General features: G+C 65.0%; 112 protein-coding genes, 2 tRNA genes, 1 pseudogene and 1 riboswitch (2 of these 116 running past the window's edge). Of the genes and pseudogenes, 61 read left to right on the forward strand and 54 right to left on the reverse strand.

All coding sequences use genetic code 11. From position 1 onward, the window contains the following. From ACQR50_RS16690 to ACQR50_RS16710, 5 genes are all read left to right on the forward strand, one after another. A protein-coding gene (locus ACQR50_RS16690) for a YncE family protein (RefSeq protein ID WP_428969166.1) crosses the window boundary here: on the forward strand, positions 1–412 show its end. 614 nt of this gene lie to the left of the window's left edge; only the last 412 of its 1,026 coding nucleotides appear in the window; its start codon lies off the left edge, out of view; its stop codon occupies positions 410–412. 48 nt (positions 413–460) lie between these two features. After that, a complete protein-coding gene (crtY, locus tag ACQR50_RS16695; protein ID WP_428969167.1) occupies positions 461–1,633 on the forward strand; it encodes a lycopene beta-cyclase CrtY in 1,173 nt (390 codons plus the stop codon). Continuing rightward, a complete protein-coding gene (locus ACQR50_RS16700; RefSeq protein ID WP_184105614.1) occupies positions 1,630–3,105 on the forward strand; it encodes a phytoene desaturase in 1,476 nt (491 codons plus the stop codon). Before crtY ends, ACQR50_RS16700 begins: the two co-directional genes overlap by 4 nt. Positions 3,106–3,186: 81 nt before the next feature. Continuing rightward, positions 3,187–4,140, forward strand: a complete 954-nt coding sequence (locus tag ACQR50_RS16705) for an alpha/beta hydrolase (RefSeq protein ID WP_428969168.1) — start codon at positions 3,187–3,189, stop codon at positions 4,138–4,140. Positions 4,141–4,213: 73 nt separating this feature from the next. Next, positions 4,214–5,116, forward strand: a complete 903-nt coding sequence (locus ACQR50_RS16710; protein WP_428969169.1) for a hypothetical protein — start codon at positions 4,214–4,216, stop codon at positions 5,114–5,116. A 149-nt stretch (positions 5,117–5,265) separates the two neighbouring features. Here ACQR50_RS16710 and ACQR50_RS16715 read toward each other — a convergent pair whose 3' ends face one another. Further along, a complete protein-coding gene (locus tag ACQR50_RS16715) occupies positions 5,266–7,092 on the reverse strand; it encodes an ABCB family ABC transporter ATP-binding protein/permease (protein WP_428969170.1) in 1,827 nt (608 codons plus the stop codon). A 47-nt stretch (positions 7,093–7,139) separates the two neighbouring features. On the opposite strand from ACQR50_RS16715, the gene ACQR50_RS16720 reads away from it, so the two are divergent. Beyond that, the gene (locus tag ACQR50_RS16720) at positions 7,140–7,484 is read left to right on the forward strand and encodes a hypothetical protein (protein ID WP_428969171.1); all 345 of its coding nucleotides are present in this window, start codon (positions 7,140–7,142) and stop codon (positions 7,482–7,484) included. Between the two features lie 43 nt (positions 7,485–7,527). On the opposite strand, the gene ACQR50_RS16725 is transcribed toward ACQR50_RS16720, so the two are convergent. The 4 genes from ACQR50_RS16725 to ACQR50_RS16740 all read right to left on the reverse strand — a co-directional run bounded on the left by ACQR50_RS16725 (position 7,528) and on the right by ACQR50_RS16740 (position 10,548). After that, complete coding sequence (locus ACQR50_RS16725) at positions 7,528–8,478, reverse strand: phytoene/squalene synthase family protein (RefSeq protein WP_428969172.1); 951 nt, start codon at positions 8,476–8,478, stop codon at positions 7,528–7,530. After that, the gene (locus ACQR50_RS16730; RefSeq protein ID WP_076714069.1) at positions 8,475–9,056 is read right to left on the reverse strand and encodes a TIGR00730 family Rossman fold protein; all 582 of its coding nucleotides are present in this window, start codon (positions 9,054–9,056) and stop codon (positions 8,475–8,477) included. Before ACQR50_RS16730 ends, ACQR50_RS16725 begins: the two co-directional genes overlap by 4 nt. Before the next feature lie 49 nt (positions 9,057–9,105). After that, positions 9,106–10,092, reverse strand: a complete 987-nt coding sequence (locus tag ACQR50_RS16735) for an alpha/beta hydrolase (RefSeq protein ID WP_428969173.1) — start codon at positions 10,090–10,092, stop codon at positions 9,106–9,108. A 171-nt stretch (positions 10,093–10,263) separates the two neighbouring features. Continuing rightward, on the reverse strand, positions 10,264–10,548 hold the full coding sequence (locus ACQR50_RS16740) for a CsbD family protein (protein WP_428969174.1): 285 nt from the start codon (positions 10,546–10,548) through the stop codon (positions 10,264–10,266). A 176-nt stretch (positions 10,549–10,724) separates the two neighbouring features. On the opposite strand from ACQR50_RS16740, the gene recQ reads away from it, so the two are divergent. The 5 genes from recQ to ACQR50_RS16765 all read left to right on the forward strand — a co-directional run bounded on the left by recQ (position 10,725) and on the right by ACQR50_RS16765 (position 15,392). Further along, complete coding sequence (gene recQ / locus ACQR50_RS16745; protein WP_428969175.1) at positions 10,725–12,494, forward strand: DNA helicase RecQ; 1,770 nt, start codon at positions 10,725–10,727, stop codon at positions 12,492–12,494. A 10-nt stretch (positions 12,495–12,504) separates the two neighbouring features. After that, positions 12,505–13,029 carry a GNAT family N-acetyltransferase gene (locus tag ACQR50_RS16750; RefSeq protein WP_428969176.1) on the forward strand — a complete coding sequence of 175 codons (525 nt, stop codon included), beginning with the start codon at positions 12,505–12,507 and terminating at the stop codon, positions 13,027–13,029. A 286-nt stretch (positions 13,030–13,315) separates the two neighbouring features. Continuing rightward, on the forward strand, positions 13,316–14,149 hold the full coding sequence (locus ACQR50_RS16755) for a sterol desaturase family protein (RefSeq protein WP_428970730.1): 834 nt from the start codon (positions 13,316–13,318) through the stop codon (positions 14,147–14,149). After that, entirely contained in the window at positions 14,115–14,435 is a 321-nt protein-coding gene (locus ACQR50_RS16760) for a DUF2141 domain-containing protein (protein ID WP_330218791.1), read from the forward strand. Before ACQR50_RS16755 ends, ACQR50_RS16760 begins: the two co-directional genes overlap by 35 nt. Before the next feature lie 72 nt (positions 14,436–14,507). Next, positions 14,508–15,392, forward strand: a complete 885-nt coding sequence (locus ACQR50_RS16765; protein ID WP_428969177.1) for a MipA/OmpV family protein — start codon at positions 14,508–14,510, stop codon at positions 15,390–15,392. 133 nt (positions 15,393–15,525) lie between these two features. Here ACQR50_RS16765 and ACQR50_RS16770 read toward each other — a convergent pair whose 3' ends face one another. Then, positions 15,526–16,038, reverse strand: a complete 513-nt coding sequence (locus ACQR50_RS16770) for a hypothetical protein (protein ID WP_428969178.1) — start codon at positions 16,036–16,038, stop codon at positions 15,526–15,528. 64 nt (positions 16,039–16,102) lie between these two features. On the opposite strand from ACQR50_RS16770, the gene ACQR50_RS16775 reads away from it, so the two are divergent. Beyond that, positions 16,103–16,546 carry a DUF1810 domain-containing protein gene (locus ACQR50_RS16775; RefSeq protein ID WP_428969179.1) on the forward strand — a complete coding sequence of 148 codons (444 nt, stop codon included), beginning with the start codon at positions 16,103–16,105 and terminating at the stop codon, positions 16,544–16,546. Positions 16,547–16,567: 21 nt separating this feature from the next. Here the strand turns inward: ACQR50_RS16775 and ACQR50_RS16780 are convergent, their stop codons facing one another. Then, positions 16,568–16,945, reverse strand: a complete 378-nt coding sequence (locus ACQR50_RS16780; protein WP_428969180.1) for a hypothetical protein — start codon at positions 16,943–16,945, stop codon at positions 16,568–16,570. A gap of 111 nt (positions 16,946–17,056) precedes the next feature. Between ACQR50_RS16780 and ung the strand changes: the two genes are divergently transcribed. From ung to ACQR50_RS16800, 4 genes are all read left to right on the forward strand, one after another. Further along, positions 17,057–17,752, forward strand: coding sequence for a uracil-DNA glycosylase (gene ung, locus ACQR50_RS16785; protein WP_428969181.1), 696 nt, complete (start codon positions 17,057–17,059; stop codon positions 17,750–17,752). A 79-nt stretch (positions 17,753–17,831) separates the two neighbouring features. Next, a complete protein-coding gene (locus ACQR50_RS16790) occupies positions 17,832–18,143 on the forward strand; it encodes an alkylphosphonate utilization protein (RefSeq protein WP_428969182.1) in 312 nt (103 codons plus the stop codon). Between the two features lie 39 nt (positions 18,144–18,182). Then, positions 18,183–18,428 (forward strand): type II toxin-antitoxin system Phd/YefM family antitoxin, encoded by a 246-nt coding sequence (locus tag ACQR50_RS16795; RefSeq protein ID WP_056435832.1) that lies wholly within the window; start codon positions 18,183–18,185, stop codon positions 18,426–18,428. Then, positions 18,425–18,691, forward strand: a complete 267-nt coding sequence (locus tag ACQR50_RS16800; protein ID WP_056435835.1) for a Txe/YoeB family addiction module toxin — start codon at positions 18,425–18,427, stop codon at positions 18,689–18,691. Before ACQR50_RS16795 ends, ACQR50_RS16800 begins: the two co-directional genes overlap by 4 nt. A gap of 14 nt (positions 18,692–18,705) precedes the next feature. On the opposite strand, the gene ACQR50_RS16805 is transcribed toward ACQR50_RS16800, so the two are convergent. From ACQR50_RS16805 to gluQRS, 9 genes are all read right to left on the reverse strand, one after another. After that, on the reverse strand, positions 18,706–19,317 hold the full coding sequence (locus ACQR50_RS16805) for a hypothetical protein (RefSeq protein ID WP_428969183.1): 612 nt from the start codon (positions 19,315–19,317) through the stop codon (positions 18,706–18,708). A gap of 15 nt (positions 19,318–19,332) precedes the next feature. Further along, a complete protein-coding gene (gene thiC / locus ACQR50_RS16810; protein WP_428969184.1) occupies positions 19,333–21,180 on the reverse strand; it encodes a phosphomethylpyrimidine synthase ThiC in 1,848 nt (615 codons plus the stop codon). Positions 21,181–21,215: 35 nt separating this feature from the next. Beyond that, a riboswitch (TPP riboswitch) is annotated at positions 21,216–21,325 on the reverse strand. A gap of 147 nt (positions 21,326–21,472) precedes the next feature. Beyond that, positions 21,473–22,504, reverse strand: coding sequence for a ferritin-like domain-containing protein (locus ACQR50_RS16815; RefSeq protein ID WP_076714087.1), 1,032 nt, complete (start codon positions 22,502–22,504; stop codon positions 21,473–21,475). A gap of 34 nt (positions 22,505–22,538) precedes the next feature. Then, positions 22,539–23,519, reverse strand: a complete 981-nt coding sequence (locus ACQR50_RS16820; protein WP_428970731.1) for a ferritin-like domain-containing protein — start codon at positions 23,517–23,519, stop codon at positions 22,539–22,541. A gap of 201 nt (positions 23,520–23,720) precedes the next feature. Beyond that, complete coding sequence (egtD, locus tag ACQR50_RS16825) at positions 23,721–24,698, reverse strand: L-histidine N(alpha)-methyltransferase (RefSeq protein WP_428969185.1); 978 nt, start codon at positions 24,696–24,698, stop codon at positions 23,721–23,723. A 2-nt stretch (positions 24,699–24,700) separates the two neighbouring features. Then, complete coding sequence (gene egtB, locus ACQR50_RS16830) at positions 24,701–25,972, reverse strand: ergothioneine biosynthesis protein EgtB (RefSeq protein WP_428969186.1); 1,272 nt, start codon at positions 25,970–25,972, stop codon at positions 24,701–24,703. A 39-nt stretch (positions 25,973–26,011) separates the two neighbouring features. Further along, entirely contained in the window at positions 26,012–26,575 is a 564-nt protein-coding gene (locus ACQR50_RS16835; protein ID WP_428969187.1) for a cob(I)yrinic acid a,c-diamide adenosyltransferase, read from the reverse strand. A 4-nt stretch (positions 26,576–26,579) separates the two neighbouring features. Continuing rightward, a complete protein-coding gene (locus tag ACQR50_RS16840) occupies positions 26,580–26,807 on the reverse strand; it encodes a twin transmembrane helix small protein (RefSeq protein ID WP_056435854.1) in 228 nt (75 codons plus the stop codon). Positions 26,808–26,817: 10 nt separating this feature from the next. Further along, positions 26,818–27,669 carry a tRNA glutamyl-Q(34) synthetase GluQRS gene (gluQRS, locus tag ACQR50_RS16845; protein ID WP_428969188.1) on the reverse strand — a complete coding sequence of 284 codons (852 nt, stop codon included), beginning with the start codon at positions 27,667–27,669 and terminating at the stop codon, positions 26,818–26,820. A gap of 110 nt (positions 27,670–27,779) precedes the next feature. Between gluQRS and ACQR50_RS16850 the strand changes: the two genes are divergently transcribed. From ACQR50_RS16850 to ACQR50_RS16870, 5 genes are all read left to right on the forward strand, one after another. After that, positions 27,780–28,346 (forward strand): HNH endonuclease, encoded by a 567-nt coding sequence (locus tag ACQR50_RS16850; RefSeq protein WP_042485172.1) that lies wholly within the window; start codon positions 27,780–27,782, stop codon positions 28,344–28,346. Positions 28,347–28,363: 17 nt separating this feature from the next. Beyond that, positions 28,364–28,822 (forward strand): EF-hand domain-containing protein, encoded by a 459-nt coding sequence (locus tag ACQR50_RS16855; protein WP_184105633.1) that lies wholly within the window; start codon positions 28,364–28,366, stop codon positions 28,820–28,822. A gap of 77 nt (positions 28,823–28,899) precedes the next feature. Continuing rightward, on the forward strand, positions 28,900–30,165 hold the full coding sequence (locus tag ACQR50_RS16860; RefSeq protein WP_428969189.1) for a hypothetical protein: 1,266 nt from the start codon (positions 28,900–28,902) through the stop codon (positions 30,163–30,165). Positions 30,166–30,278: 113 nt separating this feature from the next. After that, positions 30,279–32,954 carry a phosphoenolpyruvate carboxylase gene (gene ppc / locus ACQR50_RS16865; RefSeq protein WP_428969190.1) on the forward strand — a complete coding sequence of 892 codons (2,676 nt, stop codon included), beginning with the start codon at positions 30,279–30,281 and terminating at the stop codon, positions 32,952–32,954. A gap of 5 nt (positions 32,955–32,959) precedes the next feature. Beyond that, positions 32,960–33,364, forward strand: a complete 405-nt coding sequence (locus ACQR50_RS16870; RefSeq protein ID WP_428969191.1) for an OsmC family protein — start codon at positions 32,960–32,962, stop codon at positions 33,362–33,364. Positions 33,365–33,498: 134 nt separating this feature from the next. On the opposite strand, the gene ACQR50_RS16875 is transcribed toward ACQR50_RS16870, so the two are convergent. From ACQR50_RS16875 to ACQR50_RS16905, 7 genes are all read right to left on the reverse strand, one after another. Then, the gene (locus ACQR50_RS16875) at positions 33,499–33,855 is read right to left on the reverse strand and encodes a chorismate mutase (RefSeq protein ID WP_428969192.1); all 357 of its coding nucleotides are present in this window, start codon (positions 33,853–33,855) and stop codon (positions 33,499–33,501) included. Between the two features lie 206 nt (positions 33,856–34,061). Beyond that, a complete protein-coding gene (locus ACQR50_RS16880; protein ID WP_428969193.1) occupies positions 34,062–34,709 on the reverse strand; it encodes an FMN-binding negative transcriptional regulator in 648 nt (215 codons plus the stop codon). Further along, positions 34,706–35,203, reverse strand: a complete 498-nt coding sequence (locus tag ACQR50_RS16885) for a methylated-DNA--[protein]-cysteine S-methyltransferase (RefSeq protein ID WP_428969194.1) — start codon at positions 35,201–35,203, stop codon at positions 34,706–34,708. The genes ACQR50_RS16880 and ACQR50_RS16885 overlap by 4 nt, the downstream gene beginning before the upstream one ends. 50 nt (positions 35,204–35,253) lie before the next feature. After that, positions 35,254–35,649 (reverse strand): acyl-CoA thioesterase, encoded by a 396-nt coding sequence (locus ACQR50_RS16890; protein WP_428969195.1) that lies wholly within the window; start codon positions 35,647–35,649, stop codon positions 35,254–35,256. Then, complete coding sequence (locus tag ACQR50_RS16895; protein WP_428969196.1) at positions 35,646–36,251, reverse strand: DedA family protein; 606 nt, start codon at positions 36,249–36,251, stop codon at positions 35,646–35,648. Before ACQR50_RS16895 ends, ACQR50_RS16890 begins: the two co-directional genes overlap by 4 nt. Continuing rightward, positions 36,227–38,293, reverse strand: a complete 2,067-nt coding sequence (locus tag ACQR50_RS16900; RefSeq protein ID WP_428969197.1) for a S9 family peptidase — start codon at positions 38,291–38,293, stop codon at positions 36,227–36,229. Before ACQR50_RS16900 ends, ACQR50_RS16895 begins: the two co-directional genes overlap by 25 nt. Positions 38,294–38,403: 110 nt before the next feature. Then, positions 38,404–39,507: a glycoside hydrolase family 43 protein gene (locus ACQR50_RS16905; RefSeq protein WP_428969198.1), complete on the reverse strand. Its 1,104-nt coding sequence runs from the start codon at positions 39,505–39,507 to the stop codon at positions 38,404–38,406. A gap of 128 nt (positions 39,508–39,635) precedes the next feature. Between ACQR50_RS16905 and ACQR50_RS16910 the strand changes: the two genes are divergently transcribed. Next, the gene (locus tag ACQR50_RS16910; RefSeq protein ID WP_428969199.1) at positions 39,636–41,426 is read left to right on the forward strand and encodes an aminopeptidase P family protein; all 1,791 of its coding nucleotides are present in this window, start codon (positions 39,636–39,638) and stop codon (positions 41,424–41,426) included. 358 nt (positions 41,427–41,784) lie between these two features. On the opposite strand, the gene ACQR50_RS16915 is transcribed toward ACQR50_RS16910, so the two are convergent. Next, positions 41,785–46,374 carry an NAD-glutamate dehydrogenase gene (locus tag ACQR50_RS16915; RefSeq protein ID WP_428969200.1) on the reverse strand — a complete coding sequence of 1,530 codons (4,590 nt, stop codon included), beginning with the start codon at positions 46,372–46,374 and terminating at the stop codon, positions 41,785–41,787. A gap of 104 nt (positions 46,375–46,478) precedes the next feature. Further along, entirely contained in the window at positions 46,479–47,309 is an 831-nt protein-coding gene (locus ACQR50_RS16920) for a hypothetical protein (RefSeq protein WP_428969201.1), read from the reverse strand. A gap of 119 nt (positions 47,310–47,428) precedes the next feature. Here ACQR50_RS16920 and ACQR50_RS16925 point away from each other — a divergent pair. From ACQR50_RS16925 to ACQR50_RS16975, 11 genes are all read left to right on the forward strand, one after another. Next, a tRNA-Thr gene (locus ACQR50_RS16925) sits at positions 47,429–47,504 on the forward strand. Between the two features lie 520 nt (positions 47,505–48,024). Next, positions 48,025–48,351 (forward strand): hypothetical protein, encoded by a 327-nt coding sequence (locus tag ACQR50_RS16930; protein ID WP_428969202.1) that lies wholly within the window; start codon positions 48,025–48,027, stop codon positions 48,349–48,351. Positions 48,352–48,461: 110 nt separating this feature from the next. Further along, on the forward strand, positions 48,462–48,971 hold the full coding sequence (locus ACQR50_RS16935; RefSeq protein ID WP_428969203.1) for a hypothetical protein: 510 nt from the start codon (positions 48,462–48,464) through the stop codon (positions 48,969–48,971). A gap of 557 nt (positions 48,972–49,528) precedes the next feature. Beyond that, entirely contained in the window at positions 49,529–49,696 is a 168-nt protein-coding gene (locus ACQR50_RS16940; RefSeq protein ID WP_428969204.1) for a hypothetical protein, read from the forward strand. A gap of 408 nt (positions 49,697–50,104) precedes the next feature. Next, the gene (locus tag ACQR50_RS16945) at positions 50,105–51,088 is read left to right on the forward strand and encodes an RES family NAD+ phosphorylase (RefSeq protein ID WP_428969205.1); all 984 of its coding nucleotides are present in this window, start codon (positions 50,105–50,107) and stop codon (positions 51,086–51,088) included. Positions 51,089–51,699: 611 nt separating this feature from the next. Beyond that, positions 51,700–53,082: a hypothetical protein gene (locus ACQR50_RS16950; RefSeq protein ID WP_428969206.1), complete on the forward strand. Its 1,383-nt coding sequence runs from the start codon at positions 51,700–51,702 to the stop codon at positions 53,080–53,082. Continuing rightward, complete coding sequence (locus ACQR50_RS16955) at positions 53,079–54,056, forward strand: DNA adenine methylase (protein WP_428969207.1); 978 nt, start codon at positions 53,079–53,081, stop codon at positions 54,054–54,056. The genes ACQR50_RS16950 and ACQR50_RS16955 overlap by 4 nt, the downstream gene beginning before the upstream one ends. A 429-nt stretch (positions 54,057–54,485) precedes the next feature. Further along, positions 54,486–55,166: a recombinase family protein gene (locus tag ACQR50_RS16960; RefSeq protein ID WP_428969208.1), complete on the forward strand. Its 681-nt coding sequence runs from the start codon at positions 54,486–54,488 to the stop codon at positions 55,164–55,166. Continuing rightward, positions 55,133–56,275: a hypothetical protein gene (locus ACQR50_RS16965; RefSeq protein ID WP_428969209.1), complete on the forward strand. Its 1,143-nt coding sequence runs from the start codon at positions 55,133–55,135 to the stop codon at positions 56,273–56,275. The genes ACQR50_RS16960 and ACQR50_RS16965 overlap by 34 nt, the downstream gene beginning before the upstream one ends. A gap of 74 nt (positions 56,276–56,349) precedes the next feature. Then, positions 56,350–57,375, forward strand: a complete 1,026-nt coding sequence (locus ACQR50_RS16970; protein WP_428969210.1) for a hypothetical protein — start codon at positions 56,350–56,352, stop codon at positions 57,373–57,375. Beyond that, positions 57,368–58,108, forward strand: coding sequence for an HIRAN domain-containing protein (locus ACQR50_RS16975; RefSeq protein WP_428969211.1), 741 nt, complete (start codon positions 57,368–57,370; stop codon positions 58,106–58,108). The genes ACQR50_RS16970 and ACQR50_RS16975 overlap by 8 nt, the downstream gene beginning before the upstream one ends. Positions 58,109–58,143: 35 nt before the next feature. Here ACQR50_RS16975 and ACQR50_RS16980 read toward each other — a convergent pair whose 3' ends face one another. Continuing rightward, positions 58,144–58,353: a helix-turn-helix domain-containing protein gene (locus tag ACQR50_RS16980; protein ID WP_428969212.1), complete on the reverse strand. Its 210-nt coding sequence runs from the start codon at positions 58,351–58,353 to the stop codon at positions 58,144–58,146. 151 nt (positions 58,354–58,504) lie between these two features. Here ACQR50_RS16980 and ACQR50_RS16985 point away from each other — a divergent pair, with 151 nt between their 5' ends. Further along, the gene (locus ACQR50_RS16985) at positions 58,505–58,771 is read left to right on the forward strand and encodes a hypothetical protein (protein ID WP_428969213.1); all 267 of its coding nucleotides are present in this window, start codon (positions 58,505–58,507) and stop codon (positions 58,769–58,771) included. Further along, on the forward strand, positions 58,768–59,280 hold the full coding sequence (locus ACQR50_RS16990) for a hypothetical protein (RefSeq protein WP_428969214.1): 513 nt from the start codon (positions 58,768–58,770) through the stop codon (positions 59,278–59,280). Before ACQR50_RS16985 ends, ACQR50_RS16990 begins: the two co-directional genes overlap by 4 nt. Positions 59,281–59,306: 26 nt before the next feature. Here the strand turns inward: ACQR50_RS16990 and ACQR50_RS16995 are convergent, their stop codons facing one another. From ACQR50_RS16995 to ACQR50_RS17005, 3 genes are all read right to left on the reverse strand, one after another. Then, positions 59,307–59,756 (reverse strand): DUF6641 family protein, encoded by a 450-nt coding sequence (locus ACQR50_RS16995; protein ID WP_428969215.1) that lies wholly within the window; start codon positions 59,754–59,756, stop codon positions 59,307–59,309. A gap of 195 nt (positions 59,757–59,951) precedes the next feature. Further along, a complete protein-coding gene (locus tag ACQR50_RS17000; protein WP_428969216.1) occupies positions 59,952–61,319 on the reverse strand; it encodes a recombinase zinc beta ribbon domain-containing protein in 1,368 nt (455 codons plus the stop codon). 315 nt (positions 61,320–61,634) lie between these two features. Continuing rightward, complete coding sequence (locus ACQR50_RS17005; protein WP_428969217.1) at positions 61,635–61,871, reverse strand: helix-turn-helix domain-containing protein; 237 nt, start codon at positions 61,869–61,871, stop codon at positions 61,635–61,637. A gap of 24 nt (positions 61,872–61,895) precedes the next feature. On the opposite strand from ACQR50_RS17005, the gene ACQR50_RS17010 reads away from it, so the two are divergent. Next, on the forward strand, positions 61,896–62,273 hold the full coding sequence (locus ACQR50_RS17010; protein WP_428969218.1) for a hypothetical protein: 378 nt from the start codon (positions 61,896–61,898) through the stop codon (positions 62,271–62,273). A 16-nt stretch (positions 62,274–62,289) separates the two neighbouring features. Here the strand turns inward: ACQR50_RS17010 and ACQR50_RS17015 are convergent. Further along, positions 62,290–62,551 (reverse strand): annotated as a pseudogene (locus ACQR50_RS17015) (integrase core domain-containing protein); the annotation flags it as partial. 158 nt (positions 62,552–62,709) lie between these two features. On the opposite strand from ACQR50_RS17015, the gene ACQR50_RS17020 reads away from it, so the two are divergent. Beyond that, entirely contained in the window at positions 62,710–64,935 is a 2,226-nt protein-coding gene (locus ACQR50_RS17020; protein WP_428969219.1) for a hypothetical protein, read from the forward strand. 3 nt (positions 64,936–64,938) lie between these two features. Next, positions 64,939–65,673, forward strand: coding sequence for an SDR family oxidoreductase (locus ACQR50_RS17025; RefSeq protein WP_428969220.1), 735 nt, complete (start codon positions 64,939–64,941; stop codon positions 65,671–65,673). Between the two features lie 9 nt (positions 65,674–65,682). Here ACQR50_RS17025 and ACQR50_RS17030 read toward each other — a convergent pair whose 3' ends face one another. The 5 genes from ACQR50_RS17030 to ACQR50_RS17050 form a co-directional block, all read right to left on the reverse strand. Beyond that, positions 65,683–66,663, reverse strand: a complete 981-nt coding sequence (locus ACQR50_RS17030; RefSeq protein ID WP_428969221.1) for a methyltransferase — start codon at positions 66,661–66,663, stop codon at positions 65,683–65,685. Between the two features lie 223 nt (positions 66,664–66,886). After that, entirely contained in the window at positions 66,887–67,717 is an 831-nt protein-coding gene (locus tag ACQR50_RS17035) for a 23S rRNA (adenine(2030)-N(6))-methyltransferase RlmJ (protein ID WP_428969222.1), read from the reverse strand. Between the two features lie 123 nt (positions 67,718–67,840). Continuing rightward, on the reverse strand, positions 67,841–68,422 hold the full coding sequence (locus tag ACQR50_RS17040) for a pseudouridine synthase (protein WP_428969223.1): 582 nt from the start codon (positions 68,420–68,422) through the stop codon (positions 67,841–67,843). A gap of 76 nt (positions 68,423–68,498) precedes the next feature. Then, a complete protein-coding gene (locus tag ACQR50_RS17045) occupies positions 68,499–68,675 on the reverse strand; it encodes a hypothetical protein (RefSeq protein WP_428969224.1) in 177 nt (58 codons plus the stop codon). 109 nt (positions 68,676–68,784) lie between these two features. Continuing rightward, positions 68,785–68,858, reverse strand: a tRNA-Gln gene (locus ACQR50_RS17050). Between the two features lie 169 nt (positions 68,859–69,027). Between ACQR50_RS17050 and ACQR50_RS17055 the strand changes: the two genes are divergently transcribed. From ACQR50_RS17055 to ACQR50_RS17065, 3 genes are all read left to right on the forward strand, one after another. After that, entirely contained in the window at positions 69,028–70,071 is a 1,044-nt protein-coding gene (locus ACQR50_RS17055) for a Ppx/GppA phosphatase family protein (RefSeq protein WP_184106243.1), read from the forward strand. Then, the gene (locus ACQR50_RS17060) at positions 70,068–70,763 is read left to right on the forward strand and encodes an RlmE family RNA methyltransferase (RefSeq protein WP_428969225.1); all 696 of its coding nucleotides are present in this window, start codon (positions 70,068–70,070) and stop codon (positions 70,761–70,763) included. The genes ACQR50_RS17055 and ACQR50_RS17060 overlap by 4 nt, the downstream gene beginning before the upstream one ends. 102 nt (positions 70,764–70,865) lie before the next feature. Continuing rightward, positions 70,866–71,171: a hypothetical protein gene (locus ACQR50_RS17065; RefSeq protein ID WP_428969226.1), complete on the forward strand. Its 306-nt coding sequence runs from the start codon at positions 70,866–70,868 to the stop codon at positions 71,169–71,171. A gap of 163 nt (positions 71,172–71,334) precedes the next feature. On the opposite strand, the gene ACQR50_RS17070 is transcribed toward ACQR50_RS17065, so the two are convergent. Then, a complete protein-coding gene (locus ACQR50_RS17070; RefSeq protein ID WP_056436133.1) occupies positions 71,335–71,697 on the reverse strand; it encodes a response regulator in 363 nt (120 codons plus the stop codon). Positions 71,698–71,761: 64 nt separating this feature from the next. Between ACQR50_RS17070 and ACQR50_RS17075 the strand changes: the two genes are divergently transcribed. From ACQR50_RS17075 to ACQR50_RS17090, 4 genes are all read left to right on the forward strand, one after another. Beyond that, entirely contained in the window at positions 71,762–72,004 is a 243-nt protein-coding gene (locus ACQR50_RS17075; RefSeq protein WP_156884148.1) for a DUF3572 family protein, read from the forward strand. Further along, positions 72,001–72,639, forward strand: coding sequence for an HAD family hydrolase (locus tag ACQR50_RS17080; protein WP_428969227.1), 639 nt, complete (start codon positions 72,001–72,003; stop codon positions 72,637–72,639). Before ACQR50_RS17075 ends, ACQR50_RS17080 begins: the two co-directional genes overlap by 4 nt. 33 nt (positions 72,640–72,672) lie before the next feature. Continuing rightward, a complete protein-coding gene (locus tag ACQR50_RS17085; RefSeq protein ID WP_056436142.1) occupies positions 72,673–73,137 on the forward strand; it encodes a RidA family protein in 465 nt (154 codons plus the stop codon). 216 nt (positions 73,138–73,353) lie between these two features. Then, positions 73,354–74,484, forward strand: coding sequence for a GNAT family N-acetyltransferase (locus ACQR50_RS17090; RefSeq protein ID WP_428969228.1), 1,131 nt, complete (start codon positions 73,354–73,356; stop codon positions 74,482–74,484). A gap of 6 nt (positions 74,485–74,490) precedes the next feature. On the opposite strand, the gene ACQR50_RS17095 is transcribed toward ACQR50_RS17090, so the two are convergent. From ACQR50_RS17095 to ACQR50_RS17105, 3 genes are read right to left on the reverse strand one after another with little or no spacing between them, the layout of a single operon-like run. Further along, positions 74,491–76,152: a hypothetical protein gene (locus ACQR50_RS17095; protein ID WP_428969229.1), complete on the reverse strand. Its 1,662-nt coding sequence runs from the start codon at positions 76,150–76,152 to the stop codon at positions 74,491–74,493. 10 nt (positions 76,153–76,162) lie between these two features. Next, entirely contained in the window at positions 76,163–77,734 is a 1,572-nt protein-coding gene (locus ACQR50_RS17100; RefSeq protein ID WP_428969230.1) for a hypothetical protein, read from the reverse strand. A gap of 34 nt (positions 77,735–77,768) precedes the next feature. After that, on the reverse strand, positions 77,769–78,989 hold the full coding sequence (locus tag ACQR50_RS17105) for an argininosuccinate synthase (RefSeq protein WP_058734783.1): 1,221 nt from the start codon (positions 78,987–78,989) through the stop codon (positions 77,769–77,771). A gap of 171 nt (positions 78,990–79,160) precedes the next feature. Between ACQR50_RS17105 and ACQR50_RS17110 the strand changes: the two genes are divergently transcribed. Further along, a complete protein-coding gene (locus tag ACQR50_RS17110; protein ID WP_428969231.1) occupies positions 79,161–79,526 on the forward strand; it encodes an EF-hand domain-containing protein in 366 nt (121 codons plus the stop codon). A gap of 244 nt (positions 79,527–79,770) precedes the next feature. On the opposite strand, the gene ACQR50_RS17115 is transcribed toward ACQR50_RS17110, so the two are convergent. Both ACQR50_RS17115 and ACQR50_RS17120 read right to left on the reverse strand, forming a co-directional pair. Next, positions 79,771–81,135, reverse strand: a complete 1,365-nt coding sequence (locus ACQR50_RS17115; protein WP_056436160.1) for an ammonium transporter — start codon at positions 81,133–81,135, stop codon at positions 79,771–79,773. 16 nt (positions 81,136–81,151) lie between these two features. Then, positions 81,152–81,490, reverse strand: coding sequence for a P-II family nitrogen regulator (locus ACQR50_RS17120; RefSeq protein ID WP_042488306.1), 339 nt, complete (start codon positions 81,488–81,490; stop codon positions 81,152–81,154). Here ACQR50_RS17120 and ACQR50_RS17125 point away from each other — a divergent pair. Together ACQR50_RS17125 and ACQR50_RS17130 are read left to right on the forward strand one after the other, a co-directional pair. After that, entirely contained in the window at positions 81,477–81,719 is a 243-nt protein-coding gene (locus ACQR50_RS17125; protein WP_428969232.1) for a hypothetical protein, read from the forward strand. The genes ACQR50_RS17120 and ACQR50_RS17125 overlap by 14 nt on opposite strands. After that, positions 81,716–82,492 (forward strand): formate/nitrite transporter family protein, encoded by a 777-nt coding sequence (locus ACQR50_RS17130; protein ID WP_428969233.1) that lies wholly within the window; start codon positions 81,716–81,718, stop codon positions 82,490–82,492. Before ACQR50_RS17125 ends, ACQR50_RS17130 begins: the two co-directional genes overlap by 4 nt. Before the next feature lie 24 nt (positions 82,493–82,516). Here ACQR50_RS17130 and tldD read toward each other — a convergent pair whose 3' ends face one another. Then, a complete protein-coding gene (tldD, locus tag ACQR50_RS17135) occupies positions 82,517–83,947 on the reverse strand; it encodes a metalloprotease TldD (RefSeq protein WP_428969234.1) in 1,431 nt (476 codons plus the stop codon). 182 nt (positions 83,948–84,129) lie between these two features. Continuing rightward, positions 84,130–84,363 (reverse strand): zinc-finger domain-containing protein, encoded by a 234-nt coding sequence (locus tag ACQR50_RS17140; protein ID WP_428969235.1) that lies wholly within the window; start codon positions 84,361–84,363, stop codon positions 84,130–84,132. Between the two features lie 98 nt (positions 84,364–84,461). On the opposite strand from ACQR50_RS17140, the gene ACQR50_RS17145 reads away from it, so the two are divergent. Then, positions 84,462–85,394 (forward strand): ABC transporter ATP-binding protein, encoded by a 933-nt coding sequence (locus ACQR50_RS17145; protein WP_428969236.1) that lies wholly within the window; start codon positions 84,462–84,464, stop codon positions 85,392–85,394. A 136-nt stretch (positions 85,395–85,530) separates the two neighbouring features. Here the strand turns inward: ACQR50_RS17145 and msrA are convergent, their stop codons facing one another. From msrA to pabB, 3 genes are all read right to left on the reverse strand, one after another. Continuing rightward, positions 85,531–86,172 carry a peptide-methionine (S)-S-oxide reductase MsrA gene (gene msrA, locus ACQR50_RS17150; protein WP_428970732.1) on the reverse strand — a complete coding sequence of 214 codons (642 nt, stop codon included), beginning with the start codon at positions 86,170–86,172 and terminating at the stop codon, positions 85,531–85,533. A gap of 524 nt (positions 86,173–86,696) precedes the next feature. Continuing rightward, entirely contained in the window at positions 86,697–87,896 is a 1,200-nt protein-coding gene (locus ACQR50_RS17155; RefSeq protein ID WP_428969237.1) for a pyridoxal phosphate-dependent aminotransferase, read from the reverse strand. Between the two features lie 54 nt (positions 87,897–87,950). Then, positions 87,951–89,699: an aminodeoxychorismate synthase component I gene (gene pabB, locus ACQR50_RS17160; protein ID WP_428969238.1), complete on the reverse strand. Its 1,749-nt coding sequence runs from the start codon at positions 89,697–89,699 to the stop codon at positions 87,951–87,953. 82 nt (positions 89,700–89,781) lie between these two features. On the opposite strand from pabB, the gene ACQR50_RS17165 reads away from it, so the two are divergent. Further along, complete coding sequence (locus ACQR50_RS17165; RefSeq protein WP_428969239.1) at positions 89,782–90,456, forward strand: MBL fold metallo-hydrolase; 675 nt, start codon at positions 89,782–89,784, stop codon at positions 90,454–90,456. A gap of 77 nt (positions 90,457–90,533) precedes the next feature. Here the strand turns inward: ACQR50_RS17165 and ACQR50_RS17170 are convergent, their stop codons facing one another. Both ACQR50_RS17170 and ACQR50_RS17175 read right to left on the reverse strand, forming a co-directional pair. Then, complete coding sequence (locus ACQR50_RS17170; protein ID WP_428969240.1) at positions 90,534–92,174, reverse strand: M28 family metallopeptidase; 1,641 nt, start codon at positions 92,172–92,174, stop codon at positions 90,534–90,536. Next, positions 92,174–92,608 carry an MAPEG family protein gene (locus ACQR50_RS17175; protein WP_428969241.1) on the reverse strand — a complete coding sequence of 145 codons (435 nt, stop codon included), beginning with the start codon at positions 92,606–92,608 and terminating at the stop codon, positions 92,174–92,176. Before ACQR50_RS17175 ends, ACQR50_RS17170 begins: the two co-directional genes overlap by 1 nt. 204 nt (positions 92,609–92,812) lie before the next feature. Here ACQR50_RS17175 and rpmF point away from each other — a divergent pair, with 204 nt between their 5' ends. The 5 genes from rpmF (at position 92,813) to ACQR50_RS17200 (ending at position 95,765) form a co-directional block, all read left to right on the forward strand. Then, positions 92,813–92,992: a 50S ribosomal protein L32 gene (gene rpmF, locus ACQR50_RS17180; RefSeq protein WP_042488281.1), complete on the forward strand. Its 180-nt coding sequence runs from the start codon at positions 92,813–92,815 to the stop codon at positions 92,990–92,992. 39 nt (positions 92,993–93,031) lie between these two features. Further along, positions 93,032–94,060 (forward strand): phosphate acyltransferase PlsX, encoded by a 1,029-nt coding sequence (gene plsX, locus ACQR50_RS17185; protein WP_058745455.1) that lies wholly within the window; start codon positions 93,032–93,034, stop codon positions 94,058–94,060. Continuing rightward, positions 94,057–95,025, forward strand: a complete 969-nt coding sequence (locus ACQR50_RS17190; RefSeq protein ID WP_428969242.1) for a beta-ketoacyl-ACP synthase III — start codon at positions 94,057–94,059, stop codon at positions 95,023–95,025. The genes plsX and ACQR50_RS17190 overlap by 4 nt, the downstream gene beginning before the upstream one ends. A gap of 91 nt (positions 95,026–95,116) precedes the next feature. Then, positions 95,117–95,416 carry an integration host factor subunit alpha gene (locus tag ACQR50_RS17195; protein ID WP_042488275.1) on the forward strand — a complete coding sequence of 100 codons (300 nt, stop codon included), beginning with the start codon at positions 95,117–95,119 and terminating at the stop codon, positions 95,414–95,416. Beyond that, positions 95,400–95,765 (forward strand): MerR family transcriptional regulator, encoded by a 366-nt coding sequence (locus ACQR50_RS17200; protein WP_056436182.1) that lies wholly within the window; start codon positions 95,400–95,402, stop codon positions 95,763–95,765. Before ACQR50_RS17195 ends, ACQR50_RS17200 begins: the two co-directional genes overlap by 17 nt. A 158-nt stretch (positions 95,766–95,923) precedes the next feature. Here the strand turns inward: ACQR50_RS17200 and ACQR50_RS17205 are convergent, their stop codons facing one another. From ACQR50_RS17205 to pheS, 5 genes are all read right to left on the reverse strand, one after another. Next, positions 95,924–96,445, reverse strand: a complete 522-nt coding sequence (locus ACQR50_RS17205; protein ID WP_428969243.1) for a hypothetical protein — start codon at positions 96,443–96,445, stop codon at positions 95,924–95,926. Between the two features lie 58 nt (positions 96,446–96,503). Next, entirely contained in the window at positions 96,504–98,030 is a 1,527-nt protein-coding gene (locus tag ACQR50_RS17210; RefSeq protein ID WP_076714198.1) for a peptide chain release factor 3, read from the reverse strand. A gap of 259 nt (positions 98,031–98,289) precedes the next feature. Next, positions 98,290–99,171, reverse strand: coding sequence for an aldose 1-epimerase family protein (locus ACQR50_RS17215; protein ID WP_428969244.1), 882 nt, complete (start codon positions 99,169–99,171; stop codon positions 98,290–98,292). Beyond that, positions 99,164–101,527: a phenylalanine--tRNA ligase subunit beta gene (gene pheT, locus ACQR50_RS17220; RefSeq protein ID WP_428969245.1), complete on the reverse strand. Its 2,364-nt coding sequence runs from the start codon at positions 101,525–101,527 to the stop codon at positions 99,164–99,166. Before pheT ends, ACQR50_RS17215 begins: the two co-directional genes overlap by 8 nt. Then, positions 101,524–102,600, reverse strand: coding sequence for a phenylalanine--tRNA ligase subunit alpha (gene pheS / locus ACQR50_RS17225; RefSeq protein WP_428970733.1), 1,077 nt, complete (start codon positions 102,598–102,600; stop codon positions 101,524–101,526). The genes pheT and pheS overlap by 4 nt, the downstream gene beginning before the upstream one ends. A gap of 258 nt (positions 102,601–102,858) precedes the next feature. Here pheS and ACQR50_RS17230 point away from each other — a divergent pair, with 258 nt between their 5' ends. Both ACQR50_RS17230 and ACQR50_RS17235 read left to right on the forward strand, forming a co-directional pair. Further along, a complete protein-coding gene (locus ACQR50_RS17230; protein ID WP_056436201.1) occupies positions 102,859–104,001 on the forward strand; it encodes a GGDEF domain-containing protein in 1,143 nt (380 codons plus the stop codon). Positions 104,002–104,107: 106 nt separating this feature from the next. Further along, positions 104,108–104,512: a hypothetical protein gene (locus tag ACQR50_RS17235; protein ID WP_156884150.1), complete on the forward strand. Its 405-nt coding sequence runs from the start codon at positions 104,108–104,110 to the stop codon at positions 104,510–104,512. A 97-nt stretch (positions 104,513–104,609) separates the two neighbouring features. Here ACQR50_RS17235 and ACQR50_RS17240 read toward each other — a convergent pair whose 3' ends face one another. Further along, positions 104,610–105,821, reverse strand: a complete 1,212-nt coding sequence (locus tag ACQR50_RS17240; protein WP_056436207.1) for an LL-diaminopimelate aminotransferase — start codon at positions 105,819–105,821, stop codon at positions 104,610–104,612. A gap of 115 nt (positions 105,822–105,936) precedes the next feature. Here ACQR50_RS17240 and ACQR50_RS17245 point away from each other — a divergent pair, with 115 nt between their 5' ends. The 4 genes from ACQR50_RS17245 to ribD all read left to right on the forward strand — a co-directional run. Next, positions 105,937–107,658, forward strand: coding sequence for a PHA/PHB synthase family protein (locus ACQR50_RS17245; RefSeq protein WP_428969246.1), 1,722 nt, complete (start codon positions 105,937–105,939; stop codon positions 107,656–107,658). An 85-nt stretch (positions 107,659–107,743) separates the two neighbouring features. Next, positions 107,744–108,607 carry a TIGR01841 family phasin gene (gene phaP, locus ACQR50_RS17250; protein ID WP_428969247.1) on the forward strand — a complete coding sequence of 288 codons (864 nt, stop codon included), beginning with the start codon at positions 107,744–107,746 and terminating at the stop codon, positions 108,605–108,607. A gap of 287 nt (positions 108,608–108,894) precedes the next feature. Continuing rightward, positions 108,895–109,242 carry a hypothetical protein gene (locus tag ACQR50_RS17255; RefSeq protein ID WP_428969248.1) on the forward strand — a complete coding sequence of 116 codons (348 nt, stop codon included), beginning with the start codon at positions 108,895–108,897 and terminating at the stop codon, positions 109,240–109,242. Between the two features lie 14 nt (positions 109,243–109,256). Continuing rightward, on the forward strand, positions 109,257–110,027 hold the 5' portion of the coding sequence (gene ribD, locus ACQR50_RS17260) for a bifunctional diaminohydroxyphosphoribosylaminopyrimidine deaminase/5-amino-6-(5-phosphoribosylamino)uracil reductase RibD (RefSeq protein ID WP_428970734.1). The gene runs 171 nt beyond the window's last position; only the first 771 of its 942 coding nucleotides appear in the window; the start codon lies at positions 109,257–109,259; its stop codon lies beyond the right edge, outside the window.

Raw genomic sequence — 110,027 nt, forward strand, 5'->3', positions numbered from 1 at the left:
ACATATCGGCAAGGCACCCGAGGGCCTGGCGCTCAGCCCGGACGAGCGGACGCTCTATGTCATCGACCGCCCGGCGGGCGTGCTCCACGCGCTCGATGCGGTGACGCTGCGCCCGCGTGCCCGTACGTCCTTACGCGGCGAGGCGGTGCGGGTGGTCGTGCAGGCGGACGGCCGGTTGATCGTGTCGAACACCGCCGACAAGAGCCTGACCCGCCATTCCCCCGCCACCCTGGCAGAGGAAGCGCGGCTGCCACTGCCCGCCGCCGCACCGGGGCTGAACCTGCCCGCCGGAGGATCGATCCTGTACGCCGCGCTGGAGAATAACCGGATCGCCATCGTCGATCTGGCGGCATGGACGATCACCGGCGGCTTTGCGACCGGCGACGCGCCCGACACCGCCGTCCTTCTGTAATGGCACCGACCCTTTGCCTTGGCCCCGCTTTCCGGTAGCGGTAGAGCGATGGCTGCCAAAATCTCCTGTGATATTGCGATCATTGGCGCAGGCCTGGCCGGTGGGCTGATCGCGCTTGCGCTGAAAGCCCGCCACCCCTCGCTCGACGTCCGGCTGATCGATGCGGGCGAGACGATCGGCGGCAACCACCTCTGGTCCTTTTTCGGCAGCGACGTGGCCAAGCGCGACCGCTGGATCGTCGAGCGCCTCGTCGCGCATGGCTGGCGCAGTTACGACGTCGCCTTTCCGGCGCATTCGCGCACCATCGACCAGACCTATTATTCGATCGAGAGCCACCGCCTCGACACCGAGGTTCGCCGGACGCTGCCGCCGCACGCGCTGATCCTGGGGCGCAAGGTGCTGGCGGTGTCGGCCACCGCCGCCGTCTTCGCCGATGGCGACCGGGTGGAGGCGACGGGCGTGATCGACGCGCGCGGCGCGGGCGACCTGTCTTCGCTGTCCTGCGGATGGCAGAAATTCGTCGGGCAGGAGCTGAAGCTCACCCGCCCGCACGGGGTCGAGCGGCCGGTGGTGATGGACGCCACCGTCAAGCAGCTGGACGGCTATCGCTTCGTCTACACCCTGCCCTTCGCCGAGGACCGGATCTTCGTCGAGGACACCTATTACTCCACCTCCGCCGAGTTGAACCGTCGCGCCATCGTCCAGCGGATCGAGCGCTATGCCGACAGCCGCGACTGGGTGGGGGCCGAGGTGGTGCGCGAGGAGGCGGGCGTGCTGCCGGTCGCGATGGGCGGCGATTTCGACGGCTATTGGCGCAGCGGCGGGGCCAGGACGCCCAAGGCCGGGATGCGCGCCGGGCTGTTCCACCCGACCACCGGCTACTCGCTGCCCGATGCGATCCGCATGGCCGCGATGCTGGCCGAGCGGCGCGACTTTGCAGGTGCCGACCTGCACGACGCGACCTATCGCATGGCGCGTGACGCCTGGGACGCGCGCGGCTTTTACCGTATGCTCGACACGATGTTGTTCAAGGCCGCGGAGCCGGATGAGCGATACCGGGTGCTCGAGCGTTTCTATCGACTTCCGCCCGACCTGATCGGGCGTTTCTATGCGGGGCAATCGACCATGGCCGACAAGGCACGAATTCTGACCGGACGGCCGCCGGTGCCGATCCTGCGCGCCATCGCCGCCCTGAGAGACAAGTCGGGGGGCCGGGCATGAAGAGCGCGGTCGTCATCGGATCGGGTTTCGGCGGGCTGGCGCTGGCCATCCGCCTGCAATCGGCGGGCGTGCAGACGACGATCGTCGAGGCGCGCGACAAGCCGGGCGGTCGCGCCTATTATTGGGAGCGCGACGGCTTCACCTTCGACGCCGGGCCCACCGTCATCACCGATCCGGCCTGCCTGGAGGAATTGTGGGCGCTGACCGGCCGGTCGATGTCCGAGGATGTGACGCTCGATCCGGTCAGCCCCTTTTACCGGCTCAACTGGGTCGACGGCACCAATTTCGACTATAGCAACGACGACACCCAGTTGCGGTCCGAAATCGCCAAGCTGAACCCCGACGATATCGAAGGCTATGGCAAGTTCCTCGACTATGCCGAGGGGGTGTATCGCGAAGGCTATGAGAAGCTCGGCCATGTCGCGTTTCTCGACTTCGCCTCGATGATCAAGGCCGCGCCCGCACTGGCCAAGTACCAGGCATGGAACTCGGTCTATGCCATGGTGTCGAAATTCGTGAAGTCGGAGAAGCTGCGCGAGGCCTTGTCCTTCCACACGCTGCTCGTCGGCGGCAATCCGATGACGACCAGCGCCATCTATGCGCTGATCCACAAGCTGGAGCGCGACGGCGGCGTCTGGTTCGCGCGCGGCGGCACCAATCGGCTGGTGGCGGGCATGGTCGCGCAGTTCGAGCGGATCGGCGGCGTGATCCGCCTGGGCGATCCCGTGACGCGGATCGAGACCTTGGGCGACCGCGCGACCGGCGTGGTGACCAAGAGTGGCCTGACCATTCAGGCCGATGCCGTCGCGACCAATGCCGACATCATGCACAGCTACCGCGACCTGCTGTCCGACAATCGCTCGGCCCGGCGGACGGTCAACCGGCTGGAGCGCAAGCGCTACTCGCCGTCGCTGTTCGTCGTCCATTTCGGCATCAAGGGCGCGTGGCCGGGCATCCCGCACCACATGATCCTATTCGGCCCGCGCTATAAGGGCCTGCTGACCGACATTTACGACACCGGCGTGCTGTCGGAGGATTTCTCGCTCTATCTCCACCACCCGACCGTCACCGACCCGAGCCTGGCACCCGAGGGGCATTCGACCTTCTATGCGCTGGCCCCGGTGCCGCACATGGGCAAGTTCCCGATGAACTGGGACGAGGTCGGGCCGATCCTGGAAAAGCGTATCCTGGACGAGGTCGGCCGCCGCCTGATCCCCGATATCCATGAGCGGATCGTGACCAAGTTCCATTATGCCCCGGCCGACTTCGCGACCGACCTGAACGCGCATATGGGCTCGGCCTTCTCGCTGGAGCCGATCCTGACCCAGAGCGCCTATTTCCGGGTCCACAACCGCGACGATTCGATCCCGAACCTGTATTTCGTCGGCGCGGGCACCCATCCGGGCGCGGGCATTCCGGGCGTGGTCGGCAGCGCCAAGGCGACGGCGGCGCTGATGCTGGAGCGGCAATAAGGCTTACGGTCCCACTTCCCTTTGCCTTCGACTTCACTCAGGCTGAACGGAGATGGGGTGCTTGGTAAAAGGGGGTAGATCATGCCGTTCATCATGTTGCTGGCCGCCTTGCTCGCCGCCACGCCGATGACCGACCGCGACATCGCCGCGCCGGGTCCGCAGGGACCGTTGAAGGGCAGCTGGACCGGGCCGGAAGGCGCCAAGGTGCCGGTCGTGCTGATTATTCCCGGATCGGGCCCGACCGACCGCGACGGCAACAGCCCAAGCGGGCTGAAGGCAGCCCCGCTGCGCCTGCTCGCCGAAGGGCTGGCGGCGCGCGGCATCGCCAGCGTGCGGATCGACAAGCGCGGCATGTTCGCGAGCAGCGGCGCGATCCCCGACGCCAACAAGGTAACGATCGACGATTACGCCGCCGACACCCGGTCCTGGATCGCCGCCATCCGCGCGAAGACCGGTGCCCCGTGCGTCTGGGTCCTGGGACATAGCGAAGGCGGGCTGGTCGCACTGGATACCGCCGCCGCCAGACCGGCGGGGCTGTGCGGCGTCATCGCCGTCTCCACCCCCGGACGGCGGCTGGGCACGGTGATGCGGGCACAGTTTCATGCCAACCCCGCCAACGCGCCGATCCTGGCCGATGCCGACCGCATGATCGACGCGCTGGAAGCGGGCCGCACCATCCCCGCCGCCAGCCTGACGCCGCCCCTGCCGATGATCTTCGCCGATGTGGTTCAGCCCTTCCTGATTAACGCCCTCGCCAAGGACCCCGCAAAGCTGGCGGCGGCGACCGCCAAGCCGCTGCTCATCGTGCAGGGCGAAGCCGATCTGCAAGTCACGCCCGAGGACGCCCGCACGCTGAAAGCCGCCCAGCCCGAGGCCCGGCTGGTCCTTTTGCCCGGGGTCAATCATGTGCTGAAGACGGTGGAGGGCGACAGCCGGGGCGCGAACCTGGCGACCTATGCCGACCCCAATCTGCCGATCGCACCCGAAGTGGTGACGGCGGTGGCTAATTTCGTAATGGGCCATCCTGCGCAATAAAGTCCGGTTCGGCCACAAAGCCGACATGATTACCCCTGATCGTTACCCGGTCGTCACGACACCGGGAGATATCATGATGCGCCGTTTTGCCTGGCTCTTGCTGGCCACCCTGACGGCCGCCGCGCCGCCGCCGACCGAGCGCGTGATCGCGCCGGACGGCCTGGTGCCGGTGACGATCAACGGCGTCACCCGCACCGTGCGGATCGATCCGGGCGTTCCCGCCATGCCGCTCATCACCCAGGACTATGCCGAGGCGGCGGGCATGAAGCCGGGTATGATCGGCATCGGCTATAGCGTCGGGCCGACGGAGATTCACGGTGCCACCGCCGTCGCCCGCGTCGCCTTTGCGGGGGAAGGCCCCGAGAAGAAGCGGATCGGCTTCACCAAACAGCCTTTTGCCGCCGGTATTGCGGGCGTCTTCGGCCCCGCCAGCCTGGCCGACCCCGTCGTCCGTTTCCGCCTGCGCGAACCGGTCGGCAGCGAGCGGACGATCGCCCTGCCGATGATCGACCAGGGCGGATTGTTCGGCAGCTGGGCGGAGCGGTTCGCCACCATCATGGTCGAAGGCGAGCCCCTGCGCATCCGATTCGACCCGCATCATCCGCATACGCTGGCCAATGCAGGCGCGGCGGTGCGGCTGGCGCGCGCCTATCGCGGGCAGCTCTCGGGTTCGACAAGTATGACCGAGATCGCTTTCGGCATCGAACGGCCGATCCGCACCATGACGCTGGCAACCCCATTGATCGTCGGCCCGCTGACGATCGGATCGCTTGGTGTGCGAACCACGGATGACGGCAAGACCGACACCATCGCCGACGCGGACAAGGCGACCGATCCCAATGAGGTGATCGTCACCGGCAAAGGCAAGCACGACATCAAGAGCGACCGCCTGTCGATCGGCGCGGACCAGCTGAACCGCTGCTCGTCGATCGTGTTCGACAAGCCTGCCAAGCAGATCCGGCTGAGCTGTCGCTGATCGTCCGGAGAGGAAATCCACAGCAATCCGAGACGCAATCGCCCCCCTCCCCTTCAGGGGAGGGGCCGGGGGTGGGGCGTGTCCGCAAGCGCAACATTCGTGGAGAGGCCCCAACCCCTCCCCTGAAGGGGAGGGGCTTGCGTTACGGTTCACGCCAGCAGCGCCTCCTCCTCGGCCTCTTCCACCTCGGCGGCCTGGCGCGCCCACATTTCGGCGTAGAGCCCGCCCTTTGCCAGCAATTCGCCATGGGTGCCGCGCTCGGCCACCTGGCCGCCGTCGAGCACGACGATCTGGTCGGCATGGACCACGGTCGACAGTCGGTGCGCGATGACGAGCGTGGTGCGCCCGCGCTCGATCGCCTGGAGCGTCGCGAGGATGTCCGCCTCGGTCCGGCTGTCGAGCGCGCTGGTCGCCTCGTCCAGGATCAGGATCGGCGGGTTCTTCAGCAGGGTGCGCGCGATCGCCACGCGCTGCTTCTCGCCACCCGAAAGCTTCAGACCGCGCTCGCCGACGCGGGTCGCATAGCCTTGGGGCTGGCGCTCGATGAAGTCGGCAATAGCCGCCCCCTTCGCGGCGCGCTCGACATCATCCTGGTCGGCGCCCTCGCGGCCATAGGCGATGTTGTAGCCGATGGTCTCGTTGAACAGCACCGTATCCTGCGGCACGATCCCGATCGCCGCACGCACGCTGTCCTGCGCCACCGCCGACACCGGCTGGCCGTCGATGGTGATCGCGCCGGAATTCACATCGTAGAAGCGATAGAGCAGCCGCGCGAGCGTCGACTTGCCCGCGCCCGACGGCCCTACCACCGCGCAGGTCGTGCCCGCGGGTACATCCAGCGTCAGCCCCTTCAATATGGTCCGCTCCGGGTCATAGCCGAACACGACTTGGTCGAAGCGGACATGCCCGCCCGTCACCTTCAGCGGCGGCGCGCCGGGCGTGTCGACCACTTCGGCGGGCGTGTCGATCAGGTCGAACATCGCGCCCATGTCGATCACCCCCTGGCGGATGGTGCGATAGACCATGCCGAGCAGGTCGAGCGGCCGGAACAGCTGCGACAACAGGGTCGATACCAGCACCACGTCACCCGCCGACGCCGCGCCCCGGCTCCATTCGCGCACGACCCAGGCCATGGCGAAGCCCAGCATCAGGCTGGTGATCGCCGCCTGCCCGACGTTCAGCCAGGCCAGCGAGTTTTCCGACTTGGTGGCCGCACGTGCATAGGCCGCGACGCCGTTTTCGTACCGCCGCGCCTCGCGCTCCTCGGCGTTGAAATATTTGACCGTCTCGAAATTCAGCAGCGAGTCGACCGCATGCGCGACCGCGCCGGTGTCGAGGTCGTTCATCTGCGTGCGCAGCGCATTGCGCCAGTCGGTCACCTTGCGGGTGAAGACGATATAGAGGACGACCATCGCCATGGTGGTGACGACCAGGACGGGGCCGAAGCTGCGCCCGAAGATCGCCAGGACCAGCCCCAGTTCCAGCACGGTCGGCGCGATGTTGAAGAGCAGGAAGTACAGCATCGTGTCGATGCTCTTGGTGCCCCGCTCGACGACCTTGGTGACGGCGCCGGTCCGCCGCTCCAGATGGAAACGCAGCGACAGGCGGTGGAGATGGCGGAACACATCGGCCGACAGTCGCCGGGTCGCGTCCTGCCCGACCATCTCGAACACGGCATTGCGCAGATTGTCGAACAGCGTCGTCGCGAACCGCGCACCCGCATAACCCACGACCAGCAGGATCACGAGCGTCACCGCGCTCCGATCGTTCGCCGCCATCCGGTCGACCGCATATTTGAACGTATAGGCCGCGCCCAGCACCTGGACGAGCTTGGACAGGATGACCAGCGCCATCGCCGCCACGATCCGCACGCGCAAGCCGGGCTCTCCGGCGGGCCAGAGATAGGGGAGGAAGCGGCGAAGCGTCGGGATCAGCGGCCGGTCGGCCGTCCCGGCGGTGGGATCGATTGGGGGCATGTCCACACCATGTCGGACGATCGGGCCTGGAGTTCAATGCCGACGGCATGGCCGACGCGGCGACACCCGGCGAAAAAGGCAATCTGTCCCACCGCCGGACAGCCGCAAATCCGGAACCTCCGGCCGCGCTGGCGTGTTTTTCTTCCCGAGTGGAGACGGTTATGCAGCCAGTTTTCTTCGTGATGGCAATCCTGGGTTGTGGCGACGGCAGCGTGGACTGCACGGAGGCGCGGATCATCCCCGCCCGCTATGAAACCATGGCGCAGTGCCGGGCCGACCTGGCCAACCGCATCGCCGCCAACACCGACGTCCCCTATCCGGTGATCGGTGCCGATTGCCGCCGCATGGGCGCGCAGATGGTCAAGACCGAGCGCAAGCCGACCAAGGGCTGAAGCCCTCCCTCCGTTCAGGCTGAACGGGGGTATGGGCGCAGGCTTAACGCGGTCGTGACCACAGTTCCGGATCGCGTGGGGTAATCCGCATCTTGTCCCGTCGCGCCGCCTGGATGCTGGCGCGCGTCATGAAGCCCAGCTTCTCCAGCTTGCCGGTCCCGACCCGCCCATCCCAAGCGCGGCGGCCGCGCTTGGCCACCTTGCGCCCGATCGCGCCATAGATCGCCGCCGCCGACAACACCGCCCAGGCCGAGCGATAGGAGAGCGCAGGCGTCCCCATCCGCGCGCTCGCCTCGAACAAAGCGGCCCGGTCGGTCAGCCGCCGCGCCAGCGCGCTCAGGCCCGGCCGGTGCGAGGGAGCCATGATGGCGTCGGGCGCGATGCTCTTATAGGCCAGCCACTGGCGCGGCAGATAATGCCGCCCCGCGCCCGCATCCTCGGCGATGTCGCGCGCGATATTGGCCAGCTGGAACGCCATGCCAAGATCGCAGGCGCGGTCGAGCACGGCTTCATCGTCCGGCGCGACGCCCATCGTCACCGCCATCATGCAGCCGACGACGCCCGCGACGTGATAGCAATAGCGGTAGAGATCGTCCTCGGTCTCGGGCCGCCAGTCCTCGGCATCCAGCGCGAACCCGGCGATCAGGTCGCGGGGCCAGCGATGCGGCATCCCCGTCTCGGCGGCGACCACACGGAGTGCGTCGAAGGCCGGGTCGCCGACCACCCGGCCCGCCAGCGCCGCCTCGGTCTTCTCGGTCAGCTCGGCCAGCCGCGCGGGCGCATCGGCGACGCGGGTCATGCCATGGCCATGATCCTGCCCGTCGGCGATATCGTCGCAGCGGCGGCACCAGGCATAGAGCAACCAGGCCCGCGCGCGCGTCTCGGGGTCGAACAACAGGCTCGCCGCCGCAAAGCTCTTCGAGCCCTTGGCGATCGAGTCCCGCGCCGCCGCCACCAGCGCGTCGCGCTCGGTCGGGGCGGCGGTGTCGCTCACAGGTCGTCCGCGTTCATGCGCACGATCGGCTGGGTCGGCACATGCGCGCCCATCCGGTCGAGCAGGCCGTCGAGCGTGGTATCGACGATCAACAGCTCACGATGCTGCGGCCGCAGGAACCCGACCTCGCCCATCTTCTCCCAAAAGGCGACAAGATGATCGTAATAGCCGCCGGTATTGAGCAGCCCGACCGGATCGGCATGATAGCCCAGCTGCGCCCAGCTCAGCGCCTCCCACAGCTCGTCCATGGTGCCGGTGCCGCCCGCGATGGTGATGAAGCCATCGGACAGGTCGGTGAACGCCTTCTTGCGCTCATGCATGCCGGGCACGACGTGCAGTTCGGTCAGGCCGCGATGCGCCACCTCGGCATCGACCAGCGCCTGCGGGATGATGCCGATCACCTCGCCGCCCGCCGCCAGCGCCGCATCCGCCACCGCGCCCATCAGGCCCAGCCGCCCGCCGCCATAGACGACGCCGATCCCCCGCTCCGCCAGCCCGCGCCCGACGTCCCGGGCAGTCTCGATATATTGGGGGTCGGAGGGGGTCGCCGACCCGCAGTAGATGGCCAATCGCTTCATGGGCCAAGCGCTAGGCCATGGGACCGGGTGGGGCAAGCGGGGTTGCGATTCACATGATGCCGATATCGTGCAGCCATTGTTGGACCTGGCCGGGCCAGCGGGTCGTGATCGGATCGGCAGTTGGGCGCAGGCCGAAGGCATGGCCCCCCTTGGCATAAATCCGCATATCGACGGGCACACCCGCGTCGTTCAGTGCCAACGCATAAGCCAGTGGCTGGCGGATATTGTCCGTGGGATCGTTCATCGCATGGAGGATCAGCGTCGGCGGTGCCTCGGGGCTAATCGTCACCCAGGGGCGCAGCTCCAGGCTGTTACGCCCCCTGCTGTCGTCCAGCATTCGCGCGGTGTAGGCGATGATCGCAAAATCGGGCCGAGGCAATAGTCGGTCGGCCGCGTCGGCGACGGGATAAGTCCGCTCCGTCGTGTTGCTCATATTCGCGACCAGATAGGCCCCCGCCGAAAAGCCGATCGCGCCGATCCGGTGTGGATCGATGCCGTAGGTCGCCGCCTGCGCCCGCAGCAATCCCATCGCACGCTGCGCATCCTCCAACGCTAGAAGCCGCTTCGGCCGCTGCTGCCGGCCATTCACGTGAGGCCAGACCTGCGGCACCCGGTATTTCAACACGGCACAGGTTACGCCCTGCCGCACCGCCCAGTTACAGATCTCGGTACCTTCCAGATCGGTTGCCACCACCTCGAACCCGCCACCGGGCAGGACGAGAATTGCGGCCCTACTGTTACGATCCTTGGGCCGATACACGGTCATGGTCGGGCGCGTGACATAGCTGGCCCAATGCCAAAGACGGCCGCCGACCATGCGGGTGCCGTTGCCGGTCGCCTCCGGCCGATCACCGCTATCGGGTTTGGCAAGGGGTACGCTCTTGGGCCAGAGTGGAATCTGTACCCCGCCATCGACGGGCTGCCACGCCCCGACGCGTTCATGCTTGTCGAGAGGTGGCGTTTTCTGAACCGTCTCGCCGGAGGCAACCCCGGCGGTGATCAGCCCGAGGGCGAGCAAAATTCCGGACCGCGACACGTCTGCCTCCTCCACAATGGCGTTGGAGGGAGGAATGCTACGAATGCGGGATGTTGCCGACAAAGCATGATTGCTCGCGGCAGATGGGAATTTTTCTCATGCCGCCACGCCGCGCATGGCAAAAGGGCGGCGCCGACCTGCGGCACCGCCCCTTTCGCTGTGCCGTTCGGCTTACTTGCCGCGCAGCGTGTTCAGCAGCGCGAGACCCACGACGCCGCCCAGTGCCGCCGAGGCGAAGGGGCGATCCTTCACGAACTGGCGTGCCTGGTCGAGCAGCGGGCGGACCGTCTGGTCGACGCTGGTCTTGGCATCGCCGAACACCTTCTGCGTCTTGCCGCTCAGCTGTTCGCCCTTGCCCTCGGCTTCCATCGACTTGTCGCCCAGCATGGCGCCCATGCCCTGCTTGACCTTGCCGCCGAAGTCGGTGGCCGCACCATTCATCGTGTCGGTGTTCATGGAACATCTCCTCTTTGGCTTTGGGATGATGGAGGGTCAAAACCCCGGGGCGCACGGAAGTTTCCTGGTATCTTTGCACTATCGCGATGGAGAAATCGGACACGAGCGTGCGACGACACGCCGGAAGGGGCTCCCCGCCCTTTCCCCGCCCCCATGGCGTCGCTACATGCACGGCGATGGTCGCCGACCCCCTTGCCAAGCTCCACGAAGTTTTCGGGTACAACCAGTTCCGGGGTGTGCAGGAACAGGTGGTCGACCGTGTGCTCGCGCGGCAGCGGACGCTGGCGGTCATGCCGACCGGCGCGGGCAAGTCGCTCTGCTACCAGTTGCCCGCCGTGATGATGGACGGCTGCTGCGTCGTGGTCAGCCCGCTGATCGCGCTGATGCATGACCAGCTGCGCGCCGCCGAGGCGGTCGGCATTCGCGCCGCCACGCTGACCAGCGTCGACCAGAACCGCGCCGAGACGGTCGCGCGTTTCCGCGACGGGCAGCTCGACCTGCTCTATGTCGCGCCCGAGCGTGCCTCGTCGGGGCATTTCCGCGAGCTGCTCGGCTCCGCACCGCTCAGCCTGTTCGCGATCGACGAGGCGCACTGCGTCAGCGAATGGGGGCATGACTTCCGCCCCGACTATCGTCTGCTCGAACCGCTGATGGACGCCTTTCCGGAGGTGCCCCGGCTCGCGCTGACCGCGACCGCCGATGCGCATACCCGCGCCGATATCGCCAAGCAGCTGGGCATCCCGACCGAGGGGATGATCGTCTCGGGCTTCGACCGGCCCAATATCCGCTATGCGATCAGCCCCAAGGCGAATGTGAACCTGCAGATCGCGCGGGTGGTCGCCGACACGCCCGGCCCCGGCATCGTCTATGCCCAGACGCGCGCGGCGACCGAGAAGCTGGCCGAGGCGCTGGCCCGGACCGGTCGCCCGGTGCGCGCCTATCATGCCGGGCTGGACCCCGCCGTGCGCGCGAAGAACCAGGCCGATTTCGTGGCCTCCGAAGACATGGTGATCTGCGCCACCGTCGCCTTCGGCATGGGGATCGACAAGCCGGACGTCCGCTTCGTCGCGCATGCCGGGCTGCCCAAGTCGATCGAGGCCTATTATCAGGAAACCGGCCGTGCGGGCCGCGACGGCGACCCCTCGGTCGCGCATCTTTTCTGGGGCGCCGACGATTTTGCCCGCGCGCGGCAACGCATGGCCGAGGTCGAGCCGGAGCGGCAGGCGGGCGAGCGCGCACGGCTGTCGGCGCTGGGGGCGCTGGTCGAGACGGGGGGATGCCGCCGCCGCATTCTGCTGCGGCATTTCGGCGAGGAACTGGCCGAGGATTGCGGCAATTGCGACAATTGCCTGGGGTCGCCCGATGCCGTCGATGCGACGACCGTGGCGCAGAAATTCCTCTCGGCGGTGTTCCGCACAGGCCAGATGTTCGGCGCAGGCTATATCGAGCAGGTGCTGACCGGCCAGTCGACCGAGCGCAGCCTGATGAACGGGCATGAGGCGCTGTCGGTGTGGAACATCGTCTCGGGCGACGAGGCGGCGTTGCTGAAGCCCGTCCACCGCGCGCTGCTTCTGCGCGATGCGTTGCGCACCAATCACCATGGCGGACTCGAGTTCGGGCCCGCCGCGCGCGCGCTCATCAAGGGCGAGGCGCGGCTGTCGCTGGTCGTGCCGCCCAAGCGCGAACGCAAGGGCCGTCGCGCCGCGCCGGTCGCCGCCAATCCGGCGGACAATCCACTGTTCGAGGCGCTGCGCGCCAAGCGTCGCGAGCTGGCGCAGGAGGCGGGGGTGCCGCCTTACGTGATCTTCCATGACTCGGTGCTGCGCGATATGGCGGCGCAACGGCCGACCAGCCGGGCGGCGCTGTCGTTGTTGTCGGGGATCGGCGCGCGCAAGCTGGATGCTTATGGCGAAGCGTTTCTGGCGGTGATCCGCGAGGCGGACTAAGCTGCGGGGCATGAGCGCCCCGACCCTGACCCCAACCCTGACCACCGCGCGACTGACCCTTCGCGGTCACCAGCCCGACGATCTCGACGCACTGGCGGCGATGTGGGCCGACCCGGCGGTCTATGGAATGATCGGTGGCCAGCCGCGACCGCGCGAGGATGTCTGGATTCGGCTGTTGCGCTCGGTCGGGTGCTGGACGGTGTTCGGCTATGGCGCCTGGGTGGTGTGCGACCGGACGACCGGGCAGGTGCTGGGCGATATGGGCCTTCTGGAATCGCGGCGTGCGATCATGCCCGAACTGACGGTGCCGGAGGCGGGGTGGTCGCTGGTCCCCGCGGCGCATGGCCGGGGCTTTGCGGCTGAGGCGATGCGTGCGGTGCTCGGCTGGGCCGATGGACGCGGCCTGACGCGGACGTGCTGCATCATCGATCCGGGGAACGCCGCCTCGATCCGACTGGCGGAGAAGCTGGGCTACGGTGCGCCGGTCGAGGGGGTTTATCACGACCGCCCGATCCGGATTTTCCACCGGGGTTAATCCCAACCTCCGTTCAGCCTGAACGGAGGTTGGGATTAGAGCTCGCGCGCGGCCGCCGAGACACGGAGGTGTCACGCCCGGCCGACAGGCCCCTTCTCATCATCGACGGTACGGCAAGGACAGCGGACGAACGGGCGGCGGACGCCGACGCCCGACCAGACATCTCTGCGTCTCCGCGCCTCCGCGCGAACAAAAGGCCGCGCGCCGGACGTTCGCGGTTCAAGCCCCGCCCCCGATAGGGTACAAGACCCTCGTGACGCTTGCCCTGATCCTGTCCGCCATCGCCATGACGCTGATCGTCGGTGTCCGCTATCTGCTCGCCTCGGGAGCATTCGCGCTGGCGACCAAGGCGCGGCATCCGAACCTCTATGCCGGGCTGGATCCGCAGATCCGGCGGGAAATCTGGTGGAGCCTCGCCTCCGCTGCGATTTACGGCGTGCCCGCGGGGATCGTCGCCTGGGGCTGGCAGAATCGGGGATGGACGCAAATCTACGCCGATATCCACGCCTGGCCGCTCTGGTACTGGCCGGTTTCGGTGCTGCTGTACCTGATCGCGCACGACACCTGGTTCTATTGGACGCATCGCTGGATGCACCGGCCCGCCATCTTCAAGGCCGCCCATGCCGTCCATCATGCCAGCCGCCCGCCGACCGCCTGGGCCGCGATGGCGTTCCACCCGATCGAGGCGGTGACGGGCGCTGTGGTAATTCCGCTACTTGTGTTTGTGATTCCGATTCACATCGGCGCGCTCGGCTTGGTGCTGACCATCATGACCGTTATGGGCGTGACCAACCACATGGGTTGGGAGATCTTTCCGCGATTCCTGTGGCAGGGGCACCTGGGGGGGTGGCTCATCACGGCAAGCCATCATCAACGGCATCATGAGCAATATGGGTGCAATTATGGACTCTATTTCCGGTTCTGGGATCGACTGTGCGGCACGGACCGGGGGCTCGGGGATTTCGGGCGCGCCCATGCGCAGGCCGCGCGCCGCGCTTCTGGTGCTGGCCGCCCTGCCGCTGATCAGCGCCGCGCCGGTCAGCCGACTGGACATCGGGATCGACCAGCTCCGCTCGGCCAAGGGCATGATCCGGCTGTGCCTGACCGCCGACCCGGATAACTTCCCGCAATGCGTCGACGATGCCCGCGCGCTGACCCGTTCGGTTCCCGCCGGGCAACGGGGCATCCACCTGGACGGCCTGCCGCACGGCAATTACGCCGCCGCCGTCATCCATGACGAGAACAACAACGCCAAGCTCGACACGCTGGCGGGCATCCCGCGCGAGGGCTTCGGCTTTTCGCGCAATCCAGTGATCCGGTTCGGCCCGCCGCGCTTTGCCGCAGCGCGGTTCACGCTCGATTCTGTTGCCGAAACACAACAGATCAAAATGCGGTACATCTTCTGACACAATCCGCCGGAGCGAAATCGTTACCGTAGCGTTGCATTTCGGATAACCGAATTCAGGGAGTTTTCCGTCTTGCGCCTATTTTCGCGCGTTTCCGCCCCGCTGATCGCCATGGGCGCACTGTCCCTGTCGGCCCCCGCTTTTGCGCAGGACGCCACGGTGTCCAGCAACCCCGCCGCCGCCGAGATGGCGGGTCAGCTGGGCAAGAACACCATCACCGTCGGCCTGGCCGGGGCCTATCTGCCGGATTATGAGGGGTCGAACGACTATCAGTTCACCCCCGCCCCCGCCGCGCTCGCCTATATCGACGGGCACACCATCACCTATATCGGCAACCGCGTCTCGGTCGACCTGATCGGCGACAAGGCCAATCGCGACTGGGATATCCAGGCGGGGCCGATCGGTGTGGTAAACCTGGACCGCACCGCGCCGTCGCGGATCGACGATCCCCGCGTCCGCGCGCTGGGCAAGATCGGCGCGGCGGTCGAGTTGGGCGGCTATGTCGGCATCGGCAAGATCGGTGTCGTCACCAGCCCCTATGACCGGCTCTCCGTGTCGGTCAGCTATCGCCATGACGTGACCGGCGTGCACGACAGCGGCATCTGGCAGCCCTCGGTCAATTACTTCACGCCGCTGTCGACCAAGGCGGCGGTCGGCCTGTTCGCCACCGCCGAGCGGGTCGGGCGCGGTTATGCGCGGCGCTATTTCTCGATCAACCAGGATCAGAGCGCGGCGAGCGGTCTGCCGGTCTACAACGCCCGTTCGGGCTGGAAGGACTGGTCGGTCGGCGGTCTCGCCACCTATTCGATCACGGGCAACCTGCTGAAGGGCTGGAAGGTCGTCGGCGGCCTGACCTATGGCCGGATGGTCAACGATTTCGGCGACAGCCCCATCGTGTCGCAGGCGGGTTCGCGCAGCCAGTGGCTGAGCGCGCTGGGGCTGGCATACACGTTCTAGACTCTTTCCTCCCCTGCAAGGGGAGGGGGACCAGCGAAGCTGGTGGAGGGGTGTCACCCTATCGAGAGCGGGACACCCCTCCGTCAGGCCTGACGGCCTGCCACCTCCCCTTACAGGGGAGGAATTTTCAAACTCACGCCTGCGGGCATTCCCCCGGCTGGGTCACCGGCGCGCCGCCCATATACCAGTGGCTGCGGTCGCCCATCGTCTCGCGGTCGTGATAGCAGACCCGCGCCTTGGTCGATTTCATATCGATCTCGACCGTCCAGTTGTTGTCGGCACAGTCATGCGGAGTGCAGCCATGCGCGGCGATTCCCTGCTCCCCCTGGCGGAAGATCGGCACCGTCACCGCGCCGCGCGACATGATCCGCTGGACGAGCTTCTGGTCGCCGACCGCATCGTGCAGCGCGGTCGCCACCTCGGTCCGATCGAAGAAGCTGACCCCGTCGACCGCATCCCCCGGATAATGGCCGATATAGCTGGTCAGCGGATTGACCTGCGCCACGCCCGGCATCGGCGTGGGCCGTGCCGTGCCCGGCGGGGTGAAGTTGCCGGGGGCGACATCCGAGTCGGTATCCCCACCCTGCCCGCCGCACGCCGACAGCGCGAGCAGAGCCAAGGGGGCAAGGATGGCGAAACGGCGCATGTCTCTCTCCTGACGAATCTCGTATGAACGGGAACGCTTCGGGGCTGCGGCCGGTTGCCCCTTCATGTCATCCCCGCCCGACCATGATGCCGCGCTGGCCCGCTTTGTCGAGGCCCAGGTGAACAGTTTTGCCACCGCGCTGGCCGAACTGCGATCCGGCCGGAAGCAAAGCCACTGGATGTGGTATATCTTCCCGCAGATCGCCGGACTGGGCCGCAGCCCGACCGCGATATTCTATGCCGTCGCCGATGCCGGGGAAGCGCGGGCCTATCTGGCGCATCCGCTGCTCGGACCGCGTTTGCGGGACGCCGTGGCCGCCGCGATCGATGCGCCGGGCTCGGCCGAGGCGATCTTCGGCGCGGTCGATGCGATGAAGCTGCGTTCGTCGCTGACCCTGTTCGCCGCCGTGGCCGACGATCCCGCGCCGTTCCGCCGGGGGCTCGCGCGCTTCTTCGACGGGCAGGACGATCCCGCGACGCTGGCGAGACTCGACCGTCCCGAACGGTGACGGTCGAGTCTCCGCCCTGCTTCACTTGATCGTGACGGGGCCGGGGCCGGTGACGCTGGCCGACTGGTCGGCGGTCAGCACGATCGTCCACTGCGTCGTGCCGTCGCACACCGCGTTCCAGGTCGGGTTGCCGTTGGTGGCGGCGGCTTCCTTCATGCCGGTGATCGACTGGCAGCTGGCGCCGCTCGGCCCGGCATCGCGGATCGCGCGGAACAGGACGCCGCGACGCTGGCCCTCGGGGAGCGCACGGATCTTCGCCCCTAGCGTGTCGGCGCTCATCTCGGTGCCGTTGGTGGTGACGGCGGCCGCGCTGTTATTGGCCGGTTCGCTCGAGGAGCCGCACGCCGCCAGCGGCAGCGCGGCGGCCATCACGGCCAGGAGAATCGTGGAACGCTGCATGATCCAGTTCCTTTCCTATCGGGCGGCCGCGGGAGGGCGACCGTATCGCCTGCATAACGATCATCGGCGACACCGGTTGCGCGCATCCGTCGCGAACGGCAAGACGCATTCATGAGCGACGTTCGATTGCACGAAAGCTGGCTGTCGGTGCTGCGGCCCGAATTCGACGAACCCTATATGAAGGCGCTGAAGACCTTCCTGGCCGAGGAGCGCGAGGGCGGCCAGCGCGTCTTCCCCCGCCCGTCCGAGTGGTTCCGCGCGCTGGACCTGACGCCGCTGGATCAGGTGCGCGTCGTCATCCTGGGGCAGGACCCCTATCATGGCGAGGGGCAGGCGCACGGCCTGGCTTTCTCGGTCCAGCCCGGTGTTCGGCCGCCGCCCAGCCTGGTCAATATCTATAAGGAGATGGCGAGCGACCTGGGCATCGCGCCGCCCTCCCATGGCCTGCTCGACCATTGGGCGCGACAGGGGGTGCTCCTGCTCAACTCGGTGCTGACCGTGCGCATGGGCCAGGCCGCCTCGCATCAGGGGCGCGGCTGGGAGCGGTTCACCGATGCCGTGATCCGCGCCGTCGCCGCCAAGCCCGAGCCGGTCGTCTTCATCCTGTGGGGCGCCTATGCCCAGAAGAAGGCCGGGTTCGTGCGCGAGATGGGCGAAGGGCGGCACTGCGTCCTGACCTCGGTCCACCCCTCGCCCTTGTCGGCGCGGGGCGGCTTTTTCGGGTCCAAGCCCTTTTCCAAGGCCAATACCTTCCTCGTCGAGCATGGCCAGCCGCCGATCGACTGGGCGCTGCCGCCGCTGTCATGATCTGTAATCGCTATGGCATCATTAGGCCTGAGCGCGCATAGGGTCGCGCATCCCCCTATCTGACGAAGGAATACAGGCGATGGCCGATGACGATTATGTCTATGACGAAGCGACCGGCGAATGGATCAGCGCCGCCGACGCCGCCGCCAAGGGCGGCGCGACCAGCGACGACGATGCGGTGGTGGTGCGGGACTCGGTCGGCAATGTGCTGAACGACGGGGACCAGGTGACGCTGATCAAGGACCTGACCGTCAAGGGCGCAGGCCAGACGCTGAAGCGCGGCACCCTCATCAAGTCGATCCGCCTGACCGGCGACGCGCAGGAAATCGACTGCAAGTTCGACGGGATCAAGGGGTTGGTCTTGCGCGCGGAGTTCGTGCGGAAGCGGTGAACCTTGACATTGGACAGGTGCTTGTACAACTTTAGTTGTATGCAGGCTGTCTCCTATTCCGAAGCGCGCGAGAATCTGAAGGCGATGATCGACAAGGTCGTCGCCGACCGCGCGCCCGTGGCGATCACCCGCCAGCGGGGCGAAGGCGCCGTGCTGATCTCCGCCAGCGAATGGGCGTCGATCGAAGAGACGCTGTACCTGCTGCGCTCGCCCAAGAATGCCGAACGTCTGCTCGATGCCGTGCGCGGCTTTGAGGCGGGCGACGAAGGCGTGCCCTTTCCGTGAAAGTGGCGTTCTGGCCGACGGCGTGGGATGATTATCGCCATTGGCAGGAACATGACGCCAAGCTTTGCGACAAGCTCAATGCGTTGATCGAGGAATGCCGCCGTCACCCGTTCAAGGGGACCGGCAAGCCCGAACCGCTGGGCGGCAACCTGTCAGGCTGGTGGTCGCGCCGGATTAGCCATGAGCATCGTCTGGTGTATCGGGTAGCGGGCAGCGGCGACGAGCAGGTGCTGCAAGTGGCGCAGTGCCGGTACCATTATTGATTGGCCGACCTATTTTACCGTGTCAACTTCAGTCGGGGGTGCTTGAAATACAAAGGCAGCGATAAGCTTCTGCTGCACAGCTGACAAACACGCACCCAGATGAAAGCAGCTATCAAAACCTCAAAGACGGTTACGCCGCGGTCTTGCTGATCGCCTTCTTTAGCAGGCTTCAGATTCTGTGAGCTCAACACCATCCTATTCACAGCGGTTGAACTACAAACCACCACAAAAATAAGAAAAACGGTCCAATACCCTACATCCATCAGCGGGCCATCATATGAGCCCTGAATCAGCCTACTCGTTTTCGCCAAGTAAGGCGCGCCTAAAATTGCAAAGATCAATAGGCACGCAGATGCTAAAATCAGCGAAAGGCAAAATCCAGCTACGAAGCTTTTTCGAAAGCCATATCGTGAAACACCTGCAGATGCCGATGCTATCAAGACAGTTATTGCCAGTGCATAGCTTGCGTCTGCCAATGGTTGAGCGGATGCCGGTTTCGGCAAAGCGTTTGGCGCACCCCACAGCGCTAAAGATAATGCGATTATAATCGACAGTGCTTGTCCGATGATGGCGAGAGGTTGATTTTCCCAGTCTCTGATGATTCGGGCCCACAAGCGTCTCGCCATATCGCTATATATCTATCACTCCGCCGGAAGGTAAACCTCCCCGCCCTTCTCGCGGAATTTTTCGCTCATCTCCTGCATCCCCGCCTCGGCATCCTCGGCTGCGACGAAGGTTTCGACCGGCGCGTTCTGCTTGGCCGCGAATTCCCGAACCTCTTGGGTGATCTTCATCGAGCAGAATTTCGGGCCGCACATCGAACAGAAATGCGCGGTCTTGGCGCCCTCCGCCGGGAGGGTCTGGTCGTGGTAGGATTCCGCCGTGTCGGGATCGAGCGACAGGTTGAACTGGTCGCGCCAGCGGAACTCGAAGCGGGCGCGGCTCAGGGCGTCGTCGCGCATCTTGGCGGCGGGGTGGCCCTTGGCCAGGTCGGCGGCGTGGGCGGCGAGCTTGTAGGTCACCACGCCGACCTTCACGTCGTCGCGGTCGGGCAGACCCAGATGCTCCTTGGGCGTAACGTAGCAAAGCATCGCCGTGCCGTACCAGCCGATCATCGCCGCGCCGATGCCGCTGGTGATATGGTCATAGCCCGGTGCGATGTCCGTCGTTAGCGGCCCGAGCGTGTAGAAGGGCGCCTCGCCGCACGCCTCCAGCTGCTTTTCCATATTCTGCTTGATCTTGTGCATCGGCACATGGCCGGGGCCTTCGATCATGACCTGCACGTCCTGCGCCCAGGCGCGCTTGGTCAACTCGCCCAGCGTGTAGAGCTCGGCGAACTGCGCCTCGTCATTGGCATCGGCGATCGCGCCGGGGCGCAGGCCGTCGCCCAGCGAATAGGCGATGTCATAGGCCTTCATGATCTCGGTAATCTCGTCGAAGCGTTCGTAGAGGAACGACTCCTTGTGATGCGCGAGGCACCATTTCGCCATGATCGAGCCGCCGCGCGACACGATGCCGGTCACGCGCTTGGCGGTCAGCGGGATATACGGCAGGCGCACGCCCGCATGGATGGTGAAATAGTCGACGCCCTGCTCGGCCTGTTCGATCAGCGTGTCGCGGAAGATTTCCCAGGTCAGTTCCTCGGCGATGCCGCCGACCTTTTCCAGCGCCTGATAGATGGGGACCGTGCCGATCGGCACCGGCGAGTTGCGGATGATCCATTCGCGCGTGTCGTGGATGTTGCGGCCGGTCGACAGGTCCATGACCGTGTCCGCGCCCCAGCGGATCGACCAGACCAGCTTGTCGACCTCGGAGGCGACGTTGCTGGCGACCGCCGAATTGCCGATATTGGCGTTGATCTTGACCAGGAAGTTGCGGCCGATCGCCATCGGCTCGGATTCGGGGTGGTTGATGTTGTTGGGGATGATCGCCCGGCCGCGCGCCACTTCGTCGCGGACGAATTCGGGCGTCACGTAGTCGGGGATGTCCGCGCCGAAGCTCTCGCCGTCGCGGACATATTCCTTGAGCATTTCGCGGCCCAGGTTTTCGCGGGTCGCGACATATTCCATTTCGGGCGTGATGATGCCCCGGCGGGCATAATGCATCTGGCTGACGTTCATGCCTGCACGCGCGCGCAGCGGACGGTTCAGCCCGGTGCGCGGGAATTGCGGCACGCCGCCCGACCGGTCAGGACCCAGCTGGCCATTGTCCTCGGGACGGATTTCGCGGCCGTCATAGGTCTCGACATCGCCGCGCGCCTCGATCCAGTTGCGGCGGATCTGCGGCAGGCCCGCCATGATGTCGATGCGGGCATTCGGATCGGTATACGCTCCGCTCGTATCGTACACGCGCAAGGGCGGTTCGCCCGAGGACGGGTCGAGATGGATTTCGCGCATCGCGACGTTCAGCGGGCCGACGTGAATCTTCTTCGAGCCACGAATAGGGCCGGTCGTCACGCCGATCTCGGCCTTTGCGGGGATATCTGCCATAGTCGTCCACTCCATGCGGAGGAAACGGACCATGAGAGATGGGGCCGCTCCCTCCCTACGCCGGTGTCAGCCGGATCAGGTTCAGCGGGTCAGGGGCTCTTGCCCCCCTCTCAAGCGCAGGCCAGCGCTCCCCCGGGGATGGGCCTGTCATAAGCGACTTCGCGGCGGATAAGAAGCGGTTTTGCGTGAAGGTGGATCAGCCCGGCGACGCAAACAAAATGCCCCGACCGGCCAGGGGACTGGCGACCGATCGGGGCAAACGGCCCTTGGAGGGGACCTTGGGAAGGGGGTTTTAGCCGCTGGCGGCGCTGGTACGGACGTTGCCGTTCAGGCCGCTGGGGAAGAAGCCGCCGCCGGTCACCGCCGCCTTGTTGAGATACACGACGTTCAGCACCTGGCCGGGCGTGCGGACAAAGGCGATGGCGTTGGAGTCGGCGGGAACCAGGTTCGCCACCTGCGTGCCGTTCACCGTCGTCACGAGGCCTTGGTCGAGATCGGCCGAGCCGTCCAGGCTGTCGCGCGCGTCGGAGATCTTACCCGCATTGGTGATCAGCGCCGAATTGCTCAGTCCCTTGCGGTACAGCGTCGTGCGGACCAGACCGGCATGATAGGCCTCGGCCGCGTGAATGCCCGCCGCCGCCTCGATGAAGGTCTTGTTCGTCAGCAGGGAGACGCCGCCCATATAGGCGGTGACGCCGACATCCTCGAACAGGAACGCGCCGAGGAGGAAGGCTTCGTCCGAGGCATAGGGGTCGAAGGTGCCGCTGGTGATCACGCCCGCCGCCAGCGCCGCCGCCGTGAACGCGCCGCTGGCATCGCCCGACAGGTTGATCGCGGGCTGCGCCACCGCCGCACTGCCCAGCGCCGAGCGCAGGAAGTTGACATGCGCGATCTCGTCATAGGCGATCTCGCGCGCATATTGCGCGACGATCGGGTCCTTGAACTGGACCTGACGCGGCTGGCCCGCGCCGTTGGTGGCGCTGGTGTTGATCGCGACCGCGCCTTGCGATCCGGTGCCGGTCAGCGCCGACGACGGCAGGCCGGTGCCGAAGGCGGCATAGCTGTAGAATTGCGCTTCCAGATATTCGAGCTGGAGCGCGAAGTTCAGCACATCGGCATCCGTCACCGACCCGGTCGGGGTGGTGGTGGGCGTCGGCGTGGGCACGACGATGACGTTGTCGCCATCGTCACCACAGGCGCCCAGCATCGCCAGGCCGCCGACGGCGCCAGCCCCGGCGGCCATACGCATGAAACGGCGACGATCGGACCGACGCTTGGCGGAGGCTTCTTCGATAACCTCGAGAATGCAGCGTTCTTCGCTCATGATTCAAATCCTCTCCAGAGGAGGAAAAAGGGGATCAGTTCGCCACGCTCGCGCGCAGATTGCCGTTGACGCCGGCCGGGAAGAACCCGCCCAGCGTGGCGGCCGCCTTGTTCAGGTACACGATGTTGAGCACCTGCCCCGGCGAGCGGCTGAACGCGATGCCGTTCGTATCGAGCGGCACGATGTTGGACACCAGCTGTCCGTTGACCGTGGTCTGGGCGATCCCCTGGTCGAGGTCGGTCGAACCGTCCAGGCTGTCGCGCGCGTCGGAGATCTTGCCTGCGGCGGTGATGAGCGACGATTCCGGGTTGGGGTCGGCATAGCCGCGGGCATAGAGCGTCGTGCGCACGATGGCCGCGTGATAGGCCTCGACCGCCAGAATACCGGCCGCTGCCTGCAGGAAGGTCTTGTTGCTGATCAGCGGCGAGGCGCCCTTATAGGCGGTCACGCCGACATCCTCGAAGATGTACGCGCCCAGCAGGAAGGCGGTGGGCGAGCTATAGGGATTGAAGGTGCCGCTGGTAATCACGCCCGCGGCCAGCGCCGCCGCCGTGAACGGGCCATTGGCATCGCCCGAAATGTTGATCGCGGGTTGTGCGACCGCCGCACTGCCCAAGGCGGTGCGCAGGAAGGCGACATGCGCCGCCTCGTCCGCCGCGATCTCGCGGGCATATTGCCCGACAATGGCGTCGTCGGCGCTGCCGGTCGCGAAATTGACCTGCTGGCCGCCGGTCACGGCACCCTGGGTGCCGGTGCCGGTCAGCTGGTTGGAGGCCAGGCCGGTGCCGTTGGCGGCAAAGGCATAGAACTGCGCCTCGAGATATTCGAGGTTCAACGCGAAGTTCAGAATGTCGGTGTCGGTGATCGCCGACTGGGCCCCGGCCTTGCCCGCCAGGGAAAAGGCGGTCACGCCGGCGGCTGCCGCGCCCATCGCCGTCTTGAAGAATTCGCGCCGCATATTGCGGCGCTCGACCCGTGCATCGAACGCGTCGAGCAGTTGTGCGCTTTCCGTCATCATGCTCCTCCCGATCAGGAACCAGCGGCCAGCTCTTCTGTTATAATGTAACGATCAGAAGTACATGCCGTGGGGCTTTGCCAAGGCCTGCTTTGCGAGCGAGGTCTTGGCCGAACCGGGAGTCAAAACGTCGGCTCCGACGAAAAAGACGCATCGAACTAACAAAAATTAGATTTTAGTCGCGATATCACGACAGGACGTTCATGGCGCAAGCCGAGCCGATTGCGCTTCGGCCAGATAGACCGAAAACAGCTGATCCGGGTCCGTCCAGTCCTTCACCGGGGTCCAGCCCCCCGCACGCAGCAGGATCTTGGCATCGCGCGGGCCATATTTGTGGCTGTTCTCGGTATGGATCGTCTCGCCCGCCGCCATGGCGAAGGGGCGTCCTTCGATGGTGAAGTCGACATCCTGCTGCGCCGCCAGATGCATCTCGATCCGCGAGCGGTCGTCGTTCCAGATGGCTCGATGGCGAAAGGCGTCGACCGGGATGGTCCCATCCAGTTCGCGATTGATCCGGTCGAGCAGGTTGCGGTTGAACGCCGCCGTCACGCCTGCCGCATCGTCATAGGCGGGGACCAGCACGTCGCTGGGCTTGGTCCGGTCCATGCCAATCAGCAGCATCGCCCCCTCACCCAGCGAGCCGCGCATCGCACGCAGCAGGTCGGTCGCCATGGCGGGCGTCATGTTGCCGATGGTCGATCCGGGGAAGAACCCCAGTTTCGGCGCATCCGCCACCATCGCGGGCAGCGTCAGCGGGCGCATGAAATCGCCCTCCAGCGGATGGATGGGCAGGTCGGGAAACGCCTGTTGCAGCCCGCGCGCGGATTCGCGCAGGAAGTCGCCGGAAATGTCGATCGGCACATAGGCCGATGGCTCGACACAGCGCAGCAGAACCGGCGTCTTGGTCGAGGAACCCGATCCGAATTCGACCACCGCGCGCCCCTTGCCGACATGCGCGACCAGATCGGGGCACATGGTCTTCAGGATCGTCGTCTCGGTCCGCGTCGGATAATATTCGGGCAGGTCGGTGATCGCCTCGAACAGCTCGGACCCCTTGCGGTCGTAGAACCAGCGCGCGGGGATGGCGCGCGGACGACGCTCCAGCCCGGCAAGGACGTCGGCGCGGAAGGCGGGGTCGGCCAGCGACATCTGGCCGTCCTCGATCTCGGGCTTCAGCATGCTTAAAGATCCTTTGCCAGGCGGACGCCGGTGAACTGCCAGCGTTGATGGGGGTAGAAGAAATTGCGGTAACAGGCGCGGGCATGGCCCCGCGGCGTCGCGCAGCTGCCGCCGCGCAGGACGAACTGCCCGTTCATGAACTTGCCATTATATTCGCCGACCGCGCCCTCGACGGGGTGGAAGCCGGGATAGGGGCGATAGGCGCTGCCCGTCCATTCCCAGACATCGCCGAAAAAGGCCGGGCCACTCGAGGAGGGGCGCGGCTCGATCGCGCCCGCGCGGTCCAACTGGTTGCCGCCCGATGCGTCGAACGACGCGGCCGCCGCTTCCCACTCGAACTCGGTCGGCAGTCGCGCACCTGCCCAGGTGGCGAAGGCGTCGGCCTCGTAGAAGCTGACATGGGTGACCGGCGCGGCCGGATCGATCGGACGTCGCCCGTCGAGCCCGAACCGCGTCCAGCCGCCGTCGCGCTGTTCCCAATAGAGCGGCGCGGCGATGCCCTCGCCTTTCACCCAGGCCCAGCCGTCCGAAAGCCAGAGCCGCGCGTCATGATAGCCGCCATCGTCGATGAACTGCATCCATTCGGCATTGGTGACGGTGCGGTCGGCCAAGGCATGGCCCTGAAGCAGCGCCTGATGACGCGGCCCTTCGCAATCGAAGGCGAAGCCCTGCCCGTCATGGCCGATCTCGACGATCCCCGTCCTGCCCTCGATCCAGCCGATCGGACCGGGCATGGCGACGGGAGCTTTCGACTCGGGCGTATAGATTGCTGGTTCGAGCGGGTTTTCCGAGAACAGGTGCAGAATGTCGGTGACGAACAATTCCTGGTGCTGCTCCTCGTGATGACAGCCCAGCGCCACCAGTTCGAGCGCCTCGGCGGGCAGGTCGGGCAGCGCCGCCAGCAATGCGGCATCGACATGGGCCCGATAGGCGCGCACCTCGTCCAGCGTCGGCCGTGTGATCATCCCCCGGCGATGGCGCGCATGACGCTTTCCCTCCGCCTCGTAATAGCTGTTGAAGAGAAAGGGGAAGCGCGGGTCGTGCAGGCCGTAACCCGGCACATGGTCGCGCAGCACGAAGGTTTCGAAAAACCAGGTGGTATGCGCCATATGCCATTTGGCGGGCGAAGCGTCCGGCATCGACTGGACGGTCGCATCGGCATCGGACAGCGGCTCGGCCAGCGCCAAGGTCAGCGCGCGGACCGAGCGATAGCGGGATGCCAGGGAATCGGCAGGTGTCAGGGTCGCCGCAGAGGACGGCACAAGGGTCGGCATTGGGCGCTCCCCGGGATAGCGGGAAACGCGGTCGGCCCCTTACCGTACCATGCGTGCCCCTCCTGGAACCCAAAGAACGTCCGATGCGCCGCTTTGGTTCATCGTGCGCGCAGCGACAAAAAGCCAATCCGACAATCGGTTGAGATAGGCGAGCGCGGGCGGGTTGATCGCCTCCTGCCCGGCCAGCGCCACGGCGGCGCGCTCGGCCCGCCGGGCGATGGCGCGCGCCAGATGCAGATGCGCGGACGCCGCGCTGCCGCCAGGCAGGATGAAGCTGGTCAGCGGGGACAGCGACGCGTTCATCGCGTCGATCTCCGCCTCCAGCCGCGCGACCTGCTCGGGCACGATGCGAAGCGCCCCCTCCACCTCTCCGGGCGTGGCAAGATCCGCGCCGAGGTCAAACAGATCGTTCTGGATCATGGTCAGTCGCTCGCCCAGCGGCCCCTCGACCGACAGCAAGGCCACGCCGATCGCACTGTTCGCCTCGTCCACCTCGCCGATCGCGACCATGCGCGTATCCACCTTGGAACGGCGCGATCCGTCGACCAGCCCGGTCGTGCCTTCGTCGCCGGTCCGGGTGTAGATTTTCGTCAGCTTGACCAAGGAATCAGGTCCGCCCTGCCATGAACAGCAACAGCACGACCACGGTGATCGCCAGCGCCTGGAAGAAGATGCGCTGCTGCATCATCCGGTTGGACTTGAGCTGCGACGCGGTCGGCCCCTCGCCCTTCGCCTCGGCGGTCGCCTCCTGGAGAAAGGTGATGATGCCGCGCACCAGCGCGACCAATGTGGCGAGCATCGCCGCGATCAGCAGGATCACGAGAAAAGTGGTCATGCCCTTGAGCTTACGCCTCCCCCAGCCGAAATCCAGCGGGAAGCATATTGCGCCGCAGCGCATTCGCCAGCGCGTGGCCGTCCTCCCCCGCCTCGCGCATCGCCGCCAGGGCGGGCGCACCGTGGCGCTTGGCCAGACGCTGGCCGTCCGTGCAGACGATCAGCGGGTGGTGGTGATAGAGCGGCGTCGGCACGTCCAGCAGCGCCTGGAGCAATCGGTGGACATGGGTGGCGTCGAACAGATCGACGCCCCGCACCACGTCGGTCACGCCCTGCGCCGCATCATCGACCGTCACCGCCAGATGATAGCTGGCGGGGGCATCCTTGCGCGCCAGGATGACGTCGCCATGGGCGAGCGGGTCGGCGACGACCTCGCCCGCATATTCGTCCTGCCAGGTCAGCGGCCCGGCGCGATCGACCGCGCGTGCCATGTCCAGCCGCCAGCTGTGCGGCTCCCCCATCCGCGCGGCGCGCGTCTCGTGCGACACATGGCGGCACGTCCCCGGATAGAGCGGCGTCGCGCCATGCGGCGCCGACAGGCTGGCGGCGATCTCGGCGCGGGTGCAGAAACAGGGATAGAGCAGATCGGCCAGCCGTGCCTGCGCCGCCGCATAAAGGTCCAGCCGCTTGGACTGGAAGGACAGGTCGTCCCATTCCAGCCCCAGCCATTCCAGATCGCGCAATATCGCATCGACATGCTCGGGCCGACTGCGCGTGCCGTCGATATCCTCGATCCGCAGCAGGAAGCGCCCGCCCCCCGCACGCGCCAGATCGAACGCACGCACCGCCGACAGCGCATGGCCCAGATGCAGCCGCCCGGTCGGGCTGGGCGCGAAACGCGTGGCGCGTGGCGCTCCACTCATCGCCCGCCCTCTTGACCGCGATTCCAATAGCATGTTCTCATACGCCCGAGTGTCATAGCCATGTCACGCGCTTGCGCGAATAGCGTCGGCGTACATCGATGGGAGGAGCTGTGTTTCATCCCGATTTGATCCGACACCCGGACAGTTGTCCGGCGCTCGTACTGAATGCGGACTATACGCCGCTGTCCTATTATCCACTGTCGGTCTGGCCCTGGCAGACCGCGGTGAAGGCCGTGTTCCTCGACCGGGTGGATATCGTCGCCCATTACGAGCGCGAGGTGCGCAGCCCGACCGCCAAGGTCAAGCTGCCCTCGGTCATCGCGCTCAAGCAATTCGTGAAGCCGTCGCAATTCCCGGCCTTCACCCGTTTCAACCTGTTCCTGCGCGACCGCTTCTCCTGCCAATATTGCGGATCGCACCGCGACCTGACCTTCGACCATGTCATCCCGCGCGCGCAGGGCGGCCGCACCACCTGGGAGAATGTCGTCACCGCCTGCGCCCCCTGTAACCTGAAGAAGGGCGGGCGCACCCCACGCCAGGCCGCGATGCCGCTCCACATCGAGCCGATCCGCCCGACAAACTGGCATTTACAGGAACATGGCCGCAGCTTCCCGCCCAATTATCTGCATGAAACATGGCACGACTGGCTCTATTGGGACGTTGAGCTGGAAGCGTAACGAAGCGGGAGTGTCGAATGCGTGGATGGGCAAGGGGCCTGATCAGCCTGGGATTGATGGCACTGGCCGCCACCACCACCGCCTGTGGCAAGAAAGCGGAGAACCGCGCCGAAGCCGACCGCGCCGCCGCCAAGGCGGGCTTCGTGCCGCCCTCCGTCACGTCCCGCGTCGACTTCGGCAGCATGATGGCGCGCCGCTTCCGCGAACTCGACCGCGACGGCAACGACATCATCACCGCCGATGAAATGCCCACGACCAATTCGCGCCTGTGGGAGCTGGACCGCAACAAGGATGGCGAGATCACCGAGAGCGAGTTCTTCGAGGGGATGCTGGCGCGCTTCGACCGGATGGATCTGAACCGCGACGGCACCGTCACCTCCGAAGAACGCGAGGCATCGCGCACCGAACGGCCCGCGACACCCGCCAATCCGGTCGCGACCGGCGCGAACGCGACCCCGCCGGGGAATGCGAACTGACGCCACGGCGCCCGGTACGGAGGACCTGGGCAAGGCCGACAAGTTGCGTCAGATTATGCCCATCGGGGGGCATAATTGTGCGCAAGCTATGGATGACGGTGACGCTGATGGCCTGCGCAACCACGCTGTCGGCCCAGGAACCCCAAAAGAAGCCGCCCTTTGCCGATCGCCTGGCGCAGGTCCGATCGCATTTCAGCGTCGACGCGACCGGACTGCACGGCCCAGGCGCCACGACCATCGCCGATGCCGTCACCAAGGCGCGCTATGTGATGATCGGCGAGGATCATCTGTCGCGCGAAATCCCGATGTTCGTGCGCGGCCTATGCCGTCTGATGGCGCCGGACGGGCTGCGCGCCTTTGCGGTCGAGACGGGGCCCGAGGCCGCCCGGATCGTCAACGCCCATCTCCGCCGCCCCGACCGGGTCGCGCGCCTTACTGCGTTCATGCAGACGCATCCCGACGGCATGGCCTTCCAGAATGGCCGTGACGAAAGCGACATGGCGGCCGATTGCGCCAAGATGGCCGGGCCTGACTTCGCGATCTGGGGTTTGGACCAGGAATTCTTCGGTGCGTCGGGCTTGCTGCTCGAACAGATGCAGGCCGCACACCCCGGCCCCGTCGCCCGCACCGCGATCGCGCGGCTGGTCGAGCTCGACCGCGCAGCCAGCCAAAAGGCCATGGCATCGGGATCGGTCGGCGATCTGCTGATCTTCACGATCGGCGAGGCTCAGCTGGCCGACGCGGACGCCGCCATCCGGCGCGACGGCGGGCAGCGGGTTCGCGAGCTGTTCGACAGCCTGGTCGAGACGCGCGCCATCTATCTGGGGCAGAATGACGATGGCTATGCCTCGAACGGACGCCGAGCCCGTCTGATGAAGCGGACGCTGATGAAGCATCTGGCCGAGGCCCCCAAATCGGCGCGGGTCCTGTTCAAGTTCGGCGATCTCCACGCCGCCAAGGGCGTCAACGGGCTAGACCAGCGAGACCTGGGCAATTTCATCGCCGAACGCGCCGAGGGCGAAGGCGCCGAGTCGCTGCACATCGCAGTCTATGGCGCCAGAGGCGTGCATGCCCTTTACAACGGCGTGGGGCGGCAGGTGCGGACCGAACCCTTCGTCATGACCGACGATGCGGACTATGCTTGGCTGAAGGACGCGCTGGGCGGGCTCGACAGCGGCTCTTCCGAATGGATGCTGGTCGATCTGCGCCAGCTTCGTGCCCATCCGCCCAAGGATATGCCGCCGACATGGCGCCGAAAGAGCCTGCAATTCGACCTGCTGGTCGTCGCACCGACGCTGACTCCGTCGACTTTGATGGGATCGCAGGCGGTTCCCAAGCCCTGACCCGACAAGGGCACGTGCGCAATATCCCATAATTGTCACTACTAGATATTATACCAAAATTACCATCCGCAATCGGTTGACGCCTGCCCTATTGCGTTGCAGCAATAGCGCCCATGACGACCCTGCCTCCGATCGCCAACAATGCCGATATCCGCTTCCTGGGTGCCCAGCTCGGTGATGTGATCCGCCGTTATGGCGGCGACGCGCTGTTCGAGGCGACCGAGGCGATCCGGCGTGCCTCGGTCGATCGCTATCGCGGGCTGGGCGAGGACGGGTCGGTCGACCTGCAACTGGAACGCCTCGCGCTCGACGAGACGCTGGATTTCGTGCGCGGTTTCATGCTGTTCTCGATGCTCGCCAATCTGGCCGAGGACCGGCAGGGCATTGCGCGCGAGCCGGGCACCGACATTGCCGAGGTGCTGGCGACGCTGTCCGAACAGGGTATCGACCGCGAGGCGGCGATGGAGCTGCTGGCGCAGGCGCTGGTCGTCCCGGTACTGACCGCGCACCCGACCGAGGTGCGGCGCAAGAGCATGATCGACCACCGCAACCGCATCGCCGAACTGCTGGCGATGCGCGATGCGGGCCGTGACGTCACGCCCGATGGCGACGATGTGGACGCGGCGATCGGCCGCCAGATCGCGCTGTTGTGGCAGACGCGCGTGCTGCGCCGCGAGCGGCTGTACGTCACCGACGAGGTCGAGACGGCGCTGTCCTATTTGCGCGACGTGTTCCTGCCGGTGCTGCCCGCTTTGTACCAGCGCTGGGACAAGGCGTTCGGGGCGCGCGTGCCCGCCTTCCTGCGCCCCGGTTCGTGGATCGGCGGCGACCGCGACGGCAATCCCTTCGTCACCGCCGAGTCGCTGACCACCGCGCTCGCCCAGGCGGCGGACGCGGTGCTGACCCATTATTGCGAGGGGGTGCACGCACTGGGCGCCGAGCTGTCGATCTCGACCGGCCATGCGCAGGTGGACGAGGCGGTGCTGGCGCTGGCCGATGCCAGCGGCGACGAGGCGCTGAGCCGCTCGGACGAACCCTATCGCCGCGCGCTGTCGGGCATCTATGCGCGGCTTTCGGCCACGCATCAGAAGCTGACCGGCAAGACCCCGCCGCGCCCCGGCCGCCTGACCGGCGAGCCCTATCCCGACCCCAAGGCACTGCGCACCGATCTGGTCGCGATCGCGCGGGGGCTGGCCGCGCAGGGCGACGGGGCGCTGGCCAGCGGCGGCGCGCTCGGGCGGCTGATCCGCGCGGTCGAGACGTTCGGCTTCCACCTCGCCACGCTCGACCTGCGGCAGAATTCGGCGGTGCATGAACGCGTCGTCGCCGATCTGCTGAAGGTGGCGGGCGTCGAGGCGGATTATCTGGCCCTGGACGAGGAGGCGCGCGTCGCACTGCTCCGCCGCGAACTGGCCAATGCCCGGCCGCTGTTTAGCCATTATGCCGACTATTCGGACGAGACGCGCTCCGAACTGGCGATCGTCCAGGCCGCCGCCGATGCCCATGCCACCTATGGGCCGAAGTGCATCACCAACTATATCGTCTCGATGGGCAAGTCGGTGTCCGACCTGCTCGAAATCAACCTGATGCTGAAGGAATTCGGCCTCTACCGCCCCGGCGAGCCCGCCACCGCCGCGATCATGGCGGTGCCGCTGTTCGAGACGATCGAGGACCTGGAGGCCGGGCCGGAGATCATGCGCGCCTATTTCGCGCTGCCGGAGATTGCCGCGATCGTCCGCGCGCGCGGCCATCAGGAGGTGATGATCGGCTATTCGGACTCGAACAAGGATGGCGGCTATCTGACCTCCACCTGGTCGCTGTCCAAGGCGTCGAGCGCGTTCCGCCCGGTCTTCGACGATCTGGGCGTCAGGATGCAGCTGTTCCACGGGCGCGGCGGCGCGGTCGGGCGCGGCGGCGGCAGCGCCTTTGCCGCGATCCGCGCCCAGCCGCACGGCACGGTGCAGGGCCGCATCCGCATCACCGAACAGGGCGAGGTGATCGCGGGCAAATACGGCACGCGCGACTCGGCGCTGACCAATTTGGAAGCCATGGCGTCGGCGACGCTGCTCGCCAGCCTGGAGCCGGACCGGCTGTCGGCGGCGGACACCGCGCGCTTTACCGCCGCGATGGAAGAACTGTCGGCCACCGCCTTCTCCACCTATCGCGGGCTGGTCTATGGCACCGAGGGTTTCCGTACCTTTTTCCGCCAGATGACCCCGATCGCCGAGATTGCGGGCCTGAAGATCGGCAGCCGCCCGGCCAGCCGCAAGAAGTCCGACGCGATAGAGGATCTGCGCGCCATCCCCTGGGTGTTCAGCTGGGCACAGGCGCGCGTCATGCTGCCGGGCTGGTACGGCGTCGGCACCGCGATCGCGAATTTCGAGGACAAGGCGTTGCTCGCCGAGATGGCGAAACACTGGCCCTTCTTCGCGGCCACGCTGGCCAATATGGAGATGGTGCTGGCCAAGTCCGACATCGGCATCGCGCGGCGCTATGCCGGGCTGGTCGAGGACGAAACCCTGCGGGACGCGATCTTCGGACGAATCCATGACGGCTGGCACCGCGCGCGCGACGGCCTGCTGACCGTCACCGGCCAGACACGCCTGCTGTCCGACAATCCGGCGCTGGAGGCATCGATCCGCCTGCGCCTGCCCTATATCGAGCCGCTCAACCTGCTGCAGATCGAACTCATGAAGCGCCACCGCGCGGGCGAGGACGATCCGCGCATCGGCGAGGGTATCCTGCTGTCGATCAACGGCATCGCCACGGCGTTGCGCAACAGCGGGTAAGAGCGGTGGCGGATTTCGTCGTTCATTACGAGGGCGGCCTGCGCTGTCATGTCGCCCATCCCGACAATGGCACGGTGCTGGTCATGGACGCGTCGCAGGAACTGGGCGGGCGCGGCGAGAATTTCTCGCCCAGCGACCTGCTGTCGGTGTCGCTGGGCGGCTGCGTGCTGAGCATCATGGCGATGGCGGGCCGCGTCGCCGGGCTGGAACTGGCGGGTGCGACGGCGACCGTGACCAAGAAGATGGGCAATGCGCCGCGCCGGATCACCACGCTGGGCGTCACGGTTCGGGTGCCGGGGCGATATGATACGGCGCAGCGCAAACGACTGGAGGCGGCAGCGGCCGCCTGTCCGGTTCATGCGGTGCTGGGAATCGACGCGCCGATCGCGATCGTTTGGGACGGGGACTGACTTTCGCAATTCCTCCCCTGCAAGGGGAGGGGAACCAGCGAAGCTGGTGGAGGGGTGTAGCCGCTGGCCGTGACACCCCTCCGACAGCCCTGCGTCCTGCCACCTCCCCGGCAAGGGGAGGAACAGGCCTGAACCTACCGCCTCTTCTGCCGCACTTCCTCCGCCGTGAACCCCTCGACCATCGCGCGGAAGGTCGCTTCCGCCACATCCCGGCTTACCCCCTGCGTCGCGGCCTTTTCCCGGATGCGCGTCAAAATTTGCCGAATCCGCGCCTCGTCCCGGACCGTCGCGGCCGAGGCCTTGAAGCGCCCGGCTTGTGTCACATAGCGCGACCGCTCGGCCATCAGGCGCAGAATTTCGTCGTCGATCCGGTCGATGTTGGTGCGCACTTCCCCCAGAGTCCGGCAGCAGGGCGTGGCAGGCCCCTCTGCCGGGGCGGGCGCGGATAGCAGGATGGCGAGAAGCATGGAGCAAATGGGCAACAGGCGCATCTGGAGTCTCCGACACGGGACCGATATCCGGCCCGGTACGGCCGCACTTCCCCCGCCACCAGTGACATCGCCGTCACGTTGCGGTGATCCGATTCCTCCCTTTGCAAGGGAAGGGATGTCCTGCTCTCGAGAGGGCGACACCCCTCCGTCAGGCCTTCGGCCTGCCACCTCCCCCTTCAGGGGAGGAATGAATTGGTAAATCCGCCTTACCCCGCCCGGTCGCGCTCGGCCTGTTCCATCACCGCCGCCATCGCCCAGTCACCGGGCGCGTCCGATGCCGCCAGTCCGGCGATCACGCCGCGCCGATTGGGCTCGGGGTGATGCTGGGCGATTTTCCACACCCCCTCCAGCCGGGCAACGCGCAGGGTCAGGCCGACGATGCCGCGCTGCAAGCCATGGATGAAATCCACAGGCGCATCGTCCATCGACCAGGGTTCGGCCCGCCCCGCTTCCCTCGTCTCCGTCAATCGTGCGAGATGCGCCGCCAGCCATTCGGGATCGCGGGTGACGGACAGGACCCCATGCGCCTGTATCACCACATAATTCCAGGTCGGCACGACCTTCCCATGCTCGCGCTTGGTGGGATACCAGCCGGGATGGACATAGGCATGCGGCCCCTGGAAGATCGCCAGCGCCGCCGCACCGCCCTCGGCCAGCCGCCAGACCGGATTGGCGAGCGCCACATGCCCTTCCAGGATCAGCGCCCCGCCATCGCGCGATGCGATCATCGGCAACGACACCGCCTCGGGCACGCCATCACGCACCACGACCAGCGAAGCGAGGCCGATTTCCGCAACCGCCTCCAGCAGCACCTCTTCCCGCGTCTCGCGAAAGGCACGCGGCGGGTAGCTCATGCCAGCGCCAGCGTCGGCTCGCCGCGTTCGTGCGCCAGCAGCCATTGCTTGACCGCCAGTCCGCCCGCAAAGCCGGTCAACGTGCCGTTCGCGCCGATCACCCGGTGACAAGGCGTCACGATCGATAGCGGGTTGCGCCCGTTCGCCGCTCCGACCGCGCGCGATGCCCCCGGCCGCCCGATCGCGGTGGCGAGCGCGGCGTAGCTGCGCGTCTCGCCATAGGGAATAGCGCCCAGGCCGGTCCACACCGTCTTTTGAAATGCGGTGCCTACCGGGTCGAGCGGCAGGTCGAACTCGCGGCGCTCTCCTGCGAAATACTGCGACAGCTGGCGTATCGCTTGCGTCAGCACCGCATGTGCCGGATCGTCGCGTCGTTCGGGCAGCATCACCCGCCCCACCCGCTCCTCGGCCCACAGGACGGCGCGCAGGCCCTGCTCGCTCGCCACGAGGGTCAGCTCGCCCACCGGCGAGGCCATGGTGCATTGGCTCAACATGGGCGCGACCTTAGCGCAGGGGCGTGTCCGAAGCGTCCCGCTTCTTGCGGTCAAAGCCGAAAGAAGGGCGCGGCGATCTCGGGCGTGACGCGAAGCAACCGGCCGGTGGCGCGGTCGATCAGCGCCCAGGTCGTCACCGCCTCCACCTTCACCCGACCTTCCGCATCCAGAAAGCGGACATGCCGGTCGAAGCGCGCGCCCTTGGGCGGGTCCGGCACCCAGGTTTCGGCGGTCACCGTCTCGCCCGCCACGACATTGCCGCGATAGTCGATCTCGTGCCGCGTCACGACCCAGACATGGGCGGCGGCATGTTCGGGGGGCACGACGGATTCCCAATGCGCGCCCGCAATCGCCTGAATCCACTGGACCCAGACGGCGTTGTTCACATGGCCCAGCTCGTCGATATGATCGGGCTGGGCGGTGAAGGTCTTGGTGAAGCGGCTCATGCCTGGTCGTCCGTTTCCCTGTATCGCAACCACAGCGCGCGGACGCCCCAGCCGATGGCGGCGGCGATCATCACCAGCCCGGCCGCCATCAGGATGTGCGGCAGTGTCGGGCGATAGCGCGCGGCGAGTTCGTGAAACGCCTCGCCGAACAAATAACCGATGCCGGTGAAGATCGCTGCCCAGCACAAGGCGGATGCGGCATTGACCGCGACGAACAGCCGGGTCGACACATGGCTGGTGCCCAGCGCCACCGGGCTGATCGTGCGCAGGCCGTAGAGAAAGCGGAAGGCAAAGATGAAGCCGACCGGGTATTGCTCCATCAGCTTCGTGACGCGCGTATAGACCCGCCGCTTGCGCAGCTTGCCCACCCAGCGCCCGTCGCGCGCCCGCCGGCCGATGGTGAAGAAGACCTGGTCCGCCAGGAACGACCCGATCGCGGCAGCGAGAAAGGCGGCGGGCCAGCCGATCAGCCCCTGATGCGACAGGATGCCTCCCGTCACGACCGCCGTCTCTCCCTCCAGCCCGGCGCCGAGCGCGATGGCCGCGACGCCGTAGCGCGCGACGATCGCCTCTATGCTCAGGATTCGACTCCCATCTGCCACAGGATGAAGGCGTGCTCCTCCGCGCCCTCGCGCAGGCTCTCGAACCGGCCCGACTTGCCGCCATGCCCGGCACCCATATTGGTCTTGAGCAGCAGCAGATTGTCGTCGGTCTTGGTCGCACGAAGCCGGGCGGCCCATTTGGCGGGCTCCCAATAGGTGACGCGCGGATCGTTCAGTCCGCCCGAGATGAACATCGGCGGATAGGCCTGGGCCTTCACATTGTCATAGGGGCTGTAGCTGCGGATCAGCTCGAACGCCTTGGCGTCCTCGATCGGATTGCCCCATTCGGGCCACTCGCCCGGCGTCAACGGCAGTTCGGCGTCCAGCATCGTGTTGAGCACGTCGACGAACGGCACATCCGCGATCACCGCGCCCCACAGCTCGGGATCGGAATTGACCACCGAACCCATCAGCTCGCCGCCCGCCGAGCGGCCTGCGATGGCGATCTGGCCCGCCTTGGTCCAACCGCCCTCGATCAGCCCCTTCGCCACGTCGACGAAATCGTGGAAGGTGTTGGTTCGCTTTTCCAGCTTGCCGTCCAGATACCATTGCTGGCCCAGATCGTCGCCGCCCCGGATATGCGCGATGGCATAGGCGAAACCGCGATCGAGCAGGCTCATGCGCCCCGTCGAGAAGCCCGGCGGGATGGCATAGCCATAGGCGCCGTACGCATAGAGGAACAGCTTGCCCGATCCGTCGCGGGGGAAGTCCTTGGGATAGACGATCGACACCGGCACCATCGTCCCGTCACGCGCGGCGATCTTCAGCCGCTCGGTCCGGTACTTGTCGCCGTCATAGCCCGACGGGATTTCCTGCACCTTCAGTACGGTCAACCCGCCGGTCGCGACGTCGTAATCATAGACGGTGCCCGGCGTGACCATGGATTCGTAACCCAGCCGCAGGACCGAGACGTCGTATTCGGGATTGTCGCCCAGGCCCGCCGTATAGCTCGCCTCGGGGAAGTCGATCCGCTGGGGTATGGTCGGGGTGTCGTAACGATGGATGGCGATGCGGTCCAAGCCGTCCTCGCGCCCCTCGACCACGAAGAAGTCCTTATAGCACTCCACCCCGGTCATGTAGAAATGCGGATTGGGCGCGATCAGCTCGTGCCAGTCGCCGGGATTGTCGATCGAGGCGGTGCAGAGGCGGAATTGCGGATCCACATCGTTGGTGTGGATGAACAGCGTGCCGTCATGCTCGTCCACGTCATATTCGCGGCCCTCCTTGCGGGGGGCGACCAGGATCGGTTCGGCGAAGACATTGTCGGCAGGCAGCAGCCGCACCTCGCTGGTGACATGGTCGCCGGTCGCGATCACGATCCAGTTGCGCGCGGAGGTCTCCGCGACGGCGACGCGGTAACCCTCGTCATCCTCGTGGAACAGCTCGACATCTTCGGCGACATCGGTGTCCAGCTTGTGGAAGCGCGCATTGTCGGTGCGCCACTGCGCGTTCGCCACGCCGTAGAGGAAACCGCTATCGTCGGCGACCCAGACGATCTCCGACAGCATGCCGGGAATGACCTCGGGCAGATGCTCGCCTGTCGTCAGGTCCTTGATCCGCACCTCGAACCGTTCCGAGCCATTGTCGTCGATCGCATAGGCGAGGTAACGGCCATTGTTGCTGATCGAGAAGGCGCCCAGCCGGAAATATTCCTTGCCCTCGGCCAGAGCGGGTTCGTCGAGCAGCAGCTCGTCCGGACCGCCCGCCACCGGCTTGCGCCACCATTTGCGATATTGCCCGCCGGTCTCGAACCCGGTCCAGTAGAGCCAGTCGCCATCCTTTTGCGGGACCGAGGATTCGTCCTCCTTGATCCGCCCCTTCATCTCTTCGTACAGCCGGTCGATCAGCGGCTGGCGCGGCGCCATGACCGCCTCGAAATAGGCGTTCTCCGCTTCGACATAGGCGAGGATGTCCTTGTCCTCGACCTCCGGATAGGCCGGGTCCTTCAGCCAGGCATAGGGGTCGGTGATGGTGATCCCGTGCGCGGTGAAGCTGTGCGGGCGGGTCTCGGCAATGGGCGGCGTCGGCGCGGGTTCGGTCATCGCCCGGATGTAGCTAGGGTTACGCCCCGCCGGAAGGGGTGGAGGACGGATTCTCCCAGCCTCCGCTCAGCCTCCCCCCAATAGCCGTTCCCGCTGAGCGGAGGGTTGGGTTACTTCGCCTTCCACCCATCCGCCAGCGTCCAGCGATCCCGCCAGCGCAGCACCGGCGTCTCGCCCTCCCATTCCACCGGCAGCCAGACATAGCGTCCGTCGATCGCATTTTCGGGCCGCCAGCGGTCCGCCATGAAGATGAAGCGCGGCTCCGCCCCCGGACGCGCGGGCGGCAGCGGCAGGACGAAGGTGGATTGCGAATGAAAGGTCGTCTTCTGGTCGACCTCGCTCCCGCGCACCGGATTGCCCAGCGAGCGCCACGGCCCCGTCACCTTGTCCGCGACATAGACCCGCCCCGGATTGGGCCGCCAGCCGGTAAGCCCCGAGGCGAACATGTAGTAGCGCCCCTTCGCCTTGAAGAGCGCGGGCGCCTCGTTCCCGCCATCGGGCAGCGCACGGACATAATAGCCGTCATGCCGCGTCCAGTCGGGCGTCAGCCGTGCGATCTGGAGCGTGGCATTCTCTTCCGAAGCATAGACATGCCAGGCGGTGTCGCCGTCGACGAAGACCGTCATGTCGCGCGCCATCTGCCCGCCGGGCATGTCCTGGGCCAGCTTGGTGTCCGGTGCCTTGTCCTCTGCGGTCGCATTGGCGGGCCAGATGCCCGGATTGACTCGGCCCGCGCGCAGGAAGCGGAACGGCCCATGCGGCCGGTCGGCGACCGCGACGCCCGCCTGCGCCGCGCCATACCCCTTGCCGCGCAGCTCCAGATGGAACCACATCACGAATTTCCGCGTGCGCGGGTTGTAGACGACCTTGGGCCGCTCCAGGATGCAGTCGCGCGCGATTGGACTATCGAGGTCGTCCGAGACCGCCAGCGCCACCCCCTCGTCGCGCCAGTTCACCAGGTCGGCCGAGCTATAGGCATGGACGCCGACCTGCGCGCGATTGCCCGCGTCTCCGGCCGTCTTGTGCTCGCCATGCCACCACCAGCGTCCGCCATGACGCAGCAGGCCGCCGCCATGCGCATTGATCGCGACGCCGTTCGTGTCGTTCCACACTTCGCCGGGCCGGAACCCATCCGGTCCCGCCGCTTGCGCGGCCTCGCCCATCAGCGCCACCGCGCCCGCCCCTGCCAAAACGCTCCGCCGGTCGATCATCATTCCAACCTCCCATCTGCTCTCTCAAGGATCGTATATGGTCTGACAAATTCGACAAGCCCCCGTGAGGCTCGACGCTGTGCGGGTGGAGGGCTAGACCGACCGCGTTTCCATTGCTGTCAGGCTGTTCCATGTCCCATTCCGCCCGCCTTGCCGCCCTTCGTGCCGAACTGGCCACCCAGGGGCTCGACGGTTTCGTCGTGCCGCTGACCGACGAGCATATGAGCGAATATGTCGGCGACTATGCGCAGCGCCTTAGCTGGCTGACCGGCTTTGGCGGGTCGGCGGGGTCGGCCGTGGTGCTGACGGACAAGGCGGCGATCTTCACCGACGGGCGCTATACCCTTCAGGTGCGCGAGCAGGTGTCGGGCGAGGACTATGCCTATATCCCGGTGCCGCAGGACAGCGTCGCGGGCTGGCTGGGTCGCGAGACGGCGGCGGGGCAGCGGATCGGGTACGACCCGTGGCTGCACACGCGCCAGCAGGTCGCCGACATGACCGCCGCGCTCGCCGATCGCGACGCCGAACTGGTCGCCGTCACCGCCAACCCGATCGACGCGGTCTGGACCGACCGCCCCGCCCCCTCACCTGCCGTGCTCACCGTGCAGGACGATGCGGTGGCAGGCGAAAGCTCGGCCGCCAAGCGCGCGCGGATCGGCGAATGGCTGGCCGAGCAGCGGGCCGATGCGGTGGTGCTGTCGGCGCTCGACTCGATCGCGTGGGCGCTGAACGTGCGCGGCACCGACGTTGCGCATACGCCGGTCGCTTTGTCCTATGCCATCGTTCACGCGGACGGCGAGACCGACCTGTTCGTGGCACCCAAGAAGATCACGCCCGAGGTGCGCGCGCATCTGGGCAATGCCGTCCGGCTGCATGAGCGTTCGGCGTTCGAGGGCTATCTGACCGGCTTTGCGGGCAAGCGCGTCGTCGCCGACCCCGAGCGCGCGGTCGCCGCCATTGCGCAGGCATTGGAGGCAGGCGGGGCCAAGGTGCTGGCGCTTCGCGATCCGGTGGTGCTGACCAAGGCGATCAAGAACACCGCCGAGGTCGCCGGGCACCGCGCCGCCTCGGTGCGCGACGGCGCGGCGATGGTGAAGTTCCTGCGCTGGGTCGAGAGCGAATGCCCCAAGGGCGGACAGACCGAATTGTCCGCCGCCGCGCGATTGCTCGCCTGTCGCGAGGCGACCGGGCTGCTGAAGGATACCAGCTTCTCGACCATCTCGGCGACCGGTGCGCATGGCGCGAGCCCGCATTATCATGTCACCGAGGAATCGAACGCGGCCATCGAATTGGGTCAGTTGTTCCTGATCGACTCGGGCGGGCAATATCAGGACGGCACCACCGACATCACCCGGGTCATGCCGATCGGCCAGCCTAGCGACGAGATGCGCGATCGCTTCACCCGTGTGCTCAAGGGGCATATCGGCCTCGCCACCGCCGTCTTCCCGGACGGGACGCTGGGCGGGCATCTGGACTCGCTGGCGCGGCGGCCGCTCTGGGAGGTCGGGCTGGATTATGCGCATGGCACCGGCCACGGCGTCGGCGCGTACCTGTCGGTGCATGAAGGGCCGCAGCGTATCGCCGCGCCCAACTATCCCGGCGGCGCGGCGATGGAGCCGCTGCGCGCGGGCATGATGCTGTCCAACGAGCCGGGCTATTACAAGGCGGGCGAGTACGGCATCCGCATCGAAAACCTCGTGCTGGTCGAACCGCGCGCCATCGCGGGCGCGGACCGCGACATGCTGGGCTTCGAGACGCTGACCCTGTGCCCGGTCGAGCGGACGCTGATCGTTCCCGAACTGTTGGCCGCGGCGGAGCGGGACTGGCTCAACGCCTATCATGCGCGGGTGGCGGAAGTTCTGGCGCCGGAGCTGGAGGGGGCGGATCGCGACTGGTTGCTGGAGAAGTGCGCGGCGATCTGATTTTTCACGCGAAGCCGCGAGGACGCGAAGAAGAAGGAAGAAGGTTGGTTCGCGCGGAGGCGCGGAGACGCGGAGGTGTCTCGCCCGCCGCGTCAGCGGCCCTTCTAGCTCGGGCGCTGACGGATGGAGGGCGCTGCGCGCGGCAATTCCTCTCTGCGTCCTCTGCGCCTCTGCGCGAACAAACCTTCTTCTCCGCGCCTCCGCGTCTCCGCGCGCAATCAATCTTCGCGTCATCGCGGCTTCGCGTGAAAAAAACGCCACGCGGGAGGGCCTCCCACGCGGCGTTTTGCGCGCCTCGAACGGCAAAGGAACTGGACCCCGGCCTTCGCCGGGAAACAGAAGAGGGATTGCTCCCCGCTTACCGCCCGAGCAGCACCCGCGCTTGCCCCGCGATCTGGGCCAGCATCGCGGCGTTGGGCTGAGCGGCCAGTCGCGCCCGGTCGATTACCGCCTTGAACTGGCCGACGCGCGCTGCATTGCGCTCCAGCCAGGCCTCGACCGCCGCTTCGGGGTCGGTCGTTCCTGCACGGCCGAGGAAATCGAGCCGCTGCTGCTGGAAGTCACGGGCAAGCCCTGCAATCAACAGGCGCTCCCACGGATCGCTCGGGCTGATCCGTGCCGCCTGGCCCTGCGCCCAGTCGAGGCCCAGCGCCTGACCCAGGCGGGTGAAGGCATGGGTCAACCGCGTTTCGTCGAGCGACAGACGCTGGCCGAGATCGGCCAGCCCCACCGCGCCGTCGAGTTCGGACACGCGCACCACCCGCGCCGCGAGATCGGCGGGCGCGCCCGCCTCTTCCAGCGCGGCGACGACGCGGGCGCTCTGTGCCTTGGCCTCGTCGCGCAGCAAGGCGGGCGTTTCCGCCGCCAGCCGCGCGATGCCCGGCTGCAAACGCTCCAGCGCCGCGCCGGGCGAGGTGCCCGCCGGCATGGAGCGCAGCAGGTCGGCGATCTGCGACCGCGTGGCGCGCGCCACCTCGTCGAACAGCGCGATGCGCGCGGCTTCGGGCATCGCCGCCGTTTCGATCGCGGTCCACAGGGCGGGCAGGTCGAACAGCCGCTCGACCACGACGAACATCGCCGCGATGTCGGCCATCGCCGCGCCTTCCTCCTCGGCCAGTTCGAACGGGTGGAGGATGCCCAGCCGGTTGACGATCCGGTTGGACAGCTTGGTCGCGACAATCTCGCCGCGCAGGCGATGCTCGTCGATGGCCTCGCCGAATGCGTCCTGCATCGCGGGCGGGAAGGCGGCGTGCAGATCGGGGAGCAGTTCGTCGTCCAATGCCAGCGGGCTGGTCTCGATCGCGTCCTGCAAGGTCAGCTTGGCCGTCGCCAGCAGCACCGCCAGTTCGGGCCGGGTCAGCGATATGCCGTCCTGCCCACGCCGCAGCAGCACATCGTTGCTGCCCAGCCCCTCGACCGCGCGGTCGAGCCGCCCGGCGCTCTCGAAGATTTCGATGACGCGGACATAGCTCGGCATCGCGCCCGCGCCGTCCGCCTCGGCGATCGACAGGCCCAGCGTCTGGAGGCGGTTATCCTCCAGCACCAGATGCGCCACGTCGTCGGTCATCGAGGCGAGCAGCGTGTTGCGATCACCCTCCGCCAGACGGCCCTCGATCATCTCGCGGTTGAGCGCGATCTTGATGTTGACCTCGTTATCCGAACAGTCGACGCCCGCCGAATTGTCGATGAAGTCGGTGTTGATCCGCCCGCCCCGCTCGGCAAAGGCGATGCGCGCGGCCTGGGTGACGCCCAGATTGGCGCCCTCGCCGATCGCGATGACGCGCAGATCCTCGGCATCGACGCGCAGGCGGTCATTGGCCGGATCGCCGACCTGGACATTATTCTCCGCCGCCGCCTTGATGTAGGTCCCGATGCCGCCGAACCAGAGCAGGTCGGCGGGCGCCTTCAGGATCGCCGAGATCAAAGCCGCCGGCTCCAGCGAGGTGGCGGTGATGCCCAGAGCCTCGCGGATTTCGTCCGACAGCGGGATGGTCTTGGCCGAACGCGGGAAGACGCCGCCGCCGGGCGAGATCAGGCTGGTGTCGTAATCCGCCCAGCTCGACCGGGGGAGCGCGAACATGCGCGCGCGCTCGTCCCAGCTCGTCGCGGGATCGGGATCGGGGTCGAGGAAGATGTGGCGATGGTCGAACGCGGCGACCAGCTTGATCGCCTTGGAGAGCAGCATCCCGTTGCCGAACACGTCGCCCGACATGTCGCCGCAACCGACGACGCGGATGGGCTGGCTCTGCACGTCCACGCCCCGCTCGGCGAAGTGACGCTGGACCGAGACCCAGGCCCCCTTGGCGGTGATGCCCATCGCCTTGTGGTCGTAACCCTGGCTGCCGCCGGAGGCGAAGGCGTCGCCCAGCCAGAAGCCGCGCTCCAGCGCCAGTGCATTGGCCACGTCGGAGAAGGTCGCGGTACCCTTGTCGGCGGCGACCACGAAATAGGGGTCCTCACCGTCCAGCACGCGCACGCCGTCCGGGTGCACCACCGCCCCCTCGACGATATTGTCGGTGATCGACAGCAGCGCGCGGATGAACACGCGGTAGCTTTCCTTGCCCTCGGCGGCCCAGCCGTCGCGGTCGGTGACGGGCGACGGCAGCTGCTTCGGGTAGAAACCGCCCTTGGCGCCGGTCGGCACGATGACCGCGTTCTTCACCCGCTGCGCCTTCATCAGGCCCAGGATTTCGGTGCGGAAGTCGTCGCGGCGATCCGACCAGCGAAGGCCGCCGCGCGCGACGGGTCCGGCGCGCAGATGGATACCCTCGACGCGGGGGGAATAGACCCAGATCTCGCGCCACGGCAGGGGCGCGGGCAGACCCGGAATCTTGTGGCTGTCCAGCTTGAAGGCCAGCGCCTCCCTGCCCGCCTCGGCAAAGGCGTTGGTGCGCAGCGTGGCGGCGATCATGTCGCGGAAGCTGCGCAGGATCCGGTCGTCGTCGATCGCCGACACCGCATCGAGGCCCGCCGCGATGGCGGTATCGGCGGCGGCGATGTCGCCCCCCGCCTTCGGGTCATGCGCGGCGGTGAACCGCTCGATCAGCGCGGTCGCCAGCTTGGGGGCGCGGCGCAACGCATCGACCACGGTGGTCAGCCCATAAGGCAGCCCCGCCTGGCGCAGATAGCGGAACCAGGCGCGGAACAGCACCACCGCCTGCGGGCTAAGGCCGACATCGACGATCAGGCGGTTGAATGCGTCATTCTCCGCCTTGCCTTCCAGCACGGCGGCGATCGCGCCCTCCAGCACCGCCGCGCCCCTGGGCTCGGTCGTCGCCTCGGTCTCGACGATGAAGTCGTGGACGAAGGGATCGGCCTCGTCGCGCAGCCGCGTCGGCAGTTCGCCGATCACGCGGAAGCCGAAATTCTCCAGCACCGGCACCGCGTCCGACAAGGGCAGCGCGCCGTTCAGCTTGTAGATCTTCAGCTGGCGATCCTGCCCCGGCTGGACCGGGAAGAGGCGAACCGAACGGCTCGACTCATTTTCCAGCGACGACAGGCGCAGAATGTCCGCCGCCGCTTCCGCTGCATCGCTGACATTGCGGTAATTGGTCGGGAAGCCATTGGCCCAGCGCAGCGCGAGGCGCGCCGCACGCGGCGAGGGCACCTGCTCGGCCAGCGCGGCCTCGACATCGGACATCCAGCCGCGCACCATCTTGCGCAGCCGCTCTGACAGCGCCGCCGTATCGGGCAGGCGGCCGTCCTGGCGCAGGTCGATCGTATAGCGGATCAGCGCCACGACGCCGTCCTCCAGCGCGATCGACCAGTTGAGCAGCGAGCCATTGGCGGCCTCGCCCAGCATCTCGCCGATCGCGACGCGCCGCGCGGTGGTCAGCTCGTCGCGCGGCAGCCAGACAAAGGCGAACAGATGCCGCTGCAAGACCGAGCGGATCAGCACCAGCTCGGGGCGCGGACGGTCGGCCAGCGACATGGCGGTCAGCGCCAGCTGCTCCAGCGCCTCGGCCGGGAAGGCGGTGACAAGGTCATGCGGCAGAGCGGTCAGCGCATGGGTCAGCGCCTTGCCGGTATGGCCGCGCGGGTCGAAACCGAATTTGGCCTGCAGCGCGGCCAGCCGCGTGCGCAGCACCGGCACTTCATGCGGCGGGCTGGCCAGCGCGGCGCTGGTCCACAGGCCCGCGTGAATTGACAGGCCGACGACGCGGCCCCCTTCCACCACCGGCACCAGCACCAGGTCGAGCGGCACCGAGCGGTGGACGGTCGAGATCGCATTCGACTTGAGCAGCAGCGGTGCCGCGCCACCCTCGGCGAAATAGTCGAGCGCACGCTGGCGCGACGTCTCGGCCAGCAGCGGCACCTTGTGCGGCGTCCGCGCGACGCCCAGCGCGGGCGCGTCGCGGCCATCCTCATACCATTTCTCATGGCCCAGCAGCGTCAGCTTGCCGCCCAGGAACCACAGGAGAAGCGCCGCGCCCTCGCCATTCTTCTCGCCCAGCGTCGTCGCATCGGCGGCCAGCGCGTCCTGCAACCCCGACCAGTCCGCCACCGCGGCGCGGACATCGGCCAGCACGGCGCGCAGATCGTCGACCAGCCCGCGCCGGTCGCGCGCATCGGCGCGCTCCATTTCCAGATAGATGAAGGATTCGGACTTTCCGCCCGTGCCGATCGCCTGAAGCTGTCCTTCGGCATCGCGGGTCACGGGCAGGACGGGGTGGATCACGCGGTCGATCGCGATACCGTCCGCACCGACCATCGCCGCGATCGAATCGACCAGGAAGGGCATGTCGTCATTGACGATGGCGAGGCGCATCCGGCGGTGCGTGTCGTCGCCCGACATCGGCTCCAGCGCGATCGACGGCGCTCCGGGCAAGCGCTGTTGCGCCACCCCCGCGACGAAGGCCGCCGCAGCAGCCACCTCCGCGGGGCCGAACCCCTGCAACTCCGCCGGAAGGGCGCCCTGGGTCAGCCGCGCGGCAATCGCGTCGGCCATCGGATGCGACATATTCGGTGCCATGGTGCCAAGTCCTAGGCCGGGCTCTCGCGGCGCTCAACCCTTTGCCACAAGAGAAAAGATGTTGCGCCGCAGCGCAATTTTCATTGCGAAGCGCGCAATACCCTTTCGGCCAAGCGCGCGTCGCCGACCACCGTCCCGGTGATGGAAACGCTACCATCCTCGGCGACGCGTCCGACCATGACGACGGGTGTCCCCGGCTGTGCATCGGTCGGCCATGATATGTTAGCGATAGCTTCGGGTTCCTCACCGCCGGGGGCTGGCGGCCCGTTCCACAGCGCGGCGGCCGAACCCGGCGGCGGCGGCTTGATCCCCTCTCCGGCGGAATCCATCAGCTCCGAATCCAGCGCCGCCTGCAACAGCGGGTCGGCCAGTTCCTTCCAACTCAGGACGCCGTGGATGAAGTCGATCATCAATCCATCGGACGAATAGGGCAGCAATATGCCGCGATACAGCGTCATGCGCCCGCGCGTGTTGACGAACTCGGCCTCGAACCCGGCCGGAACCTGATCGGCCAGCACATGGTCGAAATGCCGGGTCAGCCGCGCCAGCAACGACTCCTCGGGCAAGTCCCCGATCCGAGTCGGTCGCGCCGCCGTCCCGCATTCCTCGCGCAGGGCCTGGCCGATATAGGCGATAGCCGGATCGATCCGGTCGCCGCGAAAATCGAGCAGCACCGAGTTGGCCGCGAAATCGCCGATCGCCTCGGTATCGAGCGCCCGGATCGAGGGAAACCGCGCCTCCCCCGACAGCGAAACCCAGTGATGATAGGCCCGCGCATGAAGCCGCCGCTCCACCCCGCCCAGCCGCGACAGCGCGTCCTCCGCCCCGCCCGCGATCTCGCCCGCCGTACGAGCCGGAACGGGATTCCGGGGGTTTTGCGGTTCGCGGTCCATGACGGTCTTCCTGGTCATGCTCCTGTCATGCCCCGACATAGTTAACCACAGATGAAGATCGCAAAGCCGCTTGCCAGCCCCCCAACGACCTGTTAAGCGCCCCCACCTGACCGGACACCAGCCGGTTCACGAGACGGGCCGCTTTAGCTCAGCTGGTAGAGCATCGCATTCGTAATGCGGGGGTCACAGGTTCGAGTCCTGTAAGCGGCACCATCTATAAGTTATTGAGAATAGGCCATTTTCTGGCCTCACCCCCAAAAACCCGGTTGTTTGATGCTCCGGTGACGGTCCCGTGCAATGTGCCGTCGGCTAAACGCCTCAAATCTCGAACGCAGCCAACCACAATCGGCACCCAGTCCGACTGACCAATGAGCTTGAGATCAGCATTCCACCAATATTCTTTTAGCTCCCCAAGTCATTGTAATTATTGACTAATTTACGCGTGCAAAACCGCATGTTTTGGCACATTTTCTTGCTTTGCAGGCATATATTTGGTAAGACGAAGGAGAGTAATCGACTCATAACCTTAATAAGGACATTCCACATTTATGTATTTTAATAATGCCGAACTACAACACTCACATACATCGTACGTGCACGTTTCCCACACCATGACAACTTCAGATGGAAACGTCATGGAGCTTCATAGCTCTATCGATTTGCCATCTGACCGTCAGCCAATGGCACCCTCTTTCGCCAGCCATAGCTCTGCAATTTCTAAGGAGATTGCACGATGAAAGCTAAGCCATTGAAGCAGAAGACGCTGGCAAAAACAGCCGCCACCGATCAGTGCATGCAACCTATCGTCGTTGAACTCCCCTTAGTCGTCGATCCAGACGGGACCAAATGGTACTCCTATCAACTGGTGTTCGATAGAAATGCCGACACCGGCATTCCGTATCCATCGGGTCCGATGTATGCCTTTTGTGAGCTTAGCCAGCCGTTCACGCCAACAGAATCCAGCTATTATGTGATAGGAATGGAATGCGACCCCATCGCCATTTTGCCGATCTACAACGGTCAGCCAATGGAGGTTATCGACAATCGTTCGACCCACTAACCAACTTATTGCATATTTTTATATAAAAAGCTGGCTGAAATGCCGGCTTTTTTATTGCCCGGTGTATAAATACCAAATCTATACACCTTCTTTACCCACACCCGAGGACCATGAACCGAGCCCAAGCCATCAAATATCAGTCATCAATTCGAGAGTTTGCCCAGATTGACCACTGGCGAGCCCCTCATGCCGTGACGTTGACGATGAAGCAGGGAATTCCCGTAGCTAATGGCCGCCAATTTGCCATGACCTTTCTCGATAACAGGAAGGCGGCCCAAAACCTCTCACATTTTCATGCGATTTTGAGCAAGAAGATCCTTGGCACCCCAGCCAAGCGTTTTGGCCAGAGACTCCCCATGATCCCCGTTATAGAAGGGGGAAATGGCAAACGCCTTCACTACCATGCCTTGATTGACTGCCCGGTAGGCGAATTCGTGGATGAGTTTCCGGTAATGATCCGTGAAACGTGGCTAAAAACCCAATGGGGCTACCGAGAGATTGATATCCAATCTCAAGCCGATGACGGTTTTCTATTTTACATGACGAAGCTTCGTGACAAGCCCAACTACGCCGATGCCGTAGATTGGATGAACTATTACAATCCTGATCGACGGGTATAAACCCCTTTCAGAAAGCTCTCTCTTCAGACACACACCACCTTGGTTCGAAATTCAGCTATTCGAACCTTGATTTAAAAGTGTGTCTAAAACACTTCTAATGAATATATATTCAAATTCTATATAGATTATATATTTAACAAATTCGCCGTAGGCGATCTCACGAAGTGAGACCTAAATCAATATATTTGAAATCAACACAACAACTCATACTGATAAATATATTAAATTTAACAATCAGGTTAGGAAATGAGTGTAAAATCCGACAAATGCTTAATAAACTTTTTAGTATCGGTTAGTACGGTAGAGGCATTTGATAGAATATGCTTCCTATCTGGAAAAAATCGTACACAAGTTCTTACGGAAATGATGAAGCAGCGGATAGCCTCTTCAGGCCGTAAATTCGTTTTAGAGGCAGAGAAGGAGGCTAGGCTGAATAAGCAGCTTAAAGCGCTCGCAGAGCTCCAAAACTCATCCGGAACGATGGAGCAGCCCAGACAGTGGTCAGAGACGGTTAGAAACCGTTTAAATCCGACTTTTACGGCGAATGGCGCTTCGGCATGATGCTGACGAAATCCATCAGCCCAAAAACGAAGGCGGAGCTGATCCGGGCCCTTCAAGCCGCTACGTTTCGGAAAGTTGAGGTGTTTGAGGGCGAGCGATTAAATGACCTGCCGACGATCGATCGGCTGAGGAGGGAATCAGCTACGGTTATTGTGCTGATGTGAGACTTGACGGAGGGCTACGGACAGGCCGAAGTTCCGTACAATCGGGCCCAATGGGCAGTCGACAATTGGCTCGTACCGGATTCCAATCGATGGGGTCGACAGCGTGGGTTCCAAATGTAAAATAGGGGCATGACCCACCTCTGTCCTTACTGCTTCAATAACAAATACCTCCGACAGAGAGTGCTCGATCTACGCCGAAACCGCCAGACGCCTAACTGCAGCTACCATCCAACACGTAAAGGCCTTCCAGTTTCTGAAGTTGCTGGGATTATAGATTCAGCCTTGAGAGCAAACTACGAATTGTCCTTTCAACCACCATCCATCATAGCTGCATACGATCTACACGGCCTTCTTCATGATCTAGCTGAACCGGTGAATGATAGTATCATTGACATTCTATGCTCCACATTGATTGACGAAGATGTTTATGACGAGCGTGACGGAGATACGCCTTTTTATACTGAAGACTTCCAGTATAGCTTAGTCGAGCCAAATGGATGGGTTCAAAGCGGGCTATGGAGCGATTTTCGCCACTCGATCGCTCATGAATATAGATTTTTTAACGACGGAGCAAAACGTTTGCTCGTCGAGATTTTCAGCAATGTTCATTATCTGTCCGACGAGAACAAGCAACCTGCCTTTTACGCGTTGGAACCTGGGACTCTATTACAGCGAGCACGGGGCGTACGAAGTATCGAGGTAGCTAGAGAATGGGCAGCTGATCCCAGTCGATTCCTTGGTCCACCACCAAAGCATCTTCGGAACGCAGGTCGAATGAACGCTGCGGGTATTGGTGCGTTCTACGCCGCTTTCGACGATCCAACCTGTCTTGCGGAACTAAGGCCTTTGGTTGGCGGCTTGGTATGCTTAGCGTCATTTCGCTTGCGGCGACCGGTCCATGTGCTCGATTTTACGAGGTTCGAGCGCCCAGGACGCAATATCGATATCTTCGCAAAAAACTACGCTGCTCGAACGACACAGTGGGCTTTCATGCAGAGTTTTCAGCAGGAGATCAGCAGACCGGTTCTGCCTGACGACACGAATCTTGAGTACGTCCCGACGCAGGTCGTAGCAGAATTCCTTACTAAGCTCCCCATACAGTATCGCGGAGTTGAACAACGGATCGAGGGCTTGGTATTTCGGTCCGCGCAACGGCCGGGCGGCCACAACCTCGTTCTCTTTGGAGAAGCAGGGCAAGTCGTAGGCGGACATGATGCCGAAGCCCCCTCCAGCCGGTCGGATTTCGATTTTCTTCTTTCAATGCCCGCCGCAAAAGAGCCTGATCCCGCACTCGAGTACGAGTTGGAATCCTTCCGCATTCGGCGGATCACCAGCGCGGACTTCGGATGCAATCCGGAATTTCTTCCTCCTGAAGGGGTCCCCGATTTCTAAACATTAGGTTTAAACCGCGTCCGGTCCGTTCCCTTATGTTTGCATCTGGCAAATCATCGCCTACCCTGCGCCGAGTTTTGAGCAGTCATTGGCAGCTCGGCTAGCGCTACGCGCACGGTTGGCCAACAAAGAATTTCCACTATGATTCCAGCCTCGATGCAAAACGACTGATTACTGCTTCACCACGGCGGAGCCGTCGAATCCCTATTTTAGCCCTTGGTAAGACATCGACTCGCACCGATCGTGGCTCGAAAGCGGTCAGCGGGTTCACTCCCCCAAAGCGTACGTTACAACGGCAAGAATCCCTCGGTCGGTTGTCGTTTTTTCACGGCTCGCGGGCCCGGCATACCATGTTAGCGCGATAGTCAGGCGACAAAGCATGGTATAATATTTCCATCACGCTCGCCCTCGTACATCCCGTCCAACATCTCTATTTGCGACAGAGGATCGATTTCGAGACAAAGGTCCAAATCGGATCTACCGGTTTTGAAGGCTACCCTTCTCTCATCGTAACTAATAATAATTATGTAGGATTCGAGCTCCGTTCGAATCTGTATTGCCTCTCTTACTCTGTTCAGCTTCTATGACGGCCGGAGGGGAGGAGCATCCTGATGGAGAAATTCGAAGCACCGTTAGAGGATTTGCAGCTGGACCTGCAGAATCCGCGTCTCGTCGAGGCAGAAACCCAACTGGGGGCGTTGAAATCTCTGATCGACATTGGACCCGGATATTTCCGCACGCTGATGACAAGCATCAAAGACAATGGTCTCGATCCAGGCGACGCCTTCTACGTATTGGCGGACGATGAGGACGAAACCTCTTTCATTGTCGTTGACGGCAACAGGCGCCTAGCCGCACTGCGGGTCCTCAGCGAGCCATCGGTTTTGAAGGGCATCGGTCTAACTGACGCCGAAGTGAAGATGCTAACGACAGCAGCTGCGGGTTACACACCAGGTACGATATCCGACGTGGAATGCGTCCTGTTTGATGACAGGAAAAGTGCCGACCTTTGGATTGCTCGCCGACATGGGCGCGATTTAGGTGGCGAAGGACGGCTCGTATGGGGCCCGCTTGAGATCGAGCGCTTCCAACGTGACCATACCAATCTCGATGTCATCGGTTTTCTGGAACGAAATACGTCGATAATTCCTACGGATTGGGCAGCCACAAAGAAAGCCGTCGAAAATAATTCGAGTTCTCTTAACCGCTTTCTGAGCAACAAGGCTTTCCGGAAGCTCATCGGCTTGACAGTTACAACTGAGACCGATGACAGCAAAGTTCCTTATTTCACGGCATCTCCCGACATTGTCCTAGCTTTGCTCGAAAAAATCTTCGTCGATATTCGTGATAAGAAAATAAACACGCGAACATACAACACAGCCGAAGAGATTGAAGGTTACATCGAACAATTACCGGCAAAGTTAAAGGGTGAGGGTAAGCAAAATAGTACGCCTCAACGCTTTCGCGATGTCAACATCGCCAAACCCAATAATGCGGCCGCAACGAAGAAAACTGCAGCAAGTACCACGAAGACCACACAGGCAACCCGCCCACGACAGACGCTTGCCGAAAAGAAGCATCCTTTTAAACAACCTGAAACCACGAAAGGGCAGCGGCTCGTTTACGAGGCGTCGCGGCTTAATACGGCGACCTATCCATTATCAGCGGCTTACGTGCTTCGTGCGTTCATCGAGCATACCGTAGACACCTACATGACCGTACATAGCATTCCCCGTCAGGAGGGAATCAAACCAATTGAACTACACCGCAGGGCCGAGACCGTGATCGCACACCTAATTGCGGCTAAAACCGCGTCCGGTCAGGATTTGCGGGCGGCTAAGCGGGTGCTAGGGGACACGAAAGATAAAAGCTCTATCCAGGCACTAAATGACTATCACCACGGCAGATACGTGATCCCTGCAGCCGACTCACTGCGAGCGGCTTGGGACGCATGTATTCCACTCTTCATCGCAGTTTATGGTTCACCTTCATGAGCAACGATCGATCATCAAGGCCAATCCCGAGCGGGCGATTTTCACCCCTTCGGTATCCAGGCGGCAAGGGAAAGCTTGCCGCATTCGTTGCAGATGTGGTGAAATCGAACAAGTTATCAGACGGGCTTTACGTTGAACCTTATGCTGGCGGCGCGGCGGTTGCATGGGAACTCTTACTGACTGGAGTTGTCCGTAACGTCGCCATTAATGATGTCAGCTGGCCTATATATGCTTTTTGGAAAAGTGTTTTAAATCAAACTGATGAATTTATACGCTTGATCCGCGAGACACCCGTTACAGTAGAAACGAGGGCTCGAGTCAAAGAAACGTTCATGAGTCGATCAGGTCTTAGCGAAATTGACACCGCTTTCGCTATGTTTTTCCTAAATCGTACAAACAGATCTGGTATTCTGAACGGTGGAATGATTGGTGGAAAATCCCAGTCTGGTCAATGGAAGCTAGATGCTCGGTATAACAAGGAAGAGCTTATTGATCGCATTCAGCGTATTGCAAGAATGCGTCGTCGAATCAGCGTTACTAACATGGATGCCGTCGAATTTCTTCGCTCAGAGTCTCCAAATTGGAGCGCTAGAACGCTTGTGTATCTGGACCCACCGTACTTCGATAAGGGGCCAGACCTGTACCCCAACTTTTACAAACATGACGATCACGCAGGTGTAGCAGAAGCCGTTCGAGAATTGCGCGGGATACCGTGGATCGTTAGCTATGATGACGTCCGCCCAATTTATGATCTTTATGCAGGCTCGACTTGGCTTCAATACACCATCGGATACTCGGCCAGAGAAAGAGTCAGAGGACGGGAGGCAATGTTTTCCAGCGCTGGTTTGCATTTGCCGTCGGTGACGGGTTCGATGGTCGAACTGGATCGGTGGGAGAGCAATACCAATGTAGATTATCGCCTGCCGCGCCCCCCGTTGATGGAACCGTGCATAGAGCATGCAGGAAACCCATAATGCCCTCGGTAAAAATCGATTGGGTGCTAAGTGGAGTAGAACCTCCGCTTCGGCAACGATCAGACGCTTCTCGAACACAAAAATTAAGCCCTTATCCTGCACCCCTGCAAGGCAGATCCGATTAATGCTTAAGTGTGGACACCCGGACAAAACAGAGTGGCAGGAGATGCCCGAAGGTCACTATCAGCGTTATAAGGTCAATTGTCGAACGTGCGGCAGGATGCACGCTTGGGGTAGCGCCCGGACGCTTCAGGAGGCGCGTCTTGGCAACAAGGACCTAATCGTCACCCCGTACACGCCACCTGCGCCCGGTCCAACTTTAGACGCTTTTTTTGGGGAATGATGAGCTGCTGCCATCGTTGCCTTGCCTCTTTATTTGCCTGAACCCGTCCACGACAAACCAACGTTTGCCTTTGACGGAGCCCGAGGATGGCGAGGTACATAGCCTATTATCGAGTATCGACAGCAGCCCAGGGGCGATCAGGCTTAGGGCTTGCCGCACAAAAGGCGCTTGTCGAGCGATTCCTAGGTGACAATGATCAGGTTTTAGGGGAGCATATAGAGGTTCAGTCCGGGAAGTCGGACACCCGAGACATACTGTGGCAGGCGATTGCTGCCGCCAAAAGGCTCGATGCCAAGGTTCTGATCGCCAAGCTTGATCGGTTTTCCCGCAAGGTCAGCTTCATCGCTGGCATTATGGAGCAGGGCGTCGGGCTAGTCGTTGCCGATATGCCTCACGCATCAGACTTTCAGCTTCATATCTTCGCCGCCCTTGCACAGGAGGAGCGACGGATGATTTCTGAGCGGACCCGGCTTGCCCTAGCTGAAGCCAAGAAGCGTGGCGTACGTCTAGGCTCGAACGCCACAGCCCTTGCAGCGAAACACCGCCAACAGGCTATCGACCACGCCAGATCGCTAGCCCCCGTTGTCCAGCCGCTGGTTGACCAAGGACGGTCATATTCGGCGATTGCTCGCCACCTCAACACACTCGGCATCCCCACAGCGAAGGGAGGCCGATTTTATGCCGAGACAGTTAAAAATGTCGTCCGGCGCCTACCCCATGGAGATATTCACTCATGCTCACAGAAAGGATTGGAAACGTCACACTGACGCAAACCGTCGGATCACCTTATCACTATGTCCGCTATCGTCGAGACGGACGACAGACATCCCGTTCGCTAAAAACCGACGACATTGCAAAAGCTCGGGTTGATGCGCAGGCCATATCGGACAAGCTGAACGTCCCCGCCAAGCCCACCCGTGGAGACAACTCATTCCGCAAGTTTGCTGAGGAAGTGATTGCCGCCGACGAACGGCGGATAGCCCGAGGCGAAAAGAATCCCCGCTTGGCGGAGGACCAACGTCGCATCCTCCGATGCCATTGTGATGCTCCGCTCGGCAGCCTCGATGTGCGACGGATCAAAACCCCGGTTCTTGAAGAGTTTGTCGAAGAACTCAGAGATAAAGACCTATCGCCTGCGACGATCAAAATGATCCTCGTGCTTGTGAGTAAAACGCTTCAAGCTGCGGCCCGTGCTGGCTCGATCGACCACGTTCCCATCATGCCCAAGGTCAGTCTAAAGCAGCAGGTTAGAGGGTGGTTCTCTCTCAAGGAATATCAAAACCTGTTGAAGGCCTGCAAACACCATGAGGATGCCAAAACCAAGGTTTATGGCTACAAAATTACAGACGAATTGCGCCGCTTTTGTACGTTTTCGGTAAACACGTTTCTACGCCCATCGGACGCAAAGCAGCTTCGTCACCGTCACGTTGAGATCGTGCGGACGAAAGACACCCAATATCTTCGAATTTCCACGGACTTTAGCAAAACCGTCAACACGCCGGTCGTGTCGATGCCCAACGCCGTGCCGGTATATGAGAAGCTGCTCAAAGCGGGGAAAGAGGCGGGCTATGGCAACCCAGACGACTTCGTATTCATGCCAAAATATAAGAACCGTACATTCGTGATCCGCAACCTTGGCCGCCAGCTAAGGGTCGTGCTGCGATCAGCGGGACTGTATGAATCAGCCTCAGGCGAAACCCGTACTCTGTACTCCCTCCGACATTCGGCGATCATGTTCCGCCTCATTAAGGGCAAAGATATGTGCCTGCTGACCCTTGCGCGAAATGCCCGAACGAGCGTCGAAATGATCGATCGCTTTTATGCAAGGCACCTTACAGCTGAGATGAACGTCGATGTATTGCAGAGCATGAGGTAACGGCGATATGCGATCCGGAGCCGAACGGCTTCCCGGAGCTTCCCCCACCGCCATAAATGTCGCAAAGGTGCATCATGCAGGCGGTGGATATCCGAGGTTGGGAGCAAGACGGTGAGTTTTCGCCGTTTCCCGAAGGTGCACGCGATAAATATGCATTGATAGCCCCTGAAGCGCCTGAGGATGGCCGGATCATTCCCGGCCACCGCTATCTCATGAAGTTTTCAAACCCTCGTTACCCAGTTCAATTTTGGTCTGAGATGATAGCAGGGTTGCTCGGCCAGCTTATGTCGGTGTCCGTTCCACAATGCTTTTATGCGGAAGATCCAACAACGGGCCTCCCCGGAACGCTAATATCGTGGTTCTATGGCTTTGAAATCGAAAAGGATTTTTTAGAGGCTGAGACATCTGCGGTTTCTCATACCCTGGGCCACGACCCTGATATTCCCGAAGCAGCACCAGAAACCCACAGTTTGTATGTACCTGGCGGGAATTACATGGTTCGCCGGATAGAGGAATATGACCTAAAAACTGGCAAGCAGCACAACCTCAAGCATATCGGTTTTCTTGTTACCCGGTTCAGGCAGCTTTTTGGCGTAGATTACTGGGAACACTGGGCGAAAATGCTCACCTTCGATGCAATAATTGGAAATACGGATAGGCATCAGGATAATTGGGGCGTTCTTTGGCGAGCAGATCGAAACCAAAAGATGATTCCTCGATTTTCCCCAGCTTTTGATAATGGAACATCTCTCCTACACGAGATTATGGAAGAAAAGCTGGATATGTTTAACGTTCCAGCAAGGCTAGATGCTTATATAAATCGTGGCAGGCACCATATGCGGTTCGAAATAGATGACCAAAGACAGGCTCCCCACCTTGATCTTGTTACGGCGCTCTATCAGCATCGAACGGCATTGCGGCCAGCCATGACCCGATGCCTTTGTTGGGACGAAGCAATTTTTTCCGCGGAGATGATGCAATTCGTTGAATTTCCGTCTCCTCACCCCCTCACGCAAAACCGCGCCGCAGCGATAAGGAATGTGGTTGTACGCCGCACCGAGCTACTGCGGAACGCATTTATGGCAATAGACAATGTTTGAAATAACCTACGCCATTGAGCCGAATAGGCTTATGCTCATCTGGCAATCTGGAAATCCTATAATCCGCAAAAGGTTTGTCGTTGGAGAATTGATTAGGGCGTTTGACAAGGTATGTCTGTCATACAATTATTATACAGAAGATTTTTATGAAGCAGTTGCCGCAGGATTTACCGGACACCCCGCTTTCAAGCTTGATACTCCGGTTCACCATTACAATGTGGTAGAGGTATTTTCTCGCCGTCTACCAGCCCGGAATCGTGCAGATTTTTCAAAGTACCTTCAAAAGCATCGACTAACCACCAGTATTGCAATCAGCGATTTCGCACTTCTTGGATACACCGGAGCCGCTCTTCCTGGCGATGGCTTTCAATGTGCTATTGATTATCGATTTGAAACCACTCCCCATTTATTTTTAATGGAAGTAGCTGGATTTCGGTACAATGCTGGAATGGATCTTGAAATTTCATCAATTACTCAACAAGTGGTGAATTTCGTTCCCGATGATCATAATGAATTTGACCCATACGCGGTGCGGATACTAATGTCAGGCATTCCCATCGGATATGTTCCACGATATTACGCAAAGATAATGCGATCATGGCTCAAGAATTGCATGGTTATGGCCTTCGTTGAACGGATCGACGGGACTTTAACGAAGCCGCAAGTCCATGTGGCCGTCAGCGTCGTAGCTCACTCTGGTCAATACATGCAAAAAATACCAACTTTACTTTAGAAAGATCAACTCACGCTATAATAGTTGTTTTTACCTTATTGGGGGTTAAGCAACTCACGCGGATCAACCTCTAAAGCATATGCCAATCTGCCCATTGCGGAGACAGATGGGTTCCGAATGCCTCGTTCGAGATCACTCAGATAGCTGCGCTTCATACCAGCCCTAAACGCAAGCTCCTCTTGGGACAGGCCTTGCTTCTGACGAAGCAGACGTACGTTCACGCCAAGGAGTTGGACCAATTCCATAGCCTCGAATGGCTGGAAAAGGTCGCCACGGTCTGTCCCCCAATCGTGTCATTTTATCGTTGAGGCCGATGGCGAGAAAAGCGATGGTCCCTGCTCCGGGGTCTCCGCTCCACACGTTGGGGCAGCGATCCCTCCTCAAAAAGGGGGCAATATGCGCTTCATTGTCGATCTATACCGCTATCTCATATTCGGCATCCTAGCCGTCCTGATCATCGGCGTCGTATTTGGCGGTCTACAACTCGGTGCATCAGCCGCTATTCCCCAGTGGGTTTTGGGAATCTATGTCGCTGGTGGCTTGGCCGTGGCCGCGGTTCTGATCATGCTGATAGGTCTGACAGCTACCATCATCTCGATACATGACCGCCACGTCGAACTCGTTGAAGCGATCCATGCATGGCGAGAGGACACCTTCGAATGAAGCGCAGCCCTTCTCACGCCGTTGTTGGTATGCTGTTCGTTTTGGTGTGCGTGGGGATCGGGGTCACCCTTTTCGTCGTATCTCAAAAGGCACCAGTGACCAGACCGACGCCCACCCCACCAAAAGAGGCTGTCGCACCTATATCGGTACAGCCGTCGGATAACGCTCCGCCAACCAATGCCGTGCCGGCACCTCAAACTGAGACGAACTCGGTCGCTGATGAGCAGGCCGGGTCATCTGACACTATGGCCGGATTGAGCCTCAAAGAGGATATGGAGTACCCAATCGCAAAAAGGTTACTCATCAATCAAGGGTATGTGCCATCCAGTGGCTTTGAAGACCCCTGCCCTTCAATCGGCGAGGAGGAATGCAAACCCTATCCCGAGATTGAAGAATGCTCCGGCTCTGGACAGGGGTACTGCGTTTCGATTTTCCGCAAAGACGAGAAGATTGTCGAATTAACGACATATGGCCCAGGGGGACCTGTAGCGTCAGCTGATTTCAGGTGATTGGGAGGGGCACAGCCCCTCCTATTTCATTTATTAAAGCGCTTTTTGAATTGGTTGACGGCCGCCTCAATAACCTTGTCGAGTTCGCCAGCCCGTACTGCAGCCTGAACGGTCTCAAGAGTCCCAACCAAATCGGCTGCGCTGGCAACTCGTATAGCGGGCTTGCCCCTTTGCAACTCCAGCACCTGATTTCCGTATTTGATCCATAGCAGAACTGATCCGTCTCTATCCTGCGTCCACCAAGGACGAATGCGGGTTTTGACGGCAGTTTCGGTAACCTCTTCGCTTTCCAAATCTCGGACCCGCCGATATTTGATACGCTGGAATGGCAAGCCGGCCTCAGTAGCTTTTGCTAACTCGATTTGGTCGCCGATACGATCGATCAGTTTTTGCCGCATCGACCCAATGCCACGGACCCGCATTGCGGCCCGGTCAGACGCCACCATTGTCAGTGAGGAAAGCACCGTCATCGTCATTTCTCCCGTTATTGACGGACTGGGCGTCCAATCGGGAGGAAAAGAGGGCAACGGTGTTGTTTGGCCGCCGATTGTCACAGGCCGTTAGCGAACTGTGAGCTTGCGCCTATTCGGAGACACAAGGATTCAGATTGTGAGCATTGCAAGTGTCATAGAGGGTTAAAACAGCCAAAAAATCTCCGAGATCCTGCGGAGTTACGAGAAGATCCGGGTCTTCGTAATGCGGGGGTCACAGGTTCGAGTCCTGTAAGCGCACCACTCCCGGTCAAAGATGGGCACCGCGCCCTCTTTGGCGGGAAGTCCAACAGACACCCCATTCTCCAGGCTCGAGACTGGTTCCGAGATAACCACCTCGCGATCCGACACGCTGACGTTAGAGACGAACATCTTGAGGTAAGACGAACGGAGCGAACTGTCGTCGCTTCGCATCTTCTTGCGAAGCATGTCCCCGAAACGATCGATCGTTTGCTCGTCGATCCGGCGCTTGCCCTTCGCCAGTTGCGCTTCCAGCACATCGATCCGGCTTGATACCGCGGCCAGTGCCGCTCGGTTCGCCGCCATGCGCTCGACAAATGCGGGATCTCTCGCGCTCATCGTCCCTTTTTCGATCAGGATCAGCAGGTTGCTGATTGCGGTGTTGAGCCGCGTCCGCTCCGAACTGCTTCGAGTCAGGTCCGCCTCACGTTCCGCCTGCCGATTTTGAGAGACATCGAGAACGCCCGCGAGCAATGTGCGCAACCGATCTCGCGCCAGCAACCTCGCCTCGATCGCATCCAAAACCAGGCTATCCAGCTTCTCGCGCCGGATGCTCGGACAGGCGCAGGTGCCGCCACGGTTCACCCGGTCGTTGCAGACATAGTAGGTATAGCGACCACCTTTTCCGGTGCGGATCGTCATACCGCTCGAACAGCCGGGCATACCGCAGCGGGCGACCCCGGTGAGTAGCGTGGTGCTGGCGGCGACATGCGGTGCCATTCGCCTGGGATTGCGCGTTGCCCGCATGGCGGCCACGCGATCGAACTGATCCCGAGCAATGATCGACGGACAGGTAACCGCGATGGCATCTTCCGGATCCGGGATAACGCCGTCGTCGGCGGCGGTACGGTCGTGATAGACGCCAGTGTACACCTCGCGCGCCGAAATGCGGGCGACATTGCTGTTTGCGAACCTCGCACCGCGGAGTGTTCGCCCCGCGTCGTTCAATTGCTTGACGATCCAGCGCCCGCCACGCCCGACGTCGGCCCAGTCGAAGATCTGGCGTACGATCACCGCTTCCGCTTCGACGATCGCCAGCTTTCGCCGTTCCTTCCTGCCGTCCTGCCGGGCAACATAGGTTTGGTAGACAAACGGCACCGGACCGCCATTGTAGAAGCCTTGCCGCGCATTCTCCCTGCGGCTCTTCCGCGTGAGGATCGCCGAATCGCGCGCCTGCTGCTCGTTCATCATCGCCGTTATCGTCCGGGCGATCCGCTGACCGCGCCCCCGGCCGAAATCCTGTGTGATCGACCGGATCTCGACACCTGCGTCCTCCAGCCTTCCCACTACATCGAAGAACAACCGCATGTTTCTAGCCATACGGCTGAATATGAACATCAGCACCAGATCCACAGGATGATCGGGCGCGGTGGCCTTTGCACCAGCCGTTGAAATTCAGGGCGCTTGTCGGTCTGGCCGCTACGGCCAGCGTCGGCAAACTCCTCAACGATCATGATGTCATGCTTGGCCGCGTAAGACCAGATGACCGTTGCTCGCCGGCATCAGCAGCACAGATGATCCGGCTTGGGTGCCGAGTAGCAGACATGGCGCGGCAATCGCCGGAATCGGGCGCATAGGATTCTCCATCATTGAAGGTGGGCGTGCGGGCCAGCCGCCACGCATTCAGCTATCGGGCGGGGTATCGGGATCGTATTCGAGAAGGTCGCCCGGCTGGCAGTCCAGGTGCCGGCAAATCGCTTCCAGCGTTTCGAAGCGGAGTCCTTTGACCTTGACCTCTCTCGGCTGTGAGGTTGTCGCGGCCGAGCTGGCTGCCGGAATGCACAGGATTGCAGTTGATAAGCATGGTAGCCGCGGCATTCGGTGGGTGAGCGATGCCCTGCCATCGCTGACCATGTTCATGGGCTTGGGCTCGCCTACGATCTCGTGCTGCTGTCAGCTGTTTGGCAGCACGTCGCGCCTGCCGATCGACCCCGTGCCTTCCGGAAGCTCGCCACGCTCATGAAGCCAGGCGGCGTAATGGTGATGACGCTGCACCGTGGCGCTTCGCCAGCCCCCTCAGGCTATCCTGACTATGCTGCATTGCTCGACGAACTCCCGCTGCCGCGCGGGCTCTCATTTACTCGGCATCCGTTCACTTGCCCTCACGAGCTTTCAATGGCTCATTCGCCAGTATGGCACAGGTCACATTTTCGCATTTTCGCATTTTCGCATGCGAAGATGTGTTCGATAGGAAAGCCACTTGCTCTGGTTTCCGGCGGCTCTGGAACCAGCATGGGTCGACTGACCATTGGGCGCCGCTGACGCGCTCCCCGTCTTGTTACCGCTCAGACGTAGAGCCCGTTGGGTTCATGCTTGAGGATGGAAGGGATGCCAACGATCTGGGCTGGCGTCCGCCCGCCGAGCAGTGAGTGCGGCCTGACGGCGTTGTAGTCGTGTCGCCAGGCGGCCAGCACCGCCCTGGCGTGCACCATCGACGTGAACATGGTCTCGTTGACGCACTCGTCGCGCGGGCGGCCGTTGAAACTCTCCACAAAGCCATTCTCGGTCGGCTTGCCGGGCGCGATGTAATGCCTCTCGACGCCGGTGCGCGATACCCCCCGCATCCGGCTGAAACGCGCACAAGCGGCGCGGGCGGGACGAATGCACTGACCCAGTTTAGCCGAACGCCATTTGCCCGGAACTCCGTTCTTTCCGAGGGGGTTGGCCATCATCCCCGTCCCCCTTTCGGAGTGGTGCCATGCCCCGAACAGCGACGGCCGAAGCGCCGCCCGCGATCAGCCCCCATCTGCTCGACCTGCGCGACCTGCTACGCGACGAACCCGCGCCGCTGGCCGATTTTACCGTCGGCGATCTGGTCATCCGGCTCCACCGGACCGCGACGTCGGTGTTCGCCATCGTGCGACGCAAGGGGAGCGCAGGCGGACTGGCGGTGCGGGCCGCCTATATACCGATGAGTTTCGACTGTGCGGTGCTGCCGCCCGAGAAGGGCGAGGTCGCCCGGCTCCGCCTGACCAGCGCGATGGGCGAGCATGTCGTCTCCTGTATCGCGGACCGGCTGGCGGTGGAGCGGCTGCGCATCACGACCTGCTTTACCCCGGCCCGGCCGATGGTGCTGCCCCCCGCCCCGCGCGATCTCTATCCCCTTGGCGCGAACGACGATCCTGTGCGGGCGCAAGGCGTGGTCGAGGCGTCGCAGCGCGGGCTGAACACCGGCCTTCTCTATTTCCGCATTGAGGCACCCGCCTTCGGCAACATCCTCTATGTTCAGAACTACACCGCTTCGAACGACTATTTCCGCACGACCGGCACCGTCCCGCGCGAGGCGGTGGCGGGGACCTGGCCCGAGCTGGGCTATGCGCTGCCCATTCCCGATGCCGATGCCGATCCCGCCGAGGTCGCGTTGGCGGCGGGCGAGAGCGTCACGCTGTCCGATACCATCCTGGTCTTCCGCCACCATGCACCCCCGCATGAACGCGAGTCCGCCCGCCAGTTCGTGCAGATGCTGGGCAGCGCCTATGACTTGCTCGATCCGCCCCCCGTCGCCTATCGCGACTGGATCGACCGCGCCGAGCGCGCCGCGCGCGAGCTGGACGAAGCGCCCGACGCCACGATCCGCCATTACGGCCATCGCTATGTCCACCCCTATACGGGCGCCGAATATCCCGACATCATGGTACAGATGTCGGTCGTCGCCGCGCTCCGCCGATGGGGCGATTGGCGGGGCGAGCCGCATCCCCTGGAAGCGGCATTCAAGGCGGGGCTGCCGCGCTTCTTCGACGAAAAGCTCGGCACGTTCCGTCGTTATCTGCCCAATGTCGGCCAGGACAAGAATGCCGATGCGGTCGATAGCTGGTATCTCTATCACCCGCTGCTGAACCTCGGCACGCTGGCGCTGGGCGGCGATGACGACGCGCGCGCGCTGTTCCTGAAGGCGATCGGCTATGGCGTGCGGGTCGCGCGGCATTTCGACTATCGCTGGCCGATCGAATATGACGTCACCGACTTCTCGGTCATCACCAAGGAGGCCCCGGTCGACGGACGCGGGCAGACCGATGTCGGCGGCATCTATGCCTGGGTCATGCTCCAGGCGTTCGAGCTGACCGACGACAAGACCTATCTGGACGAGGCGCGCGCCGCGATCGACGCCGCCATCGGATTGGGCTTCAACCTCAACTATCAGGCCAATCTGACCGCCTGGGGCGCCGCCGCCTGCATGCGGCTGTGGCGGATCACCAATCGCGATGTCTATCGCGAGCAGAGCTATGTCTATCTCGCCAGCTTCCTGCACAATGCGGTGATCTGGGACAGCCGCATCGGCCATGCCGCGCATTACGAGACGTTCCTGGCGGTCACCTGTCTTCAGGACGCGCCCTATATGGCGATGTACGAATGTTTCGACAGCTATGTCGCGTTCGAGCGTTATCTGGACGACGGCGGCCCCGACCTCGACCCCGAGGCGCGGATGCTGATCGGCGAATATTGCCGCCATGCCCTGTCGCGCGCCTGGTATTATTATCCCGACGCACTGCCTCCCGAAGCCATTGCCGAGGAACAGCGCGAGGCCAACGGCCATATCGACAAGACCCTCTCCTTCCCGCTGGAGGATCTCTATCCCGATGGCCAGCCCGCCGGGCAGGTGGGACAGGAGGTGTACGGCGCAGGCGCGGCGTTCATCTTCGCCACCAGCGCCTTCCACCAAGTCGAGGGCGCGCCCTTTCGCCTCTATTGCGACATGCTGGTCCGCGCGGTCGAGCGGGTCGGCGACCATGCGCTGTCGATCGTGCTCGACGGAGGCGAGACGCGCACCGCCTCGCTGCGCCTCGTCCGGCTGAAGCGGCGCACGCTGACCGACAGCCGCGTCACCACCGCCAGCGGCGAGACGATCGCCCCCGATGCCGTCAGCACCGACCGCGTCGATTACTGCGTGCCCGCGCAAGGCCGCCTGATCCTGACCTGGGAATAACCGATGACCAAGAACCCCACCATGTTGTCCGGCCGCCGCATCCTGCTGACCGGCGGCACCACCGGCATCGGCCGGGCCGCGCTGAAGGCGCTGGCGAACGAGGGCGCGCGCGTCCTGACCTTCGGACGGCATCAGGATGCGCTCGACGCGGCGCTATCCGGGATCGATGGCGAGGTGATCGGAATCGTCGAGGACGCCGCGACGCGCGACGGCATCGACCGGGTCTTCGCCGCCGTCGACGACCGGCTGGGGGGCATCGACATGCTGGTCGCCTGTGCCGCACTCGGCGCGCAGCCGATCCATGAGATGGCCGAGGAGGACTGGCGCTATGTCATCGACGCCAACCTGACCGGCTATCTCGCCTGCGCCCGCGCCGCGATCCTGCGCATGCAGGAGCAGGGCGGCGGCCATCTGCTGTTCGTCGGATCGATCAGCACCGAGATCAAGGCGGCGGGCGAAAGCGTCTATGCCGCGACCAAGGCGGGTATCCAGGCCTTTGCCGAGACGCTGCGCAAGGAGGTCGCGGACAAACGCATCCGGGTCAGCGTGATCCAGCCGGGATCGGTCGACACCGACATGCAGGAATGCAGCGCGGAGGAGAAACAGACCGCCGTCGCCGAAGGCCGGATGCTGCCCGCCGAGGATGTCGCCGATGCGATCCTGTTCGTCCTCAGCCGATCGGCCAATTGCGACATCGTCAACCTGCGGATCGAACCGCTGATCCAGAAGACGGCCTGAGGCGGGACGTCACAGTCCCACCCGCCGTACGACCAACCCCACCGCCGCGATCCGTTCGACATCGACATAGGTCGGCTTTTCCAGCTCGTCGCCGAAGATGTCGGGGTCGAGTTCGGAATAGTCGATCTCGAATCCGGTCGCGGGCAGTTGCTCAGCCAGCGCCATGCGCAGCACGTCCCGCCCGTCGACGACCGAGGCGCCCGTATGCAGGATCAGTTGTCCCTTCGGCTTGAGCAATGCCAAAGCCTGAAGCGTCCAGTCGAGCGAAAGTCGGCCGCCATACAGGTCGCCGCCATCGCGGTACGCCCGGCGATCCGCGTCGATCATGAAGGGCGGATGGGTGACGATCTGGTCGAAGGAGTCGGCCAGTTCCTTTGGCGCCGACACATTTGCGACGCTGTGCGCGACACCGGCATGTTCGGCGTTGATCGACGCCAGGAACAGCGCGCGCGGATTGATGTCGGCCAGCGTCAGATGCGAACCGCGCGAAACCCGCGCCGCGACGATCCCGCCGACCCCGGCCCCCGCACCATAATCGAGGATGCGCCGCGCACCCATATCCATCCGCCCGATGATCAGCCTGGCGAACCGGTAGCTGTCCGGCCCCAGAAACACCGAGTCCGTGGCCGTGGTCGGATAGGCGGAATGGAGGAACAGCGTCCCTTCGACGCGCGACACGCGCAATGTGGCTTGCAGGCACCCGTCATCGCGTTCGACCAGCATTTCCGCCGCGTCCAGGGCGGCGCGCAGCTCGGCATCCAACACCGACGGCGAGAAGGGCAGGCTCCAGCCCAATATGTCCCGCACATCGTTCGCGGGCCGATCCCCGCGATTGACGAGCACCCGCGCATGGGTGGCGGGCGTCGGCGTTACGAACTGATAGTCCCGCGCCTCCAGCAATTGCAGCAGGCGCAACAGGCCCTCGCGCTGCTTGGTCGATCCGGTTGGGGCCCGGGTCGCTCCCGACTGTTGTTCGATTTCGCCTATCACATTATGATCCTTGTGTTTTCTCCTTCAATATCGGGGGACAGGCGCAGTTCCCGGTTTCGATATGGATCAGCCTGTTGGTTGGCCCGGCCATGCTTGCTCGGCCGCGCCTTGCCGTCCACACCCATTGCCATCGGTCGACGGGATGATCCGCCGAATGGCCGCCCCGCCACGGCCGATCCTGCACAAAGGGTGGCGGCGATAGGACTGGCTTCACCAGCCCCCTTCAGTCGCGCAGCCAATCCGCCGTGATCTCGCCGCTATGCCCCTCCGGGGCCAGTGCGGCACGAAGGGATTCCAGCAGGGGCGGCAGCGCCTGCGTGAAGGCATAGGGCGGATTGACGATGAAAAGGCCCGCGCCGTTATAGATGCCCGGCTGATCGGCATCATATAGCCAATGCTCGACCGACAGGAACTTCGGGATGCCGAGCTTGTGCAGGTCGTACTTCCACCGCCCGTGCGTCGCCCGGTCCTTCAGCGGATACCAGATGACCGTCACGCCATGCGCCCATTTGCGATGCGCCGCCGCGAGCGTGGCGGTGATGCGGGCGCGTTCGTCTGTCTGTTCATAGGGTGGATCGACCACCACCATGCCGCGCGGGGTGCGGGTGGGAAGCATTGCCAACCAGAGCTCATAGGCATCGCGCTCATGCACGGCCGCCGGCGCCCCGCGCATCGCGCCGCGTAAGGTACGGGCGTCCTCGGGGTGCTTTTCGTTGAGGATCAGCACATCCTGCGGGCGCAGGAGTTGGGCCAGAAACCGTGGCGAGCCGGGATAGAGGCGCGGCTCCGCCCCGTCATTCACCGCCTGCACGGCGGCGCGATAATCGTCCAGCAGCGGGTCGGTGTCGGCAAAGGCCCGCACCACGCCTTGGGCGGCTTCGCCGGTCCGTTGGGCCTGCTCGCCGCCAAGGTCGTAAAGTCCGCAACCGGCATGGGTGTCGATCAGGGTCAACGCGCCCGGTTTCTGCTGCAAGGCCCGGACCAGCGCGATCAGCAGGCTGTGCTTCACGACATCGGCGCTGTTGCCCGCATGGAAGGAGTGGCGATAATTCATGGAATCCAAAACCTGCCAGGCGCTTGGGGAAGCGGAAGGCGTCAAAGCCTCAAATCAGTTTTCGCGGTCGATCGCAACAGGCGGCAGGGGCCGGTGTGGCCCGCATGGCGGCCTATGCCGTTCTCACCGGTCCTGCGCGCCGCCGCCCATCCTGCCCAGAGCAGGGACCCCGACGAACTCACCCGGCGCGATCCCGGCGACCGACCAGTCGCCGATCGACCAGCGGACCAGCCTGAGGGTAGGCAGACCGACCGCCGCCGTCATGCGGCGCACCTGCCGGTTGCGCCCTTCGCGGATGGTGATCTTCAGCCAATTGTCGGGGATCAGCTTGCGCTGGCGGATCGGCGGGTCGCGCAGCCACAGGTCCGGCGCGTCGATACGCGCCACATCGGCGGGCAGGGTCATACCGTCCTTGAGGCGGACGCCCTGCCGCAAGCGCGCCAGTTCCGGCTCCTGCGGATCGCCTTCGACCTGGACGAGATAGGTTTTGGGCATCTTGAAGCGCGGATCGGCGATGCGCGCCTGCAACCGCCCGTCATCGCACAACAGCAACAGGCCCTCGCTATCCCGATCGAGCCTCCCGGCGGGATAGACGCCCTTCACCGCGATGAAGTCCGACAAGGTCGACCGAACCGTGGGCGATCCCTTGTCCGTGAATTGCGATAGGACCCCATAGGGTTTGTTGAACAGGAGCAGCCGGGGCATGCTGCGCTCATAGCGTTCGGCTACGGCCCTGTCTTGCGCCGCATTTCCTCAACTGTGCCGGGCTTTGAGCTGGACCTCAGCGCGAAGGACGCGCCTTCACCAGGGCGATGACCGACAGCGAACAGACGGCGAAGGCCACGGCAAAGCCGCCCAGTGCCGTCCACAGGCCGACCGCAAGCCCACCCAGATAACCGCCGATCACCAGACCGATGAGCGGCAGGATGACGAGCAACAGGCATCCGATCACGACCATGACGATGGGAACCCCGCCGCACAGGGCCCGGTTCCGGGTCTAAGCCATACAAACGCCCTCATCACGCAATCCCCGCGAGCGTGAAGAAACCGGCGATTTCAGGAAGATCTGGATGCCCCGTGAGGATTCGAACCTCAATTAACGGAGTCAGAGTCCGTGGTCTTACCTTTAGACGACGGGGCATCGAACAGGGGCGTCCCTCTAGGCGGCCGAATCACCCCTGTCAACCGAATTCCGCAATGGCGGTGGCGGTGCGTCTTGTCGCGCGGGCGCCGACTCGCTACCTTGGGCTTCAAGCACCGGCGAACACTCATGTTCGTGACGGATAGAACAGAATAAGCGAGATACGGCGATGGGGGATGTTCCCACCCGAAGGCCGTACCGGCAGGCCAAGCCGCCTGCCCGTTCGGCACCCCCCCGGCCCCAGCGTGGCCGGTGGTCGGATGCGCAGGCCTATGCCGCGCTCGACCTGGGTACCAATAACTGCCGCCTGCTGATCGCGCGGCCGCAGGGCGGCGGCTTTGCGGTCGTCGACGCCTTTTCGCGGATCGTCCGGCTGGGCGAGGGGCTGGCGACGACCGGCCGCCTGTCCGACGCCGCGATCGACCGCACCATCGCCGCGCTGCGTGTGTGCGCCGACAAGCTGAAGCGCCGCAACGTCACCCTGTCGCGCGCGGTCGCGACCGAAGCCTGCCGCCGCGCCGCCAACGGCCCCGCCTTCATCGCGCGCGCGCTGGCCGAGACGGGTATCCATCTCGACATCATCTCGGCGGAGGAAGAGGCGCGGCTGGCCGTGCTCGGCTGCCACGTGCTGATCGAGCCGGGTGACGACCCCGCCCTGGTGTTCGACATCGGCGGCGGCTCGACCGAACTGGTGCTGGTCGACACGCGCAGCCCCAGCCCCCGCATCCTCGACTGGCATTCGGCTCCCTGGGGCGTCGTCTCGCTGACCGAGAGTGCGGGCGGCGGCGAGGGTGAGGCCGGGCGGCTGGCTGCCTATGCCCGGATGCGCGCCATGGTGGCGGACAGCTTCGCCGATTTCGCCGCGCGACTGCCCCGGAACCTGAAAAGCCCTCGACTGCTGGGCACCAGCGGCACGGTGACGACGCTGGGCAGTGTCCATCTGGGGCTCAGCCATTATGACCGCGCCGCCGTCGACGGGCTGATCGTGCCCACGGCCGCGATGCGCGCGATCAGCGCCGACCTGTCGCGCAAGAGCCTGGCCGCGCGCGGCAAGGTGGCGTGTATCGGCCCCGAACGCGCCGATCTGGTGGTGGCGGGCTGCGCCATCCTGGAGACGATATTGGACCTCTGGCCCGCCGAGCGGCTAGGGATCGCAGACCGTGGGATTCGCGAGGGAATCCTGCGCCGCTTGATGGGAATCGCCAGAACGTGAGCAGAGGCAATGCAGGGCTGCACCAGCGGGTGCGCACCGCGCGGAAGCGCACCGCCCAGTCGACCCGTTGGCTGGAGCGCCAGCTGAACGATCCCTATGTCCGTCGCGCCAAGGCGGAGGGGTATCGCAGCCGCGCGGCCTATAAGCTGATCGAGCTGGACGAACGCTTCGGCTTCCTGCGCGGCAAGAAGCGGATCATCGACCTGGGGCTGGCACCCGGCGGCTGGGCCCAAGTGGTGCGGCGTCATGTTCCGAACGCCAGCGTGGTCGGCATCGACCTGTTGCCGGTCGATCCGATCGACGGCGTCACCATCTTCGAGATGGACTTCATGGACGACGCCGCGCCGGGCAAGCTGATGGAGGCGCTGGGCGGCGCGCCCGATCTGGTCATGTCGGACATGGCGGCCAACACCGTCGGCCACCCGCAGACCGATGCGCTACGCACCATGGGGCTGGTCGAGACGGCCTTCGCCTTTGCCTGCGACGTGCTGTCGCCCGGCGGCGTGTTCGTGTCGAAGGTCTTCGCGGGCGGTGCCGATTCGCAGCTGGTCGCCGAGATGAAGCGCCACTTCGCCACCGTGAAGCATGCCAAGCCGCCGTCGAGCCGCAAGGGTTCGGTGGAATGGTTTGTGGTGGCCCAAGGGTTCAAGGGGCGTAAGGCTGCGGTGGTGGAGGATGAGGCGGAGGACTGAGTCTAAAAGCGACAGGGTAAGCTTTCGCCTACTTGCGGACGTTCGTGGCGCGTGTTGTTCTGACGTATGCGCCGATGGCTACCACTCCTCTGTATCGTCCTTTTGGCCGCCTGCATCACCCTGACAAGTCTTTGGCTGACTGCGGAAAGCCGCCTTCGCCGCTTGCAGCAAGAAGTCCGTAATCCACTGGACGCACCGCTAGAACGTCGGGCCTACGCGATCAAAGCTCGCGAAGAACGTAGCACGGCCGGAGAGATCGAGGACTTGCTCCTGCCCGTGACGGTGTCCTTCCCGGATCGCAATTGCGTCGAGCTTCGCCCGCGCTGGGGAGTCGTCGGCGGCACAAGCATGACCTGCTTCTCAAACCGGACCGGCAAGCTTTTGTACCATGCCAGCATCGGCGAATGAACGTCCGCTAACCACCAAAAATAGACATTTTGCCACCATCTTCCGTTCAGCCTGAGCGAAGTCGAAGGCCATGGGATAGCGCTCGCGGCATAGGTTTGGGGCGTGCACTTCGACTTCGCTCAGTGCGAAAAGGCTGAGGGCGAGGCGAACTAAGATCGCCCCCTCACAACAAGGCGTTCACCGCCTCCATGAAGCGCATCAGGCTGATCGGCTTGGACACATAGGAATCCGCCCCCGCCGCGCGGATACGGTCCTCGTCGTCGCGGCCCGCATAGGCGGTCACCGCCATCACCGGGATGCGACGCAGCTCCTCGTCCGCCTTCAGCTCCAGGATCAGCTCATAGCCGGTCACATGCGGCATCTGGATGTCCATGATGATCAGGTCGGGCTCCACCTCGCGCGCGCGCGCCACCGCCTCGCGCCCGTCGCGCACCGGCTCGGCGATGAAGCCGTGGACGCGCAGCAGGTCGCAGAAGAGTTTCAGATTGAGTTCGTTGTCCTCGACAACGAGCACCTTTCTTGTCACGCGGTCTCCACCATTACGACGGACACGATAGGCAATGCCCGGACCGGATACAATCGAAGCCAATATGGCCCTGGCGCTGCAGGCGCTCATATGGACGCTGCAAAGCCCGTCGCGCGCCGAACGGCTGCTGGCGCTGACCGGCCTGTCGGTCGAGGAACTGCGCGGCGGGGCGGGCGAGCCCGGCGTGCTGGCCGCCATCCTGTCCTTTCTGGAGGGGCATGAGGCCGATCTGATCGAATGCGCCGACGCGCTGGATGTGCGCCCCGAATCGCTGGTCGCCGCCCGCCGCGTGCTGGAGGCCGCATGAAGCCGCTGCTGATCTGCGACTGCGACGAGGTGCTCGTCCACATGGTCCGCCACTTCCGCGACTGGCTGGACGAAGCGCATGACATGGACTTCGCGCTCGACCGGCATGATTTCTTCGGTTCGCTGACCCGGCGGAGCGGCGGCCCCGCCCCGACGCAGGCAGAGGCCTGGGACCTTCTGCATGGCTTCTTCCCCGGCCAGATGGACCGCCAGACGCTGGTGCCGCACGCCGCCGAGGCGCTGGCCGCGCTGGCGGCCCGCGCCGATATCGTCATCCTGACCAACCTGATCGAGGAATGCCGCAGCCCCCGCATCGAGCAGCTGGCGCGCTTCGGCATCCATCACCGGGTCCAATGCAATACGGGACCCAAGGGCGCGCCGGTCGCAAAGCTGGTCGCCGAGCACGGTCACCCCGTCACCGTCTTCGTCGACGACCTCGCCCAGCACCACGCCTCGGTCGCCGAGCATGCGCCGCAGGTCCACCGGCTGCACATGGTCTCCGAACCCGAAATGGCCCCGCACGTCGCGCCCGCGCCCGACGCCCATGCCCGGATCGACGACTGGCGCGAGGCGGAAGCCTGGATCGCCGCGCGTTTCGATGAAGGCCGGCCTGCCCCGAATCGACCGGGCGCTTGACCTGAACGGGGCGAGCGCGCCATGTCTCGCCCCATGACCACGCATATCGATCGCGCGCTCGAGCAGCTCGGCCTCACCCTGCCGGAGGCTGCCGCCCCCGTCGCCGCCTATGTCCCCGTCGTCGAGGCGGGCGGGCTTCTCCACATTTCGGGCCAGCTGCCCTTCATCGACGGCCAGCTCGTCACCGGACGGCTGGGCGACGGCGTCTCGCTGGAAGATGGGCAGAAGGCGGCGCAGGCGTGCGGCCTGATGCTGGTCGCGCAGATCAAGAAGTATCTGGGCGGCGACCTGTCGCGCGTGAAGCGGATCGTGAAGCTGGGCGTGTTCGTGAATTCGGCCGGTGACTTCACCGACCAGCCCAAGGTCGCCAATGGCGCATCGGAGCTGATGGTGTCGCTGTTCGGCGATGCGGGCCGTCATGCGCGATCCGCGGTGGGCGTGCCGGTGCTGCCGCTGGGTGCGGCGGTCGAGGTGGATGCGATCGTCGAATTGGGGTGACCCCTCGGGCGGAGTCGCTCGCGGCCCTGCCCTCCCCCATCCCCTCCCGCCTGCGGGAGGGGCGTGTTGTTTGGCGGACGTGAGACTCCAGCACTATCCTCTAGCCGCTCCCCTCCCGCAGGCGGGAGGGGGTGGGGGAGGGAAAGCCACAAGCGAGCACCTCGCGAACCGCCCACCCCTTGTTCCACCCCGCCCCACACCGCATATCCCACCGCGATGACCACCGCCGTCGCGCGTATCCTGTCCGGCGTCGCCGCCCTGTCCCCCGACCAGTGGGACGCCTGCGCGGGCACGGCCAATCCGTTCGTCTCCCACGCCTTCCTGACCGCGCTGGAAACGTCGCACAGCGTCGGCGGCCGCTCCGGCTGGACGCCTGCCCCCATCGTCATCGACGGCCCGGACGGACGGGCCGCCGCGATCGCCCCCGCCTATCTCAAGGCGCATAGCCAGGGCGAATATGTCTTCGACCATGGCTGGGCCGATGCCTGGGAGCGTGCCGGGGGGCGTTACTATCCCAAGCTTCAGATCGCCGCGCCCTTCTCGCCCGTTCCCGGCCCCCGGCTTCTGCTGCGCGACCCCGCGTTCGCGCCTGCGCTGATCGCGGCGATCGAGGCGGTGACCGACCAGAACGAGCTGTCCTCCGCGCACGTCACCTTCGTCGCGGCCGATCAGCTGCCCTATTTCGAGGCGGCGGGCTGGCTGATCCGCGAGGGCGTGCAATTCCACTGGCGCAATGACGGCTATCGCAGCTTCGACGATTTCCTGGACGCGCTCGCCAGTCGCAAGCGCAAGGCGATCCGCAAGGAACGCGCCGCCGCCGTCGCGGGGCTGACCATCCGCCACCTGACCGGCGACCAGATCCGCCCCGAGCATTGGGATGCCTTCTGGGTCTTCTATCAGGATACGGGCAGCCGCAAATGGGGCCAGCCCTATCTGACTCGCGCCGCCTTCGACCGGATCGGCGAGCAATTGGGCGACAAGGTGCTGCTGATCCTCGCCGAGCGCGACGGGGTGCCGATCGCGGGGGCGCTCAACCTGATCGGCGGGGACACGCTCTATGGCCGCTATTGGGGCGCGATCGAGGAGGTGCCCTTCCTCCATTTCGAGCTGTGCTATTACCAGGCGATCGACGCCGCCATCGCACGCGGGCTGACGACGGTGGAGGCGGGGGCGCAGGGCGAGCACAAGCTGGCCCGGGGTTATGTCCCGGTGCCGACCTGGTCGGCGCATTATATCCCGCACCCCGCCTTCCGCCGCGCCGTCGCCGAGTTCGTGGAACGCGAGCGTCAGGCGATCGAGGCGGAAAGCGAATATCTAGGCGAACTGACTCCGTTCCGACGGGGATAGTCCGCCTTAGTCGTCCTGGTCCGCGGTCGCCTTGCGTCGCGCAGGCACCCGCTTGTCCTCATCGGGCGAAGGACGGCTGAGCAGTTCATAGGCCGCCGGGTCGATGATCGGGCGGCGGTCGTCGATCCTGTAGAGGACGCTGTCGCCCTCGCGCCAGATCGGCGTCAGCCCGCGCGTCAGCGCCTCGTCGTAGCGCGGCGCATGGACCAGCCAGACATAGTCGAAGGCGTCGCGCGGCATCAGCTTCAACGCGGTTTCGACCGGGCGCCACCATTGCCCGCGACAGCGCCGCTGGGTCACGATCTCCGACGGGTCGTGCGCGAACCGCTTGGCGGGGGCGTAGCGCACCGTCAGCAACTGCCCGCCCGCCATCGACCATTGGTCGTTGGCATAGGCCAGCTTGCGCTCCAGCGCGAGGCCCGCGACATGCTCCAACCGGCTGGAGGGCCAGACATCGGCGCAATATTGACGGCCGACAAAGGTCAGCAAGCGGGCGCGCGGCGGCACATGATCCAGCGCGCTCAGCACCCGGTCGTAATCGTTGCTGTACATGACGTAGCTGACCGTGGTCGCCCCGATCCGCACGACGAAGAACAACAGCCCCACGATCGCCAGCGTCGAGGCGCCGCGCAGCGACAGCCCGCGCCGGGGGCGCAGCGCGATCAGGGCGATGGCCAGCACATAGGGGGCAAGACGCATATCGGCATAGGCCGAACCGAAGACGACGCGCGGCAGCAGCAGATAGACGACGAACAGGAAGGCCGCCGACAGCACCAGGTTGCGCGAATATTCGACCCGCTCGTCGCGCACGCCCTTGAGCAGGACGAGGAACAGCACCGTGACCGAGGCGAGATCGAACGCCATCCAGCGATCGCGCAGCACCATCGTGACCCAGTTGATCTTCCAGCGCCAGTTGAACCAGTCGCCGGTCTTGCCGGTCACATCCGCGCCCGAACGCCACAGCACCATCAGCACCATGGGCAGCGCCAGCGGGATACAGCCCAAACCGGCATGGAAGGCCGACTCGGCCCAGCCCCGCACCCCGCGCGCGCCCTTGGCCCGGCGGATATCGTGCTGGCGGATCAGCTCGGCAGAGAAGGCCAGCACGCCCAGCACGCCCCAGCCGAAGGTATGCGCCACCCAGAGCAGGCAGGACAGCGGCACGAAGATAAGCGCGCGCAACCGCACCGCGCCCAGCCGCCCCATGCGCAGCCACAGGCCGAACAGGTTCAGCGCCAGCGCCATCGCCAGCGCGAAGTTCACGAAGCCGAACTGGAAGGGATAGCTATAGGCCAGCGGCAGCGCGAACAGCGCGGTGGCGGGAATGCGTCCCTGCACCTCGCGCGCGATCCAGAGGAGACCGGTGACGGTCAGGACCGGAATGGCGATGACGATCAGCTTGACCGCCAGCTCCAGTCCGAAGATCGGCGCAAGCGGCTCGATCAGCAGGTCGATGCCCAGATTGCCGATCATCTGCCATTCGAAGCGATACCAATGCGCCAGCCAGGGCTGGTTGGCATATTCCAGCTGGACGCGATACCGCCCCATATGCCCCGGCAGGTCGACCAGCGGCGGCACGGTGGGCCAGAGCAGCGGCACGGCGGCGAGCAGCGCCATCGCCGCCACGAACCACCGCGTCTGCCACCAGTTGAGCTTTCCCCCATTCATCTGCTGGTGCCTAGCGGACCGAAGGGGCGTCCGACAAGCATCGGCCGCGACGAACGCGATAGACGGCGGAATTGCCCTGCGCCCAAACCGGCGTCAGATCGGGCGATCGGGTCCGCCCTTTGGGAAAACCGATCGTCCAGACCGCATCGAAGGCGCATCGGTCGAAATCGCGGATCGCATCCTCGAAGTCGGTCGGTCCCCCTTCGCCGCCCGGCGGGAAGATCAGCGAGGACGGGTCACGGTCGAACCGCCCGGCACCGGCCAGGCGGGGCTGGATCAGATGCTGGCCCGGCACCGTCCACTGGCCGTTGGTGAACACGCCCGCGCGAACGACGGCAAGCCCGCCGATATGGGTCAGCCGGGGTGCTCCCCAGCGTGACTCCGCGTCGACATTGGCAAGCACCAGCACCGTGCCGCCCGGCGGCAGTGCGGCAATGGCTCGCCACTCACGATCATGCCCTTGCGCCAGTTGTGCGAAGGCGATGGTCGTGCCCGCCAGCCGCGCCACGAAAAAGACGATCGCGGCGGCCGCCAGCCCATGCTCCGACCGCGCCGGGCGCCCGTGCACCGACAGCAAGGCCAGCATCACCGCCGGGGGCAGCATCCGCATGTCAAGATAGGCCCCGCCCCGGAACAGATAGGGCAGGGCGAGGAAGACGATGAACCCGATCGCGGCGGGCACGCCCAGCACCGGGCGGACCGACAAGCGGCGCGACCGGATCACGACATAGGCGAAGAATAACAGCCCCGTCACCGCCGCCAGATCCCACGCCATCCAGCGTTCCTGGAACAGCGTCATGACCCAGCGCAGCTTGTAGGACAGGAACCAGCGCCCGGTCTCTCCCGCAACCTGATCCCCGCCCGACCGGATCATCCACAGCGCGGGCAACGCCATCGGCGTCACCGTCACGCCCGCGCGCAGCACCGCCTTTGGCCAGCGCCGCCCCTGCTCGACCAACCGCCCGGCCTCCATGCCGAAGACATAGGCCACCAGCAGCGCCCAGCCGAGCGCATGGACCAGCCACAGCAGCGGCGCGAGCAGCGCGAACAGGATGATCCGCCACGCCGCGCCCCTGGTCCGCGCCAGCCGCAGCCAGAGCGCCATGGCCAGGAACACAAACCCTTGCGCCAGACAGAAATTGACGAAGCCCATCTGAAAGGCGGGGCCGTACGCCAGCGGAAAGGCCAGCATCGCACTGGCGGGCATCCGGCCATGGGCCTCTCGCGCCAGGGCGATCAGGCCCGCCACGGTCAGCGGCGGAATGGCCATGACGACAAGCCTGGCGGCGGGCTCCACTCCCATGCCGAAGACATGGTGCAGCGCGAGTACGATCCCCTCGACGCCCAGATTGCCGACCGCCGCCCAATGCACCGCATAATAGCGCGCCAGCGGCGCCTGCCCCGCCTCGGCCAGGATGCGATAGCTGGCCATATGGTCGCCCATGTCGCCCAGCGGCGGCACCGCAGGCCAGAGCAGCGGGATCGCCGAGGCCAGCACGCACAGCAACAAGAAGGGGCGGGACTGCCACCACAGCCCCGCCCCCTTTTCGGTCATCCCGTCCTGTCGGCCGTCATCGACCATATCGGCCCTGCCCCTTCAGAACGGTGAGATCGGATCAGATCTGGTCGCGACGCCCCAGCAGGCGCAGGCGCAGCGCGTTCAGCTTGATGAAGCCCGCCGCGTCGCGCTGGTCATAGGCGCCCTGATCGTCCTCGAAGGTGACGACCTTTTCCGAATAGAGCGAATAGGGCGACTTGCGGCCCGTGACGATCGCCTGGCCCTTATACAGCTTCAGGCGGACGGTGCCGGTGACCTTCTCTTGGCTGTAGTTGACGGCGGCCTGCAGCATCTCGCGCTCCGGCGAGAACCAGAAGCCGTTATAGACCAGTTCGGCATAGCGCGGCGCCAGTTCGTCCTTCAGGTGCGCGGCACCCCGGTCGAGCGTGATCTGCTCGATCCCGCGATGCGCCAGCGCATAGATGGTGCCGCCCGGCGTCTCGTACATGCCGCGGCTCTTCATGCCGACGAAGCGGTTCTCGACCAGGTCGAGGCGGCCGATGCCATGCTTGCGGCCCAGTTCGTTCAGCTTGGTCAGCAGCGTGGCGGGCGAGCACGCCTCGCCGTTCAGCGCGACGCCGTCGCCACGCTCGAAATCGATGGTGATCGTCTCGGGCTGGTCGGGCGCGTCTTCCGGATTGACGGTGCGCGAATAGACGTAATCGGGGACCTCATCCCACGGATCCTCCAGCACCTTGCCCTCGGACGAGGTGTGCAGCAGGTTCGCGTCGGTCGAGAAGGGCGCTTCGCCGCGCTTGTCCTTCGACACCGGGATCTGATGCGCCTCGGCGAACTCGATCAGCTTGGTGCGGCTGGTCAGGTCCCATTCGCGCCACGGCGCAATGACCTTGATGTCGGGGTTCAGCGCATAATAGCCCAGCTCGAAGCGGACCTGGTCGTTGCCCTTGCCGGTCGCGCCGTGGCTGACCGCATCGGCGTTCACCATCTTGGCGATCTCGATCTGGCGCTTGGCGATCAGCGGCCGCGCGATCGAGGTGCCGAGCAGGTACAGCCCCTCGTACAGCGCGTTGGCGCGCATCATCGGGAACACGTAATCCTTGACGAACTCCTCGCGCAGATCGTCGATGAAGATGTGTTCGGGCTTCACGCCCGCCATCTCGGCCTTCTTGCGCGCGGGCTCCAGCTCTTCGCCCTGGCCCAGATCGGCGGTGAAGGTCACGACCTCGCAGCCATAATGCTGCTGCAGCCACTTGAGGATGACGCTGGTATCGAGGCCGCCCGAATAGGCGAGGACGACGCGCTTGATATCTTCGCTCACGGCAAAGTCCTTACGAAGAGGGGATGGATTTGCCCCGGCCCCTATGCGCTGTCGCGTTCCCACGCAACCTTCGGTTGGGTCGTTCCCCTACTCGTTCCCCTACTCGTTCATTGCGCGGACAGCCAAAGGCCGTCAGGAGCGGCTGCGAAGTTCCGTATTGGAGTCCCGTGCATGACCTGTTTTCTCGTCGCCGGTCTGATCGCCGCCACGCTGGCCGCCCCTGCCCTGGCGCAGGATACCCGCGCGTCCGCCGCCGCCAAATTTTCGCGCGAGTTCAAGGCGCGCGACACCAATCACGACGGCGTGCTGACCAAGGCCGAGGTGAAGGCCGCGATCATGAAGATGGGCAATGGCCAGAAGCAGATCGACGCCGTCCATGCCCAGCGGCTGACCGACCTGTGGTTCGACAAGGCCGATGCGAACAAGGACGGCAAGGTGACCGAGGCCGAGGCCCAGGCGCTGCTGTCGCGTACCTTCGACGAATATGAAGCGGCCAAGGCGGCGCAGGCGCAACAGGCGGGGCCGAAGGGGCGGTAAGCCCTCCCCGCCTTCGTTCCACCTACCCCGACTGCCGTTCGGCCTGAGCGAAGCCGAAAGCCACGCCCGGCCCTATCGGCAAGCGATCCCCGTGCACTTCGACTTCGCCCGGTGTGGACGGATGTTTGGAAATCGCCCCCCCCAACACACATAAAAAAGGCCCGGTGCGTTGCCGCACCGGGCTTAGGTCGTCCGCAGGAGGAACGTCGTGGGGTGCGGGGGTTCTCTTCGCCCCCGCTCCCGATCAGTTGTAGGCGCGTTCGCCGTGCTCGCCGAGGTCGAGGCCTTCCTGCTCGACTTCCTTCGAGACGCGCAGGCCGGTGATCGCCTTGGCGACATACATGGCGATGACGGTGCCGATGGTGGCCCAGACGATGGTCGTGGCGACCGCGCCCAGCTGGACCAGCAGCTTGGAACCGATGGCGTAGTCCGCCGCACCCGGGCCGCCCAGCGACGGGGCATAGACCACCGCCGTGCCGATCGCGCCGATCATGCCGCCGATGCCGTGGACACCGAAGGCGTCGAGCGCGTCGTCATAGCCGAGCTTGGGCTTCAGGACCGACACCGCATAGAAGCAGACCACGCTGGCGATGGCGCCCAGCACGATCGCGCCGAACGGACCCGAATTGCCTGCCGCCGGAGTGACGGCGACCAGTCCCGCGACGATGCCCGAGCAGAAGCCCAGCGCCGAACCCTTATGCCCCGCCAGACGCTCGGCGAGCATCCAGAACAGGCCGCCCGACGCCGTCGCGACGAAGGTGTTGATCATCGCCAGACCCGCCGAGCCATTGGCTTCCAGCGCCGAACCCGCGTTGAACCCGAACCAGCCGACCCAGAGCAGGCCGGTGCCCACGCCGGTCAGCGTCAGCGAGTGCGGCGGCATCGGCGTGGTCGGATACCCCATGCGCTTGCCCAGGATCAGCGAGGCGACCAGCGCCGAGACACCGGCGTTGATGTGCACCACGGTGCCGCCCGCGAAGTCGAGCGCGCCCGCCTTGAAGAACAGGCCCGACGAGGCCCACACCATGTGCGCGACCGGGAAATAGACGATGGTCAGCCACACTGCGGTGAAGGCCATGACCGCCGAGAATTTCATCCGCTCGACGACCGAGCCGAGCACCAGCGCGGCGGTGATCGCGGCGAAGGTCATCTGGAAGCAGACGAAGACATATTCGGGGATTTCGACGCCCGCGGTGAACGTCGCCGACTGGCTGGCCGGGGTCACGCCCGCCAGGAACGCCTTGCCCAGCCCGGAGATGAAGTTGGACGCGCCCCCCGACACGTCCGGCCCGAAGGCCAGGCTATAGCCGTACATCACCCAGATCAGCATCGCGAGGCACGCGGCCGCGCCGATCTGGGTCATGGTCGACAGCATGTTCTTGGCGCGGGTGAGGCCGCCATAGAACAGCGCCAGGCCCGGCAGGATCATCATCATGACCAGCACGGTCGAGGTGAGCATCCAGGCGGTGTCGCCCTTGTTCACCGTCGCGGCGGTGGCGGCGGCGGGCGGCGCCTGGAGCGCGGCGTCCTGTGCCCAGGCGGGCAGCGCGGCGAACAGCGTCAGGCCGAGGCCTGCGGTGCCGGTCGCCATCTTGGTGATGTGCTTCATCGAAATCCCCCCTTGCTCAGAGCGCCGATTCGTCGGTTTCGCCGGTGCGGATGCGCACGGCCTGGCCGACATCGAGCATGAAGATCTTGCCGTCACCGATCGCGCCGGTATTCGCGGCGGCCTGGATCGATTCGACGACGCGGTCGGCGATCTCGGACGCGCAAACGACCTCGATCTTGATCTTGGGCACCATGTTGGTGCTGTATTCGGCCCCGCGATAGATTTCGGTCTGGCCCTTCTGCCGCCCGAAACCCTTCACCTCGGTCACCGTCATGCCCGCCACGCCCAAAGTGGTCAGCGCCTCGCGCACCTCGTCGAGCTTGAACGGCTTGATGATAGCGATGATCAGCTTCACCTGCGCCCCCTTTGCATTACCCGAGGAACAGTATCGCAAGGGGTGTGCCAGTTTACATTTCCGTTACTTTTCGGGGCGGACGCGGATGGGACGCCTGTTTCGCAACGGTGGCCGTGCACCAAAAATTCAGCATAACGTCGCCGTTGCCCAAATTTTGAGCAGGAACGGGATCGAAGCCGTTCGCCGCCTGTTGGCTTTTGAGGCAGAGGCGAAAGGGAGCCCGTCATGACCGATACGACCGGCGAACCGCTGGCCCGGACCGTCGCCGACACGATGGCGGAGCGTGGTGCGGCGGGAATGGGGGCGGTGCTGTGGCTGGGCATGGCGGCGGGCATGCAGATCGGCCTTGGCGGCATCGCCTACCTGATCGCCAGCGCCGGGATGCCGTCGGGCATGGGCGCCACGCCTCTTCTGGCGGGCCTGGCCTTTTCCAGCGGGCTGATGCTGGTGATGGTCACGGGCACGCATCTGTTTACCGGCCATGCGATGCTGTCGCTGTCGATCGTTCAGCGGCGGGTGACGGGGATGGGGCTCGCCAAGGCATGGGGGTTGGTCTGGCTCGCCAATCTGGTCGGCAGCCTGATCGTGGTCGGCCTGTTCCTCGCTTCAGGCGGAGTCGAGGCGGTCGACGGCGCGGTCGCCGCCGTCGCACGCGAAACGGCCATGGCGAAGACCGCCAAGTCGAGCGGCACGCTGATCGCGTCGGGCATCCTTGCCAATATGCTGGTGTGCCTTGCCGTCTGGATGGCCAGCGGCGCGGAGACGGTCGCGGGCAAGATCGTCGCGGTGATCCCGCCGGTCACGCTGTTCGTCGCCGCCGGGTTCGAGCATTCGATCGCCAACATGACGCTGCTGCCGCTCGGCTGGGCGCTTGATCCGACAGGGGTGCCGATCGGGGGCATCGCGCACAATCTGGCGCTGTCGACGCTGGGCAACCTGATCGGCGGCGCTGCGATCGCATTGTTGCTGGGCGCGGGACATGGGGCGTTGAAGCGCGATTGATCCTCCCCGCCCCGGGGAGGATTTTCAGGCCGCCAGCGCCGTCCCGCCGACCGTCAGCCCCTCGACCAGCAGCGTCGGCTGGCCCACGCCCGCCGGTACGCTCTGCCCGCCCTTGCCGCAGATGCCGATACCCTCGTCCAGCGCGAAGTCGTTGCCGATGCCCTTCACCCGGGTCAGCACGCTGGGGCCATCGCCGATCAGCGTCGCGCCCTTGATCGGTGCGCCTAAGCGGCCGTTCTCGATCCGATACGCCTCGGTGCAGGAGAAGACGAACTTGCCCGACACGATATCGACCTGACCGCCGCCAAAGGACTTGGCAAAGATGCCGTTCTTGACGCGCGACAGCAGTTCGGCGGGATCGTCCTGGCCGCCCTTCATAAAGGTGTTGGTCATGCGCGGCATCGGTGCGTGCGCGAAGCTCTCGCGGCGGCCATTGCCGGTCGGCGCGACCCCCATCAGCCGCGCGTTCAGACGGTCCTGCATATAGCCCTTGAGGATACCGTCCTCGATCAGCACGACCTCGCGCGTCGGCGTGCCCTCGTCATCGATCGACAGCGAACCGCGCCGGTCGGCCAGGCTGCCGTCATCGACCACGGTGACGCCGGGGGCCGCGACCCGCTCGCCGATGCGCCCCGAAAATGCCGAGGTGCCCTTGCGATTGAAGTCACCCTCCAGCCCATGGCCGATCGCCTCGTGCAGCAGCACGCCCGGCCAGCCCGGCCCGAGCAGCACGGTCATCTCGCCCGCCGGTGCGGCGACCGAGTCAAGATTGACCAAAGCCTGGGCGAGCGCGACGTCGATCCCGCACTCCCAGGTTTCGCGCGCGACCAGCCGGTCGTAGAGGTAACGCCCGCCGATGCCGAAGCTGCCCGTCTCACGCCGCCCATTCTGCTCGACCACGACCGAGATGTTCAGCCGTACCAGCGGCCGCACATCGGTGGCGACGAAACCATCGGCCCGGACGATCTCGACCACGCTCCAGCTGCCCGAGAGGCCGACCGACACCTGCACCACGCGGGGATCGCGCGCCCGGGCGGCGGCGTCGATCGTCTGGCAGAGCGACACCTTCTCGGCGAAGGGGATCAGGTCGAGCGGATCGGTCGCGGTATAGAGGTGCCGGTTCGTCCCCTGCGGCGGGGGCGCGGCGGCGCCCTTGGCGGGGTCGATCAGCGCCATGGTCTGCGCGGCGCGCTGGATCGCGGCCTCGGACAGCTCGTTGGCATGGGCGAAGGCGGTCATCTCGCCCGACACCGCGCGCAGGCCGAAGCCGGAGTGGGTGTCGTAGCTGGCCGTCTTCAGGCGCCCGTCGTCGAAACCGAACGCCTCCGAACGCTTATATTGCAGATAGAGTTCGCCATCGTCCGCGCGGGACAGGGCGTTGGCGGTGAGGCGCAGCGCCGCGTCGGGGTCCAGCGTGTCGCGGTAGAGGAACGAGCGGGGATCGGTGGCGGTCATCAAGGGGATATAGGATGCCCGGCCGAGGTTTGAAATCTCCGCTGAGGGAAATCCCACTCTTCTCTTAAGCCCCTCCCGCAAGCGGGAGGGGTTTGGGGAGGGCATGAGGTCTCACCGAGCCTATCGCCCGTGGCTTGCCCTCCCCCATCCCCTCCCGCTTGCGGGAGGGGCGTGAGTCTCAGTTAGCGCCCGGCGCCGTCGCCGTGGTCGGGAAGCTTCGTCTGGTCCACGCCGTCCGCCGGGCCACCGATCAGCACGAAACGGCGATCGCAATAGCCGCAATCGACATAGCCGGTCTCGTCGATCTGGAGCCACACGCGCGGATGGCCGAGGGCGGCACCGCCGGGAATGTCGGTGGCACCGTCGCAAGCGACGCGGGTCTGGGTGACGCGGGTGGTTTCGGGCGGCGGCAACATAGGCTCGCGCGATAGCAAGGCGTGGCCTCGCGTGCAATTGCCCAAAGAGGGGCAAAACCGGCTTGGCCTGTCCCGCGCACGGGCCTATCGCTACGCCCATGACCGTACCCACCGAAGCCGCCATCTCGATCCAGGGCATCGCCAAGACCTATCAGGGCGGCAAGCGCGCGCTCGACGGGGTCAGCTTCGATGTGCCGCGCGGCCAGATCTTCGGGCTGCTGGGCCCCAATGGCGCGGGCAAGTCGACGCTGATCAACATCCTGGCCGGGCTGGTGATGAAGACCGAAGGGTCGGCGTCGATCTGGGGCTTCGACATCGACCAGCATCCGCGGAACGCCAAGGCGTCGATCGGCATCGTCAACCAGGAGATCCTGTTCGACCCCTTCTTCACGCCGCTGGAGACGCTGGAAATCCAGGGCGGGCTGTACGGCGTGCCCAAGGCGCAGCGGCGGTCGATGGAATTGCTGCGCGCGGTCCATCTGGAGGACAAGGCGAACGCCTATTCGCGCACTTTGTCGGGCGGCATGAAGCGCCGGTTGATGGTCGCCAAGGCGATGGTCCACTCGCCGCCCGTGCTGGTGCTCGACGAACCGACCGCAGGTGTCGATATCGAGCTTCGCCAGCAGCTCTGGGCCTATGTCCGCCAGCTGAACGACCGGGGCGTGACGGTGGTGTTGACCACGCATTACCTCGAAGAAGCCGAGGAGCTGTGCGACCGCATCGCGATCATCAACCATGGCCGCCTGGTCGCCAACGAGCCGACCCGCGAACTGGTCGGCAAGGCGCAGGAAAAGGTCGTCGCGGTGACGGTCGACCGCGACGTCGCGGCGGTGCCCGACCATGCCAGCTTCGGCAAGATCGTGCTGAAGGGCACGCGCACGCTGGAAATCACCTATGCCAAGGACAAGGTGAATGCCGGTCAGGTGCTCGCGGCGGTGCAGGCGGACGGGTATGGGATCGTCGACGTCTCGACCAAGGAAGCCGATCTGGAAGACGTGTTCCTGTCGCTCACGCGGAGTGTGAGTGCGTAAAGCCTGTTCCTCCCCTGCAAGGGGAGGGGGACCAGCGAAGCTGGTGGAGGGGTGTCACCCCTCTCGATAGCGGGACACCCCTCCGTCAGGGCTTCGCCCTGCCACCTCCCCTTCCAGGGGAGGAATATTCTTTAGCTCACCCCGCCCGCGCCAGATCCGGGAAGCCCGCACGGAAGCCCGCGACCTTGGGCTTGTCCCAGCGCACGATATAGGGGTGCATCGGGTTGCGGTCGTAGAAATCCTGATGCTCGGCCTCGGCCGGGAAGAAGCCGCCCTGCTCGATCCGGGTCGTGATCGGCCGGGCGAAGGCATGGGCACGGGTCAGCTGCGCCATATAGTCGCGCGCGACCCTGGCCTGTTCGGGCGACTGCGCGAAGATGGCCGAGCGATAGCTGGGACCGCGATCGGGGCCCTGCCCGCCGACCTGGGTCGGGTCGTGCGCGATCGCGAAATAGACGCGCAGCAGGGTGGCGTAGGAGACCTGCGCCGGGTCATAGGTGATGCGGATCGCCTCGGCATGGCCGGTCCGCTCGGTCGAGACGGCGGCGTAATTCGCATCCTCGCGGCGCCCTCCGGCATAGCCTGCCGTCACCGAACGGACACCCTTCACCCGCTGGAACACCGCCTCCATGCCCCAGAAACAGCCGCCCGCCAGGACGGCCACCTGCGGGCGTGGCGACGCGGGCACGTCGACCGTCGCTTTCGGCAGCGGCACGGCGCGCTCGGCGCTGGCGGGAAGCGAGGACAGGACGACCGCTCCGAATGCGGTCGCGGCCATGGCGATGCAGAGGGTGTTGCGCATCGCTGGGATATGGGGTGTTTTCGGGGTTCGGCTAGTGGCAAGCGGTGAAGCATAGGCTTCGACTTCGACGCTGCGCGCCGAATTCGAAGGCCAAGGGAATCCGCCGCTTAGCGAACCGCCTCGACCGGCGCCGAACCGTAACGGCTGGGTGCTTCCGCCGGGTGAAGGACCACGAGGCCGAGAGCGCCAAGCGCAAATCCGCCGGCAAACTGCCACACGAAGCTGGACTTGAGGAGGGCACGCATCGTTCACTTCACCTGTCTTAGCGGGTCGCTCCCCGGTCGGGCGAGCGATCATCCGGGCGCCATCTGGTCGATAGTCGCCGTTCCGACAATGGCGTTTATAGAAACACAGCATTAACGGCACGTGGACGTGTCGTTCATGCCACAGTTAAGCCATATTGCTGCGGCGCACCTTCTTGTACAAAAAAGCTAGCCGATCCGCGATCTTGCCCGGACCGGCTGGCTTTCGCGCCGCAGCGGCGGCAAATTATTTCATGCTTATTTCAGCGCGGCGCAGGCCGTCTGGATGCGGGTGCAGGCCTCGCGGAGCAGCGCGTCCGATGTCGCATAGCTGATTCGCATCGCGGGCGAGAGGCCGAACGCCGCGCCCTGCACCGCCGCCACCTTCGCATCGTCGAGCAGATAGCCGACAAACGCCTCGTCGCTGTCGATCAGGCGGCCCGAGGGCGTCGACTTGCCGATCAGCGGTGCGAAGGACGGATAGACATAGAAGGCGCCTTCGGGCGTCGGGCAGGTCATGCCGTCGATTGCGTTCAGCATCGACACCACCATGTCGCGCCGCGCCTGGAACGCCTGGTTACGCTTGGCGAGGAAGCTCTGGTCGCCGGTCAGGGCGGCGGTCGCCGCCGCCTGCGCCACCGAACAGGGGTTGGAGGTCGACTGCGACTGGAGCTTGGCGATCGCCTTGATCAGCCAGGGCGCACCGCCCGCATAGCCGATGCGCCAGCCGGTCATGGCATAGGCCTTGGAACAGCCGTTCACCGTCAGCGTGCGCTCGTACAACTCGGGGCAGACCTGCGCGATGGTGGCGAAGCGGAAGCCGTCATAGACGATATGCTCGTACATATCGTCGGCGAAGACCCAGACATGCGGGTGCTTCAGGATGACCTCGCCCAGCGCCTTCAGCTCGTCGGCGGTATAGCCCGCGCCCGTCGGGTTGGACGGCGAGTTGAGGATGACCCACTTGGTCTTCGGCGTGATCGCGGCGTCGAGCGCTTCGGGGGTCAGCTTGTAACCCTGTTCCGGCCCCGCCTTCACGATCACCGGCACGCCGCCTGCAAACTGCACGACGTCCGGATAGCTGACCCAGTAAGGCGCCGGGATTACGACCTCGTCGCCCGCATCGATCGTCGCGACCATCGCGTTGAACAGGGTGTGCTTGCCGCCGACATTCACGCTGATCTGATCGGCCTTGTAGGTCAGGCCGTTGTCGCGCGCGAACTTGGCCGCGATCGCCGCCTTCAGCTCGGGCGTGCCGTCGACATTGGTGTATTTGGTCTTGCCGTCGCGGATCGCCTGGATCGCCGCCTCTTTCACGAAGTCGGGCGTGTCGAAGTCCGGCTCGCCCGCGCCCAGGCCGATCACGTCGACACCGGCGCGCTTCAGCTCCATCACGCGGCTGGTGATGGCAAGCGTGGGGGACGGGCTGATACGGCCGAGCGCGGCGGAGGGCTGCATGAAACGGAACCTTTGCGTCAGGAGAGTGCGCGTGGCCCTTAGCGCTTCAGCGGCTCAATCCGCAACTATCTCCGCACGAAACAATCCGCGAAGCGCATTGCCAAGCAAGAATCCGTCTCGAAGATCGGCGCGCGTGAGCGACCCCTCGATCGCGCGGCCCGTCTCGATCAGATGCGCGCGCAGCACGCCGGGCAGCAGCCCCAACGCCAGCGGCGGCGTCACCAGGACATCGCCGCGCGGCACGAACAGCGAGGTATAGCTGCCTTCGGTCAGCAGGCCGTCGGGCGTCTCGAACACCACTTCCCCGGTTCCTGCCGCGGCCCGCGCCGCGTCATAGAAGCCGCGCGCGCTGGTCTTGTGCCGCAACCGCAGGTCGAGCGGCGAGACGGGCAGCGGCACGACCCGCACCGGCATCACGCCATTGAAGCGGGCGGGCGCAGGCCCGACCTCGACCACCAAAGCCCCGCTGCGCGCCAGCAGCAACCGGATGCGCCGTACATCGCGCAGGCGGAAGGTCGCCGCCTGCAACTCGTTGCGCGCATCATGCCGGTCGAAGCGGAAGCCCAGCGCGATGGCGCTCGCCTTCATCCGCGCGAGATGCGCTTCCAGATGCTGGATACCCTCGAGCGGATCGAAGGCCATGGTCTCGATCAGGTCGATATCCGGCCGCCCCCCGGCCAGGAACGCCGCCTTGGCCAGGCACTCGTCCCACTCGTCCGCCGCCACCGAGTCGGCGACCACGCCCGATCCGATGCCCAGCGTCGCCTGGGTCTCACCCTCGGGCCAGACCAGGGTGCGGATCGCGACGTTGAACATCGCATCGCCATTCGCATCCAGCCGCCCGATCGCGCCGGTATACAGGCCGCGCGGCGAATCCTCGATCTCCGCGATCGCCTGCATCGCGCGGATCTTGGGCGCGCCGGTGATCGAGCCGCAGGGGAAAAGCGCCGCCAGCACGTCCAGTGCATCACGCCCCTCGGCCAGGTCGGCGGTGACGGTCGACACCATCTGATGCACCGTCGGATAGGGTTCGACCGCGAACAGTTCGGGCACCGCGACGCTGCCCGCCCGCGCGACCCGCGCCAGGTCGTTGCGCATCAGGTCGACGATCATCAGATTTTCGGCGCACTGCTTGGGATCGTCGCGCAGGGCCTTGGCGGCACGCGCATCGGCCGCCGGGTCCTCCTCGCGCCGCGCGGTGCCCTTCATCGGCCGGGCGGTCAGCTTGCCCCCATCCAGCGCGAAGAAGAGTTCGGGCGACAGCGACAGGATCGTCGCTTCCCCGGTCGCCACCACCGCGCCCCAGCCCGCGCGCGACCGGGCACGCAGGCCCGCATAAAGCGCCAGCGGATCGCCCAGCACCGGCGCGGTCGCGCGAAAGGTCTGGTTGACCTGATACAGGTCGCCCGCCTCGATCAGCGCCTGGACCGCGGCGAATTGCTCGACGTGGCGCGCGGCGTCCAGTTCGGGCACCATCTCACCGATCCAGCCGCCCGCCGGATCGGGAAGCAGCGACTCCGGTGCGACGGTTTCATAGCCCTCGAACAGGCCGAACCACAAAAGCGGGCCGTCGATCGCGCGGGGCGGCACGCCGGGCTCGAACGCCGCGCCTGCTTCATAGGCCAGATAGCCGACCGCCTCGAGCCCGCGCTCCCGGGCCGCGCGCAAGGCGTCCAGCGCCGCCGGAACCTCGTCCGCCCGGCGTGCGGTGACGATGCCGACCGGCCGCGTATAGAGACGCGCCGCCGCTCCCCCTTCACGGGCGTCGTCGAGCAGGACGAAAGGAGGAAGGGGACGCGCCATCAAGGGACGATCCATGCACGTCGCGTGGGGCCACATGCAAGTATCGATTGGCCCGGGCTGTCCCAGCCTTTATCGCCGGGGCATGACCAGTGCTCCCCAGAACCCACCGCTCCGGGCCGCGATCGTGCCCGTCACCCCGCTCCAGCAGAATTGCTCGATCGTGTGGTGCACCGCGACGATGAAGGCGGCGGTGGTCGATCCCGGCGGCGACCTGCCGCGTATCCATGACGCCATCGCCAAGACCGGGGTGACGGTCGAGAAGATCCTGCTGACCCATGGCCATATCGACCATGCGGGCGGAGCCAAGGCGCTGGCCGATGCATTGTCGGTGCCCGTCGAGGGGCCGCAGGAAGAGGATCGCTTCTGGCTGGCGCGGCTGGACGAGGATGGCCAGGCTTACGGCATCCCCGCCCAGGTGCTGGAGCCGACCCGCTGGCTGTCGGAGGGCGACACGGTGACGATCGGCGAGCTGACCCTGGATGTCTATGAGACGCCGGGCCATACGCGCGGGCATGTGATCTTCCACCACGCCCCGTCGCATTTCGCGCTGGTCGGCGACGTACTGTTCCAGGGCTCGGTCGGGCGCTCGGACCTGCCCGGCGGGGATCACGACACGCTGATCCGCTCGATCGTCGAGAAGCTGTGGCCGCTGGGGAACGAGACCGCGTTCATTCCGGGCCATGGCCAGCCCAGCACCTTCGGCCATGAGCGGCAGAGCAATGCCTTCGTGGCGGATCGGGTATTGGGATTGGGGTGAGGGTTTTGCGTGGGCTTCGGCCTTTTCATTCCTCCCCTTTCAGGGGAGGAATAAGCGCGGAGATATCCGACTATGGATTACCTGCGTTCCGCAGCACTCTCGCCGCGAATCGCCTTGAACTCCGATCCCGCGCGCCACTCGGGCCAATCGCGGGACGAAGCCAGGTCGCGCCCGATCCCGTATAGCAGCCCGACATCCGACGCCGCCCCGCGCAGATCCCAGTTCGCGTCCCACGCGTCACAGCTCTGGTGGTAACAGCGCATATAGCCGTCCAGCCATGCCTGCCCCGCCGGACGTCCGCCCGCGACCAGATCGGGCGCACCGCTGATCGCCATCAGCAGCAGCGTCGGGACGCCGCGCCGCGCGACCGAGAAGTGATCGGCACGATAGAACAGTCCCCGCTCCGGCAGCGCCTCGGGCGTGACCGTGCGCCCCTGCGCGGCGGCGGCGGCCTTCAGCCGGTCCTCCAGGTCGTTCTGCCCGTCGCCGACCAGCATCACGTCCCGGGCCGGTCCCGCCGTCTGGAGGATGTCGAGCGTCAGGTTCGCGACGGTCTTGGCCAGCGGATAGACCGGCTTCACCGCATAGGTTTCCGACCCCAGCAGCCCACGCTCCTCGCCGGTCCACAGCGCGAAGACCAGGCTGCGATCGGTCGGCGGGGCCGCCTTGAACGCACGCGCCAGTTCGAGAACGCCCGCGACGCCCAGCGCGTCGTCGTTCGCGCCGGGCCGGATCGTACGACCCTGCGCATCCGGCTTGCCCTTGCCATAGGCATCCCAATGCGCGCCGAACATCACGACCTCATCGGGGCGCGTCTTGCCGGGCAGTCTGGCCAGCACGTTGCGGCTTTCGGCGCGGACGGTGGTGACGGGCAGGTCGGCGGAGAAGGCCTGCCCCTTCAATTCCACCGGCCGGAAATCGGCTCGCCGGGCGCGCGCGCGCTGCTGGGCCAGGTCCAGCCCGGCGGCGGCGAACAGCCGGCTCGCCGACTCGCCCGACAGCCAGCCCTGCAACAGGATGCGCGAAGTCGGGTCGCTGCGGACGATATCGTAATTCTCGCCGGCGGGGGCCGTCACCGTCGCCCAGCCATAGCCCGCCCCGGCCGTGTCATGGACGATCAGCGCGCCGATCGCCCCCTGACGTGCGGCTTCCTCATATTTATAGGTCCAGCGGCCATAATAGGTCATGCGCCGGTCGCCGAACCTGCCCTTGGCGTCGTCGCCCGCCACCGCCTCGAAATCGGGATCGTTGACCAGGAAGACGGCGATCTTGCCCTTCAGGTCGACGCCCTTGAAGTCGTCCCAGCCGCGCTCGGGCGCATGGACGCCATAACCGACGAACACCATCGGCGCGCGCTTGATCGCCACCCGGTCGACCGGCCGCACGGTCGAGACATAGACGCCCTGCCCCTGCACCAGCGGCATCGCGCCCGCCTGCATCGTCCCCTGCCCGATCTGGGTACGGATCAGCGGCACGCTTTGTGTCCATTGCCCGTTCGGGCCGCCGGGCTGCAGGCCCATCGCCTTGAACTGCGCAACCAGCCAGTCGACCGTCTTCGCCTCACCCGGCGTGCCCGGCGCGCGGCCTTCGAACGCATCGGAGGCGAGTGTCTTCACATCGGCCGACAGGCGCTGCGGCGAAATGGGGTCGGGTGCGGCGGCGGTCAGCGATACCGTCAGCATCAGGGCGGCAAGGCCGATCAGGGGCAGGCGAGTCATCAGCGGTCGATCCTTACGACGGTCGTTGTCGGGGCAGGAACGGCCTGCGTCGCATAGACGATCCCGATTCCCCACCCCGCCAATAGCGCCAGGATGACCCAGGTGCCGATCGCACCCCCGGCCCGCCCGATATTGGGCGCGGGTCGCATCATGCCCCAGCCATGGCCGATCCGCGCGAGGATGAACGCGCCGCCCGCGATCCACAGCCAGAAGGACGATCCGCCGCCCAACTCGATCAGGCCCATCAGGATCAGGACGAAGGGCGCATATTCGACGAAATTGGCCTGGGCCCGCATACCCGCCACGAGTCGCGAATCGCCGCCGTCGCCGATCATGACCTTGCCGCGGAATCGCCCCATGACGATTCGCAGGGCCAGCCACAAATTGACGATGGCGGCCGCCGCCGCGATGCTGAGCGTAACGGGCAGGACCATAAATGCCGTCTTTCCTGTAAATTGCCGGATGCCGGGGAGTGCCATTTGGCGCCCACGCTTGCAACATCGGCAAAACTCGCTATAGGCGCGGGGCTTCGCGATGCGTCCGGCTGGGTGCTCACGCGGCCGGGTCGTCGATCCGGGCGCGCAATGGGTGCTGATCGTGGCGTATTCCACCCATTGTTCGATTGATAAGGTGCCGCAATGGCCGTCCCCAAGAGAAAGACTTCGCCCTCCAAGCGCGGCATGCGCCGTGGCCACGACTCGCTGACGGTCGCGGCATTCCAGGAATGCCCGAACTGCGGCGAACTGAAGCGTCCGCACAATCTGTGCACCGCCTGCGGCCATTATAACGGCCGCGAGGTCGTGTCGGTCGAGGGCTGATCCCTCTACCTTCACCTGAACGACCGTTAGAGGATACCCATGGCCGATAACGCCTGGATCGCCGTCGATGCGATGGGCGGCGACGACGGGCTGGCCGTGATGCTCGCCGGTGTCGCCAGAGCGCGACGCCGCTTCGAGGGCATGCGGTTCTTCCTGGTCGGTGACGAGGCGCAGATTGCGGAGGGGCTGAAGTCCCACCCCAATCTGTCCGCCGCGTCCGAAATCGTTCACGCGCCCGAGATCGTCGGCTCGAATGAAAAGCCGAGCCAGGCGATCCGGCGTGCGCGGACGACATCGATGGGCATCGCCATCGATCTGGTGAAGCAGCGCCGCGCCGCCGCCGCCGTCTCGTCGGGCAATACCGGCGCGCTGATGGCGATGGCCAAGCTGTCGCTTCGCACCCTGCCCGGCATCGACCGGCCCGCCCTCGCGGCGCCGCTCCCTACGCTGGGCGACAATGACGTCGTCATGCTCGACCTCGGCGCCAATACCGAGTGCGATGCGCGCAACCTCGTCCAGTTCGCCGTCATGGGCGCGGCCTATGCCCGCGTCCTGCTGGAACTCGACAATCCACGCGTCGCGTTGCTCAACATCGGGTCCGAGGACCAGAAGGGCACCGACGAGATTCGCGACGCCGCCGCCGTGCTGCGTGGCCAGAATCATCTTCCGCTGAACTTCACCGGCTTTATCGAGGGCAACCAGCTGGCCCGTGGCGAGGTCGACGTGATCGTGTGCGACGGCTTTGCCGGGAATATCGCGCTCAAGACCGCCGAGGGCACCGCGCGTTTCGTCGGCGACCTGCTGAAGCGCGCCTTCCGCTCCTCGACCCGCTCGAAGATCGGCTTCCTGATCTCGCGCCCCGCGACGCAGCTGCTGCGCGACCATCTCGACCCCAACAACCATAATGGCGCGGTATTCCTGGGCCTGAACGGCGTAGTGGTGAAGAGCCATGGCAGCGCCAACGAACTGGGCGTCGCCACCGCGATCGGCAATGCGGCCAAGATGGTGCGCGCCGACCTGACCCGGCGTATTGCCGAGGATCTCCTGAATTTCGAGGACGCCGCATGATTCGTTCGATCGTCACGGGTACGGGGTCGGCACTTCCAACCCGGCGGGTGTCGAACGAAGAACTGGCGCAAGAGGTCGACACCTCCGACGAGTGGATCGTCGAGCGGACCGGCATCCGCTTCCGCCATATTGCGGGCCCCGAAGAGACGACCGCGACGCTGGCCGCCGATGCCGCCAAGGCCGCGATCGCCGCGGCCGGCCTGTCGGCGCAGGATATCGACCTGATCGTGCTGGCGACCGCCACCCCGGACCAGACCTTCCCGGCGACCGCCACCAAGGTCCAGGCGATGCTGGGCATCAACGACTGCGTCGCGTTCGACGTCGCCGCCGTCTGCTCGGGCTTTCTCTATGCCGTGCAGGTCGCCGATGCGATGCTGCGCTCGGGCGTGCAGCGTCGTGCGCTGGTGATCGGCGCGGAGACCTTCAGCCGCATCCTCGATTGGGAGGATCGCACCACCTGCGTCCTGTTCGGCGACGGCGCGGGCGCGATGGTGCTGGAAGCGCGCGAAAGCGAAGATGCGGGGGGGCGCGGCATCCTGGCGACCAAGCTCCACGCCGATGGCCGCCACAACGGCCTGCTCTATGTCGATGGCGGCCCGTCGACCACCGGCACCGTCGGCAAGCTGCGAATGAAGGGGCGCGAGGTGTTCCGCCACGCCGTCGTCAATCTGGCACAGGTGATGGAGGAATCGCTGGGCCTGGCGGGCCTGACCTCGGCCGATGTCGATTGGGTGGTCCCGCACCAGGCCAATGCCCGGATTCTCGATGCGACCGCGCGCAAATTGAACCTTCCGCCTGAGAAGGTCGTCGTCACCGTCGACCGTCATGCCAACACTTCGGCGGCCTCGGTTCCCCTCGCGCTCGACACGGCCGTGCGCGACGGCCGCATCCGCGAAAACGACATTCTGGTGCTCGAAGCGATGGGCGGCGGGTTCACTTGGGGAGCGGCGGTGATACGTTTCTGAACAATCGATTGACATTGACCGAGATAAATCCCTTTCGGTCCCATCGGGCGGTATGATACCGGATCGCCAGATACCATTGGGGGATGGCCACATGACCAACGCTGGAACTTTGACGCGCGCCGACCTGGCAGAATCGCTGCATCAGGAAGTCGGCTTGTCGCGATCCGACTCGGCCGATGTGGTCGAGCAGATCCTCGTCGAGATGTGCGAAGCACTGTCGCGGGGCGAGAACGTCAAGATTTCGGGGTTCGGGACCTTCGTGCTGCGTGACAAGGGTGAGCGGATCGGCCGCAACCCCAAGACTGGGGTGGAGGTGCCGATCGCACCGCGCCGCGTGCTGACCTTCCGCGCCAGCCAGATGATGCGCGATCGTATTGTCGCGGCGGGATAGGCCCGAACGGCCCGCGGATGGCGGCAAGGCCGATGGTGCACTGCGCACCATCGGGGAGGTTTCGCGTGAGACCGGCGTGGCGCAGCATGTCCTGCGTTACTGGGAAGGCCGCTTTCCGCAGCTGAAGCCCGTCCAGCGCGCGGGCAATCGCCGCTATTACCGGCCCGAGGACATGGCGCTGATCCGGCGTATCGACCAGCTGCTCAACCAGCAGGGCTATACCGTGCGCGGCGTGCAGCAGCTTCTGGAAAGCGAATCGCGGGTAAAAGACGATCCGGCGGCGATCCTGCGGGCGATCCGGGATTCGCTGGTCGAGGGACTGGCCTGGGACGACCGGGCCGAGCGGTAAGCGTTGGGGCGTAGCCTTCGACTTCGGCGTGTAACGCCGACGTTTATCCCGAGCGGCTGGCTTGCCGGCGAGTCGAAGGGCTCAGGCTGAGCGAAGATTGGGGCCGCGGTCCACTCCAAGGCCAAGCGACGTCGAAGCTCACACCCCGCCGCCCGGCATCAGGCAGGCTGAACCACCCCGCCCTGTTCGCCCAACAGCAAATCGCGGCACGCCCGGTTATAGGCGTGGGCCTTCCACCAGAACCAGCCGCCATTGCCGACGCCCCAGGCCGCCACGCCCAGCGCCGCCCAGGGCAGCCCCCGTGCCGCACGCCCGCCCCGCGCCGCCACCCGGCCCGCCGCCAGTCCGCCCTGGCCGATCCTGCGCGCCGTCTTGGCCAGCCGCCCGGCCGCCTTGGCCTGCGACAGCAACCCTGCGCCGCCGCGCAGATCGCTGAACAACGCGGCCGGGCCGACAAAGCCCTTGAGCTTGCCCACGATCTCTTGCGCCTCGATCGCCATGCCGGGCTCCAGCTGGCGTCGCTGCGCCCCCGTCAGGCCATAGGCATCGCCGATCGCGTCGATCGTCTCGGCCAGGCTTTCGGTGCCGATGGTCAGCGCCTTGGCCCCGGCCTTCAGCGCACGGCGGCGGAGCAGCTTTTCATTGGCTTCGAAGGTCGCTTCGATCGCGGCGCGGTTCATGGGCATTCCCTGTTCGATCATGCGCCATGAAGCCGCGACACGGGCCTCCGGTTCCGTCTCAGCGCTCGCGCGTGGCGAGGAAGCGGACCTTGGGATAGCGATCGGCGACGTAGCCGACTTCCCAGGCGCTCTTGGCGAGGAAGACGGGATTGTCGTCGCGGTCCTTGGCCATCGCCGAGCGGTTCAGGTCCATGAACGCCTTCAGGTCGGCGGGGTCCTCGGCAGTGATCCAGCGCGCGGTGTCGAACGGCGCGGGCTCCAGCCCCGCCGCGACCTTATACTCCGCATCCAGTCGCGACAGCAGCACGTCGAGCTGGAGCTGCCCGACGACGCCGATGATCCAGTTCGACCCGATCTCAGGGTAGAAGACCTGGGTCACCCCCTCCTCGGCCATGTCGTCCAGCGCCTTGCGCAGCTGCTTGGTCTTGGTCGGGTCCTTCAGCGCGACGCGGCGCAGGATTTCGGGGGCGAAATTGGGCAGTCCGGTGAAGCGCACGTCCGCCCGCTCCGACAGGGTATCGCCGACCCGCAACGTGCCGTGGTTCGGAATGCCGATGATATCGCCCGGGAAAGCCTCGTCGGCGACTTCGCGATTCTGCGCGAAGAACAGGATGGGCGAGTGGACCGCGATCGGCTTGCCATGGCCCGTCGGCGTCAGCTTCATGCCGCGCTTGAAGGTGCCCGAGCAGAGCCGCATGAACGCGATGCGGTCGCGATGCTGCGGGTCCATGTTCGCCTGCACCTTGAACACGAAGCCGGTGACCTCCTTGTTCTCCGGCGAGACGGGTGCGGGCTCGGCGGGCTGCGGGCGGGGCGGCGGCGCGTGGCGGCTGAGCGCATCGATCAGTTCGGCGACACCGAAATCCTTCAGCGCGGAGCCGAAATAGACCGGCGTCAGGTCGCCGTTGCGATACGCCTCGCCATCGAATTCGGCATAACCGGCCTGGGCCAGCTCGATCTCTTCGGCGATTTCGGCGGGCAGGGTCGGCGCATCGTCCACCTTGCCGTGAAAGGCACGGCTGTCGCCCTCGGGACGGCTGACCTTGCCGGTGGTCAGGTCGAGAATGCCCTCGAACAACCCGCCCATGCCGACCGGCCAGCTCATCGGTGCGACGTCGAGCGCCAGTATGTCGGCGATCTCGTCGAGCAACTCGAAGGGCGGGCGGCCTTCGCGGTCGACCTTGTTGATGAAGGTGATGATCGGCACCGAGCGCAGGCGGCAGACCTCGAACAATTTCCGCGTCTGTGCCTCGATACCGCGCGCCGCGTCGATGACCATCACGGCCGAATCGACCGCGGTCAGCGTGCGGTAGGTATCCTCCGAAAAGTCTTCGTGGCCCGGCGTGTCGAGCAGGTTGAAGGTCACGCCGTCCTTTTCGAACGTCATCACCGAGGAGGTGACCGAGATGCCGCGCTGCTGCTCGATCTTCATCCAGTCCGACCGCGCGCGCCGATTCTGGCCACGCGCCTTGACCTCGCCCGCCAGGTGGATCGCGCCGCCGAAATAGAGCAGCTTTTCGGTCAGCGTGGTCTTACCGGCGTCAGGGTGCGAGATGATCGCGAAGGTACGGCGGGGGGAAGTCATGGGCGGCTCTGTCGAATAGGGAAATGGCGCATCCGAGCGCCCGAGATGCTGCGCCTGTTACAGCAAATTGTGGCACAAGACAGGCCCCGGATTGCAGCGGCACTCAGTACCGCCGCTCCTCCATCCGGCCCACCCCGGCGAAGGCCGGGGTCCAGGTACCAGAAGGCCCATGGTGCACGCGAAGGCCTCGATCTCAAAGGTCGTGGCAACTGGACCCCGGCCTCCGCCGGGGTGGTATCATGCGGGGTGGAGGGCGCCCTTACCCCGCCAGCGTCACCGTCATCTGCATCACCTTCTCACCGCCGACCGGCACGGTGAACACGCCGGGCTTGTCGGTGAATTCGCCGTCAAATCCTTCCGGGTCGGCGATGCCGTGCCAGGGCTCGACACAGACATAGGCAGCGCCCGGCTTGGTCCAGATGCCGAGCTTGTCGGTATCCGGAAAGGCGATGCGCAGTTGCGGCGCGCCGTCCGCCCCATAGGCGACGCTGCGGCTCTCGACCGGATCCCAGACCAGTGCGTCGTTGGTGAACAGATCGTCCGCCAGATGCAGCACCCGCCCGTCGAGCGGGCTGTCGCGCCGCGCCTCGGCGATCAGGCCGTCGGGGGCGATCTCGCGCAGGCGGCTGGGTTCGTCCTTCTCGAAGACGATGCGGTGATCGGACCGCGCCTTGCCATAGGGCAGCGGCCAGGCGAAGGCGGGGTGGAAGCCGAAGCTGGCGGGCATCGGTTCCTCGCCCCGGTTGAGGACGCGGATTTCCATCACCAGCGTGGCCTCTTCCAGCCGGAACTCCGCCTCCAGCCGGAAGGCGAAGGGATAGGAGGTGCGCGTCTCCTCGCTGTCGCCCAGCGAGAAGACGGCGCGAGTCGCCTCATGCGTCACCAGCTCGAAGGTCGAGTGGCGGGCAAAGCCGTGCTTGGCCATCGGATAATGCCGACCGTTCAGGCGGATGCCGTCACGGGTCACGCCGATCACCGGAAACAGCAGCGGCGCACGCCCAATCCAGAAAGCCGGGTCCGCATTCGTCATCAGTTCGCGGCCGTCCGCGTCCTTCAGCGAGGACAATTCCGCGCCGAACGGATTGATCGCCGCCGACAGATGGTCGTTGCCGATACGGACCCAGTTTTCCTCATTAGCCACGGAGTTGTGCTCCCTGTTTGGCGGCCGCCGCGACGATCTTGTCCGCGATGGCCTTCAGTTCCTCGTCGGTGAAGCTCTTCTGCGAGGGTTGCAGAAGCACCTCGACCGCGACCGACTTGTGACCTTCGGGCACGCCTTGCCCTGCGAACACGTCGAACACGCGCGCGGCGGTGATCGCGGCCTTGTCCGCACCCCGCACCGCCCGGATCAGCATATCGGCGGCCAGCGTGTCGGGCACCAGGAAGGCGAAGTCGCGCTTGACGGACTGCAACGCCGGGGGCGTGTAGGCCGGGCGCATGAAGCCAGTCGCCCGCTTGGGCGGGATCGCGTCGAGATACAACTCGACCGCCGCCACTGCGCCGTCGAGATCGAACGCCTTCAGCACCGAAGGATGGACCATGCCGAACGCCGCCAGCACGGTCTTCGGCCCCAGCCGCAGCGTGCCCGACTGGCCGGGATGCCAGGCGTCGCCTGCCTCGCCCATCACCTGCAAATTGTCGACCGGTGCGCCCGCCTGGGCGAGCAGCGCGATGGCTTCGGCCTTGGCGTCATAGGCGTCGAACCCTTGCGCCTTGCCCGACCGCCAGTTGCGGGCGGACTTGTCGCCCGCCAGCACCACGCCCAGCGTCGGCCGCTCGGCCTCCTCCAGATAGCGGCGGCCGATCTCGAACAGCCGCACGGCGGTCGCGCCGCGCTTGATGTTGCGCTCGGTCGCGGCGAGCAGGCCGGGGAGCAGCGAGGGCCGCATGACCTTCAAATCCTCACTGATCGGGTTGGCGAGCGTGAACGCGCCGCCGCCGAACGGTGCCGCCTGTGCCTCGCTGATGAAGCTCCACGTCACCGCTTCGTCCAGACCGCGTGCGGCAGCGGCGCGGCGGGCGCGACGCTCCAGCTTCTGCTGCGGCGTGGCGGTGGGACGCGCGACGCCGGGGGCGCGGGGCAGCGCCACCGGGGGAACATGATCGATCCCCTCGATGCGGATGACTTCCTCGACCAGATCGGCGGGGCCGTCCACGTCGCGACGCCAGCTGGGGGCCGTCACCTGCCAGTCGGCGGTGACGGTGAAGCCCAGCGACTCGAGGATCGCCTTTTGCCGGTCGGGCGCGATGGCGAGGCCGCCCAGCGTCTCGGCCAGATTGGGGTCATAGGCGATGGTCTTCGCCAGGACCGGCGGCCGGCCCGCACGGGTCACGCCGCTGGCGGTGCCGCCGCAATATTCCAGAACGAGGAAGGTCGCGATGGCGAGACCGTCATCCAGGAACGCCGGGTCCACGCCGCGCTCGAACCGGGTACGCGCGTCGCTGGTCAGCGCCAGCTTCTGGCCGGTGCGCGCGATCGCCTCGGGGGTGAAGTAGGCGCATTCGATGATGACGTCGGTAGTCGTCTCCGACACGCCCGAATGCGCGCCGCCCATGATGCCGCCGATATCGTGCACGCCCGCATCGTCGGCGATGACGGTCATGCCTTCCGACAGCATATAGGTCTTGCCGTTGAGCGCCTCGACCGTCTCGCCGTCCTTGGCATGCCGCGCGACCAGACCGCCGGACAGCTTGGCCTTGTCATAGACGTGCAGCGGGCGGCCGAGATCGACCGTCATATAGTTGGTGATGTCGACCAGCGCGGAGATCGGCTTCTGCCCGATCGCGGTCAGCCGCTGGCGCATCCATTCCGGGGCCTCGCCATTGGTCAGGCCCGAGACGCCCTGCGCATAGAAGGCCGGGCAGCCCTCGGCATCCTCGATGCGGACATCGGGACCGGCGCCCTCCCCCGCGACCGACGGCACGGTCGGGGCGATCAGCGTGCCCAGCCCGGCGGCGGCGAGATCGCGTGCGATACCGTGCACGCCCATGCAGTCCTGGCGATTCGGCGTGATCGACACGTCGATGACCGGATCGTTGAGTCCCGCATAATCGGGGAAGGACGTGCCGATCGCTGCATCCTCGGGCAGTTCGATGATGCCGTCATGGCCCTCGCCGATGTGCAACTCGCGCGCCGAGCACATCATGCCGTTCGATTCGACGCCGCGAATGGCCGCGACCTTCAGCGTCACGTCGAGGCCGGGGACATAGGCCCCCGGCGCGCCGAACACGCCGACCAGACCTGCGCGGGCATTTGGCGCACCGCACACGACCTGCATCGGGCCGTCACCGGCATCGACCGACAGGACCTGCAGCTTGTCCGCCTGCGGATGCCGCTCGGCCGACAGGATGCGCGCGACGCGGAACGAGGACAGCGCCTCGCCCGGATTATGCACGCCCTCGACCTCCAGGCCGATACGGGTCAGCCCCTCGACGATGGTGTCGAGGTCGGCATCGGTGTCCAGATGGCTCTTCAGCCAGCCCAGGGTGAACTTCATGCGCCGACTCCTCCCGACAGCGTGGGTACGTCGAGGCTCGCGAACCCGTAATGCTTCAACCAGCGGATATCGCCGTCGAAAAAGGCGCGCAGATCGTCCATTCCGTATTTCAGCATGGCGAGGCGATCGATGCCGCAGCCGAATGCAAAGCCCTGCCACTCGTTCGGATCGAGCCCGCACGCTTCGATGACTTTCGGATGGACCATGCCGGAGCCGAGTACCTCCATCCAGCCGCCGCCAGAGCCCCCGATGACGCGCTTGCCCTTCTCGATGGTGTATCCGACATCGACCTCGGCCGAGGGTTCGGTGAAGGGGAAATAGCTGGGGCGCAGGCGCAGCACGATATCGTCACGCTCGAAGAACGCCTTGAGGAAGGTCTCCAGCGTCCATTTCAGATGACCGAGCGTGATGCCCTTGTCGATCACCAGCCCCTCGACCTGATGGAACATCGGCGTGTGGGTCGCATCCGAATCGGAGCGATAGGTGCGGCCCGGCGCGATGATGCGGATCGGCGGCTTCTGGTCGAGCATGGTGCGGATCTGCACCGGCGAGGTGTGGGTGCGCAGGACGCGGCGCACGGTGCGCTCGTCGCCGCCCGCCTCGACTCCTGCCAGATAGAAGGTGTCGTGCATCGCGCGCGCCGGATGCGTCTCCGGGATGTTGAGCGCGGTGAAGTTGTGCCAGTCGGTTTCGACCTCCGGGCCGGTCGCGACCGCGAAGCCCAGATCCGCGAAGATTTCGGCCAGCTCGTCCATCACCTGGCTGACCGGGTGGACGGTGCCGAAGCCGGCGGTGTCGACCGGCAGGGTCATGTCCAGCCGCTCGGAGGCGAGGCGGGCGTCGAGTGCCGCCTGTGCCAGACCCGCCTTGCGCGCCGCCAACGCCTCGGTCACCGCCTCGCGCAGGCCATGAATGCGCGGCCCCTCGACCTGGCGTTCCTCGGGACTCATCTTGCCCAGCGTCTTCAGCAACTGGGTGATCCGGCCCTGCTTACCCAGCGCATCGACGCGCACCGTCTCCAACGCGTCCAGCGCGGGCGCGGCGGCGATGGCGGCGAGGAGATGCTCGCGCATATGTTCGACTTCGTTGCTCACTCTTCACTCCGTCGGCCGCTGCGCGCCTCCGGAAAGGAGGAGCCCGGCCGGTTTGCGGGTCTGCCCTCCGCCGTAGCGGCTAGGGACGCCCCGGATCAATCCTTCAGACGCAAAGCCGTGATACACGGCCATATCGGCCCATTGCCGTCGCAACAGAAACTAACTCGTAACTTATACTATATTAAGGCGAATCGCGTTGGTCCGGGGGGGACCGCTATCCGTGCGGGGTCCGCGACCATGATACTCGATATCGCCAGCCTTCAGGTGGTGGCTGCGCTGGGCAGCATCCTGTCGGGCCTGCTCCACTTCTTTCCCGGCATGACCAGCCGCGAGCCCGGTCGCTGGCCCTATTGGTGGGGCACGGGCAAGATCATCATCGGCGTGACCAACGGCGTGGGGCTGTGTTTCGACGGCGCCCGACTCACTACGCCGGAGCGGATCATCGACGTCCTGCTGCTGGTCGGGCTGTGCCTATGCATTCATGCCATGTCGATCTTCGCCCGGCGACGCCCGCCCGCCGCGATCCTAGTTCCGCTGGCCATGATGGTCACGCTGACCGTGCCGTTTGTCCTGTTCGGCGACCACGATGCGCGGCTGCCGGTCATGATCCTGGGCGGCACCCGAACCTTGTTCAACTTCGCCGCCGCCTGGATGCTCTTTCACATCGCGCGAACGGAGAATATCCGCACCGCCTGGGTCATGGGCGCGATGTTCGCCGCTTCGGTGCCGCTGTTCCTGTTGCGCACCACCCTCCTGCTGGTGGCATGGGGCGATCCGGTGTGGGAAAGCGCGGCGCAGACGACCGCCGACTGGAGCGTGGGCATCGCGATCATCCTGGTCTCGCTCAGCCATCTGGCGCTGCTGCTGATCGATGCCGAGCGTGTCCAGCGCGGTTTGTCCGAACAGGCCAGCCGCGATTGCCTGACCGGGGCGCTCAACCGTTTCGGGTTGAAGGGGCTGGAGGCCGGGCTGCACGGCCCGGTCACGCTGCTGCTGATCGATATCGACCGGTTCAAGGCGCTGAACGACGGACAGGGTCACGCCGCGGGCGACACCGTGCTGCGGCTGCTGACCGACTTGGCACAGCGCGAGATCGGCGAGCGCGGCACGCTGGTGCGGATCGGCGGCGACGAGTTTCTGTGCGTGCTGCCCGATTGCGACGAGAGGGTAGCACGGGGAATCGCGGCGGGCCTGTCCGACCGTTTCGATCGCGCGGTCCCGGCCCTGGTCGACGGCCCGTGCTACCCGGCCCTCAGCATCGGCCTGGCGCAGGGGCCGGTTACGGGATCGCTCAACGTCCTGATCGCCCAGGCGGACGGCGCGATGTACGCGGTCAAGCGCCAGCGCCAGTCGCGCGAGCGGCCTGCATGGGCGGCGTAGAACTGCTTGCCGGATTGCGGTGCCGTGATAGGCTGGCCGAATGATACAGTGGCGAGCCCTGACCGGCCTGACGGGGACCTCCCTTGCCAATCTGAGTATCGCGGCGATGATTGCCACGATCTTCAGCGGCTTTCAGGGCATTGGCTGTCGTCTGTTTATGGACGACACCCCCATGGTGGCCGTAGCGAAGAGGGCCGCACCCCAAATTTTTCAACTGAACGCCGCGCCTGAGCCCGCCATCGTACCCCGCCCGGAGGGGCTATCGCAGAAATGCGGCTTTCACCCCGCCCTCGACCGGCTGCCCGAAATCACTTCGCCCATGGTGGGGGACGGTTCGGGAGGGCCAGGCAGCGCCTGCCTGTTGGTCAATGCCATGGGCCGGGTGGACCGGGTTGCCCATGCCAGCCTGTCGACGCGGCGCAGGATCGAGCCAGTCATGTCCGACCTGCGCTTCCACCCCGCCTTGCGAGACGGGCGCCCGGTTCCGGCCTGGGTCGAACTGCGCCTTTGACCGCATTCCTCCCCTGCGAGCAGAGGGGTTTGTACAGTGCCATTGGGTCAAACCGCCGGAGTCGGGAGCGGCGGCGAGCGCCACCGCTCCAATCGGATCACACCACCTTGGCGGAACCCGGCGTGTTGACGCCCATCGATTGCAAATAGCGTTTGATATTGCGCGCGGCCTGGCGAAGCCGCTGCTCGTTCTCGACCAGCGCGATGCGCACGAACCCTTCGCCATTCTCGCCATAACCCACACCCGGCGCGACCGCGACCTTGGCCTCGGTCAGCAATTGCTTGGAGAATTCCAGGCTGCCCAGATGCGCCAGCGCGGGCGGTAGCGGAGCCCAGGCGAACATCGAGGCCTTGGGGCTCGGAATGTCCCAGCCCGCCCGGGCGAAGCTCTCGACCAGTACGTCGCGGCGCTTGTGATAGAGCTGGCGGTTCCGCTCGACGATGTCCTGCGGCCCGTTGAGCGCGGCGCAGGCCGCCGCCTGGATCGGCGTGAAGGCGCCGTAGTCCAGATAGGACTTCACCCGCGTCATCGCCGCGATCAGCTTCTTGTTGCCGACCGCGAAACCGATGCGCCAGCCCGCCATCGAATAGGTCTTGGACAGCGAGGTGAACTCGACCGCGACATCCTTGCCGCCCTTCACCTGAAGGATCGAAGGCGTCGGATTGCCGTCATAATAAAGCTCGGAATAAGCGAGGTCGCTTAGCACCCACAGCTCATGCTTCTTCGCAAACGCCACGAGGCGCTCGTAAAAGGCCAGGTCCACCGTCTCGGCGGTCGGGTTGGACGGGTAGTTGACCACCAGCACCGAGGGGCGCGGCACGGTGAAGTGCATCGCCCGCTCCAGGCTCTCGAAATAGGCCTCGTCGGGCGTCGTCGGCACCGCGCGGATCGTCGCGCCCGCGATGATGAAGCCGAAGGTGTGGATCGGATAGGAGGGATTGGGCGCCAGGATCACGTCGCCCGGCGCGGTGATCGCGGTCGCGAGGCTGGCCAGCCCTTCCTTCGATCCCATGGTGACAACCACCTCGGTCTCGGGATCGAGATCGACGCCGAAGCGGCGGCCATAATAATTGGCCTGGGCGCGGCGCAGGCCGGGAATGCCCTTGGACTGGGAATAGCCGTGCGCGTCGGGCTTCTGGATCACCTCCATCAGCTTTTCGAGGACATGGGGCGGCGGCGGCAAGTCGGGATTTCCCATGCCCAGATCGATGATGTCCTCGCCGCCCGCGCGCGCCGCCGCCCGCATCGCGTTGACTTCGGCGATGACATAGGGCGGCAGGCGCTTGATGCGGTAGAACTCTTCGGACATGGGTCCCTCTGTGTAACGATTTGGGACCCGGACCTTAGCGGCTTTCGTTTCCCGACGCGACCCGACATGATGACGCAATATCCTGACGCCAATAGGGCGCGCGACGAACGAGAGGATGCGGATGACCCCCGGCCAGACGAACGCCCCCACTCTGCCCACATTGGAAGAGTTGCAACACTGGACCTGGGTGATGGGACGGGCGCAGCAGATGATGATGGAGGCCGCGCTGTCGCCCCCGCCCGAGGGCATGCCGGTGGTGCCGGGTTTCAACGACCCCGCCACGATGGGCCGGGTCCGCGACTTCTGGTCCGATTCGATGAAGCTGTGGCAGCGATTCGTCGACCCCGCCGCCGAGCCCAGCGTCGCGCCCAAGCCCGACCGCCGCTTCAAGGCCGAGCAATGGCAGTCGCCGCTCTTCGACTGGATCCGGCAGAGCTATCAGGTCATCTCCGACCATATGCTGCGCGGGGTCGATGCGATCGAGGGCGTCGACCCGAAGCAGAAGGAGCAGATCCGCTTCGCCGCGCGAGGCTTTATCGACGCGATGAGCCCGACCAACTTCCCCGCGACCAACCCGGAAGTGCTCGACAAGATCGTCGAGACGCGCGGCGAGAATCTGCTCAAGGGCCTTCAGAACATGCTCGCCGACATGGGCCGCGGGCAGCTGACGCACAGCGATTCGCGCGCCTTCGAGGTCGGGCGCAACCTGGCCGCGACGCCGGGAAAGGTGGTCAAGCGCACCGACCTGTACGAGCTGATCCACTACACCCCGACCACCGAACAGGTGGCGGCGGTGCCGATCCTGATCTTTCCGCCCTGGATCAACCGCTTCTACATCCTCGACCTGGCACCCGAGAAGAGCCTGATCAAATGGCTGGTCGACCAGGGGTTCAGCGTCTTCATGGTGTCGTGGAAGTCCGCCGACGCCACGATGAAGGACGTGATCTGGGACGATTACGTCACCGCGCAGGTCGAGGCGATCGATACGGTGCGCGAGCTGCTGTCGGTCGAGGCGGTGCACAGCGTCGGCTATTGCGTGGCGGGCACGACGCTGGCCGCGACCCTGGCCTGGCTGTCCGCGAAGGGCGAGGCGGCGAAGGTCGCCAGCGCCACCTTCTTCACCGCGCAGGTCGATTTCTCGAAGGCGGGCGAGCTGCTCCACTTCGTCGATGACGAGCAGTTGAAGCTGATCTCGACCCTGTCGCCCGAGGGGTATCTGGACGGGCGCTATCTGGCGATGACGTTCAACCTGCTGCGCGGGCGCGACCTGATCTGGAATTACGTCACCAACAACTATCTGCTCGGGCGCGATTACGTGCCGTTCGACCTGCTCCACTGGAATGGCGACGTCACCAACCTGCCCGCCAAATGGCATCTGAGCTATCTGACCGATCTCTACCGGGACAATTTGCTGGTGAAGCCCGGCGCGATGGCGGTGGCGGGCGTGCCGCTCGACCTGACGAAGGTCGCCACCCCCGCCTATGTCCAGGCGGGGCGCGAGGATCATATCGCGCCGGCCGAAAGCGTGTGGAAGATCACCGAGGCGTTCACCGGCCCCTTGCGCTTCGTGCTGGCGGGATCGGGGCATATCGCGGGCGTGGTCAATCCGCCCGCCTCGGGCAAATATCAATATTGGACCAACGATCAGCCCGCCGCGACGCTGGCCGAGTTCGTCGCGGGCGCGACCGAGACCAAGGGCAGCTGGTGGCCGGACTGGGCCGCCTGGCTGCGCCAGCGCGACTCCGCCACCGTCGCGGTGACGGGCGCGCGGGTGCCGGGCGAGGGCGCCCTCCCCGCCCTCGACGAAGCGCCCGGACGCTACGTCAGACAGCGTTAGTTTCGGTTTTGTTGCACTGCACAATAGACTTGATTTGACAGCTCCGAATCGCTATTGTGCAGCGCAACAAATCGGGAGAGTGCTGTTGGACAAGACCAAGCCGACCGTCCCCGCCGCGAAGCCGGCGGCCAAGCCTCGTCGCAGCGCCAAACCGGCCGCCGCGAAGACGTTGCCCGGTCTCCCCTCCGATCCGCCTTCCGATCCCAAGCCTGCGGTTGCGGCACCCGTCGCCAAGACGGTCGCGCCCGCCAGCCCCGGCCTGCCGCTGACCTCTCCGGCCAAGGCCGCCGAGAAGAGCGTCGCGCCGGTCGTGGCCGCACCCGTTGCCGCCGCCCCGGCAGTGGCCAAGCCCGCTTCGGCGGCCAAGCCGGTCGAGGCACCGGTCGAAGCGGCCAAGCCTGCCGAGCCGGAACCGGAACCGGAACCGGCAGCACCAACCCTTTCTTCCCCGACCGCCGCGGTTTCGGCGGACTCAAAGCCCAAGGACACCATCATGGAAGCCACGAGCACCATCGAAAACGCCGCCAAGGACACCGCCGCCAAGACCCAGGCGATGTTCGGCGAAGCCCAGGCCCGCACCCAGGCCGGCATGGAGAAGAGCGCCAAGCTGTTCGAAGACATGGTCGCCTTCAACAAGGAAAATCTGGAAGCGGTCGTCGAATCGTCGAAGATCGCCGCCAAGGGTGCCGAGACGCTGGGTCAGGGCGCGGCCGACTATGCCAAGCGCTCGTTCGAGCAGGTCAGCCAGGTCATGCAGACCCTGTCGCAGGTCAAGTCGCCGACCGAGTTCATGAAGCTGCAGTCGGACTTCGCCCGTTCGAGCTTCGACTCGATGGTCGCCGAGACCTCGCGCTCGACCGAGCACATGATGAAGCTGGCCGGCGAGATCGCCCAGCCGCTCAGCAACCGCCTGGCGGTCGCGGCCGAGAAGATGAAGACTGTCGCGTAATTCGCTGACGGTTTCCTTCGCGGGAACGAAGGGCGGTCGCGATGCGGCCGCCCTTTTTCCTGTTGCGTGATGCTCGTCAATGGCAGTCTCGGTGAGACACATGCCCTCCCCCATCCCCTCCCGCTTGCGGGAGGGGAGCGGCCAGATCCGAGGGTTCGAGAATCCGTGAGCTTTATGCTTGGCACGCCCCTCCCGCAGGCGGGAGGGGATGGGGGAGGGTTATGTGTCTCACCGAGACCAACCCGTCCCCACTGGCATCCCACGCCCGCAACGCCTACATTCCCCTCATGTCGTTCTTCGGCCGCTTCTCCCCCGTCCGCGCGATCCGCGACCTGCGGCTCTTCCTGTCGCAGCGCCAGCCCTATGAGCTGGTCTTCCTGATGATCGCGGTCGGGATCACCGGCTTCTTCATCTACGCCTTTGCGCGCGACGATTATGTGCCGGTGCCGTACAAGCCCGACATCATCTATGTCGAACAATGGCCCGCCGACCGCACCGATGTGCAGATCAAGGCGCAGCAGAAGATCGACTATGTGAAGAAGAAGGAGCGGCTGGTCGAGGAAAAGGCCGCCAAGGAACAGCGACAGGCTGAATTCAAAAAGGTCGACGACGCGCTGAGCAAGTGGGGCATCTGATCGATCGTCGCTGGATGGGGGCGGCACTGGCGCTGGCGGATCGCGGCGTCGGGCGGACCGCGCCCAATCCCAATGTCGGGTGCGTGCTGGTCCGCGAAGGTCGCGTGGTCGGACGCGGCTGGACCCAACCCGGCGGCCGCCCCCATGCCGAGGCGATGGCGCTGGCCGAGGCGGGCGAGGCGGCGCGGGGGGCCACCGCCTATGTCACGCTGGAGCCCTGTGCGCATGTCTCGACGCGCGGACCTGCCTGCACCGACCTGTTGATTGCCGCCGGAGTCGCGCGGATCGTGGCGGCGATGGGCGATCCCGATCCACGCACCGATGGCCAAGGCTTCGCCCGCGCCCGCGCCGCCGGGATTTCGGTGACGACCGGCGTGCGCGAAGCGGAAGCCCGCACGATGATCGCGGGTTTCCTGACCCGCCGGGCCAGGCGCCGCCCCTTCGTCACGCTGAAGCTCGCCACCTCGCTCGACGGGAAGATCGCCCGTCCCGACGGCGAGAGCCGCTGGATCACCGGGCCGGAAGCCCGCGCCCACACCCATCTGGAGCGCAGCCGCCACGAGGCGATTCTCGTCGGGCGCGGCACGCTGGAGACGGATTCGCCCAGGCTGGATGTCCGCCTGCCCGGCCTCGAGTCGCGATCCCCTCGCCGCATCCTCCTCTCGCGCACGGCAGAGACGGGCTGGGAAACCATCCCCTCCCCCGCCGCCATCGCCGATCTGGCGGGCGTCGACCGATTGATGGTCGAGGGGGGGGCGCAGACCGCCTCCGCCTTCCTCGCCGCT

It is taken from the genome of Sphingomonas sp. Xoc002 (genome assembly GCF_050408055.1).
Taxonomy (GTDB): Bacteria; Pseudomonadota; Alphaproteobacteria; order Sphingomonadales; family Sphingomonadaceae; genus Sphingomonas; species Sphingomonas yabuuchiae.

What these genes read in the sequence shown, in the direction of transcription:
- crtY (WP_428969167.1), top strand. Translation starts at nt 461, where the DNA reads ATGGCTGCCAAAATCTCCTGTGATATTGCGATCATTGGCGCAGGCCTG.
- ACQR50_RS16700 (WP_184105614.1), top strand. Translation starts at nt 1,630, where the DNA reads ATGAAGAGCGCGGTCGTCATCGGATCGGGTTTCGGCGGGCTGGCGCTG.
- ACQR50_RS16705 (WP_428969168.1), top strand. Translation starts at nt 3,187, where the DNA reads ATGCCGTTCATCATGTTGCTGGCCGCCTTGCTCGCCGCCACGCCGATG.
- ACQR50_RS16710 (WP_428969169.1), top strand. Translation starts at nt 4,214, where the DNA reads ATGATGCGCCGTTTTGCCTGGCTCTTGCTGGCCACCCTGACGGCCGCC.
- ACQR50_RS16715 (WP_428969170.1), bottom strand. Translation starts at nt 7,092, where the DNA reads ATGCCCCCAATCGATCCCACCGCCGGGACGGCCGACCGGCCGCTGATC.
- ACQR50_RS16720 (WP_428969171.1), top strand. Translation starts at nt 7,140, where the DNA reads ATGGCCGACGCGGCGACACCCGGCGAAAAAGGCAATCTGTCCCACCGC.
- ACQR50_RS16730 (WP_076714069.1), bottom strand. Translation starts at nt 9,056, where the DNA reads ATGAAGCGATTGGCCATCTACTGCGGGTCGGCGACCCCCTCCGACCCC.
- ACQR50_RS16740 (WP_428969174.1), bottom strand. Translation starts at nt 10,548, where the DNA reads ATGAACACCGACACGATGAATGGTGCGGCCACCGACTTCGGCGGCAAG.
- recQ (WP_428969175.1), top strand. Translation starts at nt 10,725, where the DNA reads ATGGTCGCCGACCCCCTTGCCAAGCTCCACGAAGTTTTCGGGTACAAC.
- ACQR50_RS16750 (WP_428969176.1), top strand. Translation starts at nt 12,505, where the DNA reads ATGAGCGCCCCGACCCTGACCCCAACCCTGACCACCGCGCGACTGACC.
- ACQR50_RS16755 (WP_428970730.1), top strand. Translation starts at nt 13,316, where the DNA reads ATGACGCTGATCGTCGGTGTCCGCTATCTGCTCGCCTCGGGAGCATTC.
- ACQR50_RS16760 (WP_330218791.1), top strand. Translation starts at nt 14,115, where the DNA reads ATGATCCGGCTGTGCCTGACCGCCGACCCGGATAACTTCCCGCAATGC.
- ACQR50_RS16770 (WP_428969178.1), bottom strand. Translation starts at nt 16,038, where the DNA reads ATGCGCCGTTTCGCCATCCTTGCCCCCTTGGCTCTGCTCGCGCTGTCG.
- ACQR50_RS16775 (WP_428969179.1), top strand. Translation starts at nt 16,103, where the DNA reads ATGTCATCCCCGCCCGACCATGATGCCGCGCTGGCCCGCTTTGTCGAG.
- ACQR50_RS16780 (WP_428969180.1), bottom strand. Translation starts at nt 16,945, where the DNA reads ATGCAGCGTTCCACGATTCTCCTGGCCGTGATGGCCGCCGCGCTGCCG.
- ung (WP_428969181.1), top strand. Translation starts at nt 17,057, where the DNA reads ATGAGCGACGTTCGATTGCACGAAAGCTGGCTGTCGGTGCTGCGGCCC.
- ACQR50_RS16790 (WP_428969182.1), top strand. Translation starts at nt 17,832, where the DNA reads ATGGCCGATGACGATTATGTCTATGACGAAGCGACCGGCGAATGGATC.
- ACQR50_RS16795 (WP_056435832.1), top strand. Translation starts at nt 18,183, where the DNA reads ATGCAGGCTGTCTCCTATTCCGAAGCGCGCGAGAATCTGAAGGCGATG.
- ACQR50_RS16805 (WP_428969183.1), bottom strand. Translation starts at nt 19,317, where the DNA reads ATGGCGAGACGCTTGTGGGCCCGAATCATCAGAGACTGGGAAAATCAA.
- thiC (WP_428969184.1), bottom strand. Translation starts at nt 21,180, where the DNA reads ATGGCAGATATCCCCGCAAAGGCCGAGATCGGCGTGACGACCGGCCCT.
- ACQR50_RS16815 (WP_076714087.1), bottom strand. Translation starts at nt 22,504, where the DNA reads ATGAGCGAAGAACGCTGCATTCTCGAGGTTATCGAAGAAGCCTCCGCC.
- ACQR50_RS16820 (WP_428970731.1), bottom strand. Translation starts at nt 23,519, where the DNA reads ATGACGGAAAGCGCACAACTGCTCGACGCGTTCGATGCACGGGTCGAG.
- egtD (WP_428969185.1), bottom strand. Translation starts at nt 24,698, where the DNA reads ATGCTGAAGCCCGAGATCGAGGACGGCCAGATGTCGCTGGCCGACCCC.
- egtB (WP_428969186.1), bottom strand. Translation starts at nt 25,972, where the DNA reads ATGCCGACCCTTGTGCCGTCCTCTGCGGCGACCCTGACACCTGCCGAT.
- ACQR50_RS16840 (WP_056435854.1), bottom strand. Translation starts at nt 26,807, where the DNA reads ATGACCACTTTTCTCGTGATCCTGCTGATCGCGGCGATGCTCGCCACA.
- gluQRS (WP_428969188.1), bottom strand. Translation starts at nt 27,669, where the DNA reads ATGAGTGGAGCGCCACGCGCCACGCGTTTCGCGCCCAGCCCGACCGGG.
- ACQR50_RS16855 (WP_184105633.1), top strand. Translation starts at nt 28,364, where the DNA reads ATGCGTGGATGGGCAAGGGGCCTGATCAGCCTGGGATTGATGGCACTG.
- ppc (WP_428969190.1), top strand. Translation starts at nt 30,279, where the DNA reads ATGACGACCCTGCCTCCGATCGCCAACAATGCCGATATCCGCTTCCTG.
- ACQR50_RS16875 (WP_428969192.1), bottom strand. Translation starts at nt 33,855, where the DNA reads ATGCGCCTGTTGCCCATTTGCTCCATGCTTCTCGCCATCCTGCTATCC.
- ACQR50_RS16880 (WP_428969193.1), bottom strand. Translation starts at nt 34,709, where the DNA reads ATGAGCTACCCGCCGCGTGCCTTTCGCGAGACGCGGGAAGAGGTGCTG.
- ACQR50_RS16885 (WP_428969194.1), bottom strand. Translation starts at nt 35,203, where the DNA reads ATGTTGAGCCAATGCACCATGGCCTCGCCGGTGGGCGAGCTGACCCTC.
- ACQR50_RS16890 (WP_428969195.1), bottom strand. Translation starts at nt 35,649, where the DNA reads ATGAGCCGCTTCACCAAGACCTTCACCGCCCAGCCCGATCATATCGAC.
- ACQR50_RS16900 (WP_428969197.1), bottom strand. Translation starts at nt 38,293, where the DNA reads ATGACCGAACCCGCGCCGACGCCGCCCATTGCCGAGACCCGCCCGCAC.
- ACQR50_RS16905 (WP_428969198.1), bottom strand. Translation starts at nt 39,507, where the DNA reads ATGATGATCGACCGGCGGAGCGTTTTGGCAGGGGCGGGCGCGGTGGCG.
- ACQR50_RS16910 (WP_428969199.1), top strand. Translation starts at nt 39,636, where the DNA reads ATGTCCCATTCCGCCCGCCTTGCCGCCCTTCGTGCCGAACTGGCCACC.
- ACQR50_RS16915 (WP_428969200.1), bottom strand. Translation starts at nt 46,374, where the DNA reads ATGGCCGACGCGATTGCCGCGCGGCTGACCCAGGGCGCCCTTCCGGCG.
- ACQR50_RS16920 (WP_428969201.1), bottom strand. Translation starts at nt 47,309, where the DNA reads ATGACCAGGAAGACCGTCATGGACCGCGAACCGCAAAACCCCCGGAAT.
- ACQR50_RS16930 (WP_428969202.1), top strand. Translation starts at nt 48,025, where the DNA reads ATGAAAGCTAAGCCATTGAAGCAGAAGACGCTGGCAAAAACAGCCGCC.
- ACQR50_RS16935 (WP_428969203.1), top strand. Translation starts at nt 48,462, where the DNA reads ATGAACCGAGCCCAAGCCATCAAATATCAGTCATCAATTCGAGAGTTT.
- ACQR50_RS16940 (WP_428969204.1), top strand. Translation starts at nt 49,529, where the DNA reads ATGATGCTGACGAAATCCATCAGCCCAAAAACGAAGGCGGAGCTGATC.
- ACQR50_RS16950 (WP_428969206.1), top strand. Translation starts at nt 51,700, where the DNA reads ATGGAGAAATTCGAAGCACCGTTAGAGGATTTGCAGCTGGACCTGCAG.
- ACQR50_RS16955 (WP_428969207.1), top strand. Translation starts at nt 53,079, where the DNA reads ATGAGCAACGATCGATCATCAAGGCCAATCCCGAGCGGGCGATTTTCA.
- ACQR50_RS16960 (WP_428969208.1), top strand. Translation starts at nt 54,486, where the DNA reads ATGGCGAGGTACATAGCCTATTATCGAGTATCGACAGCAGCCCAGGGG.
- ACQR50_RS16965 (WP_428969209.1), top strand. Translation starts at nt 55,133, where the DNA reads ATGCTCACAGAAAGGATTGGAAACGTCACACTGACGCAAACCGTCGGA.
- ACQR50_RS16970 (WP_428969210.1), top strand. Translation starts at nt 56,350, where the DNA reads ATGCAGGCGGTGGATATCCGAGGTTGGGAGCAAGACGGTGAGTTTTCG.
- ACQR50_RS16975 (WP_428969211.1), top strand. Translation starts at nt 57,368, where the DNA reads ATGTTTGAAATAACCTACGCCATTGAGCCGAATAGGCTTATGCTCATC.
- ACQR50_RS16980 (WP_428969212.1), bottom strand. Translation starts at nt 58,353, where the DNA reads ATGGAATTGGTCCAACTCCTTGGCGTGAACGTACGTCTGCTTCGTCAG.
- ACQR50_RS16985 (WP_428969213.1), top strand. Translation starts at nt 58,505, where the DNA reads ATGCGCTTCATTGTCGATCTATACCGCTATCTCATATTCGGCATCCTA.
- ACQR50_RS16990 (WP_428969214.1), top strand. Translation starts at nt 58,768, where the DNA reads ATGAAGCGCAGCCCTTCTCACGCCGTTGTTGGTATGCTGTTCGTTTTG.
- ACQR50_RS16995 (WP_428969215.1), bottom strand. Translation starts at nt 59,756, where the DNA reads ATGACGATGACGGTGCTTTCCTCACTGACAATGGTGGCGTCTGACCGG.
- ACQR50_RS17000 (WP_428969216.1), bottom strand. Translation starts at nt 61,319, where the DNA reads ATGCGGTTGTTCTTCGATGTAGTGGGAAGGCTGGAGGACGCAGGTGTC.
- ACQR50_RS17005 (WP_428969217.1), bottom strand. Translation starts at nt 61,871, where the DNA reads ATGAACATGGTCAGCGATGGCAGGGCATCGCTCACCCACCGAATGCCG.
- ACQR50_RS17020 (WP_428969219.1), top strand. Translation starts at nt 62,710, where the DNA reads ATGCCCCGAACAGCGACGGCCGAAGCGCCGCCCGCGATCAGCCCCCAT.
- ACQR50_RS17025 (WP_428969220.1), top strand. Translation starts at nt 64,939, where the DNA reads ATGACCAAGAACCCCACCATGTTGTCCGGCCGCCGCATCCTGCTGACC.
- ACQR50_RS17035 (WP_428969222.1), bottom strand. Translation starts at nt 67,717, where the DNA reads ATGAATTATCGCCACTCCTTCCATGCGGGCAACAGCGCCGATGTCGTG.
- ACQR50_RS17040 (WP_428969223.1), bottom strand. Translation starts at nt 68,422, where the DNA reads ATGCCCCGGCTGCTCCTGTTCAACAAACCCTATGGGGTCCTATCGCAA.
- ACQR50_RS17045 (WP_428969224.1), bottom strand. Translation starts at nt 68,675, where the DNA reads ATGGTCGTGATCGGATGCCTGTTGCTCGTCATCCTGCCGCTCATCGGT.
- ACQR50_RS17055 (WP_184106243.1), top strand. Translation starts at nt 69,028, where the DNA reads ATGGGGGATGTTCCCACCCGAAGGCCGTACCGGCAGGCCAAGCCGCCT.
- ACQR50_RS17075 (WP_156884148.1), top strand. Translation starts at nt 71,762, where the DNA reads ATGGCCCTGGCGCTGCAGGCGCTCATATGGACGCTGCAAAGCCCGTCG.
- ACQR50_RS17080 (WP_428969227.1), top strand. Translation starts at nt 72,001, where the DNA reads ATGAAGCCGCTGCTGATCTGCGACTGCGACGAGGTGCTCGTCCACATG.
- ACQR50_RS17085 (WP_056436142.1), top strand. Translation starts at nt 72,673, where the DNA reads ATGACCACGCATATCGATCGCGCGCTCGAGCAGCTCGGCCTCACCCTG.
- ACQR50_RS17090 (WP_428969228.1), top strand. Translation starts at nt 73,354, where the DNA reads ATGACCACCGCCGTCGCGCGTATCCTGTCCGGCGTCGCCGCCCTGTCC.
- ACQR50_RS17095 (WP_428969229.1), bottom strand. Translation starts at nt 76,152, where the DNA reads ATGAATGGGGGAAAGCTCAACTGGTGGCAGACGCGGTGGTTCGTGGCG.
- ACQR50_RS17100 (WP_428969230.1), bottom strand. Translation starts at nt 77,734, where the DNA reads ATGGTCGATGACGGCCGACAGGACGGGATGACCGAAAAGGGGGCGGGG.
- ACQR50_RS17110 (WP_428969231.1), top strand. Translation starts at nt 79,161, where the DNA reads ATGACCTGTTTTCTCGTCGCCGGTCTGATCGCCGCCACGCTGGCCGCC.
- ACQR50_RS17115 (WP_056436160.1), bottom strand. Translation starts at nt 81,135, where the DNA reads ATGAAGCACATCACCAAGATGGCGACCGGCACCGCAGGCCTCGGCCTG.
- ACQR50_RS17125 (WP_428969232.1), top strand. Translation starts at nt 81,477, where the DNA reads ATGATCAGCTTCACCTGCGCCCCCTTTGCATTACCCGAGGAACAGTAT.
- ACQR50_RS17130 (WP_428969233.1), top strand. Translation starts at nt 81,716, where the DNA reads ATGACCGATACGACCGGCGAACCGCTGGCCCGGACCGTCGCCGACACG.
- tldD (WP_428969234.1), bottom strand. Translation starts at nt 83,947, where the DNA reads ATGACCGCCACCGATCCCCGCTCGTTCCTCTACCGCGACACGCTGGAC.
- ACQR50_RS17140 (WP_428969235.1), bottom strand. Translation starts at nt 84,363, where the DNA reads ATGTTGCCGCCGCCCGAAACCACCCGCGTCACCCAGACCCGCGTCGCT.
- ACQR50_RS17145 (WP_428969236.1), top strand. Translation starts at nt 84,462, where the DNA reads ATGACCGTACCCACCGAAGCCGCCATCTCGATCCAGGGCATCGCCAAG.
- msrA (WP_428970732.1), bottom strand. Translation starts at nt 86,172, where the DNA reads ATGGCCGCGACCGCATTCGGAGCGGTCGTCCTGTCCTCGCTTCCCGCC.
- ACQR50_RS17155 (WP_428969237.1), bottom strand. Translation starts at nt 87,896, where the DNA reads ATGCAGCCCTCCGCCGCGCTCGGCCGTATCAGCCCGTCCCCCACGCTT.
- pabB (WP_428969238.1), bottom strand. Translation starts at nt 89,699, where the DNA reads ATGGCGCGTCCCCTTCCTCCTTTCGTCCTGCTCGACGACGCCCGTGAA.
- ACQR50_RS17165 (WP_428969239.1), top strand. Translation starts at nt 89,782, where the DNA reads ATGACCAGTGCTCCCCAGAACCCACCGCTCCGGGCCGCGATCGTGCCC.
- ACQR50_RS17170 (WP_428969240.1), bottom strand. Translation starts at nt 92,174, where the DNA reads ATGACTCGCCTGCCCCTGATCGGCCTTGCCGCCCTGATGCTGACGGTA.
- ACQR50_RS17175 (WP_428969241.1), bottom strand. Translation starts at nt 92,608, where the DNA reads ATGGTCCTGCCCGTTACGCTCAGCATCGCGGCGGCGGCCGCCATCGTC.
- rpmF (WP_042488281.1), top strand. Translation starts at nt 92,813, where the DNA reads ATGGCCGTCCCCAAGAGAAAGACTTCGCCCTCCAAGCGCGGCATGCGC.
- plsX (WP_058745455.1), top strand. Translation starts at nt 93,032, where the DNA reads ATGGCCGATAACGCCTGGATCGCCGTCGATGCGATGGGCGGCGACGAC.
- ACQR50_RS17190 (WP_428969242.1), top strand. Translation starts at nt 94,057, where the DNA reads ATGATTCGTTCGATCGTCACGGGTACGGGGTCGGCACTTCCAACCCGG.
- ACQR50_RS17195 (WP_042488275.1), top strand. Translation starts at nt 95,117, where the DNA reads ATGACCAACGCTGGAACTTTGACGCGCGCCGACCTGGCAGAATCGCTG.
- ACQR50_RS17205 (WP_428969243.1), bottom strand. Translation starts at nt 96,445, where the DNA reads ATGAACCGCGCCGCGATCGAAGCGACCTTCGAAGCCAATGAAAAGCTG.
- ACQR50_RS17210 (WP_076714198.1), bottom strand. Translation starts at nt 98,030, where the DNA reads ATGACTTCCCCCCGCCGTACCTTCGCGATCATCTCGCACCCTGACGCC.
- pheT (WP_428969245.1), bottom strand. Translation starts at nt 101,527, where the DNA reads ATGAAGTTCACCCTGGGCTGGCTGAAGAGCCATCTGGACACCGATGCC.
- pheS (WP_428970733.1), bottom strand. Translation starts at nt 102,600, where the DNA reads ATGCGCGAGCATCTCCTCGCCGCCATCGCCGCCGCGCCCGCGCTGGAC.
- ACQR50_RS17230 (WP_056436201.1), top strand. Translation starts at nt 102,859, where the DNA reads ATGATACTCGATATCGCCAGCCTTCAGGTGGTGGCTGCGCTGGGCAGC.
- ACQR50_RS17235 (WP_156884150.1), top strand. Translation starts at nt 104,108, where the DNA reads ATGATTGCCACGATCTTCAGCGGCTTTCAGGGCATTGGCTGTCGTCTG.
- ACQR50_RS17240 (WP_056436207.1), bottom strand. Translation starts at nt 105,821, where the DNA reads ATGTCCGAAGAGTTCTACCGCATCAAGCGCCTGCCGCCCTATGTCATC.
- ACQR50_RS17245 (WP_428969246.1), top strand. Translation starts at nt 105,937, where the DNA reads ATGCGGATGACCCCCGGCCAGACGAACGCCCCCACTCTGCCCACATTG.
- ACQR50_RS17255 (WP_428969248.1), top strand. Translation starts at nt 108,895, where the DNA reads ATGTCGTTCTTCGGCCGCTTCTCCCCCGTCCGCGCGATCCGCGACCTG.